Below are 115,343 nucleotides of genomic sequence, written 5' to 3' on the forward strand. Positions count from 1 at the left end.
TTTATTTCATATCAGTGATAAAACTTAGTAAAAATCCACACAAGTTGTTCTTCAATTCTATTAATGATCGTCTAACTGATTCGTCATCAGTAAGCTAGGTCGGCCATTCTACTCCGTTTCCAAAGTTTGTCAAATGCTTTTTGAAAGTTTTTTTCACTACCCAACTAAACCCCCTTAACCAATCAATTCAAGACCTAAACCCCAAACCAATCAACTAAGCCATTGTTTATCAAGAAGTTTCTCTCAACAGCACCGCCGATGGATACGCATTATAGATCAATAATCTCCTAACGCAATACCTTTCTTTAATTATCTCATTCAGATGATCGGTTTTTGTACTTAATCAATATAAATGTCTAATTAATCGCCTATCTAATCCCTTTTATTGCTATATATTTACTGATTAGATAAATTTTTTTTAGTATAGTGAAAATTAGGGCTCACTATATTTGTATACTATGTATGTTTTTTCTCACTTAAAACAACTTATCGTTTGTATATGCTTAATAATGCTATCCCAGCTTGCTACAGCAGGGTACACACATAATCCCTACTCATTAACACTTGCTATTTTAAGTTATACAAAATGGAATTCTCAAAAACCACTGTTTTGTGTATTAGAGGATCGTGATGTTGCTTTAGTTTTTCAACAAGAGATCCAACATAAAAAATACTCTTTTAATGTAAAGTCCATTTCGGAACGAGACTTAAATAACAATTCATGCGACATCATTTTTTTTAGTCAAAATATATCTTTTGCCCAACAAAATAATATTATTAAAAATAGTTTTCGGCCTTTTATGCTCTCCTTTACAATGAATAGTACCGAATGTGAAGGGCTTATCATCTTCTGCTTATATAAAAGAAAAGATCAATATACATTTAATTTAAACTTAGACTCTTTGAGTCGATCTAAGCTCCATATTGACCCACGTGTATTGTTGCTTGCAAAAAATATGGAGGGCATTTAATGAATACTTCTCCAAAAACATCACTACGTAGTATTTTTAGAAAATCTCAATTTATTGCTTTTTTAATTATGCTTTCAATCTGTCTATTGATGTTTATTTCAATTTCGACATTTATTATGAAAAGCTATGTTCAACAAAATATCAATCTACTGGGTAATACACTAAGTGAACACATTCAACCTGCACTTGTTTTTAGAGATGAGGCAACATTAAAACAGGTATTAAATGAATATACCCAAACCCACTCCATTAAAACTATTTATGTTTTCGATAACAAAAATAATTTAATTGAAAGCAGTACAAAGTCTAAAGTTGATTTTTCTTTTTTTGAGAATCTATTAAATGAATGGTTTTTAAAACAACCTTCTAATTTCATCATTTATCATCAAGAAAAAATTGGAGTTATACAAATTTATGGTAGCTCGGAATCAACTTTACATTTTTTATTTACAATATTCTTTGCAATATTCACTTGCATGACGGCAATGCTAATAACTCTTTGGCTTTCAACAAGAATTACATATCGATTTATTATGCAATCTATCTACCCTCTTACACATATCGCCCAACTTGTTAGCAAGCAAAAAGCATATAACTTAAGATTTCCAGATAACAAGATCCATGAGTTTAACAATTTAAATCATGTATTTAATGAGCTACTCTCTGAAATACAATCTTGGCACAATCAACTACAAAATGAGAATTATCTCTTATCCTACCAAACCAAACATGACCCTTTGACATCTTTAGCAAATAAAAGTTATTTTTATCAGTTCCTAATAAATATATTCAATCAACCTAGTGAAAAAACATCTACTGTTTTGCTATTTATTGACAACAATGACTTTAAGTCGATTAATGACAAATATGGTCACTTAGCTGGAGATAATATACTCATTGAGATGGGAATTCGATTTGAACTGGCACTAACAAATGATTGCTTTATTGCACGATTAAGTGGGGATGAATTTGCTATTATTCTACCTAACATTACTAGTCAGCAATCACTGCATGAATACATTAAAATATTAATGGCAACACAAAATATGCCTTTAATATTCAAAGAACAAGAGATTTTTTTCAGTTTTAGCATAGGAGCCGCCTACTTCAGACATGCCTCATCTCCCGATGATTTAATTACTCAAGCAGATCAAGCAATGTATAAAGCAAAAAACTCTCCCGAACATTGGTTTATACACCATTCACCTTACAGGCCAAATGATCATGAATAAAATAGTGTGTGTTGCTCTTCTAATACTTATGACACACTTACTCACTGCATGTCAGCTTGGCGGTCTTAATTACAAACAATCAATTATGCTAGAACGCAAAGGTTTTCACTTAACAGATGAAGGCTGGGCCCTAGGTTTACCAGAGCGTATTTTATTCGGTTTTGACCAGTCAAAAATCACACCTCAACAGCAGTCAAATTTAATAAAACTTGCAGAAGAGTTAAAAAAATATCAATTATATAAAGTTAAAGTGATTGGACATACAGATAATATTGGAAACAATGAATACAATATCAAACTTTCAGAAGTTAGAGCAAAGAGCGTTGCAAAAATTTTTTACCTACATGGGTTTAATATTCAAGATATAACAATCATTGGCCGTGGTGCTTCAGAACCAATGAACAGTAATGATAATGAAGAGCATAAAGCAAATAATCGTAGAGTAACTATTATTGTAATTCCATAGATACTTAAAATTTAGACAAAAAAAATCCGCTTTTGAAAGCGGTATTTTTTTGGTCGGAGCAGTAGGATTCGAACCTACGACCCCCTGGTCCCAAACCAGGTGCACTACCAGGCTGTGCTATGCTCCGTAAATTGGGGTGAATGATGGGGCTCGAACCCACGACAACCGGAATCACAATCCGGGGCTCTACCAACTGAGCTACATCCACCATAACGGTTGTTCTTTACCTACCAGACAACTATGGTGCGCCTGACAGGATTCGAACCTGTGACCATCCGCTTAGAAGGCGGATGCTCTATCCAACTGAGCTACAGGCGCATAACCGATACTATTTAACTAGTATCTATATCTGCCGATTTTTGGTCGGAGCAGTAGGATTCGAACCTACGACCCCCTGGTCCCAAACCAGGTGCACTACCAGGCTGTGCTATGCTCCGATTATTCTCAGCTTTTTCATACTACACATCGTGTGGTACGGTGTGCATTCTATGCTTGGAGTGAGATTAGGTCAAGTGCTATATTTAAAAAAAAGCATTTTATTTATTTGATAGAACATTTATTCACCACAACCCCCACATATTGTTCTATTTTTATTCATTTCAATAACTTAAAAGGCATCACTCCTAAAAAATCCTATATCAAAATATAAGATTTCTTAGCTATTTTATTTTTTAAGATCTATAATCTGCATTAATTTTAACATAGTCATATGATAAGTCGCAGGTATAGACTATGTCTTGTGCATTTCCTCGACCCAAGTCAACATGAATGGTCAATTCAGGTTTTGACATCACACGAATGCCTTCCTCTTCGGTATATATTTCTGCCCGCCCGCCATTTTTACAAATTTGAACTTCATCTAGCCAAACTTGTACTTTTTCTACATCCAGGTCAGAAATATTGGCATAACCTATTGCGCATAATATACGTCCCCAGTTAGGGTCCGATGCAAAAATAGCGGTCTTAACTAATGGTGAGTGTGCAATGCTGTATGCTACATCACAACATTCTTGTGTATTTTGACCACCCTTTACATCTACAGTAATAAATTTAGTTGCACCTTCACCATCTCGAACAATCAGCTGAGCAAGACGTTTCATCACTTCAAAGAGTTTATCTTTTACTATTTTGTATCTTGGGTCATTTTCTGTTTGAATTTCCTGACCGCCAGCTTGACCTGTTGCGGCAAAGATACATGAGTCATTGGTTGATGTATCACCATCTACAGTAATGCGGTTAAAAGATTGGTCTGCGGCTTGTTTTAAGAGCTGTTGTACAAGTGGTTTACTGATTGGAATATCTGTGACAATAAAACTCAGCATCGTTGCCATGTTAGGGCGAATCATACCTGCGCCTTTACTAATGCCAGTCATATTGTAAACAATACCATCAAGCTCAAGCTGTATAGATGCGCCTTTGGGTACGGTATCTGTGGTCATAATGCCATGAGCTGCATCTAACCACGCATTATCATTTAAAGTTTTGAGGGCAGATGGGGTTGCATTAGTAATCCGCTCAATAGGTAATTGTTCACCAATGACACCTGTTGAAAATGGTAAAACTTGTTCGGCTTTAATACCTGCTTCGTGTGCAACTGCTTCACACATCGCATATGCATTTTTCATACCCTCTTCGCCTGTCCCTGCATTTGCATTACCCGTGTTAATAATCAAATAACGGGTATCTTCAGTACTTAGGTGTTTTTTACAGATACGAACAGGTGCTGCACAAAATGCATTTTGCGTAAAAACACCAGCAACATGTGTACCTTCTGAAAACTCGAATATAACTAGGTCTCGCCGATTAGGATATCGCACATATGCTTGTGTGGTTCCAATTTTTAAGCCTTTGACTGACTGCATGTGTGGTATATGTATATCGCCAACCGCCATGATTTTTCCTAATAGATGACAAGTAAAGAGGGAGATTGAGTGAAAGCTTACCCAATTATTTTATGGGTTCAGCTGCGCAGACAGATCAATGAGTGCTTTTTCTGCATTAAGTTGACTGGTTTCAGATACTGCTGAATTTTGAGCAATAATTTTTTTGGCAGTTACATTATTTGCAGCTGCAATCGCATCTGTTTGTAAAATTACTGTACGTCCTTCAGTGTTATCTAAAGTATAGCTGATGCCTGTACGTGGACTAATAATCGTAAGTGTATTGCCCTTCGAAGTTGCCTCAGCCAATTGGGGTCCCATGGCTGCTTTCACATTACCAACGGTTGTTGTAAATGGTTCTGTAGGTGCAGCAATCGCTACTGTAGAGGCCATGATTAAAGAAGCGACTAAACCGTGTTTTATTTTCATCATCATATTATCTCTGTTGTATTAAGTATTACTATAGCAAAATTTTTGTTAAATTTTAGTATTCATCGTGCTGTGATAAACGTAAAAAAGCAGAACTCTTGTTCTGCTTTTGTAAAGGCTTGTGTTAAATTTTACCGTGACATTGTTTATATTTCAATCCTGAACCACAAGGACATGGCGCATTACGACTTGTTGGTGCAATCGTTTCTTCAGTTAACTCACCTTCTGCTGTTTGTACAGTATCATCTTGCGTCACTACACCTGTTAATCCATCTACACTGTCATGCTCAAAGACCAAATCAGCATTTTGTTGTTGTGCTTCTATTGCAGCCATTTCTTCTGGTGAAGGCACTCTCACTGTAGACAAATCATTAATAATGTCGCTTTTAATCACACCTAGCATATTTACAAATAGGTTAAATGCTTCTTTTTTATACTCTTGTTCTGGATTTTTTTGAGCATAACCTCTCAAATGAATGCCTTGACGTAAGTAATCCATAGCAGCTAGATGTTCTTTCCAATGGCGATCTAGAGCATTAAGCGTATAATTTCGCTCAAGTACTTCAGCCATTTCTAGCCCCATGTTTTGGCGACGATTACGATAACGTGTCAACACTTCATCGGTAATACGTCTTACTAGACCTTCTTCGTCGAGTCTACGATCTTCATCTAACCACTGTTGAACTGGCAAGTCGACATGCAAGTCTGTACGTAATGCAGTTTCTAAACCTTGAATATCCCACTGGTCATGAATCGATTCAGGTGGAATAAATGTAGCAATAAAACCTGTCATAACCTCTTGATGCATTTCCTCAAGGTAATTTTGTAGTGATTCTTCAACTAAAATTTCATCACGTTGAGAGTAAATAATTTTACGTTGTTCATTATTTACGTCGTCATATTTAAGTAAATTTTTACGTATATCAAAGTTACGTGCTTCTACTTTCTGCTGTGCATTTTCAATAGAACGACTCACCATTTTATGTTCAATGGCCTCATCTTCTTTTAAACCCATGGCACGCATCATAGCAATGACTCGGTCACCCGCAAAGATACGCATGAGGTCATCTTCAAGTGATAAGTAAAAGCGTGATAAACCTGGGTCACCTTGACGACCTGCACGACCACGTAATTGGTTGTCGATACGACGAGATTCGTGACGTTCTGAACCAATAATATGCAAACCACCTGCATCTAATACTGCTTCATGGTCAAGTTGCCATTGTTCTTTAAGTCTAGCTTCGTCTTGGGCGGTTGGATTTTCAATTTTAGCGAGTTTTACTTTCCAGTTACCACCCAATAAAATATCTGTACCACGACCTGCCATGTTTGTGGCAATCGTTACTGCACCTAAACTACCTGCTTGGGCAATAATATCGGCTTCTCTTTCATGTTGTTTAGCATTGAGTACTTCGTGTTTAATGCCTGCTTGTGTCATTTTATGCGACAGAATTTCACTTGACTCAATGGTTGCTGTACCCACCAAAATAGGGGCTTTGGTTTCTTGAATACGTTTAATTTCAGCAACGATCGCATCATATTTACCATTGCGATTTAGGTAAATTAAATCGTTTAAGTCTTTACGAACCATTGGTCGATGCGTTGGAATTAAAACAACATCTAGGCCATAAATTTCTTTCATTTCTGATGCTTCGGTATCTGCTGTACCTGTCATACCTGAAAGTTTTTTATAAAGACGGAAATAGTTTTGGAATGTTGTTGTTGCTAAAGTTTGGTTTTCGGGTTGAATTTCTAATTTTTCTTTGGCTTCTACAGCTTGATGTAAGCCTTCTGACCAGCGACGGCCTGGCATAGTTCGGCCAGTATGCTCATCGACAATAACAATCTCACCATCATGAATAATATACTGTACATCTTTTTGGAAAAGGAAGTGGGCACGAATTGCAGCAGATACATGGTGAACAAGGTTTAGGTTAGTTGCTGAGTAAAGTGTGTCTCCTTCATCAAGCAATCCCATTGCAATCAGTTCTTTTTCTACAGTTTCATAGCCCACTTCTGTCATTTCTACTGAGCGTTGCTTTTCATCAATCCAAAAATGACCACCATCTGCCACTTTTTCTTCTTTTTGTGGGTGGAGTTTAGGCGGAATGGCATTAATTGCAGCATATAATTGAGATGAATCTTCACTTTGCCCAGAAATGATAAGTGGTGTACGTGCTTCATCAATTAAGATCGAATCGACTTCATCAATAATGGCATAGCTTAAGCCACGTTGCTTCTTTTCTGCAAATGAGAACACCATATTGTCACGTAGGTAGTCAAAACCAAATTCGTTATTCGTACCGTAAGTGATGTCAGCAGCGTAGGCATGTGCTTTTTCATCTGGGGCTTGCATTGAATAAATCGTGCCAACAGTTAGGCCGAGAAACTCAAACAATGGACGGTTTAACTCTGCATCACGCTGTGCAAGGTAGTCATTGACCGTAATAACATGCACGCCTTCGCCACTTAACGCATTTAAGTAGCACGCCAAAGTACCCATAAGCGTTTTACCTTCACCCGTACGCATTTCAGCAATTTTGCCTTCGTGCAGGGTGATACCACCAATGAGTTGTACGTCGTAGTGACGCATACCCATGATACGTTTTGCGGCTTCTCGACAGACAGCAAAAGCTTCTGGTAAAAAACTATCTAAGCTTTTACCATCTTGGTAACGCTGTTTAAACTCTTGTGTTTTTGCCGATAGTTCTGCATCGCTGAGCGCAGAGATCGTCGGTTCGAGCGCGTTAATTTTATCTACAATTTTACGCATACGTTTGAGCTCTCGCTCATTTTTAGTACCGAAGATACCTCCGATCAGACTTCCCAACATGAATCACTCTCTAATTTTGGCCAGTTCAAAATAAATGTTTGTCATTAGTGTTTATTATGGTGCTAGTTTTTGGAAGTACAAGTTTTTTGAACAAAAACTATGACTTTAATTGTCAAAACCAAGTTATTTTGGGCTTGTTTTGAAAAATTACCTAGCATTAGCAAACAAGTGTAATCAATTTTCTTAATTACACTGCTTACATATTTGCGCTTAACGTTCTTCTAAAGGTACCCAGTCAATCACCCATGCAGATGGCATATTTAAACTTGTATCTGTTTGGATTTTTTTGCGTAATATATCTGCATGATCTTTACTTTTGCTTGGTCCAACCATAATGCGTATACCTTTCGATGTTGGACTAGTCGTAATTTTGTACCCTTTCGCTTTGAGTTTTGCGATCGTTGTATCTGCATTGGCTTGATTAGCAGCCAAAGCAACTTGTACCATCCATTTTTTATGATCACTTTCATCTTTCATGATTTCACGTGCTTTTTCAGCATCTGATTTCTTCTTGTGATCTAATTCATTTTGAGTTTGAGCATGGCTTTGTTCAACTTTATGTTGAACATCGGAGTCAGTTTGTAGTTTTTCTTTTTGTTTTGCCTCTTGTGCCTGCTGTAATTTAACTTTTTCTTCATGCACCTTTTTTGCTTGCTCTCGTTCAGTTTTTTTCTTTAGCTCTTGCTCAGCTTTTTTAGCATCTTCAAGTGCTCGCTGCTTTCTTTCTTTTTCTGCAGCATCAGATTGCTTCTTTAACTCCGCTTTTTTCTCTAATTCAGCTTGTTTCTTTGCTTCCAATTTTTTCTCTAAATCTGCTTTTTGTTTTGCCTCAAGTGCTAATTTTTTTTCATCTACACTTTGTTGCTTAGGCTTATCTGTGACTTCTGGTGGTACATCTACAGCTGTTTGTTCTTTTACACGGCGTGCATTAATTTGTGCATACTCTTGAGCTGCTTTTTTTGCAGCTGCTGCCTCTGCTTGCTGTTGTTGTGCAAGATACTGCTGTGTTTTTGCCTCTTGATCTGCAATCACTTTTTCTCTTGTGCGTTTTTGTTCTTCAAGTAGCCGTTTTTCAGTTTCAATATCTACTGTCACAGGTTGTAGGGACTGCATTTCTTCAACTTTAGCAGGCACAGGTGGTTTTGAAGCACTCGACTGTTGAGTTGGCTTTACTTCTTGCGTGTGATTTCCTTGTATTTCATGCGCCCCTTTAAATAGTAAAGCAGCAAGCAATGTACCGCCACCGAGCAGTACAATACCGCCCATCCAACGTTGCTTATTATTCATGGACATGTGTTATAGACTCCCAAACCGCTTCTAAAGTGTGAAACGAACCGCATACAAGTATAATCTGATGTGCTGGCAAAGTCTTTAATGCTTTTTGAAAGGCCTGTTGAATATTTTCAGAAACATATACAACCTGACCTTCAAGAGTTTCTTGAATTTGCTCAATTGGTGCTGCACGTGGTGCTGTTAATGGCGCAATATGCCACGATGAAATATAAGGTTTAAGCTCTGCTGTCACTGCTTCAATATCTTTATCTGTAAGCATTGAGAATACGCTAACAACTTCAGTATATTGTGGATTATGTTTCAAGAAAGTTTTGAGTTGCTGTAATAAAAAGGCGACACCATGTGGATTGTGCCCTGCATCAAGGATAATTTTTTTACCATCAACCTCTGTAAGTTCAAACCGGCCTGCAATATTTGCTTCTAATACCCCAGCAGCAATCGCTTTATCACTGATATTTAAACCGCTCATCGCAACAGCAGCCACAGCTGTAGCAGCATTGTGTACTGCTAGCTTACCTTTTGGTAACTCTAGCGTGTTGGCTGGGCTTGAAAACATCCATGTCGTGCTATTTTCTTGGTAAAAAAAGTCACGATTGTAACAATATAAAGGGGCTTGGCATTCACTGGCTTTTTCTTGTATTGCTTGTGGCAATGTTTGTTGCCCTGCAAATATCGTTGGAATCTGTGGTCGAATAATACCCGCTTTTTCTTTGGCAATTTTCTCAATTGTGTCACCTAACCAATCTACATGGTCAAGTCCAATATTAGTAATCACTGCAACATCTGGGTCTATGATATTCACCACATCTAAACGACCGCCTAGACCAATCTCTAGGACTAAAACATCGCATTGACGTTGCTTAAATATTAAAAATGCTGCCAGTGTTGTGGCTTCAAAAAATGATAGCGTTAAATCGCAATCTCTACGAGCTTGATCAACCGTAACAAATGCGGCAATCAATTCGGCATCTGTCGCTTCAACACCCGATATCTTCACCCGTTCATTAAAACGATAAATATGTGGTGATTGATACAAACCCACACGGTAGCCTGCATGTTTTAAAATCTGTGAAATAATAGTGGTGGTTGAGCCTTTACCATTGGTTCCTGCAACAGTAATGACTTTGGCTTGAGACTTTATGATTGCAAGTTTTTCTGCTACAGGTATAACCCGCTCTAAACCGAGATCTATACCTGAAACATGAACACGGCCCCAGTAATTGAGCCATGTCATGAGATCGTCTGTACTTAAAGGTGCTGCTATGTTCAATTTACGTTCATCAACTTACCAACAATACGGTATACAGTATCACGTAATGAATGGCGGTGAACAATTTGATCGACTACACCATGATCAAGCAAATACTCTGCACGTTGGAACGGTTCTTCTAGTTTTTCACGTACAGTTTGCTCAATCACTCGCTTACCTGCAAAACCAATCATGGCTTTGGGTTCAGCAATATGAATATCGCCCAGCATCGCAAGTGATGCAGTCACACCACCATATACAGGATGAGTTAGTACTACAATGTAAGGTAAGCCGGCTTCTTTCAGTTTTTCAATCGCTGCAGATGTTCTTGCCATTTGCATCAGCGACAACATGCCCTCTTGCATACGTGCACCACCTGATGCCGCAAAACAGATCAGAGGTTGCTTCTTTTGAATCGCACTTTCAGCAGCTTGCACAAAACGGTCACCAACCACTGTACCCATTGAGCCGCCCATAAAGTCAAACTCAAAAGCACATGCAGTCATGGCAATATTTTTAATATGGCCTTGTAACACCACTAAAGCCTCAGACTCGCCTGTTTTCTTTTGTGCATCTAGCATACGCTCTACATACGGCTTGCTGTCTACAAATTTAAGTGGGTCTTTTGCAACGTAGTTTTGACCAAGTTCTGCATCAACTTGGTCAAAAAACCAATTTAAACGCTCGCGTGCTTTCATACGTAAATGTTCGTCACATTGCGGACAAACATAAGCATTAAAAGACATAGCTGTACGTGTAGTTAATGCATGGCACTCAGGACATTCAACCGTAGGTTCTGTAAACGACGACTTAAAGGTTTCTTGCTCAGTCAGTACATAAACCCCTGGTACAGATCTTTCTGTCCACGGCGTATTTGGGCTTAGTACCTTTGCAGGTTTTACTTCTTGACTCATACTTACTGTTCATCGAGCGCTGCTCGAAGCTCCTTAACTTTATTAATCGTTTGCAAAGTGGCTTGTTCAATAGATAGTGTTGCAAAAGGCTTTACCAATACACTACCCACAATCACGGCATCTGCCACGGCACCCATGGCTTTTGCAGATGCTGCATCATGAATACCAAAACCTACACCTACCGGAATATCTGTTTGCTGTTGTATATAAGCAATACGTTTCGCTGCTGCTTCTACATCTAGCGTTGCCGCACCTGTTACCCCTTTGAGTGATACATAGTAAATAAAGCCACTGGCTTGCTTAACGACATGGGCAACACGTTCATTTTTTGACGTAGGTGCAAGTAAAAAGATTTGATCTAGACCGTGTTGTTTTAAAATTTGATTAAATTCGTATGCTTCTTCAGGCGGTAAATCTACCAATAAAATACCGTCTACACCACTTTGCTGTGCTTGGGTCACAAACTTTTCGTAGCCAATCACTTCAATCGGGTTTAAATAACCCATCAATACCACAGGGGTATCTGAATCAGTTTCACGAAATTGTTTTACCATATCTAAGACATTGAGTGTGCTCGTCCCCCCAGCAAGTGCTCGCTCTGCAGCCAAAGCAATGACTGGACCATCTGCCATAGGATCTGAAAATGGGAGACCTAACTCAAGTACATCTACACCGGCATCAACCATTTGGTGTAACAAGCCAACAGTCACTTCAGGTTGTGGGTCACCAGCCATGACATAAGAGACTAGTGCTTTGCGTTGCTGAGATTTAAGCTGGTCAAAACGTTGAGCGAGACGACTCATAATGGTGATTTCCCTTGCATAGTTTTCAATAGAATAATGACTTTATGTTGTTTGAAGCATAACGCATTGTAACGCTATTTTTTATGCCTTGCACAGTCAGCCAAATCACTTCATTGAATGAAGCAAAAACCTGTAAAAACTCAAGCGTACATTAATCAATATTTCATTTTTTTTCTCAATGATCAAAGATATCTTTTTTTATATTTTTGTTTTTTATCATTCATCTAATTCTGTATAAAAACACTCTAAAAATAAAATAAATAACAATATGTTAGCGAATTAAAGTACATATTACTTGTCTTTGCATAATCCACCCAAAATAAAAAAGGCACTCGCAAGTACCTTTTTTATTTTCAACATGCTTTACATGTCAACCATTTCAATACCATCTATATTGGCCATGGTGAGTAAGTCTTTATCACCTCGACCAGATACCGTTGCAATAATGATTTGGTCTTTACGCATGGTTGGTGCAAGCTTGGTCACATACGCCATCGCATGCGCACTCTCTAAAGCAGGAATAATGCCTTCGATACGGGTTAAATCTCTGAAGCCTTGTAATGCTTCATCGTCAATAATCGGTACATAGTCTACACGGTGCATGTCTTTTAAAAAGCTGTGCTCTGGTCCTACACCTGGGTAGTCTAGACCTGCAGAAATACTATGTGTTTCAATAATTTGACCTTGAGCATCACTCATTAAATAAGTACGGTTGCCATGTAATACACCCACATGCCCCGCACTCAATGGCGCTGAATGCTTCCCTGTTTCTATGCCTAAACCCGCAGCTTCTACACCATACATTTTCACAGATTCATCATTTAAGAATGGATAGAACAAACCAATCGCATTTGAACCACCGCCCACGCAAGCCACCAAAGCATCTGGTAAACGTCCTGCCTGTTCTTGAATTTGACTGCGTGCTTCACGACCAATAATGGATTGAAAGTCACGAACCAACTGTGGATATGGGTGTGGACCTGCCACAGTACCAATAATGTAGTACGTATCGTCTACATTACTCACCCAATCTCGCATCGCTTCATTTAAAGCATCTTTTAGAGTACGTGAACCACTGGTCACAGGCACAACTTTTGCGCCAAGCAGTCGCATACGGTACACGTTCATGGCTTGACGTTTTACGTCATCTGACCCCATGTATACAACACACTCTAAGCCTAAACGTGCTGCTATTGTTGCAGTTGCAACGCCGTGTTGCCCTGCGCCTGTTTCAGCAATAATACGTTTCTTACCCGACAGTTTTGCCAACAAGGCTTGTCCAATGGTGTTATTGACCTTGTGTGAACCGGTATGGTTTAAATCTTCACGTTTTAAATAAATTTGCGCACCGCCAAGCTCTTTTGACCATCGTTCAGCATAATAAAGAGGACTTGGGCGACCCACATAGTACGCCATATCACGGTCAAATTCGGCTAGAAACTGGGCATCATTTTTCATACGCTCGTATAGATTTTCTAAATCTTCAAGCGCTGCCATTAAAGTTTCTGAGACAAATCGTCCGCCATGAATACCAAAATGCCCACGAGCATCTGGATATTGTGTATAGTCAATCTTCGTTTGCTGATCCACAATGGACTCCTTGCATAAACGCTTTAATCAGTTGATGATCTTTTATTCCTTTTGCCGATTCTACGCCACCACTTACATCTACGGCAAAAGGTGTTGTTGTTATGATGGCTTGTTTTACATTATCTGGAGTCAGTCCACCTGCTAAAATGAGTGGAGTATTTGACTTTGGAAACACAGACCAATCAAATGTATGACCTGTACCGCCTTTAATATTTGGATGCCATGCATCGAGCAATACCGCACTTGCACCCGCCTGAGCGTAACGCTGTATTTCAGTATGAACATCTAACTCAGGGCGAACCTGTATAGCTTTATACCAACGGCGGCCTAGCTGCTGCGCCATTGTTGCACATTGACTTGGTGATTCATCACCATGAAATTGTAACACGTCTATTGCAACATACTGTAGTGTCACTTTAATCTCTGCCAAACTGGCATTCACAAATAAACCAACAATTTGCACATAAGGTGGAATCACTTGTGCAATCTTCTGCGCCTGAATAGGCGTTACCGCTCTTGGGCTTGGCGGATAAAATACAAGCCCAATTGCATCTACACCACTGTTTACAGCAACACGTGCGTCTTCTAAACGAGTAATGCCACAAATTTTGCTACGTGTTCGCATGCGTTACTCTTTTTTCATTGATTTGATGTCATGCTATGACACAATTAAGGCAGGGGTTGCCACAATTCTCTTTGTTTTTATTGTTAACAAACTCAAATCGAATTGCAAACTTTTTGACAGATTTTATTTTTAATACCCATTTCGACACTGAGGTGTATTTATGCAAATTATTGGTCATCGTGGTGCACGCAATGAAGCCCCTGAAAATACGCTCGGTGGTTTCCAGCACTTAAAAGATTTAGGTATTACCGCTGTTGAGTTTGACCTCAGACAATTACAAGACCAAACCTTAGTCGTGATTCATGATGATGATTTAGAGCGTACCACAGGAATACAATATCCAATTATAAAATGCGATGTAACGCAACTGGCACAACATAACCATTGTAAGTTATGGCCACATTGGTATCAATACGAACCTACCCCTGTGCTTGAACAAGTATTGAATATTATTAAAGATTTTTCACACATAGAATTAGAAATTAAAGCAGTTGCATCTATGATTGATGCTCAAAATTTGGTTCAAACACTGCACCAAAAACTTTCAAAAGATTGGCAAGATGTACTAGTTATTACGAGCTTTGATGAGAAAGTCTTACAGGCGTTACAACATGAAAACTCACCTTTCAAACGAGGCTTATTGGTTGAAGACCAACCCGAAAGTGCGATACATACCGCATTAAAACTTGGCTGTTGCCAAATTGGATGGCTCAACACTCTCACCACACGTCAGCGTGTTCAAGACACACACCAAGCGGGGTTAAAGGTGAGTGTTTGGACAGTCAATGAGCCAGAGCGAGCACTTGAATTACAACATTGGGGCGTTGATGGACTCATTACCGATGTACCAAGCCTCATGCAAAAATACCTTTAATACCTAAATACTATCTCTGAGAGCCACTGTATGTTTTTTCAAAGTCGCTATAATACGCTGAACTCAAAACTCTATACACATCAAGCGCCGAAACCATTACATGGCGCAAAACCCGGTCACTTCAACCTTGCACTGGCGAATGATTTACAATGGAGTGATGCTGAAAAATCTGCTTGGATCGACATTTGTAGTGGCAAGCAAACTTTCGATGCATTCCCTCCGCTTGCAATGGTCTATGCAGGGCATCAATTTGGGCACTGGGCAGGTCAATTGGGTGATGGGCGTGGTTTACTTATTGCACAAATTTTAGATAAAAATAATCAGGTGATTGACTTACACCTTAAAGGAGCTGGCTTAACGCCTTATTCAAGATCTGGTGATGGTCGTGCTGTGCTACGCTCAGTCATACGAGAATATCTTGCAGGTCATGCACTTAATTCACTCGGTATTGCTTCAAGTAATGCCGTCGGATTCACCAGCTCTCAACAAGGCGTACAACGTGAAACTTTAGAGCCCGGTGCAATGCTATTACGCACCTCAGACTGCCATATACGTTTTGGACATTTTGAATGGATTAATCAATATGCGCCTGAGCTACTCAATGACTTTGTGATGCAATGTATTACATGGCATTACCCTGAATGCTTGGCACAAGAACAACCTGTGGTTGCATTTGCACACGCCATAGTCAAGCGTACCGCACAAATGATTGCTGACTGGCAAGCGGTTGGCTTTGCTCACGGCGTCATGAATACAGACAACCTTAACATTACTGGTTCAACACTCGACTTTGGCCCTTTTGGATTTTTAGAGCGTTTTAAACCCGACTGGATAAACAACCATTCAGACCATCAGGGCCGATACTGCTACCAAAACCAACCTCGCATAGCACATTGGAATTTATCTATTTTACTCAATAATTTTATGCCACTAGCACCAGAGACAGAAAAAGAAACCTTTAAGCAACAACTCATTACCTGCTTGGGTGATTTTGAAGTGACGTTTTTAAAACATTACCAAGAAAAAATGTGCTTAAAAATGGGATTGCCAACATTTCATAAAGACAGTTTTGACTGTGCTTTACATTTTTTACAAATACTACAGCGTGAACAATTCGACTACACACAAAGCTTTATTCGCTTACAAGAACAAGAGTTTACTGCGTTGAAAGATGACTGTGTTGATCGTGATGGTTTTGATGCTTTTGTTACACGTTATCAAAACATACGCATGCATCAAGACCAAGCACAGTTAAACGAAAGCATGCAACAGCATAACCCGCACTATATTCTAAGAAATCAAATGGCTCAACACGCCATTGAACGTGCTGAATGTGATGACTTTTCCGAGGTTAAACGTCTATTTGATTTGCTCGCTACACCATTTAGCAAACAACCCTCGCTAGAGCAAGCATCTGATATACAACCACCACACACAGATGCAAGCGAAATTGCGATTAGTTGTTCATCTTAAAAATGGTCTGGGTATTCAAAACGATACCCAACACCATATACGGCTTGGATCCAGTCCGATTGTACGTCTTGTACTGTGGCATCTATAATTTTTCGTCTTAGATTTTTGATGTGGCTGTCAATCACACGGTCTGCCACATCGAAGCTTTCTGGGTTTAAATAATCTAAAAGTTGTGCTCTAGAATATACTTGCCCAACATGTTCTAAAAACAACTCAAATAAACGAAATTCTGTAGGAGTCAAATTCAACGCTTTTTGCTTATACCAAATACGTTGCTGAGACTTTTCTATTACAAATAAATCATCTTGTTCAGGTTCTTCTTTTCGCTCTAAACGTCTAAGTACTGCTTGTACACGTGCGACTAATTCTTTTGGACTAAATGGTTTACATACATAATCATCCGCCCCCATATTTAATCCCAAGACACGGTCAATCTCTTCGGTGCGAGCAGTCACCATAATAATTGGCAAATCAGATTGTTGGCGTACTTTACGACAGATGGTCAAACCATCCATACGCGGTACCATCAAATCTAAAATCATTAAGTGAGGTTTGCGTTGTAAAAATTGTTGGTACGCATCTTGACCATCATGAAATACAGATACTTCAAACCCTGCAGCCTCTAAATAGTCTTTCACTAAACTGGCTAACTCAACTTCATCTTCAACTAAAAAAATATGTTTCACAGATTATTCCTCATTTATTTCTTCAAAAAACAAATCACACAACGCAAACCACCAAGAGGAGAATGGTGAAAAGTTAACTCCCCACCCAACATTGCAATAATTTTATAAGACAGTGCTAGGCCTAAACCTGTACCACCTGTTGTACGGGCACGTGAATCGTCTGCACGATAAAAACGCTCACCCAAATGTTTTAATTGCGTATCCGTTAAGCCTAATGGACTGTCATCAACAATTAACTGCCAGTCGTCATCACTTTGCATACTATGAATATGTATTTGACCGCCTTTTTCGGTATATCGAATGCTGTTACTTAAAATGTTAACCACTACTTGACGAAAACGGTCTTGGTCAAGCAGTAAATATGTTCCTTCACCAGCACTGGTCACTTGAAAATTAGACTGCTCAAACTGCGTTCTAAAGTTTTCAATCTCATCACAAACGACTTTCCATGGATCAACTTCCGTTAAATAACATTTGAGTTGTTGCGACTCGGCTTGTGCAAGATCTGCTAAATCTTGGGTCAACTTTTTCAGACTAGTCACCTGCTTCATCATCGCTGCAAAGTGCTCTGGATTCGGCTTACGAATTCCATCTTGCATGGCTTCAATTTGAGCCTGCAGCACTGCCAGTGGCGTTTTTAACTCATGTGAAGTATCGGCAACCCATTGTCGTCTAGACTGTTCATGCTGATTCAATATATTGGCAAGACCATTAATTTGCGTAGATAAGTCACCCAACTCATCATTACGGCGTATTTGCACCTGATGCTTAAAATGCCCTTTCGTCAATTCTTGCGCTGCATTCAACAACCGTTGAATTGGTTGTTTGAAATAATTCGCCAACCACAATGCAATGAGCAAACTGGTCAAAAATGTCACAATATAGATTAAGAATAATACTTTTTTCTGTGAGCTAAAGAAGTTTACACTCAGTACATCATCTTGGGCCAATGATGGCTGCAAACCCAAATAGCCCACTATTTTGTTTTCAAGTAAAATTGGACGATAGGTTGGGTTCACCTGTTGAAGCTCACCAACAACAAAGTGCTTATTAACATCATATAATGCAAGCCGATTAATTAAGCCTAAATGATCTGGCATTGGAAAAAAATTCTTAGAGATTTCAAGGATTTTTTCTTTATTTAGAGACATCCCTCCATCAAATATAGGATTATCCTCCACCATCGGTTTATCTGCCCCAAATGTGGGTGATTCAGGATGCTCTCGTTTTGAAAATATTTTTAAACTTTCAGAGAGTGGAAACTTTATTCCTTCAAATGGCTGATACTCTGAAGGTAAATTTTCTTCCATCTGTTGAATTTGTTGTTCTGTAAAATGTCTTTTTTGTGTTGGGCGATCTTTACTATCTAAGCCATTCGGCACATTTAATATGGCATTATCTTTAAAATAACGTTGCTGATAGGCAATGTCATATTGACGGCGTAACCACATGCGAGACAGCTGATCAAAGTCTTGAACTTGTGGTTTACCTTCGACTTGTAAAATTTGTGCCTGTATTGCATCGCCCCAATCACTATAAATACTATAAATACCCGCAAGATTTTCAACCAAATGATCGATCTTCTGTATTTCAACATCTGCAACATATTTAGTAAAGTTTTGCTTCATTGTCCATTGAAAGACACCTAAGCTCACCGTTGTTATTACCAGTGTCGTCATAAGTACAGTTAAAAATAACCGCAAGGCGATTGGGAAACGGCGAACTTTCAAATGAAAAATCTCAATAGTATTTTTAGATCTGTATTTTACCCAACCTCGCCATAAAAAACTCTACATTCTTTCTCCATCTTGGTTGTTTAAATTTATATCAAACCATTTTAAACCCATTGATAAAATACAAATCTCAGCATAGTTTAGGCTTCTATCGACGATTAAAATTTAAATCCAATACTTTCATGCAATGGTGTGCTTTACTTTTTATATTTTAGAGATAACAAAACGTACACTTTGACTTTATACTGACTACAACGTCAGTAAGTAGGTTTTGTGCCATGAGTTCAAAAAAAACAGGTCAAAGTTTTGAAGCAACGTTTGACCGTATTGGTAATTACGCTGTTGAAGCATTTCACTATTTAGCACTATTTATTATTGGCTGTATGATTGCATGGTCAGCAGTCAATACAACGATTGATATTTTTACGCAAAAACCATACGCAACCATTGATGATATTCTACTCCTCTTTATCTACCTAGAACTTGGCGCAATGGTTGGAATTTACTTTAAAACCAACCATATGCCTGTACGTTTTCTAATTTACATTGCAATTACTGCACTAACTCGATTACTCATTTCGGTCATTCAGCACGACCATAAAGCAGATGTTGGACTATTAGTTATTTCAGGCGCAATTTTAATTTTAGCTGTTGCCATTTTTATTGTACGTTACGCGTCTTGGCACTACCCATCAATGATTAAAGAAAAACATGCACTGAAATCGCAACGAAGACTTAATCCTGAAGATGATGAGTTGGCTTAAAATGAAATACACTCAACTAAAAAGCTGAGTGTATTTATTAAAAACTAGAAAAACCTGTCCACTCCATCAAACGGTACAGCCAATACTTGAAGTAGGAATGGCTTGCATAAGTTTCATAATCTAAACTCTTTTGAGCATGCTCACGACCAAACCAAGTTTGGTCAAATGATTCTTGTGCCGTCTTAAATACCAACTCATTGGCTAAACCCACCACACGTATATCTGTTTCTAAATTATAGTTCTGTAAATTACGTGCAGTTAAATTCGCCGAGCCAAGAATGAGCTCCGAGGTTTTTCCGTCGCTTGAACGTTTTTGTATCACTTTACTATGACAATGCTCACACCAACGTACATCCAAACCTGCATCATGTAACTCCTGTGCCACAGGTTGATTTGGAATACCGTTTTTATATCTGGCAACTGTTTCTTGATTTGGATTAAGTAAAGCCCGAATCTTAACGCCCCTGCTGTGAGCCTCTTTTAATGCATGAACCACCTGACGATCTGCAATATAAAAAGCTGTTAAATCGATCTGATCATTTTTATTAGCCGTATCGAGTAGCTTCAATACTGCGCGTTCAATTGACTTTTCTGTGAGTACTTGGGCTTGTAGTGTGCTTGCAGTAATGGGTTCATTTTTAACCAACACATAAGGCAAGTCTGCACCTGACATTCTTGCCACAGGCTGTTCACTATTAAGTATATCTACAGCAGCAGATCCATGTACTATGACTGCAACATTACTTTGCAAAGCACCACCAGAATTAATATTTTTAGAACCAATTAAAGCCTGCCAACCCATGTCTGTATCAGCAACAATCACTTTTCTATGATTGGTTTTAAAATTAAAAAAGTTCAAGTAGCTTCTTAATGTGAGCTTGTCTGAAGACAATGGGTTAGGTAACCACCCACCGCCCACTTGATTACCTAAGCCTTGACAACATAAATACCAAAAACCCGACCAAACGGGGTTAGATGCCCGTAATGGGGTCAAATTTGTTTCAATAACATCGATGCCAACACGGCGTAATTGTATGTATTCTTCAGGTTGAATTGCCCCATACAATGAGTTGATTTGATCTGTGATCACACTCATACTGATTTGCGGGTTTGAACGTTTTTTCTCTACCAGTGCACCAACCAACTCTTGTGCAAATAGGCGTTGCTTTTGGCTATTGGACTGCCCAAAACGATCATTTAGTAAAAAAGTATCGAGAACGAGTGTCGTTTTTGCTCGATGTATCAGATCTAACATCGATGTAAAAATTTTTTGCTCGGTATACGGTTTTCCTTGTGCATCTATGAAAGTTTGATCAACAATCATTTCAACTTGAGACGCTCGCATCGGCCCCGTATAGTCTAACCCCTCTGGTAAAGGCTTTACTGTGTGATAAATTGCTGATGCGATATATACAAACAACAAAATGGTGAAGATTACCGCCAAATAACGCAACTTAGACCACTGGAGTTTATTCTGAAGTTTTTGGAAAATACGCATACAAAAAAGCCTGACCGATTGTGGTCAGGCTAAGTTTAATTACACAAACTTTCAAGTAAATTCTACAGCTTTTTTTAAAACTTAAAGTCTACACCCACAGTAAAGTTGCGCCCCACTTGTGGTACTTGAGACAAAAACGACTCATGCTGATAAATTTTGCTGTCTAATAGATTATTTACTTTGGTATATACACGGTAGTCTAGCTTACTCGTCAAACTATGATTATAAGCAAAGCCTAAATTTAACATATTGTAGCTTTGACCATTGGTTTCGTAGCTTGCAATATCATCTTGCGTAAATACATGGTAATACTCTGCATTGGCACTGTAATGATCATCAAAGTTAGCTGATATTTTTGCACCTAAACGACCACCTGGCACACGTGGTGCATTTCCTTCATCGACCAATTTACCACGGACATAATCACCAAATAACCCCACAGTATACACTGGCGATAATTGATAGCTGATATCACCATCTACCCCGTAAAAACGAGCTTTAGATTGACGGTACTGAACTAAACGAAAATCTTGGAACTGATCAAGCGTATCTGCATAAATAAAGTTATTAAACCAGTTATGGAATGCACTGATATTATATTTCAAACGGTCGTTATCGAAATGAAAGCCAAGCTCTACATTGTTTGATTTTTCAGTACCTAAGTCATCACTACCTAGCTCATACGTATTGGTCGCCATGTGCTTGCCATTTGAGTAAAGCTCTTGCGCCATCGGTAAACGCTCTTGGTGTGAAGCAGTCAGCGATAATTTATAATTGGGTACAAACTCCCAATCTGCTGAACCTGCTACAGAGTATGCTGTGCCAGAAAAGTTTTTCGCATCTGGATTCGTTTCACCTTGTTGAATATCAATTTTTTGATGATCTATACGTGAAGAGACCTGCACATGCACCTGACCCATTTGTTTTTCTTGCAAGCCAAATACACTATAACGCTGGGTGTTGGTTGGATCCATCAGTGATTCATCACCACCAATGCTGAGTTTTTGTTGTGTATATTGTGCACCAAACTGACCTGTCCAACCTGCCCACGGCGTATTGGTCAAAACCAAACGAGTATCTGTGCCATGACTATTAAAAGTCGTGTCAGGTACATCCCCATCCAGCTCTTGATGTTGATATTTAGTATAATTGGCCTGTAATGCGACTTTAGAAAAGCCCGCAAACGGATCATTTAACTCTGATTTTAAGTCATAACGTTTTTGTTTTAAGTTAATCGATGAAATCGCACCATCATCATCTGCCGCATGACCACAACTGTCGGCAGTAAAGCCTGTAGAAGTGTTATTTAGCTCACATGCACCGTATGCTGCGTTGTCGCCCGGAATACCATAACGGTCATGGCGTTCACTGTATGCAACACCGACAAAACCTTTGTCGCCAATCCAAGACAAGCCCACATTGGCATCGTGTGAACGAGCAAAAGTTTCTGATTGTCTACGACCATCTGCTTGTAAGTCTTTAGGTAAAATATAGTTATTGGCATCACGGTGCATACCACCAGCACTTAAGGCAATATGATCACCTAAACCAATCACTGTTTGACCTGAATACAGCATGTCATCACTGCCCGTATTATAACGTGCTCCCACACGGCCACTATAACCATTATCTGGCATACGTGTAGGTACTTTATTGTCAACCACATTCACCAAACCACCCACAGAGCCTGCACCATATAACAAACTTTCAGGGCCTTTTAAGACTTGAATTTCTTCGGCAGAATTTGGATCAACCGTCACAGCATGGTCAGGCGATACCGATGACACATCTAAAGCATCACCACCATTTTGGGTGATTTTAACGCGCGCACCATCTAAACCACGAATCACAGGTCGACTTACTCCACCTGTATATTGAGCAGAATAAATACCAGCTTTACCTTCTAAAGCATTACCAATGGTTGTTGCACCCTCAATTAAATCTTTTTGTTTTACCGTAAAGTCGCCAGCGGCATGATCTGGCTGTACTGCTAGATCTTTTTGCCCTTTCAATTCAATTGCAGGTAAGTTATCTACAGCTGGCGTTTGAGCCAGTACACTTTGCACCGCACATGCCAGTAAAGACAACGCAAACCACTTTTTTTGAAACTGCATTTTGATTATCTCATTTTATTTGTAGTTATGTTATAACATTTAATATTTTTTACAAGTTCTATCCACAATCTAGATGAAAGTTTTACCCTATTGTCGTTTATCAGGCTGTTTACCATGTTTTTTGAACAAATCCTTGAGGCAGTACCATGAAACATGCATAATTGAATGTCTTAAAAAAAGTATAGCATAGCGTACTTTTTAAACGATTTTTCAAATAATAGACGTTGGACATAACACGCCATGATGCGAACACATTACTGTGGCTTATTAACAGAAGCCCAAATTGATCAAACAGTTACACTTTGCGGTTGGGTACACCGTCGCCGTGATCATGGCGGTGTCATTTTTCTTGATATGCGTGACCGTGATGGCCTCGTACAAGTGGTTATTGACCCAGATACTCCCGAAGCATTTGCAACGGCAGACAAAGTCCGTTCAGAATTTGTATTAAAAATTACTGGCCGTGTACGAAAACGCTATGAAGGCACGGAAAATGCCAATATGGTGAGTGGGCAAATCGAAGTCTTAGGTAAAGAGATTGAAGTTCTTGCAAGCTCTGAAACACCACCATTTCCACTCAATGATGAAAATACAACAATTTCAGAAGACATTCGCTTAAAGTATCGTTTCTTAGATATTCGTCGCCCTGAAATGTTAGATCGTTTACGTTTCCGTTCAAAAGTAACTAACCTGATTCGTAACTATTTAGACGACCATGGGTTCTTAGATGTAGAAACACCTATTTTAACGCGTGCAACACCTGAAGGTGCACGTGACTATTTAGTACCAAGTCGTGTCTCTAACGGCAGTTTCTATGCTCTACCACAGTCACCACAGTTATTTAAACAATTGCTGATGGTTGGTGGTATCGATCGTTACTACCAAATCGCAAAATGTTTCCGTGATGAAGACTTACGTGCTGACCGTCAGCCTGAATTCACGCAAATCGATGTTGAAACATCATTCTTAAATGATGATGAGATCATGGATTTGATGGAAGGCATGACCACAAAAATGTTTAAAGACTTATTAAATATTGAGTTCGGTGGAAAATTCCAAAAAATGCCGTACAGTGAAGCGATGCGTGACTATGCATCAGACAAGCCTGACTTACGTATTCCCTTAAAGTTAGTTGATGTTGCTGACCTCATGCAATCGGTAGAGTTTAAAGTCTTTGCAGGCCCTGCAAAAGACCCTAAAGGCCGTGTTGCCGCGCTTCGCGTACCGAATGCAAATACCCTGTCTCGTAGCCAAATTGATGACTACACCAAATTTGTTGGCATTTACGGTGCAAAAGGATTGGCGTACATTAAAGTCAATGAACTTGAAAAAGGCATTGAAGGTTTACAATCACCAATCGTTAAATTTATCGAACCGATTGTATTACAACTGCTTGAGCGTGTAGGCGCACAAAACGGTGATATCGTATTCTTTGGTGCAGACAAAGCCAAAATCGTTAACGATGCCCTAGGTGCTTTACGTGTAAAAATCGGTCACGATCTAAAACTTTCAACATGTGAATGGGCACCTTTATGGGTGGTTGACTTCCCAATGTTTGAAGAAACAGATGATGGTAGATGGACGTCTGTACATCACCCGTTCACACTGCCAAAAAGCAGCGTAGAAGATGTAAAAAACAACCCTGGTGATGCACTCTCTGTTGCATACGACATGGTGTTAAACGGCACAGAAATTGGCGGCGGTTCACTGCGTATTCACACATTAGAAATGCAAAAAGCGATTTTTGAAGCATTGGGTATTTCTGATGAAGAAGCTGAAGATAAATTCAGCTTCTTACTTGATGCATTAAAATATGGTGCACCTCCACATGGTGGTCTTGCATTTGGTTTAGACCGTCTTGTCATGCTAATGACAGGTGCACAGTCTATTCGTGATGTCATTGCGTTCCCTAAAACTAAAACAGCTGAATGCCCACTTACAGAAGCACCTGCACCTGTTGAAGCAAATCAGCTTAGAGATTTAGGAATTCGCTTGCGCGAGCAGAAAAAACAAGAAGCTTAATGTAATACTCAAAAATGCTAAACCCTTCAATGACCAGTGCATTGAAGGGTTTTTTCATAACAAGTGATCGCTTATTTAGATGGATCATTCAATGTTTGTACTTCTCCAAATGTAATGGCATAATATTTTTCAAATTTCCAACAGGGTTACATTATGGCTATGCGTCCTGAAGTACGTCGCCGTGCGTTGGTCATTATTGTCTTCTCTCTTGTGCAGTGGTTTATTATGAACTACATTTTGCATAATGGGCTATTCAATATCACGACATATCAACGTATCTTATATTTCTGTGTCAGCAGTTTATCTGCAGCGTTGCTCATCTTTTTGTCTTTAATTTACATGGTACTTAAAGGCAATTCAGACATCCATCGCTAGATTTGTATTGTCGTTTATTACATCAATAGCTCATATGATATGAGCTATTTTTACATCACAGCAAATACATTTTTCATTTATAATCCCTTTAAATAAAATACCCCAACCAGTTATTAAAACTTATGCAGCCACTTCATCTTTTTCGTTATATTCCACTGTCTACCATACGGTATATGGCAAAAACATGTGCATGGTTCATCAACCGTCAGCCCAACAAAGGCATGTTACGAAAAGTGCTGATCAATTTAAAGCTTGCCTATCCTGAACTCAGCGATACTGAACGCTTTACTTTGGCGCAAAAAAGTGTCGTTAAACAATGTTTGTCTTACGGAGAATTCATGAAATGCTGGGCAATGCCTCCGCAGTGGAGTCTTGACCAAATTCATACCGTTCACAATGGTGACATGCTGAAAAGAGCCTTTGCAGACTTACGCGGCACTCTTCTTGTTGTGCCACATTTAGGCACATGGGAAGTGATGAATGCTTGGCTTTGTCAGCATACTGAACTCACTATTATGTACAAACCAATTAAAGAAAAAGCCCTAGATCAATTTGTTTTACAAGCACGAGAAGTTTTAAAGTCAAAACTTGTACCTACAGATATGAGTGGGGTAAAATTATTGTTCAAAAACCTCAAATCAGGTGGCTCAAGTGTCATTTTACCCGACCATGTACCTCACCCGTCTGGTGGTGTCATTGTGCCTTTTTTTGGTATAAAAACGCTCACAAGTACACTTGCCAGTAAAATGGCACAAAAAACACAATGCAGATTGATTGGACTCAGCTGTGTTCGCCGTGACGATGGCAAAGGCTTTGACATCTACTGTGACTCGCTAGATCATGAAACCTTATATGACCGAAACACTGAAACAGCAACTGCCGCACTTAATATGGAAATTGAAAAAATGATCAATCGCTTACCGAGCGATTATATGTGGGGCTATAAACGTTTTAGACATATTCCTGACCAAAAAGACCCATATTCTTAATATAAAATTAATTAATTGTGTAGTTATGATAATAATAATGTAATTATATGTAGGTACTATATTATTTACTTATGTTATGTCAGCTATATAGGGTCTCTATTTTGGACACATCAAATATTACTTTATGCCTAACTATTGGGCAACGTCCACAACTCCTACGTCAAACTCTAGAAAGTCTGTTTAAGCAGGCTCAATTTGAACATATTATTGCCATTAATGACTTTGGTGATGAAGAAACCAATGCTGTTTTTAAAGCACTCTGTCCCCATGGTCAGCTGATTTGTTTAGAACAACGATTAGGGCATCATGCTGCTGTAGACTACATGTATAGCCATGTTAAAACAGAATATATCTTTCATTGTGAAGATGATTGGCACTTCAATAGTTTACCCAATTTCGAAAATACATTTGAGCTTCTCTCAAAACAACCCCAAGCGAGCTGTGTATCACTTAGACACTGTAATGATTTTTACTTTAAAGAAGAAGAAAAGCAGTATATACAGTATGAGACAATATTAGGCACACATGTTGTTCGATTAGATGTATTGCATAAACAGTGGCATGGATACACATTTAACCCGCACATTGCAAACATTCAGCTATGGCAAAGCTTTAATAAAAACTTTGCACAATTTAAAAAAGAGCGCCATATTTCAAGAAAACTTAGAGCAAAAAATAAATATATGCTTTACCTTGCAGATGGTAACTGCCATCACATTGGTGCAACACAAAGTGTATCAAACCCGCCCAAAGAGCGCTTTTTTAGTAAAGAAAACTTAAATACAATGCTTCGTCAGGTCTTTAAGTATTCATAGTAACTTGGCGCACAACTTTCTTTAAAGTATGTCATTTTATGCATATGACTTTGACTCAAGACATCTGCTAACTTAGACTGATTAAAATATCCTGTTTTAATCAGTCTAAGTAGTAAATGAGGTAATGTATCATCTAAATCGAGCATATTGACCTCTCCCCTTTGTTTCAACACATCAAATAAAATCTGAAAGAAGAAATAGTGAGGAATACTTTCTTGAGTTTCCCAGAACTTTAACAGCAAAACCAAACATTTACGAATAAGCGGATTATCTCTTTTAGCCACAATAATACTATTAAGTACATTTACATGGTGACTGTCACTCCAACCAAAATAGGCATCATTCATTTTTTGCCACTGCTTTTTATCTAAAGCATGTTCTGATCTTTGATAGAAGAAGATTTCTTGCTGTAAAATAGATGGAGGAATCTTTTGAGTCAATAGAATTGTGGCATCTAGCCAAACACCACCATAAGCATTCAGCAAAGCTAAACGCAATAAATCTGCAAAAAATGCATACTTATATACGCCATTCTGACGCTTTTCTAATACAAAACTAGGGAAATCCAAATAATCATGAATCGTTTCATCATCTAAGCGAATGATGGTATAATCCTGCTTATATTTATCAACACTATCAATACATAATTGCACAACTTCAGGCAATGCTTGACCTGAAAAACCCTGCCCCCAATATTGCCAAATAATTTTTTGGGTCGGTAAAACTTTTTTAGCAGTTATATCACAGTGATTAAATAGACCTTCATCATCATAATCAATGAAATGCCCCCATGCCTGTGCAACATGTTTTTTGACATAAATATCATTTTTTCGCTCTAAACTTTTTCTCAAGGGCTTCGGTACAAAACCACAATAAACGGCTTTCCAAGGTTTGCGCTTGACATAACTTAAAAAGTTATTTAAGGGATCGTTGAATGAAAAATGCGTGGATAGCTTGTCGTAATCGAAATTTATAACGTTTTTTATTTCTTTTTTTGCCATTTTCCCACTCATCTTGAGTAATCTTATGATCACTCTCTCCTCTTAAATAGTCATGCCCACCAAAACGATAATGTGTTTTATCACTGAACATAACTTTAGATGCATGCTTCCAATACTCTGTTTCACCTTTAGCAAAGTAAGGATCTAAAATTTTTACATCATCACGCCCAAGGACATAACGATTTAAATGACTCTCGTCATGAAATAAAGCAATAACATTATTTTTCAAATCAATATTCGTATTTTTATTTAATTGCTCGCACATTTCTAAATAAGCAGATGCCTTTCCACCATTCAGCGCACCAGTAAAATAGTACATACCTTCATTATAAGGAATACATGCAAGACTTTCTTTATTACGATCATATGGGAAATGCCGTGGACGTCTATGAAATAAATGTGGCTGATGCAATAAAGTTAAATTTTGCTGCTTATCAAGTGGTAAAAATTCTTGCTCTGTAATTTCAGTAACAAATTCTGTATTACCATTGAAAAAATAAATAAAATCAAAGCCTTTTAGTTGATCTTTAATAGATAGAAAAATTTCAAAGCGCTTTAGCGTATCAAAAGGCCAGCCTAATTTACTCTGAAAATGCTGATGTACACGCTCATTTTCTTGTAAAACATGGGGCGTATCTGTAAATATAAAATATTCTTTTTGACTTTCTAAGAGTAAATACTTCTCCGCAGATTTAAAAAAACCATCCCAAAAAACAGTATAACGCCCTGTTGCGATATATAAAATTGCAACACGATATTTAGGTTTATTCGTACACATGTCTTATAATCGCACCTTATTTAAACACGACTGGTTTAGCAAATATAAAATTCTTCAATTGATAATACAGCCTCAAACTCTCTCTTTTTAACTTACTGAGATTGTGAGGTTTGTACTTTTTCATTCTTTGGTTTCTTTCAATAATTAATTTACTGGTTAAAACCGATACTTGCTTGGTTTGCTTATTTAACTCAAGCTCTTGAATACATAAAGCAGGAACCATTTGAAAGACATTACCATTTTGTTTTAAAAAACAATCAAACATCATGTGATCAAGCGCAATTAAATGTGATGCTTCCGTAATGAATTTGAGTAAAGCCTTTGCCCCTAAATAAGATACTACATAGCCTGCTCTACCCAAGTTTAGGCCTTTTAATTCAAAGAAACTCCGCTCTCCAATCAATGTAGATACAGATTTTCCAAGCATCACACGCGGACAAAAGGCCTCCATTTTCAATAAAAACCAGTCATCAGGCATCCAACTCAAATCAGTTAAATATACTTGTGCATTATTGCCTAAAAAAATATCGTCCTCAAACACAGCAATATACGGCAAATTTTCTTCCACGACCTTTTGCCATAAACTAACATGACTCATAAAGCAAGCCAATTCGCCTAATGTTAAAAACTGCTGATTTACAACCAACTTTAAGGCTTCAGCTTTTACTTTCGCTTCATTTGGTGTAATTGCATCAAAAAACTCAAAAGGAATATTTTGCTTTGAAAATTCATTTTCAATATGACCACGGCGGGAATTTTCTGCCTTTAAGCTAATCACATAATTTTGCATGAACTTATACCCCGCGATGATTAATCTAATTTAAATCGCTGTTTATCAACCTGAATTTCACGGCGATTATATCGAAACATGCCTTTCAAATAATGAATCCCGAGTAAAATTTGCTGTTCAATTCTATTCTTTTTATATTTAAATTTAGACATTAATGAGTTTTGTGGCGCATGACTGTGATTATTTTTAATTAAGCCAATAACGGACTCATGCATCACACTGACATCTACCCCATACATGTCTGCTTTATCACTTTGTAATAACGCTGCTGGCTCTATTTGGTAAGCATTTAATGTATAACAGCCATAAATAAACTCATCTGCAAGCTTAGGATGTGTTTGCTCAGCGCAATCTAAGAGTTTTTTTGCACCTGTGGGAAATAATACATACCCCCCCGTACCACTACGATCTTGATAGAGGTTAAATAAATTATAATCTGTCGCTACAGTATAACGTGGTTCTTTTGCGACGCTTTTTTTACGACCATGCACTTCTAAGTTTACAAAGTCTGTATTTTCTAAACGTTTAATATCATTAAGTATTTCTTTTAAATCTTTAACTAAAACAGCATCATCTTCTAAAATCAGACATGGTTCTTTCAAATCTAAAACAGTCTGCCACGCTTTCTTATGACTTAAAAAACATGCCAATTCAGACTGCTTCATCGGACGCTGTCCTTGAAATGCTAAACGCTCATAAGTCTCTTTAGAAAACTCATTCACAGTTACGGCAGCCAACCGATTAAATGTTAAATCTAACTTTTGAAATTGCAATGTTTGCTGCTCTAAGCGATCAGTACACTGCTCTAAATTAATAATAAAAACCTTCAATTTATGATCTCACTGAATTTTTTCATGCTTTAAATACCATAAAATAAGATATTTATTTAACGTATAACCCATTGTTGCCATGGCAAAAATTAAACCATAACCTCGCCCTAAACATGCTGAACGAAAAATGTATTCACGACAAAATGAAACAAATGCTCTTAAAAATGCGCTGCCAAGCCATATTGATTTTTTTCGAACAACATTTTGTTGTGCCCACTGATGGCTATAGTGAATATTCTTAAATAAAAAGTGATAAAGACTGTCATTGGTATGATGATACAAAACACCCCTTAATACTTCTCTTTTCGCAGAATTTCGGTCTAATGACTCATGTACTTCTGCATCACTAAATTGAAAAACATGATTTGCATATAAACGGTCATAAGCGTCAAAATAACCTTGACGAACAACTCGACCACAAAAGTAATCTCGTCTATTGAGTGCATATACAACATCCGTTTTGATTGGCTGTTGCAGTACAGTTAAAATAGAGTGTCTTAAGTCAGAATCTAAGCGTTCATCTGCATCTAATACAAGAATATAGTCAGAGGTCGCGTACGATTGTGCAATTTGGCGCTGCTTACCAAAACCTTGCCAATCTTGATTTTCATACCACTTTGCACCATAGCTTTTTGCAATATCTTGCGTATGATCTGTACTACCTGAATCTAGTAAAATAATTTCATCGACCAAATCTTTAACTGTATCTAAACATGCAGCTAAATGCCTTGCTTCATTTTTTACAATCATGACTAAAGACACTGTCGACTGCTTCATTTGAGCATCTAAAGTTGTTTGTTGTTCAGTATCAATTAATGATTGTTTAAATGCTTGCTCTGCTTTATTTTCAATAAGATCATACAAAATAGCATATTTATTAAATGTATATTGAGCAAACATGGCTGAGTAAACCAACCCATATCTGCCCATTAAAAAACGCCCATCAATAATGTACTGTTTAAAAAACGCCCAAAAAGAACGAACAAAAATAGATAATATTGAAACCTTCTTTCCTTTTGGATAACGATCTTCTGCCCATGCTTTAGCATAAGAGAGACGTTTATCTAACCAGAAAAATGGTGTATCGGCAGTATGGTGTAATAAGAAACCCTGTAATTTTTTAGTTTCTGCTTCTGCCAAAACAACAGACTCATGTACTAAATTATCATTATAATTAAACTGTTTCGGATACAAACGCCAATGGGCTTTTACAGGCCAATACGGGTTGTCAATTTTATGACCAAAAATACAATCAATGCGTTTAATACCATAAACAACATTTTGAGATGGTTCTGCAATTACTTTTAAAATGTTGTCTCGTAACTCAATAGTAATTTCTTCATCTGCATCTAACGCAAGAATCCAATCCCCTGTAGCATATTGCTGTGCAATTTGACGTTGCTTACCAAAACCCGGCCACGTGGTATGGCTATACCATTGTCCACCCGCTTGCTTGACTAACACTTCACTATGATCTGTGCTGCCTGAGTCAAGTACAATCAACTCATCAATCCAGCCATGCAGTGCAGGCAAACTTTTTTCTAAATTCTTTGCCTCATTTTTTACAATCATGACCACGCTTAAACGGTACGGCCTGGTCTGTTGATTAAGTGCAGTTATTGACTTCATTGTTACCGCCACGCCTGTTTAATCCAATCTGATGGCAATACGTAGCGATACCATTTACCGCCACCACCATTAATGGCTTCTGGTGGATTAATTTCACCATGAAAAACAATAATTTTGACATCTTTAGGCTTTACAGGTGGTTTGAAGTAAGCCAATGGTATTTTTTGCAAGCAATGGTATTTATAGCTTTTACACCAATCTTCAGGCCAGTAGGTAAGCGTACTGTGTTTATCTATAAACCATGATAAATATGATTGTTCGTGACGAAAGTTTTTACGAATCTCGTTAAAATTCTCTCTAAAGTATGGCAATACATCTGGGAAAGCACCGATCTTAAAACGATATACCGAACTATTGCCCGTAATACGCCACGGTCGCTTCCAATCGTGAATAATTAAAAACTCACCTTTTTGCTGAAAAAAACAGTCTATATTATCTACAATCACTACATCTAAATCTAAAAATAAAGCGTTTCCTTGTAGACCATACAAATTAGGCTCAAATGTAGATAGTTTATTCCAGCCACGTTCAGGGCTACCTTTAGGCAAATCGAGCGGTGGAATTGGATAGCACTCTACTTCAGACACAATGCCTTCTGTCACATCTGTCAAACACACCATTTTAAAAGGTAATGTTAAGTGTCGGCTCACCATGTTATATAAGCGGTTTACATATTCTGCACCATATTTTGTGCCCCATTTCATACACAAAATAATGTTGTCTTGTGTATCTGGTCCATTGATTGGTTGCGAATCTGTCATGCTACTTTCACCCGCCACATTTGGCTTACACTGTATGGTCTAAAATAGTTTAGCATAAAGCCTATCTGACAGACATAAAAAAGCGAAACCGAAGTTTCGCCTTTTTTGCTTAGTTGATATACGTCAACCAATGCTCATACTTTGGATTTTTGCCTTGTATGGCATCAAAGAAGGTTTTTTGAATTTCAGTGGTAATTGGCCCACGAGAACCCTCACCAATTTGACGGTCATCATATTCGCGAATTGGCGTAACTTCCGCAGCAGTACCTGTAAAGAATGCTTCATCTGCAATGTAGAATTCATCACGAGTAATACGGCGTTCAACCACTTCATAGCCCAAGTCTTTGGCAATGGTAATGACTGTTTGACGAGTAATACCGTCAAGTGCACCACCTGACAAATCAGGTGTATGTAACACACCATCTTGAATTAAGAAGACGTTTTCACCTGCACCCTGACAAACAAACCCTTGTGGGTCCATCATCATGGCTTCATCGTAACCAGCCTGTGCAACTTCTTGGTGTGCCAAAATAGACACCGTATAGTTACCACATGCTTTTGCTTTGCACATGGTTACATTTGGATGATGATGAGTAAACGATGAGGTTTTTACACGAATACCTTTTGCCATCGCTTCTTCACCCAAGTAAGCACCCCAACTCCATGCAGCAACAGCCGCATGAATTGAGTTACTTGTTGAAGCAATACCTAGTCTTTCTGAACCAATCCAAATAAATGGGCGTAAGTAACATGAATTGAGCTTATTTTCACGCACAACATCTATTTGTGCTTGCTCAAGCGTTGCTTGATCAAACGGGACTTTCATTTGATAAATCTTTGCAGAATTCAACAAACGCTTAGTATGTTCTTTTAAACGAAAAATTGCAGGGCCTTTTGGAGTTTCATAGGCACGAACACCTTCAAAGACACCCATACTGTAGTGTAATGTATGTGTAAGGACGTGTACTTTTGCATCACGCCAATCTATTAATTTTCCATCTTGCCAAATAAAACCATCACGATCAGCCAAGTTCATGGCACATACTCCAAATTTTTACATTATTATTTACTACTCAGTCGCATTACTTTGTGCAACTGAGTCAATCAATTTATGCCATAGCTTGCAAACGATCTCACGGGTAATTTGCCAATCGGTAGCACGAACTTGCATATTATGGTTTGCAAGGGCTCGTCGGTGGCTTGTCGCTCGTTCGCTGAGATAAGCGTGAATCAAATGTTGCGCTTCAGTTGAGGATAGATAACCAAATCGTGCAGCATCTTCTAAGATTCGAACATTGTCAGGATAACGGGCGAGATCTGGGTTCGCATGGCTTCCTAACAACACGATATACTGTGCCATAAATTCAATGTCAACGATACCACCTGAGTCCTGTTTTAAATGAAAAACTCCTGATTTTTGTGCAGTCTCGCTTGAACCTAGATGATCTTTCATTTTTTGACGCATATTTTTCACTTCTTGCGCCAAGGGTTGAGCCTCTCGTGCTTGAGTTAATATTTCAGCCCGAATCTGTTCAAACAAATCACACAATACGGTATCACCTGCGATCGATCTGGCTCGAACTAAGGCTTGATGCTCCCAAAGCCATGCACTTTGTCGTTGATAGCGAGCATAGGCATGTATACTGGTGACCAATACCCCTGCTTCACCCGATGGACGTAAGCGCGTATCAATTTCATAAGCACGACCATCTAAAGTTTGTGTGGTCATGAGTGACATAAACTTTTGTGCAACTTTAAATGCAAACTCAAAGCCACTAATGGCTTTAGCCCCATCGGTATCTGCTTGTTCATCTAAATCATGAATAAATACTAAATCCAAATCTGAGCCATAGCCCAATTCAATACCACCGAGTTTGCCATACCCAATCACAGCAAATCTATGCTGTGCCAAATGACAACGCTGAGCTTGCATATCTAAAGGAAAACCAAAACGCTGTGCGACAGCTTGATAGGCCAAGTGTAATGTGGCTTGAATACACGTTTCTGCAATATCGGTGAGCGCATCAGACACTTTCATGAGTGGACTTTCTGCCAGTACATCACTTGCTGCCACACCAAGCACATAACTTTTTTTAAATAAACGTAACACCCGCATTTGGTCTTCAACTTGATCAATCTCCACACGGAGTAATTGATGGCGTAGTGCATCAACCAAATCATGTTTTTTGGGTAACTCAAAGTCCATAGACAAAAAGTCGTCTAACAACACAGGGTATTGTGTCAACTCTTCACAAATCCAAGGACTCGCTTCTGCCATTTTTACCAGTCGTTGCAAGGCACCTTTGCTTTCAATCAGCATGACAAAGTAGACACTGCGGCGCATGATCGATTCAATTAAAGGAATCAAACGCTGTATTGCCAACCTCGGCTCAGATAAAGTTAAAACCTGTGTAATACACAAAGGCCAAAAGGTTTTTAAGCGCTCTAATGCTTTGGCAGGCATTTTTTGCAAGCTATGACTGGCCCAAAATTGTGTCACCAGTGCATAACTGTCTACATCTAACGCTATTTTTAATTGTTCATCTAACGCTTCTACAGAGATAATCTCTTTTTTAGGCACATGGTTTTGAATCAGCTTTTTAAATTGCTCACTCACGACTTCACGTTTTTGATTTAAATGCTGTAAAAAAATTTCCCAAGAAGCAAACCCAAGCGTGATCAATACACATTGCTGTAATTCAGGTGTCGTGGGTAGTAATTGCGTTTGTTGGTCATCAATCGCCTGTATAGCATGTTCTACACGGCGTAAAAATATATATGCATCTGTGAGTGTATCTACTTCTGCTTGCGACAATAACTCTGCATTCGCCAAATGGTTTAAATTAGTTAAACAGGAGCGATCTTGCAGTTCTAACTTTGAACCCCCATAAATAAGTTGAAAAACTTGCACAATAAACTCAATTTCACGAATACCACCTGCACCGAGTTTAATGTCATCTTGGCATTGACGACGCTGTACTTCTTTTTCAATCAGTACTTTCATTTCTCGCATGGCTTCAAAAGCCGAATAATCGACATAACGTCTAAATACAAATGGGCGTGTCATATCTAGTAAAGCTTGCCCTGATACCCCACCACTCACAATTCTAGCTTTAATCCATGCATAACGTTCCCATTCACGGCCATGTTGCACTAAATATTTTTCTAAAGCAGCATGACTGGTTGCCAATGCAGAACCATCACCCCATGGGCGTAAGCGCATATCTACCCTAAAAACAAAGCCTTCAGAACTCACATGGTCGAGTAAGTAAATCAGTTTTTGCCCCCACAGCATACAAAACTGTTGTACATCAATCGATTTTTTTCCGTTTGTTTCACCTTGCTCATCAAATGCAAAAATAAGGTCAATATCACTCGATAGATTAAGCTCTTGTGCACCAAGTTTCCCCATTGCAATTACAATTAAATCTTGCACAATGCCATCATAGCCCATTGGCTCACCGTATTTTTCAACCAATGCAATACGGGCAAATTGTTTGGCGGCAATAATGCTTGCATCAGCAAAATCTGATAACTCTTGGGTGAGTGCAACAACATTGGTCAACTGGTTAACATCTTGATAAATCCAACGAAACATTAGACGTGCGCGCAACTCACGTAATGCCTGCATAAAATCTGCTTCATGGACGACATGACTTACCGCATGGGTAACCAAATGCTGTATCTGTTGCTGATTTAATAATTCATGAAAAGGATATTGCTCTTGATCTTGTTTTATTTGATTTGAATACACTTGCCAAAGATGTTGAGCATAATGACTGGCTCGTTGAGTTAATTCAAACATGGTTATGCTCATCAATACATGCCTATTTTTTAATTATCTATTAGCACCACTCGAGTTTTTGGCAATCTAGGTTATTACACATTGTTTTACACATGTACCAATGTATCCGCAACAACTTGAGCATTTACAGGTCGTTCACTTGGTAGCCGTACTGTAAATGTTGTGCCTATGCCTTCTTTAGATTGTACTGTAATTTCGCCTTGATTCAAATCGGCAAATCGCTTACACAACACAAGCCCTAGGCCCGTGCCTTTTTCGCCATTAGTGCCTTTAAGCGTGGTTTTGATATTTTTTCCAAAGATATTGGTTTTCTGTAATTCATTCATACCCAGTCCTGTATCGGAAATGGATAACGCCATAAAACGCTCTATTTTTTTGACTGAAATCACAACCTTACCCGAACCATCTTGAGGTGTAAATTTAAGTGCATTAGATACTAAATTTTGTAAGATAGAAGTGACCATATTGAGGTCTGCATACACATAGCTTCCTTCAGGAATACGATCAATTAATTCAATTTTTTTGCTATACGCTAAACTACTTAATACATTGCTCACAATTTGGCTAATCTGTTTCAAATCAAATCGAACAGGATGGTAGACAAAACGCCCTCCTTCTGCCATGGCCCAATTCAATAGGTTTTCTAATAAATGATAGGTTGCTTTTGCGGTATCATTCAAATAACTTGAAATATTTTGTACGCTTGATTCGTCTAAGCTGTCTAGTTCTTCCGCTAACACTTCTGAGAACCCTAAAATACCGTGAAATGGGGCTCTTAAATCATGTGCAATAATTTGTAAAAACTTAGTCTGGCTAAAGTTGAGTGTAACAACTTGCTCATGGGTGTGTAGAAGTGCTGTATGTTTTTGTTCAAGCAAAATTTTCTCTGCATAATCTACACAAAACTCTAAAGCCAGTTCGGTAAAACCTGCATCGAATGGGTAATGATTTTGATCAAATACACAAATATGTGCAATACAATTTGACTGATCATCACACACTGCAAAGGCAACTAATCTATTGACTGCACCAAGGTACTGTTCAATATACACACGGTATTGAAGATATTGCGGATGTGTTTGATCAAATACACTGTCAGAATGATGATGTACAGCTGTTAGATGTTGAAATAATAGCGGATCACATGCAGTATGTTGTACAGTAGTTTGATCGTTGGTTAATACTCTTGCTTCTGAACAGTCAGGTAGAATTGCCACAACATGATGTGATTGAAGTATTTTTTTAATTTTTACAAGCAGTTTTTTTAATTGAATGTCTTGTTTAAGAGGTATTGGTAATACAGGTATACCTACCGAAATATCGTCAGTATCTTTCACGCGGAGCGACTGTGTTGCCATAATTTTATTTCTCTTAATGAGTTCTTATTTGAATTTAGAGAACGTGTTTATATAGTGTTAACAATTTTTACAAAAAAATCAAATAATGAATCATTTTTTTACACTTTATGGCAAGAAATTTGCCGACCTAATTTTGATCATTTAAAATTTTCTGATAAAAAGCAAGGTCTAACCAACGGCCAAACTTAAAACCTACTTCCGACAATGTACCTGCATGGGTAAAGCCAAGTTTTTTGTGTAAAGCAATACTCGCCACATTACTTGCATCTATACCACCAATCATGGTGTGCATACCTTGCTGTTTGGCTTTTTGCATAAGTGCTTGAATTAACTGTATTGCAAGACCTTTACCTCTATATGATTGATCTACATATACAGAGTGCTCAACCGTATATAAATTGGCGGGGAAATTACGAAATGTACCATAACTTGCAAACCCCATTAATATGCCGTGTTCATTTTCTATGCCAATCACTGGGAAATGATGCAAAGCTTTATTTTCAAACCAATGCTTTACATCATTTAAACTACGCTCTTCATACTCATATAACGCTGTAGAGTGTAAAATTGCATGATTAAAGATATTTAATATCTGTGAAGCATGTTTTTCAAAACTACACTCAATCATGTTTACTGTATTCATCTGCGATCACTGATTAAAAATTCGTTTGCATCATATAGGTTTTAAATAATTTTACAGCTTATTTTCGTAGCATTTGCTGAATACGTTTTTGCTTCCAGCGTGTAATCGCATCTTTTAAAATAAAAATACGCAACCCAACAAATAACATGACAGCACCCCAAGAAATGATTGGAAAGATGGCCCAAACCACTTTAGGAGTAAAAGCATAGTTAATGAATGCCAAAATACTACACACCACAACATAACTCATCAGTGATGTATAAAAACGGCTCTCTTGCTCGACTCGTTGTTCAGCTTCACGTACTTTATGAGTCACTGTTTCATCTACGTTGTCACTAACCGATGCTATAGATAGATCATATACACTGACTTTAAATACTGCAGCCAAGGCACTTAACGTTTCTAGGCTAGGTTTTTCTCCATTTTCTACACGTTGAATGGTACGGACACTTAATGCTGTCATCTCTGCTAATTGTTCTTGTGACCATGCATGCTTTAAACGGTAGTGCTTAATTTTATTGACTGTATTCATGGTAAATCCTTGATTGGAATGTTTAAACCACAGTAGCTTTATGCATAGCAATACAACACGACAATAAGCTGACAGTAACATGACAAAGATCTGACATCTAAATAACAGTACACCTTTGTTTAAATTTTAGACTTTTGTATTTTAAAGGATGATACCTTAAATCTTTTAAACACTTATACAATTGATGCCTGAATAATTTGCATTTCCTTGCTTAAATTAATATCCAAACAATAAAAAACCCCGAAGCTTTACAAGGCTTCGGGGTTTTTCGTAAAATTTGTTAACCAGCTTATGGTCCCGAGGGTCGGACTCGAACCGACACGTCATCTCTGACAGTGGATTTTGAGTCCACCGCGTCTACCAATTTCACCACCTCGGGGCAGTATGGTTTGTTCGATGTATACTACTCGTTTTTTGCCTCATGTCAATGACATGTACTTTCTTTTGATTACTTTTAATACACTCAATATAAGTCGCACATTTCGCATGCAGTAAAAAAAGCGTTTATAATACTTAAAACTCTATCTACGTTATTTTTATGCAACTATCTGACTTTAATTTTGACCTCCCAGATGAACTCATCGCTCGCTATCCACTTCCTGAACGTAGTGCATCACGACTTTTGCACATTGACGCCACAGGGCAACATCACGATCATCAGTTTACGGACATTATAGATCTGCTTAACGAAGGTGATCTTTTGGTACTCAATGACACTAAAGTGATGAAAGCGCGCTTAAAAGGCAAACGTGCTACAGGTGGTGCGATTGAAATTTTAGTAGAACGCATGCAAGACCGTCACATTGCACATTGCCATATCAAATCGAGCAACTCACCTAAAGCAGGTGCCAGCTTATTTGTTGGAGAAGATAACGTAGAAGTAACCGTTCAAGGTCGCCATGAAAATCTATATATTGTTGAATTCTCTCAACCTATTTTAGATGTGCTGGATCGTTACGGTAAACTTCCTATTCCGCCTTACTTTAACCGTGAAGCAGAAGACATAGACACCGAACGTTATCAAACCGTATTTAATGACCCAACTAAACTGGCCAGCGTGGCAGCTCCTACTGCCAGTCTACATTTTGACGAGCAATTGTTAGAAAATCTTAAACAAAAAGGGATTACAACAGCTTTCGTCACCCTACACGTGGGTGCAGGGACATTTTTACCTGTACGTACCGACCATATTGAAAACCATATCATGCACAGCGAATGGTGTGATGTTCCTCAAAGTACAGTCGAGCAAATTCGAACAGTCAAAGCCCGAGGTAATCAAGTTATTTCAGTCGGTACAACAGCCACACGTGCCATTGAAAGTGCAGCTCAAGCACATCAAGGGCAGTTAGCTGCTTGGACTGGCGACACACAAATTTTTATTTATCCAGGGTATCAATTTTGTGTAATAGACCGCCTAATTACCAATTTCCACTTGCCTGAATCGACATTACTTATGCTTGTTTCGGCACTATCTAGCAAAGACCATATTTTAAATGCCTATCAACATGCAGTTGCAGAAAAATACCGATTTTTTAGTTATGGCGATGCCATGCTCATTGATCAGTACCAAGCAGTGTAAATTGGCAATAGGTTCATACAAAAAGCTGTAATAAAAGGTAGCATCGTTGTCTAGAATCTAGGAAAATAAACCCTTACCCAAAATGGCAAATGCCTTATATCAGCGAACTGTTTTTTCGCATTGATTCGGACGAAATATGAAATTTGAAAAACTAGGTCAGTCAGGTCGTGCCCGCCGTGGCCGCTTAACCCTAGAACACGGCGTAGTTGAAACCCCTATTTTTAGTAAATTGGCAATAGGTTCATACAAAAAGCTGTAATAAAAGGTAGCATCGTTGTCTAGAATCTAGGAAAATAAACCCTTACCCAAAATGGCAAATGCCTTATATCAGCGAACTGTTTTTTCGCATTGATTCGGACGAAATATGAAATTTGAAAAACTAGGTCAGTCAGGTCGTGCCCGCCGTGGCCGCTTAACCCTAGAACACGGCGTAGTTGAAACCCCTATTTTTATGCCTGTCGGTACTTACGGCACAGTAAAGGGCATGTTACCGCGTGACATTGAAGACATTGAAGCGCAAATTATTTTAGGTAATACCTTCCATTTATACTTACGCCCAGGCCTAGAAGTGATTAAAGAACACGGTGGCTTGCATGAGTTTATGAAGTGGAATAAACCAATCCTAACAGATTCAGGTGGTTTTCAGGTCTTTAGTTTAGGTGCAATGCGTAAAATTAAAGAAGAAGGTGTTACCTTCCGTTCACCGATTGACGGTTCAAAAGTGTTTCTTTCACCTGAAATTTCAATGGAAATTCAGCAAACACTGAACTCAGATATTGTGATGATTTTTGACGAATGTACGCCCTACCCCGCAACACACGAGCAAGCACAAACATCACTACAACTCAGCTTACGTTGGGCAAAGCGTTGTAAAACCGCACATACTGAGAATAAAAACCCAAATGCTTTATTCGGTATTATTCAAGGCGGCATGTATGAAGACTTACGTGATGAATCACTCAAAGGCTTACTCGATATCGACTTTGATGGCTACGCAATTGGTGGGCTGTCGGTTGGTGAACCCAAAGAAGAAATGATCAAAGTACTTGATTATTTACCCCACAAAATGCCTGAAGATAAACCACGCTACTTAATGGGCGTGGGTAAACCTGAAGATATTGTAGAAGCTGTACGCCGTGGTGTAGACATGTTTGACTGCGTCATGCCTACACGTAATGCACGAAATGGACACTACTTTGTCACCGATGGCCTAGTTCGTATCCGAAACAGTCAATACCGTCATGACCAAAAACCACTCGATCCACACTGTGACTGCTATACCTGTAAAAACTTTACTCGTGCCTATCTATATCATTTAGAAAAATGTGGTGAAATGCTCGCTTCAATGTTAGGTACGATACACAATTTACGTTATTACTTGCGTCTTACCGAGGCAATACGCAATGCTCTTGATGACGATACTTTTGATGCGTTCGTGACAGATTTCTATACTCGTCGTGGTTTAGAAGTCCCACCTTGCCCAATCGATTAATCTTTGTGTAGATTTGCGCTTAGCGGCAAGACAAGGTACATTGCATATTGAAAAAGTTTTTTGTTTTTAGTTCGATTATTTAGGAAACTCAAATGAGTCTGTTTATTTCTACAGCCTATGCTGCTGAGGGCGCCGCCCAACAACCAAGTATGATTGCCAATGTTGGTATGATCGTTGTTTTTGTTGCTATTTTTTACTTCCTTATTTGGCGCCCTCAATCTAAACGTGCTAAAGAGCATCGCTCACTGATTGAAAGTTTGGGTGTAGATAGCGAAGTAGTGTTTGCAGGTGGCTTAATGGGCCGTATTAAAAAAATTGAAGGCGACTACGCTGTTGTGGAAATGAGCCGTGGTGTAGAAGTAAAAGTTCAACGTTCTAGCGTTGTTTCTGTATTACCTGAAGGTACTCTAGAGAGCCTTTAATTGTTTCTATCTAAGTCGTGCAACTGCACGACTTTCTCATATTAAGAAGATAAGAAATGCGTTACCCAGCATGGAAATATTTACTCATCATTGTTGTTTTAGTGATTAGTACCTTGTATGCACTGCCAAGTTTGTACCCAGATGAACCTGCCGTGCAGATCTCGGGGGCTAAAGCTGGCACGAGCATCGACCAATCTGTTTTACAAAAAGCAGAACAAATTCTCAAAAGCCAAAATATTCAAAGTCACGATAACAGCTTTACCAACAATGCAGCTTTGCTTCGTGTAACGAATACGAGTATACAACTACAAGCACAAGAGGCATTACGCCGCGGTTTAGGCGACAACTACGTTGTAGCATTAAACCTTGCACCAACCACACCTACATGGCTACAAAAAATTGGTGCAAAACCAATGAAGCTTGGTCTAGATTTACGTGGTGGCGTACACTTCTTACTTGAAGTAGATATGGATAAAGCCATTGCACAGCGTATGGATACCTCAACAACAGATATCCGCCGTCAATTTCGTGATAATAATATTAAGTTCAATAGTTTAACACTTAATAACAATGCGATTACGATTGCTTTTGCTGACAATGCTGAACGTGAAAATGCAATGAGCTTCCTGCGCCGTAATGGTAATGAATACTCTCAGCAAGCACTTGCAACAGATACAGGCCCAATACTCCGTTTAGCCTATACAGATGCACGTCGACAAGAAATCCAGTCGTATGCGGTGAATCAAAACTTAACTACGCTACGTAATCGTATTAATGAGTTAGGTGTAGCTGAAGCTGTTGTACAAACTGAAGGCAGTAACCGTATTGTCGTGGAACTTCCGGGTGTACAAGATACAGCCGAAGCAAAGCGTGTTTTAGGACGTACAGCAAACTTAGAATTTAGACTTGTTGCCAATCAAAATGATCAGTTTATTAGCCCATATACAGGGAAATATAATGATCAACCTTTACCTGCTGGCACAGAAGTTTTTGCTTACCAGTCGCTAGATAGTGGTCGCCAACTCTTACTACAACGTAACCGTATTTTAACAGGTGAGCGTGTACAAAATGCATCATCTGGCTTAAGTCAAGACTCAGGCGGTGCAGAGGTCAACATCACGCTAGACAGCGCTGGTGGTAAACTTATGTCTGATGCAACACGTAGTGCTGTTGGTAAACGTATGGCCGTATTGTTTATTGAAAATAAACAAAAAATTAGCTATGTCACTGACCCTGCAACAGGTGCTCAAATAGAAACACGCACTCCATATACCGAATCTGTGGTGATTAATGCCGCAACGATTCAACAAACGCTTGGTTCACAGTTCAGAATTACAGGCTTAAGCTCTCCACAAGAAGCAGCCGAGCTTTCGCTTATGTTACGTTCTGGTGCTTTAGCAGCTCCAATGTACTTTGTAGAAGAACGTGTTGTTGGTCCAAGTTTAGGACAGGAAAATATTGATAAAGGTATTTTATCTACCCAAGTTGGCTTTATTTTAGTTGCTATTTGGATGGTTGTATTTTTCCGTATATTTGGTTTAATTGCGAATTTCGCATTGGTATTTAACCTTGCAATGATTTTAACCGTGATGTCATGGTTAGGTGCTTCACTTACGCTACCCGGTATCGCTGGTATTGTCATTACCATTGGTATGGCAGTCGATGCAAACGTACTAATTTGTGAGCGTATACGAGAAGAAATGCAATGGGGAGCATCGCCGAAACAAGCGATTGTTGCCGGATATGATCGTGCCTATAACACCATTTTCGATTCTAACCTCACCACTTTTATTGTCGCATTTATCTTGTTCGCTATCGGATCAGGGCCAATTAAAGGTTTTGCTGTGACTTTAATGATTGGTATTATTTGTTCAATGTTTACTGCTATTACTGTAACTCGTGCAATTGTACAGCTGATTTATGGTAAACGCCGTAACTTACAAAAGTTGAGTATCTAAGGAGATTATGATGACCAAAGCGACTCAACCTGAAACACAATACAGTAGATCAGAAAACGAACGCATTATTCCTTTTATGAAAATTGCGAAGCCAGCGGCGATTATTTCAGTATTAATCACGCTCGCAAGCTTATTTTTCATTGGTTATAAAGGTCTGAACCTTGGTTTAGACTTTACTGGTGGTATTGCGGCTGAGGTAACTTACACAAAAGCAGTCGAACCTGAGCAACTGACACAGGCATTAGAAAATGCAGGCTTCAAGCACACGGTTGTACAAACATTAGGTAGTAATACAGATCTTCTCGTCCGTATGCCTGTACAAAATGACCTTAAAGTTGAAGATTTAAACAACACAATTTCTAAAGCAGTACAGCTACCAAATAATACAGCGACTTTGCATAAAGTTGACTCTGTTGGTGGCCAAGTCGGAAATGAGCTTTACCTTCGTTCAGCAGGTGCTGTTGCTCTAGCACTACTACTTATGCTGATTTATGTCACTATTCGCTTTGAGTTTAAAATTGCGATGGGTGCAATCTTATCGTTATTTCACGATATTATTGCTATTTTAGGCATATTTGCTCTTATGCAATGGCCTTTTGACTTAACAGTATTAGCAGCAGTATTGGCCGTAATTGGTTTCTCTTTGAATGATAACATTGTAGTTTCTGACCGTATTCGCGAGAATTTTCGAAAGATCCGTGATGTTACACCTACCGAAGTGATTGATATTGCGCTTACAGAAACCCTAAGACGTACAATCCATACTTCGATGACATTAACCTTAGTTGTTGTTGCCATGATGGTCCTAGGTGGTGATGGCTTACATTGGTTCTCTGTGGCAATGTTTGCTGGTATTTTTGTAGGTACATATTCTTCAATTTATATTGGAACAGCATTTGCACTATGGCGTGGTATTAATCGCCAAGACTTTCTTGTTCAAGTTAAACCAGAGTTTGAAGAAGAACACCACAATATTCCTTAATATTTATTTCAATAAAAACAGCACCTCATCGGTGCTGTTTTTATTGAAGCTTTAAATTAGCTGTATTACCTATATCTTCGTAAGCAATGCAAAGCATTGAACTTTCCATATCTATATGTTCATAACGAAATTGGCCAAGTTGCTTGTGCCATAACACCCCAACACGCTTCTCAGGGCAAACTGCTGTATCTAAATCACTGAGCCGTAAACGTATACCTAGACCATGTGCTTTCAATACAGCTTCTTTTGCAGTCCAGACTTTGAACCAAAATTTTTTATCTTGACCAAGCGCTAACCATTGATTTAACTCATTGATATGAAAAAAACGTTTTGCTAAAGCTTCCATCCGTACAGTTCTAGAAAAATCCTCAATATCAATACCTATGTGCTTATAATCCTTGCTATACGCTAAAGCATAATAATTTTGACTATGTGATTGATTAAAACATAGATGTGGAAAGTCTTTTAAATATGGCTTACCGAAGATATCTTCATGCACTACAATTTCATGTCTTAGATCTGTCAATAAAAACTGTGAAAAGAGTTGCTGACGATACTGCTGTATTTTTTGTTGTTGAGTACTTGGTGAATATATGACTTTACCGTCGTCTTGATGAAACAACTCAGATAGAGCACGATAATATATAAAGATTGTCATTATTAACCACTTAAAAATCAATAAAAAACCAAGCGTTAACGCTTGGTTTTTTGAAATGCAAAGAATTAACGCTTAGATTTTTTTTCAGCTTTTTTAAAGTTCTGTACATAGCGACGGCGACGTGCAGCCACACGTTCGTCAAGCTGTGATGTACGACCTTCAAATGGGTTATGAGAGACTTTAAATTCAATTCTTACAGGCGTACCCTCAAGTTTATATACCTTACGGAATACATTCTCTAAATAACGTCTATAGTCAGCTGAAACCTTATCTACTTTATTACCATGAATAACAATCGTTGGTGGATTTTGTCCACCCATATGCGCATAACGCATTTTAATACGCCGACCGTTAACCATAGGTGGCTGATGCTGCTCTGTTGCATCGTTTAAAATTTGGGTTAACTTAGATGGAGATACTTTTAAATTTGCAGACTCATACGCACGATGAATCGATGGATATAAATCACCCACACCCGTGCCATGTAATGCAGAAATTAAATGTACACGTGCCCAAGGAATAAAGCCAAAGCGACGTTCAACGTCAAGTTTAACCTGTTTACGGTCATACTCAGACATGTTGTCCCATTTATTAATGGCGATGACCATGGCACGGCCTGCTTCTAAGGCATAACCAATCAGGTGAAGATCCTGCTCAACAATCCCCTCACGAGCATCAATGACCGTGACAATCACATGTGCGTCTTTAATGGCTTGTAAGGTTTTTACAATAGAAAACTTTTCAATTGTTTCGTCAACTTTACCTTTACGACGTACACCTGCGGTATCAATCAACGTATATTTACGCTCATTACGCTCATAAGGAATATATATCGAATCGCGTGTTGTACCTGGCATATCAAATACAACCACTCGCTCTTCTCCAAGCAAACGGTTAACAAGTGTTGACTTACCCACATTTGGACGACCAATTACAGCCAAACGTAATCCAGTTTGCTTATCTAGCTCTTCTGGATTTTCGTCTTCTGGAACATCTTGAAGAATATCTTCAATCATCTGTGCAATGCCACGCCCATGACTTGCAGCAACGTGTATTGGCTCACCGAATCCTAGTTGATAGAATTCGACCACAGCTGCTTCAGCGTGTACACCATCGACCTTATTCGCAACTAAGTAAACTTTTTTACCTAGTGTTCTTAGTTCACGTGCAATTTGTTCATCTGATGCCAACAATCCTGCACGTGCATCAACAACAAATACAATGATGTCAGCTTCATTAATCGCAGTATGAGATTGTTCAGCCATATAGGCATCAATACCAAGCTCACTTTCACCAATACCGCCCGTATCTACAACAATAAATGATTTATTATCATAGGTTGCATCACCGTATTTACGGTCACGTGTAAGACCAGCAAAGTCTGCAACAAGTGCATCTCGACTTTTGGTAATCTGATTAAATAATGTTGACTTGCCAACATTAGGACGCCCAATCAGCGCAATTACGGGTTTCATAAATTAACGGTTCTGCCAAACGCTTAAAGCGCCTTTTTGTGTTGAAACATAAAGTTGGTTGTCTACAACACGCAGTGAAGTGACTTCACCTTTTGTTGTTGAACGACCTGTGATTTTTCCTGTAACGGGATCTATAAGGCTAAGTGCGCCATCAAAATCACCCACAACTAGGTCTGTACCCAATAATACAGGATTACTCAAATTACGATGTAATAGTTGGTCATTTTCCCACAGTTTTTGCCCTGTAAGCAATCCATAAGCAACAACTTTACCATCTGTTGTCGTGATATATATTGCATCACGTGTCACTTCTGGGCGTTTATTGCTACTTGCATTGTCTGTCCAAACCACTTGTTGTTGCTGTAAATCTGTAACGGTGACTTGCCCTTGATAACTTGTCGTTACCATGAATTGACCCATCATTACAGGGTCACCATCAATATCATTAACACGCTGTATGTCTGTACGACCTTCGGCAACTGACACTCGGCGTTGTAATCTTGGTACACCACTCACGACATCTATACCGTACACGTACGAATTCGCTGTCGCAATTAAAACATTATTTGGATCAAGCTGAACAGGCGTCGCTTGACCGCGTAAACTAAGCGCAACATTTGGTAACTTGTATGTCCATAACTGCTGGCCTGTTGCCGCATCATGCGCATATACGTTACCGTCATTTGTGACTGTAATCACTCGGCCAAGTTGAATATGAGATGGTGTAATGATTGGCCCTGAAAGCTGTGCCTGCCATAAAACTTTACCTGTGCTTTGCTCTAAAGCAAACAACTCGCCTTTTTGGTTTCCAGCAACAACGACACCTTGACCAACTTCAAGTCCTGCACTTAACGTACCTTTTTTATAAATTTGGCTTGACCAAACTTGCTTGTTGCCTTGAAAGGCATCTACTGTACCTTTTTTCGGATCAATAAAATAAATCACACCTTGGTCTACAGCCATTTGCAAACGTAAAGGATCTTTTTTATTGGTTGCAGAAATATGTTGAGAAAAAACTTGTTGTAAGTTTTTTGCTTGAACTAGTTTTGGCAACGGGCTTGGTTTTATTTTTTCAACCTTAGGTTTATTACTTGAACAGCCAACGAGTGCAACTGCTAAAATAGTTAAGGCAAACGGTATTTTAAATTTTTTATGCATTTAAGATTCGTCCACTTGAGTTTTCAAAATTGGGGTTTCAATATGAGGATCATCTACTAAAACGCCAACACTTTCGAGTTTAATTTGTAAAATTTGTGGTTGCAGCTTACGTGCCACAGCTGCTTTCCAAGCACTTTCATATGCAGTTTTTGCATTTGGCGTATCATTCTTATATACATAAATATCGCCACGTGCTTCATCTGCAGTGCCTTTAAACGATTCAAGTTTGATTAAATCTAGTGTTTTCAATGCATCGTCATATTTTTTGTTAGCAATTTGGGCATATGCTAAATGCAAGTTGACCAAGGCAACTAAGCCTTCATCTTTTACTTTTATCGCTTGTGCTTTTTGTAACTCTTTTTCTGCCGCAGCGTAATCATTACGATCAGCAAAGATTTTTGCCAAAATAAGTTGCGCTTGAATCGCTTGAACTGAATCAGGATCTTTTTTTACGATTTCATCTGACAAACGCATTAAGTTGGTTAATGCAGTTTTATCACTCAAAGGGGCTGCTTGTGCCTGATCCATCAATTGCTGTACACGAGCTGTTTCATTTTCTGAATCAACTCGCTTATTTTTTTGCCAATAATTCCATGCAAAAAAAGCAATAAGCACAACTAAAATCGCAGTAATAACAGAAGAACCATACTTCTTGCCTAGCGATTTAAACTTATCTAACTGTTCTTCTTCTGTGAGTGCGCTCATGTCATAATCCTTACTACTAAACGCGAGATGATGGAAATTGCTGAAGCAAAAATGAAACCACATCAGCAAGCATAACATCTGTTTGTTCTGCTGTTGCTAAGTGCTTAAAAGCAACATGTTGAGCTGTTTGCTCTCGCTCACCAAAAATCATGGCATACACTGCCCCTGACTGGTCTGCTTTTTTCATTTGGCTTTTCATACTGCCCTGCGAGCCTACTTTAACACGAATTGTTGCATTGGCTTGCTCTAATTCATCTCGAAGTTGCTCTGAAAATAACAAAGCTTGTCCTTGACACTGTGGGTCAGTCACTAAAAAGACTTCACAATCTCGTATCGGCTCTTGCGTTGCGAACTGCTCTAATAATAGTAATAGACGCTCTACCCCCATACCAAAACCAGCAGCAGGTACAGACTGGCTTGCTTTGCCTTTAAGCTGTCCAACTAAACCGTCATAGCGTCCACCGCCACATACTGTTGCTTGTGAGCCTAAGTGGGTCGTCGTCCACTCAAATACAGTTTTATTGTAGTAATCTATACCACGCACTAGCTTTTGATTGACAATATATGCAATACCCGCTTGATCTAAATAGCTTTTTAACATATTAAAATGTGTTAGCGTTTCTTCTTGCATAAAGTCATGCAATTGCGGGGCAGTCGCTAAAATACGCTGTGTTTGCTCATTTTTCGAGTCTAAAATACGCAGTGGGTTCGTCGTTAAACGGCGCTGTGAATCTTCATCTAAATCTGTTTTATATGCCGTTAAATAATCAACTAAAGCATTTTTATAGGCTGTTCGCTCGTCTAGTTCACCGAGTGTATTGAGCTCAAGTTGTACTTTGTCTGCAATACCTAAATGCTTCCACAAACGTGCAGTCAGTAAAATCAGCTCTGCTTCAATATCTGGTGTTGCAACACCAAATGTTTCTACGCCAAACTGGTGAAACTGGCGATAACGCCCTTTTTGTGGTTTTTCATAACGGAACATTGGCCCCATATACCATACGCGTGGTGTTGCACCACGGAGTAAGTTATGCTCAAGCAAAGCACGTACACACCCTGCGGTTCCTTCAGGTCTTAATGTTAAAGACTCTGGCGGATTGCCTTTATCAAAAAAGGTATACATCTCTTTTTCAACAATATCAGTAGCATCACCAATTGCACGCTTAAATAAACCTGTATTTTCAACAAGGGGCAAGCGAATTTGCTGATAACCATAAGCATCCATTAATGATGCCAAATACATTTCCAACTTTCTCCAAGCCACTGTTTGTGTTGGAAGGATGTCGTTAAAACCTTTTACTGCAACGATTGAACTCATGATGATGAACTACGAATAATTTCTTTTGATTTTGCTTTTTCAAGCTCGATAACACGTTGACGAACCATTGACTCAATTTCATCAACCAACTGATGTGTGTCTATAAGATGGCTTTTATCGCCATTTCGGTACACAAGTGATCTTGGACTTGCACCAACTATACCAATATCTGCTTCTTTGGCTTCACCGGGACCATTTACTTTACAGCCAATTACAGAGACATCCATTGGTGTTCGGATATCTTCCAAACGCTCTTCAAGGGCTTGCATGACTTTAATCACATCAAACTCTTGTCTTGAACAGCTCGGGCAAGCAATAAAGTTAATTCCATTTGAGCGTAAGCTCAAAGATTTTAAAATATCAAAGCCAATTTTAATTTCTTCTTCGGGTTGCGCGGCCAGTGAAATACGCATCGTGTCGCCAATACCATCAAGCAATAATCCGCCCAATGCAATCGCAGACTTCACTGTGCCTGTACGATAAATACCTGCTTCTGTAACACCTAAATGTAACGGGTTATCAATTTGCTTTGACAATAAGCGATATGCATCTAAAGTTAAAAAGACATTTGAAGCTTTTACACTCACTTTAAACTCATGAAAGTTTAAACGATCTAATATGTCTATATGACGTAGTGCAGACTCAAGGAGTGCCTCACCTGTGGGTTCACCATATTTTTTTTGTAAATCTTTTTCTAGTGATCCAGCATTTACCCCAATACGCATTGAAATGTCATGATGTCTTGCAGCAGCAACGACTTCTCGAATCTTTTTCTCTGAACCAATATTACCAGGGTTAATTCGCAAACAATCTGCACCATAATCTGCAACAGCGAGTGCAATTTTATAGTCGAAATGAATATCTGCGACCAATGGAACACTAACACGTTTTCTAATTTCACCAAAAGCTACTGCTGCTTCCATAGAAGGAACAGACACACGCATAATATCTGCGCCAGCATCAGCACAACGCTGAATTTGTGCCACAGTTGCATCCACATCACAGGTTTCTGTATTGGTCATACTTTGCACACTAATCGGTGCATCACCACCAACATAAACCGAACCAACACGAATTTTACGGGTTTCTCGGCGTTTAATCGGGTTTACTATCATGATTACGTTGCTCGACTATGTCTTTTAACGAGATAAACGGAAATCTGCTTTGCCGTTTACGGTATAAGGAGACAATGAAATCGCTTCACCGTTTAAGTTTAATGACACGGCTTTAGCATCACTGAGCTGAATCTGAAAAGGTGACTGCCCATTTAGCATAAGGTCTTGTGTTTGACGACCTTTCGCAAGAACTTTACCTGTAGAGTCAATAATATTAAGTGAGGTAGGCTCAGAAATTTTAATTTCTAGTTTGTCACCAGAAACTGCCTCATCTTGATTCAGTGATAACACTTGCACATTTGATGAATTGGCAGCAACACCTTGCTCTTGTTTCTTTTTGTTAGACCAATTTTGTGCAGCAACAATTGCCACCCAAATGAGTACAACAACAATTGCTAAAATGGTAATACGTTTAAGCCACTTGCGGTTACGACTACTATTTGACCCAGGTAATTTACCCATAATTTTAATGGGTGAATCATTTAACGCATGCTCAGCATTAAACCCGGTATCCTTTTGATAGATTTCATCAAAACGCTGAATAATCATTGAAGCATCAACATTTAGATACCGTGCATAAGTACGGTAATATCCTTTAATAAACGTTGGTTCTGGTAACGCAGTATATTCATCTTTCTCTAAAGCTTCTAATGTACGCACTGGCATGTTTAGTGCCTGAGAGACATCAGCCAACTCATATTTTTTTTGAAGACGGACATGGCGTAAGTATTCACCAGGACGTTGAATATTATCTAAATTGTTTGAGCTTGATTGTGTACCCGCCGATTGCTGTGAATTTGGATTTACTTCCATACCGCCTCAGTATTGTACTGTTGTTGCAAATAATTTTGATACTCTTGGCTATCTGGATATTTCGCTCGCAATTGATTGGCCAAGACCTGCTGGGTAATGTTATCACCATTTGCATGCGCAATGCGAATTCCTAACCAAAGTGCCACATTCGTTTGATTATTCATGCCCACAGCACGCACAGAGTTTTGATATTGTACTAATGCATTTTGATAGTCTGCTTTTTGATAGGCGATATCTGCCAAGCCCTGATATGCAAAAGTTGCATTTGAATTTACTTTCACTGCACTTTGGTAACTCTGCTCAGCATTGGCAACATCACCCAACTTTTGATAGGTTCTACCAAGCGTTTCAAAGGCCAAAGCACGTTGAGTATACCCTAAAGTGGAGGCCGCAATTTGTAACTCTTTGGTTGCATCTTCAAACCGACCGATTTGATAAAGATAAAAGCCGTAGTTATTTCTAATTTGTGCATCTGTTCGGTCTAAAGCGATGGCTCTTTTGAAATAACCATCTGCTTTAGCAACATTTACAGGGCTACCTTCTTGTTGTAATAATACTGCCATCATCATGTAAGTCGTTGGATCACTACTGTCTTTCTTAAGTGCTTCATCTAATTCACGTTTTGCTGCATCTATATCTCCTGTACGAAGATATTCGGCAGCCATTTGCGTGCGTACTTGTGCAGATTTTTTCGGATCTACTTTCAGTTGATTACTTGTCGATTGACATGCTGTAAGTAAAATTAAACTCACAGCCATACTGCCTTGTATTAAAAATTTGATTGCACTCATGTTTTTCACCATGACTTTGGATAATCGCTCAACCTTGGGACCGTACAATCTCATGTTGTTGTGCAACTTTCTTTTTCCACTGTTCAGCACGGCGTGTTCGGTCTGCAACTTGACCAACCAACTGACCACATGCAGCATCAATATCATCACCACGTGTTTGACGAATCGTACATACAAAACCGGCATCTGACAGCACTTTTTGAAATGCCATAATACGATTACGACTCGAACGACCATACGGTGCGTGTGGAAACGGGTTAAAAGGAATAAGATTAATCTTACTTGGTAAATCTTTTAATAACTTGACCATCTGGTGTGCATGCTCAAGCTTATCATTTACACCATCAAGCATAACATACTCAATTGTGACATGTTTACGTGCACTTTCATTACCGTCTTTTTTAATATAACGCTGTGCAGAAGCAATCAATTGTTCAAGTGGATATTTTTTATTAATTGGTACAAGTTCATTACGTAATTCATCATTTGGCGCATGTAAAGAAATCGCTAAAGCGACATCAAGTTGCTCTCCAAGCTTATCAATCATTGGTACAATACCTGACGTAGATAAGGTCACACGGCGTTTAGACATGCCATAAGCAAAATCGTCCAACATGAGTGACATCGCTTGAACAACTGGCTTAAAGTTAAGTAACGGCTCACCCATTCCCATCATCACGACATTGGTCACTGAGCGCGTACGCTCTGCAACTTCAACATCTTCCATATAAGATTCGTTTGCCACCCATAACTGACCAATAATTTCGTCTGGGGTCAAATCACGCTGGAATCCTTGCTTACCTGTAGAGCAAAATGAACAATCTAATGCGCAACCCACTTGTGAAGAGATACATAACGTTTTGCGTGCGCCTGTTTTGTCATCTGCAGGAATAAGTACAGTTTCAACCAAAGAACCCGAACCTTCACCGACACGAAAAACCCACTTACGTGTACCATCTTTAGAATAATGACGATGTACTACTTCTGGTGCTTTAACTTCGCACACTTTTTCTAATTTTTCTCGCAACTTACCTGAAATATTACTCATTTGTGCAAAATCTGTAATAAAGTACTGGTGTACCCATTTCATGACTTGCCCTGCTCTAAACTTTTTTTCACCTAAACTTTCAAAAAATTGTTCGAGCGCTGCACGTGACATACCCAGTAGGTTGATTTTTGGCGTTGCATCCTTGGTAGGCTGATGCAATGTGGCGCTATCTTGTTCATCGACTGCTAAAGATGAACTAACTGCTTCATGAGCCATGTGTATTACCTAAACAATATTAATGATAAGAGAGATGTGTTGCTACAAAAAGGAAAGCATTAAAAACAAAAAACCAGATAAGTAGTGTACCACTTATCTGGTCACGTTGTCTCAAATTAACGAGTACGTGGACACACTTCAGTTTGTGCAAAGAAGTAAGATACTTCACGCGTAGCAGATGCTACAGAGTCTGAACCGTGTGCAGCATTTTCATCGATGCTTACAGCAAAGTCTGCACGGATTGTACCAGGTGCTGCTTCTTTAGGGTTTGTCGCGCCTAAGATTTCACGGTGAGCAAGTACTGCATTTTCACCTTCAAGTACAGACACAACAACAGGACCAGAAGTCATGAATGCAACTAGGTCAGCAAAGAAACCACGTTCTTTGTGCTCTGCATAGAAGCCTTCAGCTTCAGCTTGAGACAAATGCTTCATTTTTGTTGCAATGATTTTTAGACCTGCTTTTTCAAAGCGAGCAAAGATATCGCCCACGTGGTTTTTAGAAACAGCATCTGGTTTAACAATAGATAACGTACGTTCAACTGCCATGATAGGCTCCTTAAACAAAATAAACAGCGAAAATTTTGCGCATTATAACGAGGTCAGCCAAAATAATCAGCTTACAAAGTGTAAAAGTTCAATTTTTTAATCTATTTTTTAGTCTGCTTCATCAATCCAAGCCATTTGTATGGCTTCAAGCAGGCCTTCCGTTGACTTATTAGGGTCATCTGAAAAATTTGGCAAAGCACAGACCCATGCATGTAAATCTGTAAACCTAACCCACTGTGGATCAACTTCTGTGTGTACTTCAGACAACTCTATTGCAATATCTAGCGTATCTGTCCAACGTAATCCCATGTTCTACTCACCGTGTATAAGCTATTTCTAGTATAATATATTCAAAGGATAATATGAAAATAATACCCACACATAATAACGACTGTAGCAAATGCTATACCAAGCAATGCGCCAACCAATACATCTGTCGGATAATGTAAGCCTAAAATGATCCGAGATAAGGCCACTAATACAGTAAACGGCAACATTAAATACAGCAAGATTGGCGAAATACAACCAAGGACTATCGTGGCTAATACAGCATGTAAAGTATGTCCCGATGGAAAACTATAGTGGTCGAGTGGCCTATCACCAGCGACAATCACTTGATGGACTTGATAAGGTCTTGGACGTAAAGTTTTTGTTTTTAGTATTTTATATATTGCTGTTACACAAAAACTTGCACAGGCCAAATAAATAATTTGTTTATAACCATACTGTTTTTGTAACATCCATACCATCACCAACATAACAAACCAAAACGTACCATCACCTAAACGGCTAATCAGTTTAAAGAAATAGGCAACCGATGGACGTTTGGACCACTGATTCAAACAAATACAACATTGCAAATCAAATGATAGAATTTTCACTTTAAGTGTATTCAACATAGATCACCTCTATTTATTTTTTTAGTTACCTATTTATTTTCAATGACTTATTTATTGTGCTGTATATAACAATTCTTTTCAATACACCCACATCATAAACTAAAATATATGATACAAACATGACAAACTAATTTGACATAAAAAAACCTGCAAAAATGCAGGTTTTTCTTTTAAAAACAAAATTAGTTTTTGTCTTTATCAATAATTTTGTTGGCTTTAATCCACGGCATCATTGCGCGCAATTTATTACCTGTCACTTCAATGCCATGCTCTGCATTTTGACGACGACGTGCAGTCATTGATGGGTAGTTTAAAGCACCTTCTTGAATAAACATTTTTGCATATTCACCAGATTGAATACGTTTAAGTGCATTACGCATTGCTTCACGAGACTGCTCGTTAATAACTTCAGCACCTGTAACATATTCACCATATTCAGCATTGTTTGATACTGAATAGTTCATATCAGCAATACCGCCTTCGAACATTAAGTCAACAATCAATTTTAGCTCATGTAAACATTCGAAGTAGGCCATTTCTGGTGCATAACCCGCTTCAACCAAAGTCTCGAAGCCCATTTTAACCAGTTCAACCGCACCACCACACAGTACTGCTTGCTCACCAAATAGGTCAGTTTCAGTTTCTTCACGGAATGAAGTTTCAATAATACCAGTACGACCACCACCTACGCCAGACGCATAAGACAATGCAACATTACGTGCATTACCAGAAGCATCTTGATGAATTGCAATTAAGTCAGGTACACCTGAACCACGTTGGAATTCTGAACGAACTGTATGACCTGGTGCCTTTGGTGCAACCATAATTACATCTAGGTCTTTACGTGGTACAACTTGGTTGTACAAAATTGCAAAGCCGTGTGCAAATGCAAGTGTTGCACCTTCTTTAATATTTGGCTCAATCACATCGCGGTAAAGCTGTGATTGGAATTCATCAGGAGTTAAGATCATTACAAGATCTGCACCTTTAACCGCATCAGGAACTTCAGCGACTTTTAAGCCAGAAGTTTCTGCTTTTTTCCATGATGCTGATCCTGCACGTAGGCCAACTGTCACATCTACACCTGACTCTTTTAAGTTAAGTGCGTGTGCATGGCCTTGTGAACCATATCCAATGATCGCAACTTTCTTGCTTTGGATAATTGATAGATCACAGTCTTTATCATAGAAAATTTGCATGTGTTATTTATCTCCAGTAAAAATTTTTTTAAATTAAATGCTTAAAACTTTTTCGCCACGTGCAATACCAGACACGCCAGAACGAACAACTTCTAAAATGGTATTTTCTGCCAGCGCATCAATAAAACCATCTAATTTTTCAGTTGTACCCACAATTTGTACGGTATACGTGGTTGGTGTTACATCTACAATCGTGGCACGAAAAATATCTGCTGTACGCTTAATTTCATCACGTGCCGTGCCAAGTGCTTTGACTTTAATCAATAACAGTTCACGTTCAATATGGGCACCATCACTCAGTGCAATCACTTTCACGACTTCAATGAGTTTATTGAGCTGCTTCGTGATTTGCTCAATCTTATGGTCATCGCCATACGTTGTTAATGTTAAACGTGACAGTGTTTCATCTTCTGTTGGTGCAACATTTAAGGTTTCAATATTATAACCACGTTGGCTAAATAAACCGACTAAACGTGACAATGCACCAGATTCATTTTCAATCAATACTGAAATAATATGTCTCATGCTCGTACTCATGCTGTGCGCTCCCCTTTGGATAGCCACATATCTTTCATTGATTGTGCTGGCACTAGCATTGGATAAACATGCTCATCGTCTTCAACCAATACATTAATAAACACACATTTATCATTAATGGCCATTGCTTCTTGTAGCTTTTCTTCTAATTCATCGGCATGTTTAATGGTAATTGCCACATGCCCATAGGCTTCCATTAACTTAGCAAAATCTGGCAAAGATTTTACATACGATTGCGAATGTCTGCCTTCGTAGTTCATGTCTTGCCATTGGCGGACCATACCCAACGAACCATTATTTAAACACAAAATTTTGACATTAATGTCGTATTGTTTACACGTTGAAAGCTCTTGAATACACATTTGAATCGAGCCATCACCTGTCATACATACCACTTGTTGCTCAGGGAATGCTAATTTTGCACCCATAGCATACGGTAAGCCTACGCCCATTGTGCCTAAACCACCTGAGTTAATCCACTGACGTGGTCGGTCGTATTTATAATATAATGCACTAAACATTTGGTGCTGACCCACGTCAGAGGTAATAATCGCTTCACCATTGGTAACTTTATATAATGCTTCAACCACTTGTTGTGGCTTCATATTGCCATTTTGCGCAGGTGCATAACGCAAACCATGATAACCACGCCAAACATTAATTTGATCCCACCAATCGCTTAATGCTTCAGGATTTGGTTTAGATACGTTTAATTGCTTTAACTGCGCTAACATTTCCTGTAGTACAGGCTGTACAGCACCCACAATTGGAATATGTGCAGAAATCGTTTTAGAAATGGCAGCAGGGTCAATATCTATATGAATGACTTTCGCATTTGGACAGAACTTGCTTGGGTTATTGGTCACACGGTCATCAAAACGTGCACCGACAGCAAAAATAACATCGGCATTATGCATAGCCATATTGGCCTCATAATAACCATGCATACCCAACATGCCTAAAAACTGCGGATCTGTACCAGCGAAACCACCTAACCCCATGAGCGTACTGGTTACAGGGTAATTCAAAAGATGAGCAATTTCAGTCAAAATATCAGAGGCATTGCCTTGAACCAACCCACCACCTGTATAAATCACAGGACGTTTTGCAGTCAGCAACTCATCAACCGCTTTACGAATTTGACCCGCATGACCACGATATGGTGGCTGGTAAGAGCGCATTTTCACTTTTTCTGGATAAGCGTATGCAAATTTATCGACTGGATTAGTGACATCTTTTGGAATGTCAATGACTACAGGTCCAGGTCGTCCAGTAGATGCAATATAAAATGCTTTTTTTATAATTTCAGGAATTTCACTGGCATGACGAACTTGAAAACTGTGTTTTACAATTGGTCTAGACACACCAATCATGTCTGTTTCTTGGAAGGCATCTTCGCCAATCAGGTGTGATGCCACTTGACCAGACAATACAACCATTGGAATAGAATCCATATATGCGGTTGCAATTGGTGTAACTGTATTTGTTGCACCAGGACCAGAGGTCACAAGAACGACACCTGTTTTACCTGTCACACGTGAGTAGGCATCTGCCATATGACCTGCAGCTTGCTCATGGCGCACAAGGTAGTGATTGACTTTGTCTTGTTGATACAATGCATCATAAATATGTAGAACAGCACCGCCCGGATAACCGAAAACGTGCTCAACTCCCTCGTCCGCAAGTGCACGAACAAGCATTTCACCACCAGAAAGAAGTTCCAACGTGATTCACCCTTTTTTTGTCGTACTGTAATTACAATACAATACGATTAATTCTAAACACCCACTGTGCTTTTTGTGTCAACACAGCTAAACGACTTATCTTGCAACAGGAATAACCTTGACGCAACAGCAGATTGCGCTGAAATCACACGTCAGTTTATATAAAATATGCTGGGATAAACACACTTTAAAACATAACAACTCGGCTAGAGTGCATGCCTATTGCAACTACATTTCATTGAAGGGTGATCAATTGATGTAAGATAGGACAATATTTTTGTTGTTTCACTATACAATGTCAAGGTTTAAGCCTATTTTTCGTAATTATTATGCCATAAAAGTGCATAGAAGAAAATTTTCATGCCTTTTATAGTTTTTTTAATGCCAATTTGGTAATTTTTACCTCAGGTTGTAGTTTATTTATATCATCATGTACGATCTGCCATTTCATACTCGCATGGACAATCTTATGACATACCCAAAAAAAATTTACAGTGCTTTATTTTTACTGCTATTAACTACTGCCGTAAATGCTCAGGACATTTATAAATGGGTAGATGCTCAAGGGGTCACTCATTATGGCCAAACACCACCACAAAACACCAAAAAAATTACTGTCTTTAAAACATATGGTCAAACTACTTCTTCTGCATCTTCGACACTACCACCAGATCAAAGCTCTCAAAAACCTGTTGTAGGAATACTGACCAACTCAGGGACAATACAAAATTCTACAACTGAAGGGAATTCTTCCGCCAAACTACCGCAATAATAAAAGACATGAAAAGATAGACTTTAATCACAAACAAGATTCACTTTTTATGGCATTTTGCGCTATGCTGTACGGTAATTTTATAACTTCATATTGTCGCGTCGATTAAATTTTTATGACTACATCACACATTGATTCAGAATATCAAGCAGGTGCGATTGAACCCCAAGTACAACAAGACTGGGCAAACCGCAAATCTTTCAAAGTTGCAGACACTGTAGAGGGCAAACGTCGCTACATTCTGTCTATGTTCCCATACCCAAGTGGTAAACTGCACATGGGACATATACGCAACTACACCATTGGTGATGTGATGAGTCGTTATTATCAACTCAAGGGGGAAACTGTACTACAGCCCATGGGTTGGGATGCTTTTGGTTTACCTGCAGAAAATGCAGCAATTGATCACAAAGTTGCACCGGCAAAGTGGACATTTGACAATATCGCCTACATGCGTAATGGACTTAAGAGCTTAGGCTTAGCCGTTGACTGGGACCGTGAAATTGCAACATGTACACCTGAATATTACCGTTGGGAACAATGGCTTTTTGTTCAGTTATACAAAAAAGGATTAATTTATCGAAAATTATCGACAGTCAATTGGGATCCTGTAGACCAAACTGTTTTAGCCAACGAACAAGTGATTGATGGTCGAGGTTGGCGTTCGGATGCATTGGTTGAAAAGCGTGATATTCCAATGTATTACTTCCGTATTACAGACTACGCCCAAGAATTACTCGATGATTTAGAACAACTAAAAGATGGCTGGCCACAACGCGTTTTGACCATGCAACGTAACTGGATCGGTCGCTCTGAAGGCATGGATATTACCTTTCCATCAGCAGACAGTAGTATTTATGCAGATGGTTTAACGGTGTACACCACTCGCCCAGACACCCTCATGGGTGTGACGTATGTCGCAATTGCGGCTGAACACCCTATGGCGAAAAAAGCTGCTGAACTACGCCCTGAATTAAATACATTTATTGAAGAATGTCGTCATGGCTCTGTGTCTGAAGCAGATATGGCAACTGCTGAGAAAAAAGGAGTTGCAACAGGTTTATATGTAAAACACCCGATCACAGGTGAAGATGTTCCTGTATGGATTGCCAACTATGTGCTGATGTCGTATGGCTCTGGTGCGGTCATGGCAGTGCCTGCACATGATGAACGTGATTTTGAATTTGCCAATAATTTTGGTTTAAACATTAAACAAGTGATTCGTGTTGCAGCAGATGAGACCTATAACACAACTCAATGGCAGGAATGGTATGGCAGTAAAGAAGGTACGCTTATTCACTCAGGTGAATTTGATGGCCTAAACTTCCAACAAGCCTTCGATGCATTTATAACTAAGCTACAACCACAAGGTTTAGCCGATAAAAAAGTACAGTTCCGTTTACGTGACTGGGGTGTTTCACGCCAGCGTTATTGGGGCTGTCCAATCCCAATGATTAACTGTGAGTCTTGCGGTCAAGTGCCTGTACCTGAAGACCAGTTGCCTGTTGTTTTACCTACAGATGTCATTCCAGATGGTTCAGGCAATCCTTTGGCAAAAATGCCTGAGTTTTATGAAACTACTTGCCCAAATTGTGGTGGTGCTGCTAAACGTGAAACAGATACTTTAGATACCTTTGTTGAATCATCTTGGTATTATGCACGCTTTGCATCTCCAGATTTTGCTGAAGGTATGATTAAACCAGAAGCGGTACAAACATGGTTACCTGTCACCCAATATATTGGTGGTGTTGAACACGCTATTTTACATTTATTGTATGCGCGTTTTTTCCATAAACTTATGCGTGATGAAGGCGTTGTCCACGGTAACGAACCTTTTACGAATTTACTTACACAAGGCATGGTGTTGGCAGATACGTTCTATCGTGAAGCATCTGATGGCAAAAGAACATGGTTTAACCCTGCGGATGTCGTCTTAGAACGTGATGATAAAGGCCGTGTGCTCGCTGCGATTCATAAAGAAGATGGTCAACCTGTTGTGATCGGTGGCCAAGAGAAAATGTCGAAGTCAAAAAATAATGGCGTAGACCCACAACTCATTATTGATCAATACGGCGCAGATACTGCACGCGTATTTACCATGTTTGCAGCATCACCTGAGCAATCGCTTGAGTGGTCAGATGCAGGTGTTGAGGGCTCAAACCGTTTCTTAAAGCGTGTATGGCGCTTAACAGCAAACTTTTTAGAAAAAAATGCTGAATATGTCAAACTTGATATTGCAAATCTTTCTGACAATGCACAAGACTTGCGTAGAAAAACCCATGAAACCATTGCAAAAGTTGCAGATGACATTGAGCGTCGCCATGCGTTTAATACAGCAATTGCTGCACAAATGGAGTTTTTGAATACGCTTGCTAAGTTTAATGCAACATCACCACAAGATGTTGCGGTAGAACGTGAAGCGATTTTAAGCTTACTGACATTACTTGCACCATTTGCACCGCATTTAAGTCAAACGTTATTGGCTCAATTTGGCATTGATTTAACACAACATCAATTCCCAGAAGTTGATCAAAAAGCATTGACCCGTAACGTACAAACGATTGTAGTACAGGTCAATGGTAAACTCCGCGGTAAATTAGAGGTTGCAGTCGGTCTATCTAAAGAAGATTTACTTACACAAGCCAAAGCATTGCCAGAAGTTCAACAGTTTTTAACAGGACCAACAAAAAAAGAAATTGTTGTACCTAATAAACTGGTTAACCTAGTCGTATAACAAGGAAAAAGCATGCACTTAACTCATCGTTTAGCAGCTGTCGTTTTAACTTTAGGCTTAAGTGCAAGCTTGGTCGGTTGTGGTTTTCACCTTGTTGGAAAAGGCCCGTATGCAACGCCTGTTGCATACAACAACATGGCACTGAGTTTACCAAACAAAGCCAATGCCCTTGAAGAAAAACTGGTGGTTTATCTGACGGGTAATGGTATTCACATTACCACTAATGCAAATCAGTACACGTTGCGTGTTTTAGACTATAACTATCGCCGCCAGAAACTCAGTGGTCGTGTTGCTGAAGTAATTTTACAATTGAACGCAACATTCCAAATTGAAGATAAAAACGGCAAAGTGGTTACACAGCCTAGAACCATTAGTAGTGTAAAAAGCTATCAATACAACGTGGCAACAGTGAATGTTGATGACAATGAGGAAAGTTATTTAAATAACATTTTAGTCGATGATGTGGCACAGCAAATGGCCCGCCAAATTGCAACAAATCGTTTACCGACGACTACTTCTCCGTAAATGACTTTACTCTAATTTATGAAAATTGATTACTTCCAAGCACTCAAACACAGCCAAAATGCCATGGGTGCTTGGATTTTACATGGTCAAGAACCTCTTCTAGAACAAAACTTGCTCGACCAGTTTCGTAAATACTGGCAAAATCAAGAGATTGAAAGACAACGTTATGACATACACAACGTCAATGATTGGAAACAAGTCTTTCAAGCCCTCAACAGCTTATCTTTGTTTTCTCAAGCACTGGGTATAGAAGTACATAGCCACATTAAACCCGACGCTCAAGCACTCAAGCAACTCAAATTATTTATTCAAGACCCGCAACAAAATACACTTGTTATTGTGATGCCCAAACAAGACAGTGCAGGCTTAAAAAGTAGTTTATTTAAAACAGTCGAAGCGAATGGCGTCGTTGTTTCACTCAATCTCCCTTATGAAAAAGACCAACAAAAAATACTTGAGCTTGAAGCGAAAAAAGTAGACATTCAACTAGATCAAACTGCTTGGCAGTGGTTACTTGAACACCACGAACACAATTTATTGGCTGCCAAAAATAGTCTGATTCGTGTCAGTGACACATTTCCAGAACACAAAAATATTTCTATTGCGGAACTACTCAACTGCCTACAAGATCAATCTCGCTACTCGATTTATGATTTAAGCGATGCATTACTCAAAGCTGACTTTCATCAGTCTATTAAAATTTATCAGTACTTAGTGGCAGCAGATGAACCCATGAGTTTAATTTTATGGCTACTTAACAAAGAAATGCGACTTTTAATGCAAATTTTTGAAGACCCTCAATCTGTAACTCAATTGGGTATTTGGCAAAATAAAGTTAGACTATACCAACAAGCCGTGCAAAGGTTTTCACCGCAAACTTTCTTACGCTGGCCTACGCTACTACTTCAAGTAGATCTTGCAATTAAAGGCTACAGCAAACACCCGGCACATCTCACGGTACTACAAATTATTGCAATTTTATGTGGTAAACCATTATTTAATTAAATTATTATGATTATCAATTAGATTTAAATCACTTTATAATTTTTCAACACGTTCACAGTAGATTCACTTTTTTCACTTAATCTACCTTTCTATATTTCATTTTTTACTGACGTTGTTTCACGCTATGTTAAAAAAAATCAAACCGATACGACTTGTTATTGTTCTTGCAATCATTGCTGCCCTTTGTTTTTTTATTTGGCAATCGTTCAAACCTAAAACAGAACAGCCACAGTATATTACCGAAGAAGTTGTTCGGGGAAATCTTGAAAATACTGTACTTGCTACAGGTACACTTGGTGCAAGTAAAAGCTTAAGCGTAGGTGCTCAGGTTTCCGGTCAGGTCAAACATATGTACGTTCAACTGGGTGACCAAGTCAAAAGAGGACAAATTATTGCTAAAATTGACTCTGTCACACAAGCCAATGCACTAGACAATAGTGCAGCAAGTATTAAAAGCCTATTAGCACAACGTGTACAACAAGAAGCTCAACTCAACGAAGCCAATTCTGAATATAAACGCCAAAAATCGATGTTTGCTCAAGATGCCACTTCTCGCTCAAATTATGAAGCGGCTGATGCAAAATATAAAACAGCTGTAGCTCAACTTAAAGTGATTGATGCACAAATTGAACAAGCACATTTATCTGAATCTACTGCACGTATTAATTTGAATTACACCAAAATCATTGCACCTATGGACGGGACAATTGTCGCGATTGTGACCAATGAAGGGCAAACCGTTAACTCAAATCAAACCACACCAACGATTGTAAAATTGGCACAGCTTGATCAAATGACTATCAAAGCTCAGGTCAGCGAAGCTGATATTATGAAAATTGAAAAAGGCCAACAAGTTTACTTTACAACACTTGGTGATGACAAAAAACGTTATGCAACACTGCGTCAAGTTGAACCTGCACCAGACTCAATTAGCAGTGATTCGAGCACCAGCAGTAATTCAGCCGTTTACTATAATGCTTTATTTGATGTACCCAATTCCGATCAAAAACTTCGTATTAATATGACAGCACAGGTCTATATTGTTCTTAGCGCTGTTAAAGATGCCCTATTAATTCCATCCACTGCGCTTAGTAACCGTGGTCCAAAACATTCAGACAATACAACAACATCTAAAAACACAAAAGAGACTTTGCCAAACAAAGCTACAAAACTTGAACTAACACCTGCACAAAAAGAGTTACTTCAATCAGGTCAAGCCAGTTTGAGTATGGTACGTGTACTGGTAGATAACACCCCTCAAATACAGCAAGTACTCATTGGCATGAATAACCGTATTAGTGCGCAAGTACTTGCAGGCCTTAACGAGGGCGACCAAGTCATTATTGCAGATAGCAATGACTCTTCGGCAGCCAATGCCAAAGCCAGTAATAACCGTAAACGCAATACACCACCACCTATGGGAATGTAAACATGACACAACAAGCATTGCTTGAAGTTCGTGACCTTATTCGAGAATTCCCCGCAGGTGAAGGTACGATTCAAGTTTTAAAAAACATCAACTTAAGCATTTATTCTGGTGAGTTGGTTGCAATTGTTGGGCAATCTGGCTCTGGTAAATCTACCCTCATGAACATTTTGGGTTGCCTCGATCGCCCAACGCAAGGATATTATCAGGTCAATGGTCATGAAACAGGTCAACTTGAACCTGATGAACTTGCGAAATTACGTAGAGAGTATTTTGGCTTTATTTTTCAGCGTTACCATTTACTCAATGACCTTTCAGCGGAAGGCAATGTAGAAGTGCCTTCAGTATATGCAAGTGCTGCACCATCTGAGCGAAAAAACAGAGCAAAAACACTACTGACTGCTCTTGGGCTTGAAAGTAAAACCCAAAACCGACCGAACCAACTCTCTGGTGGGCAACAGCAGCGTGTATCTATTGCACGTGCACTCATGAATGGTGGCGATGTTATTTTGGCTGATGAGCCTACTGGCGCACTTGACTCTAACAGTGGTATAGAAGTCATGCGTATTTTACGTGCCTTAAATGCAGCAGGTCATACCATTATTTTAGTCACACACGATATGGATGTGGCAAAGAATGCAACTCGTATTATTGAACTTAAAGATGGTGAAGTCATTGCAGACCGCTCCAATTCACAAAAAGTACTAGAAAATAGCAATGACGCGTCTTCACATCATGCAGTATTAGACTCCAATACACAAAAAGGAAAAAAAGTCTCTGCAGTTCGCTCTTCTCTAGATCGTCTGTCTGAAGCCTTTCGTATGGCACTTCTTGCCATGAATGCACATCGCATGCGTACCTTTTTAACTATGCTAGGTATTATTATTGGCATTGCATCAGTCGTTACAGTTGTGGCTCTAGGGCGAGGTACGCAAGAGGAAATCTTAAAAGAGATTAGTAGCTTAGGTACAAATACAATTACAGTCATGCAAGGTAAAGGCTTTGGTGATAACTCCAAAACAGCAAACTTTAAAACATTAATTCCCAGTGATGCCGATGCTTTAGCAACTCAACCGTATGTAAGCGCAGTCAGTCCGTTAGTTAACACGTCTAAAGTCATTCGCTTTCAAGAAAATGAAGCCACTGCTAGTATTAATGGCGTTGGCCGTGACTTCTTTATGGTCAAAGGACTCAGCTTTCAAGAAGGACAAGGGTTTGATGAAAATAGTGTACGTATTCGTGCGCAAGATGTCGTCATTGACACCAACACTCAAAAGCAGTTTTTCTCTCATTTACGTAGTCCAGTTGGACAAGTAATTTTACTTGGTAGCGTACCTGCTCGTATTATTGGTGTGATTGCACCACCAACGAACACAGCAGGGCTTAGTGATTCACTAAACGTTTATATGCCATATACCACTGTTATGAGCCGTATGTTAGGACAATCAAACTTACGTAATATTTTGGTACTAGTGAATGATAAATACTCCACAGATGCAGCTGACAATGCCATTGTCAATCTGCTTACACAACGTCATGGTGCACAAGATATTTACACCATGAACAGCGACAGTATTCGACAAACCATTGAAAAAACCACAAATACTATGACTTTACTGGTTTCAGCAATCGCTGTAATTTCACTAATTGTTGGTGGTATTGGTGTAATGAATATTATGTTGGTTTCAGTCACTGAACGTACACAAGAAATTGGGGTTCGTATGGCTGTAGGTGCACGGCAGAGCGATATTTTGCAACAATTTTTAATTGAAGCAATTTTAGTCTGCTTATTAGGTGGCGTTTTAGGCGTGCTTTTATCTCTAGGGCTAGGTCAGCTTCTGACCCAGCTGAGTGGCGGAAGCTTCACGCTATCTTACTCTACCCTATCTATTGTGGCAGCATTTGTGTGCTCTACCCTCATCGGTGTTGTGTTCGGCTTTTTACCTGCAAAAAATGCAGCAAAACTCGATCCTGTTGCAGCTTTAGCGAGAGAATAATGAACTTTATGAAACACCAATTTTCAGCACTCACCTCTACACTCTTATTGTCAAGCATGCTGTTAGGCTGTAGTGCATTGGTTAAAACACCGTACCAAATGCCTGAAGTGATTACATCAAAACACTTTGCTTATGCTCAAAGTACACAAGCGGATGCGTATCCAGACCAATGGTGGACACTTTTTGGTGATACACATCTTAATCACTTAATCGAGCAAGTCATTCAAGAAAATAACAACCTTGCAATTGCTGGTCTTACACTGCAGCAAGCGAGACTCAAAGCAGGTTTAGCCGAAAGCCAACAAGGGCTCAGAGTCAATGCGTCTTCCTCTACCGGGCATCGTTTTATGTTCGAAGATGGATCTAACCAATCGCAAGGGGTTTCTACGAATGTTGGTGTGAGCTATGAGTTAGATTTGTTTGGTAAACTCTCTCATCAAACACAAAGTGCACAATGGGAAGCTCAAGCCAGTGCAGAAGATCTACAAGCAACAGCGCAAGCACTTATTGCAACCACTGCTAAACTGTACTGGCAACTGGCCTACTTAAATGACAGTAAAACCAATGCAGAGCAAAGTTTGGCACATTCACAACAGTTAAATACATTGGTAAATACGCAATACAAATTTGGTGCGGTATCTGGCTTAGAAACGAGTCAAGCTGCACAAGCAGTACAAAGCCAAATGTCTAACTTAAACCGAATTGAGCAAAACTTAGTAGAAACACGAACAGCTCTTGCTGTACTTTTACATATTCCTGTACAACAATTAAAGATTGCCGAACCTAAAAAACTTCCGCAAACGACACTACCAACCATTGCAGCGGGCTTACCTGCAACGCTTTTAGCACGTAGACCAGATTTACAAGCTGCTGAGTTTCGTTTGCGTAAAGCATTGGAAAGTACCAATGCGACTCGTGCCAGTTACTACCCATCTATTAGTCTAACCAGCAATTTAGGCAGTAGTAGTACATCATTAACAGAACTGATTAAAAACCCAATCTTGACACTAGGTGCGAATCTAAGTTTGCCATTTTTGCAATATAACGACATGAAACGTAATATTTCAGTAAGCCAATTAGAGTACGACAAAGCCATTTTGCAATATAAACAAACGCTATACCAAGCATTTGCAGATGTTGAAAATGCATTATCTAACCAAACTCAACTGGCAAATCAAGTACAGGCTCAAACCGATACACTGACATTGGCTGAACGCTCAGAAAAATTAGTTTTAGTTCAATACAAGTATGGTTCAGTCCCACTAAAAACGGTATTAGACCAACAAGAAAGCACCCGAAATACCCGTTTAAATTTAGTGAACTTAAAACAAAGCCAATACAATGCCTATGTTACGCTCATACAGGCTCTCGGTGGCCGCCCAATTCCACCCCATTAAACACAAAAAAGCGACCATAAAATGGTCGCTTTTTTGTGTTTAAGACGATTATTCATCATCCATCATTGCAGGGCTCATACCTACTGTGTTGAAACCTGCATCTACATACATAATTTCACCCGTAATACCAGAAGCCCACGGCGAGCATAAAAATAATGCTGCATTACCAACTTCTTCAATGGTTACATTGCGTTTGAGTGGTGAGATTTTCTCATTGGCATCTAACATTTTACGGAAAGATTTAATACCAGACGCAGCCAATGTGCGAATTGGACCTGCTGAAATTGCATTCACACGAATACCATCTGCACCCAAGCTTGAAGCAAGGTAACGTACGCCCGCTTCAAGTGATGCTTTAGCCATACCCATCACGTTGTAGTTTGGCATCACACGCTCTGAACCTTGATAAGTCAATGTTAACAAACAACCTTGACGTGCTTGTAACAAAGGCTTTGCAGCACATGCCATTTCAATAAAGCTATACGCACTAATATCATGCGCAACTTTAAAGCCATCACGGTCTGTCACATCAGTAAAGTCACCATCTAATGTATGTGCTGGCGCAAAACCAATCGAATGGATTACACCATCTAAACCATCCCAATGCGTTGCAATTGATGCAAATGCAGCATCAACTTCACCATCTACAGATACATCACATGGAAATACCAATGTTGAACCAAAGCTTGCTGCAAAATCATCAACACGTTTTTTCAGCTTTTCATTTGGGTAAGTAAAAGCAAGCTCTGCACCTTCACGATGAAGTGCTTGTGCAATACCGTAAGCAATAGATAATTTGCTTGCAACGCCTGCAACTAAAAAGCGTTTACCTGTGAGTAATCCTTGTGCCATGTGCTGGTCTCTCATTAAAGTTATTTAATAGATGTGCTATATTTTGTCGAGTTTGAGGCAATTTATAAATTGCATAAAGCATCTTTTTTTATTTATTTAGTTATTCGTTATAAAAAAGCCACCTTTATTCGAATAAAGGTGGCTTTTGTTGAAGATAGAATCAATTTAATCGTTTGACGTTAAGCCAATCAAACGTAAAAATGACACATACATCCAAACTAGGGTTGCCAACAAGGCAACAGCACATGTCCATTCAAATGCTTTTGGTGCACGTTGTGCAGCTGCACTTTCAATCAAGTCAAAATCTAAAATAAGGTTCAATGATGCAATCACAGCAACAAAAGCGGCAAAACCAATACCTAACCAATTACTTTCAAAAACATATGGAATAGATGAGCTAAATAATAAACTCATAACCATTTGCACAACAAACACTAAAGCTATTGCAATGGTTGCAGATAAAACCACTGCTTTAAACTTTTCAGTGGCACGAATGATTTTTGCTCGATACAAACCAAACATCACTAGAGTTGTTACAAAAGTTGCTAAAAGTGCCTGTAATGGTGCACCTGGGTATTTGGCTTGAAATACAAAAGAAATACCACCTAAAAATGCACCTTCAAATAAGGCATATGGAATCGCTAAAGTCGGGGCAGTATTTGGCTTAAAGGTAAGAATCAAAGCCAAAATAAAACCACCAATACCACCAACCATCGTCGCAGCATAAGCGATGCCGACATTTAAAGTCATGGCACAATAAAAAAACAGTGCAATACCTGCAATTGCAGATATTGCAGTTAACAACACTGACTTACCAACAGCCCCTTGTACACTCATGGGCTGCGTATAATCTGCGTGTGTTTCTACACGCGTTAAAATAGGATTATTACTTTGCATTACTCAACTCTTCTTAAGTGGTAGTTGATACTGAACCAGTTTAAGTACAAAACGGTCTGCGAACAAAACGTTTTTGTAACAGTACTTTTATCTATATGCCCTCAAGTTTATAAGCTTCAAGAGACAAATAATAAATCTTTATATTACTTATTAGTGATAAAAAAATACTCTCGATAATATTTTAACTCACGAATAGAATCTCGAATATCATCTAATGCTAAATGAGAAGCTTCTTTTCTTAGGCCCTCCATAATTTCAGGACGCCAGCGTTTTGCGAGCTCTTTCACTGATGATACATCTAAATGACGATAATGGAAAAATTGTTCTAATTCTGGCATTAAGCGATGCATAAAACGGCGGTCTTGGCAGATTGAATTACCACACATCGGCGATGATTTGGGTGCAACCCATTTTTTTAAGAACTCTAAAGTTTGTATTTCTGCATCACGTATTGTGAGCGTACTACGGCGCACACGCTGAATTAATCCCGATTGACCATGTTGGCGTGTATTCCACTCGTCCATTGCATTTAAAATAGTATCTGGTTGATGCACAGCCAATACAGGGCCTTCTGCCAAAATATTTAAATGATCATCGGTAATGATCGTAGCAATTTCGATAATTTTATCGTTGTCTGTATCTAGCCCTGTCATTTCAAGGTCAATCCAGATTAGCCGTGTTTGTAATGTGCTGCTCATGAAATCAATGCTTATTCACCCAGTAAACATCAATATTAGCAAATTTATGCTGTCTTGGCTGTAATTGTCATAGCCTTCATGCTATTTTTGCATTTTATCTATTTTGTTTTTAGGGATTGAATGGCTCTCATTCGTAAACGACGTTTAACTGACCAGCAAAAGCGACGCATTCATAAACAACACCAATCTCGACAAGATGACATAGACACATCAAATGATCTCGAAGGTCTTGTGGTTCAGCACTATGGGCGTCAACTTGAAGTCAAGGCATTGTCTGTTCCTGAAATACATCCTGAAAAACCTGTGCTCGGGCCAAATGACCCTGAACCCTTTTGGAAACCCATTACACTCGGCAGTGTTTGGCGTTGTCACACCCGCACCAACCTTGAGCTATTAGTCACAGGTGACCGTGTGACTTGGCAAGCCGACCCCAATACAGGCTTAGGCATTATTACTGCCATTCATCCAAGACAATCGCTACTTACTCGACCAGATCGCTACCATAAAGTAAAGCCTGTCGCAGCCAACATTAGTTTAATTGTGATTGTTTTTGCGCCGCTACCAGAACCTGCACCCACATTGATTGACCGCTATTTAGTGGCTTGCCAGCATGCCAATATTCCAACACTATTGGTTCTAAACAAAGAAGACTTAATGGTCTCTAGCCCTCATATTAAAACCCTTTTACAAGAGTACCAACAGTTAGGCTATGAAGTCATGACAACGCATGCACATGGCAATGTCGATGCTTTAGCACAAAGAATTGATGGAGAAACTGTTGCTTTCGTAGGCCAATCTGGTGTTGGGAAAAGCTCATTGATCAATACTATTTTGCCCGATGCAGCTCAAAAAATTAATATCATTTCAGAAAATTCTGCACTTGGACAACATACAACGACATCGACCAGACTGATTGGCTTTGGTCAAAGTGGTGCACTCATTGACTCGCCAGGTATTCGTGAATTCGGTTTGTGGCATTTAACTGAAGATGCCATTTATTCAGGATTTCCTGAAATATCAGCACTCATTGGTCAGTGCCAATTTAGAAACTGTACACATAAGCAAGCCAAAAACTGCGCACTAGAAAAAGCAGCTGTAGACGGTGAGATTTTACCAAGACGCTTAGAGAGTTTTTTACGTCTATGTGATGAAATTCAAGAGGCACAGCAAAAAAGCTAAATTTCTTTTGTATTACCCTTGAAGCAAGGTTTTTGATCACCATTAATATAAGCTATACTCAAGCTCATTTTTAATGGTTATAAGGTGAATTGTGGAACGTTGGTTCGAATTTATGGGGAATCACCCCTTTTTGTTTGCTCTGCTTGCGGTTCTCATCGTATCGTTTTTCGTGATTGAAAGTAAACGTAACGGGCGCAAAATCTCAGCACAATCCCTTGGAGTTTTGGTTAAAGCCAAAAACGCCATGCTTATTGATTTAAGAGACGCAAAGGACTACCGCGAAGGACATGTAAGTGGTAGTCGTAATATTCCATACAGTAAGCTTGAAAGCCATATTGAAGAATTAAAAACAGCAGAAAGACCACTAGTATTCATTTGTAACTTAGGTCAGGTTGCCGGTTCAGCACTATCACAAGTCGGTCATAGCGATAGCTACCGTTTAGATGGCGGTGTGGCCAATTGGAAAGCTCAAGGCTTACCACTCGTTAAACCGAAATAGTATTTTGGAGAAAGTTATGTCAAAAGTTATTGTCTATTCAACAACTGTCTGCCCATATTGCGTTCGTGCTAAACAGCTTTTACAACGCAAAGGTATTGAATATAAAGAAATAAACTTATCCAATGAAGCACCAGAAGTTCGTACTGAACTAATACAACGGACAAATCACCGTACCGTGCCTCAAATCTTTATCAATGACCAATTTATTGGTGGTTTTGATCAACTTTATGCACTAGATCGTGAAGGTAAACTTGACGAATTGGTTGCTTAACTTTTTAACACAAAGGATCTTATAATGAGCGAAGAACAACAACCGCAATTAGCACTTGAACGTCTATATACTAAAGATGTTTCTTTCGAAGTTCCTGGGGCACACGTTTTTACTAAAGAATGGCAGCCTGAGCTGAACATCAACTTATCATCTACTGCCGACAAAGTGGACGACACACACTTTGAAGTTGCTCTTAAAGTAGTTGTAGAAGCAAAAAATGCAGGTGAAACAGCATTTATTGTAGACGTTACACAAGCAGGTATTTTCTTAGTTGATGGTATTGAAGAAGAGCGTCTACCTTACATTTTGGGTGCGTACTCACCAAATATTTTATTCCCATTTTTACGTGAAGCTGTGAATGATTTAGTGACTAAAGGTAGCTTCCCACAATTACTGCTTACACCAATTAATTTTGATGCAGAGTTCGAAGCAAACTTACAACGTGCTCAAATGGCTGCTGCTGAAGCAGAAGGCAAAGCATAAAAATGAGCCTGTGTGGGAAATCATATGTTTCCCACACAACGTTCCTAAACAACAAAAATTGAACAATAATAGATACTCTGTAAACACTAACCCCGTTATTATTTTGAATAAATCGTAGTTAAAAACAAGGCAATTGGCTATGGCATCATCAAGCAAACGCTTTTTAAAACTCGCCACAATGACAGCAAGTATTGCAAGTAAGACTGTATCTAACACTATTCGTAACATCACGTCTAACGATGCTGAAAAAACATCTGCGAAGCAACAATTGTTTCATGATATTGGCGTACAAATTGCCAATACACTCGGTGAAATGAAAGGTGCTGTCATGAAAGTAGGACAAATTGCCTCGCAGTATAAAGATATTTTTCCGCCTGAAGTCAGTAAAGCCATTGAAAAATTACAACGTCAAGCTCCACCAATGCCTTTTGAGCAAATTAAACCTTACATAGAAAAAGAGCTTGCACAGCCATTAAATGCCATTTTTTCAGATTTCGAGCCAGTACCTTTTGCGGCTGCATCGATTGGCCAAGTCCATAAAGCTAAACTACACAGTGGTGAAGATGTCGTCGTAAAAGTCCAATACCCAGGTGTAGATGAAGCCTGTGAAAGTGACCTCAAACAGGTCCGACTTGCTTTACGCCTTATGGGTGTTTTAAAAATAGACAAAAAACTCCAAGACCAACTGTTTGATGAAATACAAGAGAGTCTAAGTAACGAATTAAATTATGAAATAGAAGCACAAAATCTAGAAGTTGCTCGATCTTTTCATGCCAACATAGACTCAAAGATTATTATTCCATCTGTATATAAAGCGTTTTCCACACGACATATTCTAACCTTAAGCTTCGAATCTGGGGAAAGTATACAAACAGCCAGCACATGGTCTCAGCCACTGAGAAATGAGCTTGGTAAACGTTTATTTCGCGCGATGGGACAAGAAATTTTCTATTTACGTCGCTTTCACTGTGACCCTCACCCTGGTAATTTTTCATTTCGAGAAAATGGTCAGGTGGTTGTCTATGATTATGGTGGTGTGAAAATTATTTCTCCACAAATTATTGAACATTTTAAACAACTCATTTGTGCAGCAAGAAATAATGATCTGACAGTGCTCGAAAATCAACTGGTTTCATTACGCGCACTCACTGAAAAAAATATGTTTCCTCACCCCCTATACCAACAATGGTTAGAGGTTTTATTACGCCCACTGGTTACAGACTATGACTTTGCTGAAAATAGCGCTCACCACGATGGCGTAAAACTGGTTAAACAGTCCCTTAAATATTGGGATTTATTTAGACCTTCTCCCGATACACTCATGATTAACCGAACAATTTCAGGGCATTATTGGAATTTAATTCATTTAAAAGTACATGACAATTTAAGTGATATTTTTGAAGAGCTCGTACCATCAACATCCCATTAAAAAGAATACCACTGTAATCTACTCATTTTAAAAATGGGTCTTAATTACGTGTAATCAATTTTCAAGCATATATGAGTCGACACATGGCAGAACTTATTTTACAACAACTTCAACAACATACGCAGTTTAAAGATGTGATTGCATATATTGAGGAACTATATACACACACACCCACTGCTTTTAAAAATGGATTGCAAAACAATACAGCCCATGAAAATCAAGGCAGCGCTAAAGTGTTATATTTTGCACAACTACAACAACTAGACCAGACTCAGACCTTAAATTTATTTGCAGAACACTACCAAAGTGTACTCAATACGCCAGATGACCAAGACCATCAAAATATTCGCCAATTTATGCAACATGGCTGGAGCGGTGTTGTCTTTTCAGGTGCTGTACTGGCGCCAAAAGTGTAACTCTTTTACTGTATGTCACTGTACTAAGACGCAGTGACATACTGGTATGTTGCCATACCTGCAAAAGTACACAATAATGCACCAATCACATGTATAGAAATCGCAAGGCATGCTGTACTAAAACGCCCTTGTTGCAGTAATGCCACTACCTCAGCCGAAAAAGTAGAAAATGTCGTCAAGCCACCGCAAAAACCTGTAATTAAAAATAATTTATACTGACCACTAAGTTGGCTTTGTGCAAAAAAGGCAATTAAAAATCCAATAATAAAACCACCCACTAAATTAACACACACTGTACCCAAAGGAATGGCAGGGTATATTTGATTGAGTTTAAGTCCAATCAGCCAGCGTAACCACCCACCTAATACCGAACCACATGCAATTGCAAATAGTGAATAGCCCACAAAGAACTCCTTTTTTAATTTTTTAAAATTGGTACTAGCCTAACAGCATGAGCTTAAATTTAATTATCAATACATTTTCATGACTTGAAATTGTTTAAGTATTCTCTGTCTTAATTTCACAATTTGACTATTTTTAAACTGTGGTAACTTTAAAAAAGCAAAGATATTATTTTGATTTTGTATATTTTTTTCAGCCATACACTCTTGTTTAAGCGCTGAAATCACTGTAAGTAACATGCCATAAAACTGATTAGATAACGGTTTTTTTTCAATTAAAGGCAATAAATGCCGATACGCTAACTCTGATTGACCTAGACTTAACGATGAATGAACTAGCTGTAGATCAATACCGTAGACTAGGGCAAAATCTTGATATAATACGTCATATGCTCAAAGTGCTGCTGCACAACAGACTGTGCTTGTTGTGCGTACTCATATGCCAATGCGTATAAACCTTGTTTTAAATACAACTTACTTAGCTCATAATATGCTTCAAATCGCTCTGGAAAAAGTTTAATGGCCTCTTTCCAATAGCTTTCTGCATTTAAAAATTTCTGAAATTGCAGCGCAATATATCCTAGTCTTAAATAACTTTCATACGTTTCATCAGTATTAAATACAATATGAGGATAATCTTGACTATAACTTAAACGTCGCTCAAGCCATTGTTTTGCCAAGTGATACTGACTAATACTCAGGTAAGATAAAGCACAGTAATACGCATAACGTGCTTTTAAAAACACATCTTGCTCTTGTGCATAAAATAAACTGAGATTTTTCACATCGTCGTGGTATTTATTTTTATTTTGACTTCGAGCCCCAAAATGACCAACTTTGACATAATAATCACTCATGATTATTGCAGTTTTAGTATCTAGTGAAAATGCAATAAACTCATGTAACTTACTACGCCATATACATGCTAAGTCATTTCTTACTAATAAATAACGATAATGAATTACACCATTTTCTTCTTTTAGTTTCAGTGCGTATGCATCTAAATCTAAATGTGGTAAATGCAACTGCCCTTCTATACGGTCGTCAGCGTCCCAAAATAAAATGTAATCTGCTGTACCACGACAAGCATCTAAGGCTAAATTTCGGTTATGCGCAAAGTCCTGCCATACATGTTCAAGTACTTGTCCATTGAGTTGATTTTTAATCAAATAGTTTTGTACTAAAACGACAGTATGATCTGTACTTCCAGTGTCACAAATCACCCAAAAATCAATATCAAAATGGTGCTGAAGATGATCAAGTGTACTTATAATAATAGGTGATTCATTTTTAACAATCATGCTTAACGCAATTTTTATTTTATCTGTCACAGCATACAGCTCGTACGAAAGACAAGCTTTAACATGCCACAGTTATTACAATTTCGCTAGTGTATTCATCGCAAAAAGTTATGCACACCATGACCTGCTATACGACCACTGGCCAAACATGCTGTTAATAAATAACCGCCTGTAGGCGCATCCCAGTCAAGCATTTCACCACAACAAAATACTGTTGGTTGGCTTTTAAGTTGCAAATCTGCAGTTAAAGCCGTTTGCATAACACCACCTGCACAGCTAATGGCTTCGTCTATGGGTCTAAAACCAAGCAGGTCTATACTTAAATGCTTAATATGAATCGCCATTTTTTCTGCATCGTGCCAATGCTCCCGATCAACCACTTCACGTAACAATGTTGACTTGGTGGCATCTACACCAATTTTGCGTAAGCGGTTACTTAAAGACTGTTTTTTATGCTGTTTTAAGCCACGTAACAGCTGTTCATAAGATACGTTGGGTAGTAAATCTAAACTTAAAGTATAGGTATTAGACCATAGCGCTTGTGCACGTAACTCACGATTTAAACGATAAACCACACCACTTTCTAGGCCATATTGCGTAATGACAATATCGCCTGTGACTGCATGTTCTTCAGTATCCACCCATGCTCGAATCCCTTTTAATGGCTGGCCAAATATAGGGTGCATATAGTCAGACCATGTACGTACAACACCTGCATTGCTGGCTTGAAATGCTGTGACTTGCTTTGCATCAAGCCAATGTAACCAACGCCCATCACTGCCGAGCTTTTGCCAAGAAATTGCACCACACGCCAAAACAATGGCATCAAAAGATAAGTCTTTGATATGTTCATCACGTGTAGTTTGTAGCGTTAACGTATTTCCTGAAAGGTCAATACAACGGTGTCTATAATAGAACTGTACGCCATGTTGTTGTAAACGCTGCAACCACGCACGTAATAACGGTGCAGCTTTCATTTCAACAGGAAAGATTCGCCCAGATGATCCCACATAAGATGAAATACCTAAATCTAGCATCCATGTTTGAATCCAAGTAGCATCATACTTTTTTACCCACGGCGCTAACCAATCAGATGCATCATAACGCCCAATAAAGTCGTTAATCGGCTCAGCATGTGAAATGTTTAGTCCTGTTTTGCCTGCCATGAGGAATTTTCGGGCAGCAGATGGCATTTGCTCAAACACATGTACAGCGTAACCGTGCTGGCTCAGTACTTCTGCTGCCATCAGCCCAGCCGGCCCAGCCCCAACAATTGCTACCGACTGCCGGCTCATGGATTAACACCATTTAAAGGCATAAAATCATCAAAACGAGTTGTATAATGCTGAGGCTTAGTCATCACTAACTGCTGGCACAGCTCGCCACGTGCTAAATACTTCACTTCAAAATGTGTTCTAGAGGAATCGCTAGCAATCGTTTGTTTCTCGTATGGCAATTTCCATACCTGTAATAATTGCTGTTCGGCTTCTGCAATATAGTCCACAATATTACTGGCTAAAATAATTTGCCCACCCTCAACCAAACGAGAAAGTAAAAACTCAAAAAATGGCATATTTAACCAACGCTGTGCTGAATTATGTGGCTCAGGGTTTGGATACAAAATATAAAATGTACTGACTTGCTTAGGATACAAAGCATGGGTAATCCACGGCAATGCATCGGCATGAATAGGGTGAAAATGTGAATTTGGGGTCAATGTCGCCTGCTTTTGCATTGCATCAAACTTCTCGCGTGTTCGCTCAATGGCATACAATGTCGTATCTGGATACTGCTGAGCAAAAAGCAACGCATGCTTGCCTTTACCCGCACCAATTTCAATCACAACAGGCTTATTTTCAATGGGTTTAAATTGGCGTGGCGCAACCATGCGCTGTGCTTGAAATTGACGAATCGGCATAATCAGATAAACTTATAAATATTGGAGTCAGTCTAACAAGCCGAACTGCTCTTGCCTACATTTAACCCCACAGTTTAGGAGCATTTTTATGCAGACTACGTTCCCATGCCCACGTTGTGGTGAGGCCTCTACATGGCAAGACAATGCCTTCCGTCCATTTTGCTCAGAACGCTGTAAACTCATAGACCTTGGTGCATGGGCAAGCGATGCCTACCGCTTACCAACTGAAGACTCACCAACAGCACATCATGGTTCAGATGATGATTAATTATTGGGTTGAATAAATGGGTTATGCGCTCGCTCATGCCCAATATGACTGATCGGGCCGTGACCGGGAATAAACTGAGTATGGTCGGGCAAGCTTAAACACTCTCGATGAATCGATGCAATTAAATCTGTATGGCTACTTTGTGGAAAGTCTGTGCGCCCTACAGATTCTTTAAATAAAACATCTCCGGCCCAAAGCAAGTTGTGCGATGCCTGATAAAACATAATATGGCCTGGTGTATGCCCTGGTGCAAAGCGGACTTCAAATACATGTTCACCCAACTGCAACAGATCACCACCCTCTAACCATTGGTTAATGGTAACGGGTTCTGGCGTAGGAAAACCATATTTTGCAGACACATCTTGGAGTGAATCAACCCAAAATGCATCTGCCTTATGTGGGCCAATAACGGGAACTTGCCACAGTTTCGCCAACTCACCCACTGCACCAATATGATCTAAGTGCCCATGTGTTACCCACAACGCTTTTACATTTAAGCCTTGCTCATTGATAAAGTGACAAATTTTTTCAGCGTCACCCCCTGCATCAATCACAACAGCTTCTTTACTTTCCGACTCCCAAACCACAGAGCAGTTTTGAGCAAATGGAGTCACTGGAATAATCTGAACCTGTAGCATATGCAGTATCTCAACGTGTGTATTGAGCCAATGTTACATCTAAAGCACTCAAGTGTGCATCTAGTAAAGTTTCGAATAATTGTAAATGCATAGCATCTGTATTTAACGCAGGAATATATGCATATGACTCACCGCCCGCATGCTTAAAGTTTTCTGCATTTTCTAAAGCCAATTCTTCAAGCGTTTCCAAACAATCTGCAGAAAATGCAGGGCTCATGATTTGAACAGACTTAACCCCTGTTTTGCCCCACTCTGCTAAAATTTCATCCGTATAGGGTCTAACCCACTCTTGCAAACCAAAACGTGACTGAAAACTGATCGCCCATTGGTCATCATTCAAATCCAATTCCTGTGCAACCAATTTCGCTGTTTTACGGCAACGTTCAGGGTATGGATCGCCTTTGTCTGCAAAGGGTTGTGGAATCCCATGAAAAGACATGAGTAATTTATCTGAACTACCATGCTCAGCACGATAACGGCGTACACTTTCAGCCAGTGCTTTAATATATAAAGGATGCTGATAGTAGTCACGAATCATACTAATACCCGGAATATTCCGCTGCTTGAGTGACCATTTTGATAACATATCAAATTGTGGCGCAGTAGATGTTGCTGAATACTGCGGATATAAAGGGAAAAGTAAAATATGGTCGGTATCTGAGCCATCTAAATCATTCAGCAAATGCTTCATACCTGGGTTGCCGTAGGTCATGGCAGGTACAATGTTTAACGCTAAGTTTGGATACTTCTGTGGCAAGACCTTTTGAATATGCTTTACCTGATCCATCATAATTTCACGCATAGGCGAATCTTTGCGCCATACAGAAGCATAGGCCTCAGCCACACGCTTTGGTCTAGACGGTAAAATAAACAGACGTAAAATAATTTGCCAAAGTACTTTGGGAATTTCAATTACACGCGTATCTGACAAAAACTCTTTTAGAAATTGACGCACAGCAGGCGCAGTTGCCGCATCGGGCGTGCCTAGGTTGGCAAGAATCACAGTGACCTTTGGTTTATTTTCTATCATCATGACAGTAGTCGCTCTTTGTATTTAAGTATAATTTAAAGCTTTTTAGTTTTAATTAAAACAAAACCATGACTTGTATTTTTATTTAAACTCATCGATATTCACAATGAATAAAATAAGCACTTCATTTAAAACATATTTTAAAGCATTTCCAAAGCCTTAGGTGTCATTTTCCATAACACATAACGATGATGGTCTCGACCAACAGGTACAATCCATGCATTTTTTTGCAGTTGCACTTTTATACTATGCAATGACTGCGTAGTTATATTGACTTCAGATACTTCTATTAAATTGGGGTGTGAAATCATCACATCAGACAATGCCACTTTTTCTAAATAACGATTTAAACAATACACAAAATACGTTTCTGGCTTTGGTGTAGAAAAAAACTGCGCTAAAATATGTAAAATACTCAACCATGTTAGTTTTTTAACTTGCTTTAAACGATGTTCATCTGTTTGATCGTATGCTCGCATGTGATATTTCAAGTCAAATACATCAGTACACTGTACCGTGACCAAATTGAGCATCGCTGCAGGAAGGTGGTTTTTAGGTTTGACCTCCAATTGTTCAACTCGCTGTCTGAGTCTTTTAATCTCATCTTGTAATAAACGTGTGCCATATGAACGAATCCAGCCTTGGGCCGGATAGCGTAAAAGCACTTCAGGCATATGTATGCGTGCTTTAAATTCTAAGTCTGTAATATCATCAAATGTATATACACAGTGCACATCATGTAAAATTTGTTGCCTAAACAATTCAAACTTTTGCTGTATGGCTGGCGGCATTTGCTGATAGCTTGCCATTGCTCTTGGTTCAGCCAAAACAAAAGCGATTACAGGCCTTTGTCTTGCTAAAGCATAAATGTATTCAAGTTGCATATAACTCATGTCCGATGAGGACAAAATGCCGTAATCTGCACCCAGCAATAGAATTAAATAGTCACTTTCATCAATTTGCCGACGTGCAAGCGTAGCTGTTTTAGAGGAACGTTTCTCTACCCCCCATGGAAAATAACCCATTATTACCAAAGTTTGGCATAGTGTTCTGTAAGCATCAGACACGTCTAGGCCCGATGTAGAAATAAAAACTTGATACCGTTTATCGACCATAAAATAGACTCATTGATACCATTTATAATCATTAAATCTATTGATTAAAAATAAATAAGCAGATGTACTCAATATGCAGTAAATTGTGCAATTTTCCAAGTCACTTGTGGAGATAATAATTGTTTTAATAAAGTATCTGTTTGTATTGTATATCCACCTGTAAAATAGCAACTTACAGTAGGTTGACTACCCATTTTTGGCAAAGCATTCAATTGCTGATGTGCCAAAACACGACCCACTTGCCGTGCTACGGCTTGACCAGAATCTACAATGGTCATTTGATCAGCAAAAACATAACCAATACTTTGCTTTAAAAAAGGATAATGCGTACAGCCGAGTACCAAATAATCAGCACCACTAGACACAATAGGACTTAGTATCTGCTGAAGCAATTGCTGTGTTTCAACAGTATGTTGCTTACCCTCCTCTACAATAGGCACAAGCGCTAAAGATGTTACAGCAATCACCTCTACGCCTTGAGGTTTTGCAAAATACTCAATTACATCTTTAATCAATTGCCCACGAAAAGTTGCAGGCGTAGCAAGCACAGCTACTTTTTTTGTTTGCGTATTTAAAACTGCAGGTTTAAGCGCAGGTACCAGCCCAATAATTGGGAAATACTCACCATATTTTTGTCGTAAGAAATCTAAACTAAATGCAGAAGCTGTATTACATGCCACCACTACAATCTTACAGCCTTTTCGGTATAACCATTCCACAGCTATAGCAGTTAACGCGCGAATTTCTTCATCTGTTTTTGCACCATACGGTACATTTGCGGTATCTGCCAAATAAATAATTTGCTCATCAGGTAAATGTTGGCAAATTTCGTGCACCACAGATAACCCACCGACTCCTGAGTCAAACACCCCAATGGGTGCTTGCAGTGAGGTAGATGCGAAAACAGGAAGAACACTGTTCATAGTTAGTCAATAAAATAGCTGAAGCAAGATATGCTAAATATTAAACCTCACGCCGTTAAATGCAAACAAAAATCACCACTTTGTAATGCCAATATAGTTTCACCTGCTTGATTTTGATCTAGCTCACCGTAATCAATCAAATGTAGAAAAATAGGCCGTGGAATTAATGCATGCAACCCATAACGCACCCAAATATAAGGGCGGTCTTCCCCTTCATAAGCTCGCATAAAGACAAAATGATTGGCATCTAATAATACGCAGTCGCCATCAGTAGTATAAAAATACAAAAAGGACTGATGGTTTCGCTCAATTTTCTCTACCCTCTCAATCTGTAATGGCGCATCTTGTACGTGTATCGCAATCTTTTCGGTGGGTGTTTTTAAAAAATACTGTGCGCCTTCTTTGCATAAAATGCGTGAGAACTGGCGTACCAAAGCATCACGATGAATCTGCTGACCTTCATGCCACCATGTCCCATTGGCGTGAATACATAAATCCATTTCACCACAAAACTTGGGTTGCCATGTATCTAGTGGTGGAATATCTGTATGTGCTAAAATTAAGCCCAAATTTGGGTCACGCGTTGCTATTTGCACCAATTTATTTGCTGTATGTGCATTTTTTTTACACAAATCAGGGCAAAAATCGTCATTTACCATCGCTTTTATGCCTCATTTGACAGAAAATATAGAGCTATGTTTTACCGCCATAGTAACCCAAAATGACCCTAAGCATATACAGTGGTCAAGGCGCTATGCAAAACACTCATGGCAGCGCCATAATTGAATAATTTGGTGGCCACCCTTAAACATATGAGGAGTCCTACATGGAACACATCGAACGTGAATCGATGGAGTTTGACGTTGTTATTGTTGGTGCAGGTCCTGCGGGGCTATCTGCAGCCATTAAAATTCGTCAGCTAGCAATTGAAAACGATTTGTCTGATTTAAGCGTATGTGTCGTAGAAAAAGGCTCTGAAGTGGGGGCACACATTTTATCTGGTGCAGTACTTGAACCTCGTGCATTAGACGAACTTTTCCCAAACTGGAAAGAAGAAGGCGCTCCACTTCACGTTCCTGTGAAAGAAGACAAAACCTATTTCTTAATGTCTGAAACAAAACATCAAGAAGCACCACACTGGATGGTTCCTAAAACCATGCACAATAATGGGAACTATGTCGTTTCACTCGGTAATGTTGTTCGCTGGTTAGGTGAACAGGCCGAAGCCTTAGAGGTTGCTGTTTTTCCAGGGTTTGCTGCTTCTGATATTTTATATCATACAGATGGTACAGTAAAAGGGATTCAAACCGGCGACATGGGCGTGGGTAAAGATGGTGAACCCACAACAAACTTTACCCCTGGCTATGAACTCCATGCCAAATACACATTATTTGCAGAAGGATGCCGTGGTAGCTTAGGCAAACAAGTCATTGAAAAATTTAAATTAGATAAAAATGCCGACCCACAGCATTACGGCATTGGTATTAAAGAACTCTGGGATATCGACCCTGCAAAACATCAAGAAGGGTTAGTCATGCACGGTGCGGGTTGGCCGTTGGCTGAAACTGCGTCGTCTGGCGGTTGGTGGTTATATCACGCAGAAAATAACCAAGTGACTTTAGGTATGATCATTGATTTATCCTACCAAAACCCACACATGTATCCATTTATGGAAATGCAACGCTGGAAAACGCACCCACTCATTAAACAATTTTTAGAGGGCGGAAAGCGCGTGTCTTATGGAGCGCGTGCTGTCGTCAAAGGTGGATTCAATGCCCTACCAAAACTCACATTTGCAGGCGGTTGCCTGATTGGTGATGATGCAGGTTTTCTTAACTTTGCAAAAATAAAAGGCTCACATACTGCCATGAAATCAGGCATGCTGTGTGCTGAAGCTGTGTTTGAAGCAATTGCTCAAGGTGTGGCTAAAGGCGGTGAACTTGCCATTGCACGGGTCACCGAAGGTGAAGATCACTTCATTAAAGAAACTGTTACCTATACAGAAAAGTTCGATCAAAGTTGGCTGAAAGAAGAGCTGTATAATAGCCGTAACTTTGGTCCTGCCATGCATAAATTTGGTACATTTTTGGGTGGTGCATTTAACTTTATCGACCAAAATGTCTTTAAAGTGCCATTTACTTTACACGACCGTATCGAAGACTTTTCTGCACTTAAAACCACAGATGCTGTCAACTTTAAACCCAACTATCCAAAAGCAGATGGTGTATTCACATTTGATCGCTTGTCATCAGTATTTATTTCAAACACGGTGCACGAAGAAAATCAACCCTCACATTTAAAATTGACAGATGCAAATATTCCTGTAGCCGTGAATTTACCAAAGTGGGACGAACCTGCACAGCGTTACTGCCCTGCGGGGGTATATGAAATTGTGGAAGAAGCCAATCAAGCACCACGTTTTCAAATTAATGCAGCCAACTGTGTCCACTGTAAAACCTGTGACATTAAAGACCCATCACAAAACATTACTTGGGTTACCCCTGAGGGTGGCGGTGGGCCAAACTATCCAAATATGTAATTCAATATATCGGCCATAATCATTTTATGGCCGATTTTTTATCTACCCTTTTTAACCAAATAGCGGTAGAGCTTTTTTTGTTGCTCTGACTCTGTTTGCTCTTGCAACAAGAGTTCATGACTCATGTGTACACAAAAACGTGGAATATCCCAAGACGTTGAGGGATCTGTAGCAATCACTTCTACCACGTCTCCAACGTTTAGCTTTCGAATGGCTTGTCTGAGCATCATAATAGGATCAGGGCAATATAACCCTTTGGTATCTAATTGAACATGCACTGTTATTGCCGAATCAGACATCGCTTTCTCTTGACCACGTAAATAAAATATTTTATCACAAAGCTCAAAGCATCATTATGTCAACAAAAATAACTTAATATCACCAAATTTAAATAAAAATAAACACAGTTCACATTTTTTAAACATAACTAGATTATAATAACATTTTAAATAATAAAATTAAGCCAAATTATGAACAATACGGTAAAGAACGATCAAAATTTTACAACCCCACAACCCATAGGTAAATATGACAATGATATTGATGCATTAAAATATATCGTACAATATGGAGTAGGCATTGAACGTACCGATGCTGCACTTGATATTATGCTAGATAAAGTTTCAGGAAAACTTCCATATGGTGCAGACTCAAGCGAGTTTTCAACACGTAAACGATTGGTTTTATTGCAATTACGTGGTGACTTCGTATATGCAGCACTTATAGTTTTTATTTGTAGCATATTAACTCTATTTAGCATTGGATTCGTTGTATATAGTGAATGGTATTTTGGAATTGCTACAGTCTTCTTTTCATCTCTGATTTATTTTAATTTTAAAAGATTTTCACGATCAAAAGCCCTTTATAGCGCAATTAAACCCTTACAACAAACTGTACCAGATATTGAAAAAACACATATAATCGTGAATGAAGCTGAAATGGCTCAAATGTTTGCTAAGGATCGTTTAAAAACCAGACTCATCAGTATTGTCATGATGATCCTATGCGGTGGCCTATGTTACTCAATTTACTATGGAACTAGCGATAGAATACCTAGAATTTCACTCCTACTTCCATGTGGATTTATGATGTTTTTAGGTACCTTTATTACAGGCATAAATAAGCCAGAGTTATTTCACCGCCGTGGCTATGCTCAAGCACGTTGGAAAGATCTCCCAATCATCTTAAAAATCTGTACTGTTTTAGGTGTAATTGCATCTATAGCTAGCTTAGCATGGGTCAAAGGATTGTTGGTCTTTTAAACAGATGACTCAACTACCCTACAACGACATTAAAGCTAAGATTATTTAGGCATGTGACCATTTGTTATTTTTACAGATTTAACATGGTTTTGTTAATGCATCTGCCATTTTTCTTCGGTATGATGACGACTCTACAGATAAAAAAATACACCTCTTATTAGGAAGGATCATGCACGAGGAATCAGGCCCATCGTGGGGCATGCGTGGCTTAAGAAAATGGTTAGGTACTGCACCAGAAACCAGAGATGAATTACTCAAATTAGTCCAAGACTCTAAACGTTTTTTAGAACCAGATACCGTAGCAATGCTTGAAGGCGTACTTGACCTTCCTGCTACCAAAATTCGTGAGGTCATGACCCCACGTACAGCAATGGTTAGCTTACAAGAAAATGACCAATTGCTTGATATTTTGCCGATTCTTACAGAATCTGCACATTCTCGCTTTCCTGTATTTTGTGAAAATCACCCAGACACGGTGGTTGGTGTGTTACTAGCAAAAGACCTTTTACCATTTTTGTCCGAACCTACTGCAAAAGTCGATATTTCTGCACTCATTCGTCAGCCACTATTTATTCCGGAAAGTGCTCGCTCTGACCAAGTTTTGCGTATGCTTAAAAATACACAAACCCACATAGCTATTGTCATCGATGAGCACGGGGCAACCTCAGGTTTAGTGACACTCGAAGATATTTTGGAAGAAATTGTGGGTGAAATTGAAGATGAGCATGACGATGCAAATGAAGAAAGTCAGCTCATTTTACCCGATCCAAAACATAATGATAAACCTGCATGGATTGTACAAGCACTCACTCCTATTGAATATTTCAACACCACATTAGATGCAAAATTTTCAGATGATGAAGTTGAAACAGTCGCAGGATTATTACTCCAAGAAATTGGCCTCGTAAATGACTTACAAGGCCAAGTCATTGAGCTTGAAGACTGGACATTCACAATTGTCACAGCAGATGCACGTACCATTCAACTCATTCGAGCCGTGCGCCAATGAGCCTGAAGGACATCAATTTACAAAAAATGCCACTTGCTTTGCTCTGTTTCATTACACTGATAGCAGGTGCGGCATTTAGCTTTTCGCTTGCACCATATGGTTATTGGTGGTTAGCACTTCTTTCACCAGCACTACTGTATGCTTGCTTGCATGAGCGCAGTGCACCACAAGCCTTTATTTTAGGTTGGTGTTACGGCATTGGTTTATGGTTTGTTGGTGCATTTTGGTTATATACCTCTATACATGAATATGGTGACACCAATTCAGCTGTTTCTGTATTGTTGATTGGCCTACTCGCCATCATCATGGGCTTATTTAGCGCAATCTCTACTTGGATTTATAGACGTTTTTTCCCTGAAACACCACTTACATTTACGCCTATTTGGATTTTATTTGAATGGCTAAAAACATGGCTATTTACAGGGTTTCCATGGCTATTTGTCGGCTATGCATTTACTCAAGCTTATCTTGATGCATATGCACCACTTTTTGGTATCTTTGGCGTATCATTTGTTGCCGTGCTCATTGCTACTGCTTGCGTAGAAATGATCAAAAAACGCTTCTTTTGGGTCATTCCCATCGTACTCATACTCGTTGGAGCATGGGGAGCTAACCTACTCAACTTTGTGACGCCTAAAAATGAAAAGCCACTGTCAGTGTCTTTAATACAGGGCAATATTCCACAAGACTTAAAATGGCAAGAAGCCTACCAGTACAAAACTTTAGATATTTACAGTGCCTTAAGTGCATCTGAATGGGGTCGTGATTTAGTCCTTTGGCCTGAATCATCTATTCCTATGTTACAAACATCGGTACAACCTTTCATAGATGAAGTCAGTGAACATGCCAAGCTGACTGGCTCTGCATGGGGTGTTGGTATGCTATATTACGATGTAAGCGCATCCGAACATGCTAACAAATGGTTGCTTTACAATGCGCTTATGCTCTCCGGCAAAGATGCTTCTGGCTTGTATAAAAAGCAACGACTTGTACCTTTTGGTGAATACGTACCCTTTGCAGGGCTACTGAAATGGGTATTGCCAGCTTTACAAAATGATCCAAGCGGTGGTGGTCTTTCAGCAGGTCAAGCACCTCAACCACATTTGAGTATTAAACAACATGCTCTCGGCGTTGCAATTTGCTATGAAGTTGCTTACCCCAACTTAACCCGATTAAATGCGATTGGTAGCGACTATATGACTACCATTTCTAACGATGCGTGGTTTACAGGCACAGCAGGACCTTGGCAACACCTACAAATGGTACAAATGCGTGCCAAAGAAAATGGCCGTTGGTTCATGCGAGCAACAAATACAGGTGTCACAGCATTTATCAATGAGCATGGTCAAATTGTCGCTCAAGCTCCACAAGATCAAGCTTTAGTCTTACGCCACGATGTCCCCGCATTTACAGGACAAACGTTGTATAGTCGTTTAGGTGACTATCCTGTCTTAGTATTTTCAGCCATTTTATTATTATTGGGATGGCGTTATCGCCCACGTACGATCGATGTGTCTTTTAAATCAAGACGTTAATCTATGGCTGAATGGCTTGAGCTCCACACTCAGCCATTTCAGTTAAAATATAAAATAAAACACGCTTTTGGTTGACCCAAACATGAATAACCCACTGCCTTTTCGTATTCGTGTTGCTGTACCTGTACCCATTCACGAATGTTTTGATTACGAAGTGTCTGCACAGCAATATTCAGATATTCAGGCAGGCATACGGGTGACTGTGCCTTTTGGTCGCCAAACTTGTGTAGCGATTGTGGTTGAAAAAATTGCACCAGATACCCCTCAGTCTACACAGTTTAAACTCAAGAAAATTATACAAGTACTCGATGAACAACCTTTAATTGACCAGCATATTTTAAAATTACTCACTTGGTCAGCACAGTATTATATATATCCGCTTGGTGAAGTCATACAAAGTGCCCTACCCACACGCCTCAGACAAGGCCACAGCTACGACTGCATTACAACCCAATGGCAATTGACCACATCCCCCCTTGAAGATACGCTCAAACAACTCAAACGATCAGAGAAACAACGCCTCGCCTTTGAATACTTACAAGCACACCCACACGGCGTACTCGAAAGTGAACTAAACTTACAAGGAATTAGCACTACAACGCTTAAAGCATTAGAAAAAAAACAACTCTTAGAGCAACATGAAGTACCCATTGATTTTAGTCCTAAAAAAACCGCTTTAGCAGAAAATGAACTCAATGCGAATATTGAACAACAACAAGCACTTGATCAGATTTTACCTTTACTACACAATTATGCAGGTTATTTGCTTGATGGAATTACAGGCAGTGGAAAAACAGAAGTCTACCTTCAAGTCATGTGGCAAGTATTAAAACAAAATAAACAAGTCTTGGTTTTAGTGCCTGAAATTGGTCTTACCCCGCAAACGATTGCCAGATTTAGAGCACGATTTGACTGCCATATCGCGCTATTACACTCCGGAATGAATGACAGCAAGCGACTACACGCATGGCAACAGGCTCAAACAGGGCAAGCAAGTATTATTTTAGGTACACGCTCAGCGTTATATACCCCCATCCCAAACTTAGGGCTGATTATTTTAGACGAAGAACATGATCTATCTTTTAAACAACAAGAGGGCTTTCGCTACCATGCAAGAGATGTCGCACTATATAGAGGCTATTTAGCAAAATGCCCCGTCATTTTAGGCTCTGCTACCCCAAGCATAGATAGCTTTGCTTTAGTCAAACAAGGCAAGCTCAAACACCTGATGCTCAACCAAAGAGCAGGGCACGCTCGTATGCCCCAAATGCATATTTTGGACTTAAAAATAGCACCCAAACAGCATGGTTTGAGTCTAATACTCATTGAAAAAATTAAAGCCACCTTACAACAAGGTCAGCAAGTTTTGGTTTTTCTAAATCGGCGTGGTTATGCACCAGTTCTGATGTGTGAGTCATGTGCATGGCAAGCCAACTGCCCACGCTGTGATGCACATTTTACCCTGCATACCCAGCCTTATCAGCATTTGCATTGCCACCACTGTGGGTTAATACAAACACTACCAAAACAATGCCCCGCATGCCAGCACCCCACATTAAAACCCATTGGGTTAGGTACGGTTAAAGTAGAGGAAGGCTTAAAAGCACTTTTTCCTGACCATGATGTGTTACGTGTAGATAAAGACAGTACACGACATGTAGGTAGTTTAGAAAAAATATATGCACAGATTCATGCAGAAAAACCTCTTATTTTACTCGGCACGCAAATGCTTGCCAAAGGCCACCATTTTCCACATGTCAGTTTAGTCGCAATTTTAGACATAGATGCAGGACTACTCAGTGTTGACTTTCGTGCCCCTGAGCGCACTGCACAGCTCATTACTCAAGTGGCAGGACGTGCAGGACGTGGTGACTATCGCGGCGAAGTGATCTTACAAACGCTTAGACCAGAACACCCCATACTACACACGCTACTTGAACACGGTTATCGTACTTTTGCCGAGCAGACTTTAAAAGAACGAGAAACAGCCTGTTTACCACCCTATCGCTACAGCATTTTAATCCGCAGTGATGCCAAAAATGAACAACACAACCTAGATTTTCTTACACAATCTGCAAAACAATTAATAGAAGATGCTCAACAAAGTATAGATGTGTGGGGGCCAATCCCAGCGCCCATGCAACGTAAAGCAGGAAAATATCATGCGCATATGCTGTTGCTTGCCAATAATAGAGTACTGTTACACCACTATGTACAACATTGGTGGAAACAGGTACGTTCCTTTGCACCTTCAGACATTCGGCTATCTATAGATATAGATCCACAAGAATTCGGTTGATCCTATTTACTCAATTTTAACAGACGTCTTGCTTACCAACTGGAATCAGTACCATTAAAGCACTCAAGAGCGTAAATACTGTCATCACCACAACCATCACATGAGGTGTACCGTCAGAGAACCATGCCAAAAGTAATGAAGAAATAATACCGCTACCATACTGTAATGCACCAATTAATGCCGAAGCAGAACCGGCAACCTCAGGAACACCATCTAATGCAGACGCTGTTGAATTTGCAGCAATAATGCCATTCATCGAAAAAAATATAAAAATCATCGCAATAACACTATAAATACCACCTATATTTAAATACAGCAAACCGCATAAAAGCAGTAATGAAACGGTGGCAATCATCGTAGTTACTTTTAGTAAACTCTCAAGTGAAAAGGTATTGACGAGCTTACGGTTAATAAAACTTATCCCCATAATCCCCACAATATTTAAAGCAAATAACCAACCATAGTGCTGAGCATCTATACCGTAATATGAAATATAAACAAAAGGAGAACCCACAATAAAAGTGTATGCAGCAACATAAAAAAATGCCACACACAAGCTATAGCGCATAAATTGCCAAGTGCCTAACAACCTACCGTAATTTTTAAAGATATGAATTAAAGATCTTTTTGCTCTTTTTTCTACTTGATGTGTTTCTGGTATAAAAAAAATACATATAAACATCAAAGCACCGATTAAGCTGAGCAGCCAAAAAATACTGTGCCAAGAACTAAACTGTATAATTTGCCCACCTAATAGCGGGCCAATAATTGGAGCAATTGCCATAATAATGGTGAGTAATGACAACTTTTGAGCGGCTTGTTTTTGGCTATATAAATCACGAATCATTGCTCGTGCCAACATCGGGCCAGTGCACGCACCAAAAGCTTGAAAAACACGCCAAAAGACAATTTGTTCAATCGTTTGTGACAATGCACATCCCACTGAACCGACTAAAAATAAAATCATACCAATAAATAACGGCGTTTTTCTACCGACCCGATCACTAATCGGCCCCCAAACCAATTGAGCAACAGCGAAGCCAATCAAAAACCCAGTAACTGTAAGTTCAATATTACCCTGTAGCTGATGAGCCATTTGAGGCATGGCAGGTAAATAAATATCTGTTGAAAGCGATGTAAAAGCCATCAACGCACCAAGTATTGCCATAAAAACCCAACTGGTTGTTTTTATGGTGGCAGGTGCTTTGTTTTGTAACTTTAAAATAGACATTTAAGCACTCAATTAAAATTTAATAGGTCATAGGTATACTCATATACTTAATTAGATTTTTACTTATACACAAGAAAATTGACCTACTTATCCAAACTATTACATTGATATATAACAACTAAAAAGCCAATTGTTTCAGCACATAATCTGCATTCTCTATTTGCTCTTTTTCTAATACCTGTTGCAAATTCACCATGACCTTATGCATTTGTGTAGCATCAACACCAAGGTTTCTAATAATTCGAAGATGTGAACGTAATTGAGGATTTACATCCCCCAATGCAACAAGCGTTGTGACTACAATTAACTCTCGGTCTAGCGAAGATAAATTATCTCGACTAAATAAGTAACCAAATAAATATGATTTTAAAGCATAATCCATCGTAGGTGAAAAGTTATCAAATAGTGGAGCTACGCTATTGGCCCGATCTGTATTATTTAAATCAGCCAAAGTCTCTGTGCCTAATTGATAATAATTGGTACTACTCGGTAAACTTTTGGGTTGTACACCTTGTTCGTCTAAAATACCTTGTTGACGGCGCATTTCAATCAGTGCTTTAAAAACTAACATTCCTTTCAAAGCTCGGGGGAAACCAATATAAGCAGCTTGATGTGCAAAAAACTCGTTAATTTGATTAATAGTTAACCCGCTTTCTAACCCTTGAATAAGTAATTTTTTTAAATTTTCTGGCTCGCCTTTAACATTGGAAGCCGCTATTAAGATTAACCTAAATTGCTGATCTGTTAACTGCACAGACGAACTTTTATTCAATTTCACATCTGTTCTGTGCGTATCTTCTAGACTTACTTTTTCGAGCCAAATTACACTTTTACCTTGAGTGACAGGTGTGATTGCAATATGAGACATAGGACTATACTGGCTTGCACCATGCCAATGTTTTACATTAGGTGGGCACCAAACAATATCTCCTGCTTTGATCGTCTGTATTGGTTTACCCCACTCTTGAGTTCGTCCCTCACCTTCAGTCACAATAAGATATTGACCCTGTGGATGAATATGCCAGTTTGTTATGCTATTGGCATTAAAATTTACAATGGCAGGGGCAACATCGCCACCAGATGGCATCATCGGAAAGCGAGAAAAGTGAGCGGGATTAGAAAAGTTGACGACTGATGTTTCAGTCACTAACTCCTCTGAACGTGTGATTTTTTGTTCCTCTATTTTATCAGACGACCAAGCCATCATAGATAGAGAACTCATAAATACAAATGTACCCAATTGATTTTTTTTCATTGTCTCATTCCTATCCCCAAACTAAGGACATTGAGATATTTTAAAATGCTTTATCAATGTCCTCACATCCGCTTATTTCAACTTACTTCCGTAAAAACTAGTCAGCTGATCGATTGCCTGTTTGACATATTCAGGCTTCCAATACGTTTCTATATGCGTTGCATTAGGAATTAAAAATAATTTTTTATCTTGTGTACCTGTTGCTTTCTTAAATGCATCTTCTGTCATATACAAAGTATCTGCTTTATCTCCCGCCATCATCAACAAAGGCTGATTAATTAAATCAATATGATCTGTGGCATCCCATCGCATTAAATCAAGCAAACTGCTCATCGTATATTTTGCAGTAGAATTAGGGTGAGCATGTGATTTGGTATAGTACTCGTACCCTTGGCGATATAAATCAAAAGGAAGTTTCGCCACTTGTTCATCAGTCAGCTGAGTATCACCAATATAGGTGATTTTGCCTGTGCTCACTTGCTCTTCTCTAGCATCAGAAGCCTGTTTTAAACGTTGCTGTACTGTACTTAACTGAGAGTCCATGAACCCATTACGGCGTACGCGTCCAGAATTAAACATACTCAGTGTTGCAATCACTTTAAAACGCTTATCTGTTTCTGCAGCCGCCAAAGAGTATCCACCACCGCCACAAATACCAAGTAACCCAATTCGATGAGCATCTACACCTTGATACTGACTAATAAAATCTGCCATACCATGAATATCTTCAATCCGATGAGATGGTTGATCTGTATTTCTTGGCTCTCCACCACTCGCACCTTGATATGCAGCATCTGCAGTGATTGTAATGTAGCCTTTTTCAGCCAATTTTTGCGCGTACAGACCAGAAACTTGCTCTTTCACTCCACCATTTGGATGTGCAATAACAATGGCTGGATATTTTTGTGATGGATTATAGTTTGCAGGAGTGTATACATTGGCCGCAATTTTCAAACCATTCAGTGAGTATGTCACAGGATGAATATTAACCTGACCACTTATATTTTGAGTCAATGCATCGCCATACACTAAACCAAAAGGATTATTTTTTGGGTTATCTGCAAAACTTGCACTCGAAGCAGTTAATACAGCAGACATTAAAATCGTATTTAATCGTTTCATTCATATTCCCCTTATTAAAAGTATTTACACATCAATTTTACGGTTGGCTAACCACTCAATCATTGCGGGATCTCTATGAGAAAAGAACATACTTGTAGCGGTATCCATCGCTGAAATCAAAGTCATTTCTTTTTCTGACAATTCAAAATCAAAGATATGAATATTTTCTTCTAAACGTGCTTTACGTACAGATTTTGCTAAGGAAATAATATTGCGCTGGAAAATCCAACGTAAGACAACCTGACCAACTGATTTACCATGTTGCTTAGCAATTTCTAATAAGATGGGCTGATGAAATAAATTGTTTTTTCCTTCAGCAAAAGGGGCCCATGCTTCAGGTTGAATATCATGAGACTGCATCCAAGGTACAGCTTGCAATTGTTGATTAAATGGGTTCACTTCAACTTGATTAACAGCGGGTTTAACTTGATTAAATGCCATTAAATCTGCCAATCGATCAGGATGAAAATTACTCACACCAATTGCACGTATCTTACCATCGGCATATAATTCTTCCATTGCACGCCATGCACCATGTACATCACCAATTGGTTGATGTATAAGATATAAGTCAACATAGTCAAGTTGTAAACGATTCAAAGAACGCTCAAATTGTGCTTTTGTGCCTTCGTAATTGGCATCTTGCAACCACAGTTTTGTGGTGACAAAAAGTTCATTTCGGTCAATTGTGCTTTCACGTATTGCCTGACCTACTTGTGTTTCATTTTGATAAGATGCCGCAGTATCAATCAGTCGATATCCTGCATCAATGGCATGTAATACGGCTTGCTCACACTCTACAGGATCATTCATTTGAAATACCCCAAATCCAACCAGTGGCATTTCAACATCGTTATTTAACTTAACGGTTTTCATGGTTACTCCCATAATATCGGTATAAAACATTTGCTAAAATGAAATATACTCCGATGGGACCATAGTGATTAACCCCTAAATTTCGATTACATTTATACGTTTTTTTAATAAATAAGAAAAATACCCTGAGGCAAAATGTATGTCTGAAAATTTAAATGATCTCAAAGCCTTTATTGTTGTTGCACAGACCAAAAGCTTCACAAAAGCATCGGGGCAATTAGGCGTTTCTCAGTCTGCACTCAGCTATACCTTAAAAATGTTAGAACAGCGTCTAGGTACAAAGTTACTTAATAGAACAACTCGTAGTGTTTCACCCACTCAAGAAGGTGAACAACTTCTTAAAGATATTGAACCCCTAATTTCAGGAATAGAGCAAAAATTATCTAATTTAAATCAGTTTAGAGATTCACCTCGTGGGCGACTTAGAATTAATGGTACAGAAATTAGTTTGAATGTTTTGTTGTGGGAAAAACTATCTAAATTTGCAACAGATCACCCAAATATACAATTAGAATTTACCATGGACTATGGCTTTGTAGATATTGTGAAAGATCGCTTTGATATTGGTATACGTTTAGGTGATTTTGTCCATAAAGATATGATTTCTGTTCGAGTAAGTGATGCGTTAGACATGGTGACACTCGCTTCACCCCAATATTTAAAAAAATACGGCACACCAAACACACCACATGAGTTACACCAACATAAGTGTATTGGTTTACGCTTACCAAGCCATGAGCGAGTACAATCATGGGAATTTCAAAATAAATTACAACAAGATGAACTACAAACGATTCTTCCTGAATTTTCTATGATTGTAAGCCATGCTCGATTACAACTCAAAGCGGGGTTAGATGGTCTGGGTATTGTTTGGTTACCCAAAGTCATGGTAAAAAATGAACTCAGCCGTGGAGAATTTCTTGCCATATTAGAACCATGGGATATGCAATACTCAGGTTATTATATGTACTACCCCAATCGCCGAGACTCATCTCCACTGTTTCGCTTACTTGTCAATGCTTTAAAAATAGATGAGTGATTACTTTAAACTTGATTTTAAGTTTCTTATCAAAATGAAAATATACAATAAATACGCACATCATTGAATTAAATAAATTCAATAATATAGTGAACATATATACCTCTAAAACATTTCAAAGTAATGTTAAAATTGGCACGATAATGATCTATCAAATACTCTTTATTGCCATTTTTTATTATCTTTTATGCTCATTTCTGCCTATCTTTTTCAAAACAAAGTCATTAATTCAGGCATTTTTTGTTTTAGTCAGTACGTATATTATTCAACTAACAACCCCATTTATTATTATCTCTCAAACAATTATGCGGTTAAACTTTAATTGCACTTGATGACAACATCGACTTAATTGCCAACAACTTCTCAGGAGGTGAGTTACAAAGAATAAATATTATTCGTGCACTACTCAAAAAACCTCAAACACTTATTCTAAATGAACCCACATCTGCTTTAGATCAGGCTATGGCGATAAAAACCATCGAGATATTAAAACAAAAAGTGAGTACCATCATCGTTATTACACATTCCGTAGAATTCATTGCACTATGTGATGACGTGATTAACATTGAAGATATAAAAAATATCAATTTATCGACCTAAAGATACCTATAACTATCCTATCTGCGCATTTTCATTCTAAACTATTCAAGACCCACTTTGTACCAAGCCAAGGCGACAATATGTCTTTACTTCTCCAAATCACTCTGTTCCTTGCAGCCAGCTTACTCATCGTGCCCTGTGCAAAACACTTTGGTATTTCCACCGTATTAGGCTACCTCATTACAGGAATTTTATTGGGGCCAAGTGTACTAAACATCGCACATGATGCATCTGCTGTTATGCAATTGGGTGACTTTGGTGTCATTTTTTTAATGTTTCTAATAGGTCTCGAACTCAGACCACAACGACTATGGAAGCTCAGACAAGCCATTTTCATCATGGGAGGTCTACAAGTAACACTCACAGGTACTATTTTAATGTTAGGTACTTGGCTTATTTTTAAGCAAAGTCTCGCTGCCAGTTTTTGTATTGGTTTTGCTTTAGCACTGTCATCAACCGCCTTTGTATTACAATTACTGAATGAAAAACAACAGCTCAACACCAGTTATGGGCAAAATGCTTTTTCAGTTTTACTGTTTCAAGACATTGCAGCCATTCCATTATTAGCCATGATTCCATTATTAGCAGGTACATCTAGCACACATCATGGTATTGCTTATTTTGCAGCGATTATTGCGGTATTTAGTGGATTATTTTTATTTAGTCGTTTTGTTATGCGCCCATTTTTTCGCTTTGTTGCGCGTAGTGGTGCAAGCGAATTACTGACAGCTGTTGCGCTTTTTATTGTCTTATCTACTGTATTACTTATGGATATTTTAGGCATTAGCACCACTTTAGGGGCTTTTCTCACAGGAGTTTTATTGGCAGATTCAGAATTTCGGCATGAGTTAGAATCCAATATTGCTCCCTTTAAAGGACTATTATTAGGACTCTTTTTTATGACGGTCGGTATGACCACTGAGCTATCTGTACTTTTTAGTCAGCCATTAATTATTATCGGTGGGGCAATTGCTCTTCTCATCATCAAAGCAAGCGTCATGTTGCTGATTGCACGGCGTTATAAAAACAGTTGGAAAAATAGTATTTTATTGGGTACTTGCCTTGCACAAGGCGGAGAGTTTGCATTCGTGGTGTTTAGCGTTGCTCATAGCCAAAACATTATTTCAAATGCAATTACACAACCGGTCACACTTATTGTGACTTTATCTATGGTACTCACACCTATTTTATTTTGGCTGGTTTCACGCTATGTTATTCCTCGTTTCGAGGTGCATAACTCAACAGCTTTTGATGACATTCCAGCGCACAATGCACCTATGATTATTGCAGGATTTGGCCGTGTTGGACAAATTGTGGCACGGATTGCCCGCTTACAACACATTCCATTTACAGCAATCGACTCAAGCCTACAACAAATTCATTTTGTTCGCCAATACGGAGGTACATTGTATTATGGCGATGTGACTCAGCCACAATTGTTACGTGCCGCAGGGATTGAACATGTCAAAATTTTTGTACTGGCTATCGACAACGTTGAAGATTCAATTCGAACAGCACGGCACATTTGCCTACACTACCCTCAGATCAAACTCTTGGTTCGTGCAAGAAATCGCCATCATGTTCATTTACTCAAAGACATTGGAGTTGTTCACATTTGGCGTGAAACCTATTTATCTGCACTAGGTATGGCCTATCAAACACTACGAGAGCTTGGTATTGATGAAACTGAAGCTTACCAACATATTGAGTTATTTCGAGGTTATGACGAAAAGCTACTTGCTGAGCAGCAAAGCATTTATCAAGATGAACAAAAAGTTTTCGAAACTCATAAAAATGCACTTGCAGAACTAGAGCACTTGTTTGAACGTGATACTGCGGTAGAAAGTGATGCGCCAACTGTAAACTTAAAACGTCACCCTCACACATCACGGGTAGATGTTTCAAGAAAGGATTCTTAATCACTTGTCTTTTTATACAATGCCACCATTTACCGCTTAAATTGGAGAAAAATATGTCAAACTTACGTCAACGATTCTATATTGAAAATTGTCCTGTTCGTGGTGAAGTCGTTCAACTCACCGACACGTTACACACCATTTTAAAGCAACGTGACTACCCTCAAGCCGTTGAAGTATTATTAGGTGAAATGCTCAGTGCCACAGCACTCTTAGCCAGTACACTAAAAATAAAAGGCAATATTAGTCTACAAATACAAGCGCAAGGGTCTTTTAAATGGGCCATGGCCGAATGTAATCATTTGGGGCAACTACGAGCACTTGCTGACTTTGAAGAAGATGCACGTTTTGGACAAGCCTCTGACAGCAGTACGCTATTTTCAACGTTACAGCAGCCAATTTTATTTATTAATATTGACCCAGAGTTTGGTGAACGCTATCAAGGTATTATTGCACTTGACCAACCGACTTTGGCAGGTTGCCTCATGCAGTATTATGCATTGTCTGCACAAATTCCAACCCATATTGCACTTGCAAGCGATGCTCAAGCAGCGGGTGGTTTACTCATCCAACTTCTACCACGTACAGAGGAAGAAAAAGAACATATAGATGAAGACTTATGGCCACGCCTAATCATGCTCACAAACACGCTCAAAGCAGATGAGCTTAAACAGCTCGATGCGCAAGAGATTCTATACCGTTTGTATAATGAAGAAGATGTACGTTTGCCAGAGGTTGAACAACTTGAATTTTCATGTACTTGCTCACAACAAAAGTGTGAAAATGCATTAATTCATATTGGTGAAGATGCGGTCAAAGACACTTTAAGTGCACAAAATCCAATTGAGATGGACTGCCAATTTTGTAACGCAAAATATACCTTTAATGCAGAAGAAGCACTGGCATTGTTTGGACGGCATTTAAGCTAAAAGGACAACAGAACTCATCATGATCGACCTATTAAGGCTTGATCATGATGTGAAATAACGGCTAAAGTATGAAAATAACAATAAAATATTTACTTTTTTTTAATATTGACCTAATAATGACATATTAAATTTATATATAACTAGAAGTACGTGCTAAAAATATGGTCAATACATCTATATGCTAGATTATGTAAAACGCTTTAAAGATACTATTGGCGCCACTGCAGTCATGTTTTTAAGCACGACGCTCTATGCCCATGCAGATACATCAACTGCTTTACAAGTCGGTGTAGCGGGCACTATTGACATTCAAGCCTATAAAAACAATAACTTTCCAGTCACCACATTTCCAAGCATTTTTTTTGATTCAAAATATGCCTATATTGATGGCGATGAAATTGGGCTATACGCACTACATACAGAAAAACATCAACTTAAACTCAACCTGTATTATGACAGCACAGAATTCAAACCCTCAGATGAACTCAGCCAGCTGAATAAAAGACGTCCTTCTCTCATGGCAGGGGGCAGCTATACCTACATTACCCCTTATGGCGGATTTCAAGTTTTAGCTGAGCAAGATATACAGTCTCATAGCCACGGTTATTTTGCGACCTTTGCCTATCTCGCTGAAGCACACTACAAGAAATGGACATTTTCTCCAGAGCTTGGCGTGCAATGGAACAACAAACAATACAACAACTATTACTATGGTGTTAGCACAGCAGAAGCCGAACGTAGTCAAATCACTGCTTATACACCAAACAGTAGTTTTCAACCTTACTTTAACCTAGACATTGGTTATCAAATTAACTCACATTGGACACTCTACAGTAGCCATCAAGTCACACGCTTATCGAGACAACAGCAGCTGAGCCCCATGGTCGATAAAGTTGCTGACGTGAGTAATACCTTAGGCATTTTGTACCGATTTTAAACACAACTTCTCTTTAAATATTTTATAGCGTTTAATCACAATAAAATATTAAAGACCTTTAAAGCACGATAAGGATTCACTTATGGCGATTAATGAAAAACAGCTCCTTTTGGACGAAGCAAAATACTGTTCACATGGTGATACAGTACACTATGTAGAACCGCCAAAAATCTTTACTAACTGCGAAGGCAGCTATTTATATGATGACCAAAACACGCCGTACCTTGACTTACAAATGTGGTATTCAGCAGTTAACTTTGGTTATAAAAACCCAAGATTAAGCAACCGTTTAATTGAACAAATTAACACTTTGCCACAAGTGGCAAGCCAGTACTTACACCCAACTAAAATTGAACTCAGTAAAGTCATTGCTGAAGATATTTTCAAAAAAACAGGTGAAATTGGTCGTATCCACTATAACGTGGGTGGTTCACAAGCCATTGAAGACTCACTCAAAGTGATCCGTAACTTCTGTAATGGTAAAAGCCGTATGTTTGCGTTTGAGGGCGGTTACCATGGTCGTACTTTAGGTGCATCATCAATTACGTCAAGCTACCGCTACCGTCGTCGCTATGGTCACTTTGGTGAACGTGCACACTTCATTCCGTTCCCGTATCCTTTCCGTCGTCCAAAAGGCATGACTGCTGAAGAATATGGCGACAAATGTGTTGCAGAGTTTGCTCGCCTATTTGAAACTGAATACCACGGTGTATGGGATCCAAAAGTTCGTGAAAGCGAATTTGCTGCATTCTATATGGAAACCATTCAAGGCACGGGCGGTTATGTGATTCCACCACAAAACTTCTTTAAAGGCTTGAAAAAAGTACTCGATGACCATGGTATTTTATTGGTTGTTGATGAAATTCAAATGGGCTTTTACCGTACGGGTAAACTTTGGTCTTGGGAACACTTTGGCATTACGCCAGATGTGACTGTATTTGGTAAAGCACTGACCAATGGTCTAAACCCACTCGCAGGGATTTGGGCAAAAGAAGCACTCATTAACCCAACAACTTTCCCAGTAGGTTCAACACATTCAACATTTGCATCTAACCCACTCGGCACAGCCGTTGGTCTAGAACTTATGACCATGTTGGCTGAAAAAGACTACGAAACACAAATTATGGAAAGTGGTGCATATTTCCTAGATGGCCTCAAAACCCTACAAAAGCAACACGTAGAAATTGGTGATGTAGATGGTTTAGGCTTAGCACTTCGTGCAGAAATTTGTCAAACAGATGGTTTTACGCCAAACAAAGAACTCCTCGACAAAATGGTAGACATTGGCTTGTCTGGTACTTTAGAGTATCAAGGTCAAAAATGTGGTCTAGTGCTAGATGTGGGCGGTTACTACAAAAACGTGATCACATTTGCACCATCACTTGAAATTAGCCGTGCTGAAATTGATCAAGCGTTAGTACTTCTTGATCAACTCTTGGTTCGTGCTAAAAAGGAAATGTAAAACCGACTTATGGACAATGGTTTTAATCATGTAGAGCCCAAATGTCTCGTGGATGCTTTCTTAAAGCATCCACCACATACATTTAAAGCCTGTGCGCTAGATGCATCTTTTTATGCATTTAGCACTCAATTCAATTTACTTACCACACTTGATACCCCACTGCGTAAAAAAATACAGTCTTTACTTGGGTACAAATATTGGCAAAGCCTAGTTGAATTTCCAACACAATTTATTGGTACAACTGTTACCGAATACACCCCTTTGCCTGAGCAACATACCGCCCAGCAACTGCTAGAACGCATACAACCTCACTGTAAACAACACAGCCTAACCATTATTAAAGATTTACCTCTACAGTCCCCCTTACTCCCTGCAAAAGACAATTTATTTAGCCAACAACTTATACAAGAAGCACAAAAACAAGGTTTTTTGGCAGTAGAAGGACAAGCTCTAGCTTATGTCAAAATAGATTTTTTCGACCAAGAGGACTTTTTAAGTCGTTTTTCAAAAAGTAGACGTAAAAATTTTAAAAGAAAACTCAAACATTTAGATGAATTACATATTGATGTAAAACATACAGGTGATGAATATTTCAACAACCCAGACACGCTCAAACAGCTGTATGCTTTATACCTAGAAGTTTACCAACAAAGTGATATTCACTTCGACTTGCTCAGTCTTGAATTTTTCACAACAATTTTACAAGAACACAGCCAAAATGGCCGTGTATTTATGTATTGGAAAGAACAGGTATTGGTAGGTTACAATATTTGTTACATTCATAACAATGCGTTAATTGATAAATATATTGGGCTAAACTATTCCCTTGCGCTCGATTACAACTTATATTTCATCAGTTGGTTTGTAAATTTAGACTATGCCAAATCAAATGCACTCGACTTTTACGTTGCAGGTTGGACAGACCCTGAAGTCAAAGCACAGCTAGGTGCACAATTTACATTTACACAACACCTTGTATGGGTAAAATCACCCATGCTTCGCTTTATACTAAAGAAATTCAGACATTTATTTGAGTCAGATGCCCATTGGCATCAACAGCAATAGACATAGGGCCAATGACCGTGACCAGACCACCTGTTATTTTAAATTTTGATGACTCCTCGGCTCAACCCAACAATACTTGGCAACGTATTGCATTACAATCATGGCAAGAAAAAATTCGCTTTGGTTGTAAATGGCATGACTTTAAACAGTTAGAAGCACATTTAGCAACCCAACTTCCTGCACCTGCTCAGCAAGGATGTGCCTTACTCGGCAGTGGTGATTACCATCATTTAAGTTATTTACTGCTCTCTCGTTTAAAGCAAGACGAACCCATTCACCTTGTAGTCTGTGACAATCACCCAGATAACATGCGCTATCCTTTTGGTATTCATTGTGGCTCATGGGTCTACTGGGCAAGCCAGTTACCACATGTTGCACGCATAGATGTTTTAGGGATTAGTTCAAATGATATTGGCTTGAGCCACGCTTGGGAAAACCATTGGTCACCGCTCAAAAAAGGCAAACTCCACTATTGGAGTGTACAGCAAGATGCCAGTTGGCTTAAACACATTGGTGCCAAGCATGCTGCACGTAATTTTGCTTTCCCAGATGTACTGATGGCTGAGTTTTTAGATACACTACAGACGGTCAATTTACCTGTTTATTTATCCATTGATAAAGATATTTTGTCGAAAGACGTGGTGAAAACCAATTGGGATCAAGGTCAGTTTTTAGAACAGCATTTACATACACTCATTGATGCATGTGCAGGACGTTTAATGGGTGCAGACATTACAGGTGATATTTCTTTATATCAATATAAGCAATGGTTTAAAGCGTTTTTAAGCAAGCTAGATGCACAAGAATACATGCCTGAAGCCCAGCTAGATCTATGGCAAAATCAACAACAATCTCTGAATGACCGACTCATTGAGCGTATGAATACTGCTTGGCGAGAGTAAGTCATTGCTGTTGTTGCTTATAAATTTCAGCCTCACCTTTCGCTAAAAACAGCACACCAATCACAATCAGAGCCATACCACAGACTTTAAATACTGTGAGTGGCTCGTTAAACAACCAAACCGATAACAATGTAACACTAATCAATTCAATATGTGATGCTGCGACTGCTGGCCCTATTGGTGCTTTTTCCAGTAGAGTCATCCATGTAAAAAATGAACCAATGTAGCCAATAAGTGCACCATAGATCCAAACATTACCAAACACTCGTGCCAACCATGGTAAATCAAAAGTGAGTGGTAATGCATGATTTGATGCAAGCTTGAAACTAATCTGAGCCAATGTATCAAATAGCATCAGCACAGAAAAACCGACTAAATAAAACAATCTCATAAGCCTAACCCAATGACGGCAACGCCTGCACTAATAAATAACACACCAATTAAGCGTTCTTTGGTCAGCTGTTCTTTAAAAAATAAGCGTCCTGCAATCATAATTACCACAATATTAATACAGCCAAGCATGACTCCATCAGATAAAGGAACCAGTGATAAAAAAGCAAGCCACACGACAAATTCAATCAAATAACAAGTAACACCAAACCACAGCATTGGCATTTTCGCAAAAGCCAACCAGCGTGCTTTACCTTCATACTCTAAACCTTTGATTGCCAAAGCTTTAAATGCCAACTGCCCGACTGTATCTACTGCAATCGTAAACATCCAAACCATGACCACTAAAGCATTCATATAGGTATCCTATGCTTGCGCATACTGTGCAATAAATGCCAAAGAGTCTGTAATCACTTGTTCACGATCATTATCGATTGTAATCATATGATAACTTTTTTTAAGCCAAACTAATTGTTTCGGCCCTTGAACTTGATCATAAATGAGTTGGCTATTTTTACGGTGTGCAATATCATCATCATACGCATGTATGAGCAAGCATGGCGCAGTAATTGCAGATAGATTTTTTCGAACGACTTTAGAAAGACATTGCAATTGATACAATGAATGCCACGGATTACCAGGTAATCCTGCTTCACTGCTGTCGCCGTGTTGCATTGAATGTACTATGCGCTGTCTGAGTTTTTCATTATAAATTCCAAACGGTTCAGCTTCATCAAACGTTAGATTTCTAAAGATATTTAACTTATATACAATAGGTAGAAGAATCGGGGCTGCAAATTTTGACCACAGTGGCACACTCCAACCATCATATTTAAATGTAGGGCTGTAGCTCATTACACCACTAACACGATGCTCAGTGGCATAATTCAGTGCCAGTAGTGCCCCCATAGACAAACCTGCCACAAAAACATGGTCAACATGTTGTTTGAGTTGCTCTGCAGCATCACATACACTTTTGTACCAATCTTGCCATGTCGTATTTACGAGGTCTTCAACCGTACCACAATGCCCTGCAAGCTGTAACGCCATTACAGTATAACCTTTTTGATGAAAACGGCGTGCGAGACCACGCATTTCATTCGGCGTACCTGTAAGCCCATGAATCAATAAAATACCTGTGCGGTTTCCTTCAAGTAAGAAAGAATGGTCGGCTATCATAAACGAACCTTCGTGAGGGTTTGTGAATGTACAAACTGACCAAGAGAAGCATTAATTTCATCGAAACGATTAAATTCAACATGGCTAATTTTGTTTTTTTGGCAGTGTTTCAATAACGACGTTTTTGCATACACATAATCTGCACGTTCAGATAAGCAAAAATCTGAGCGACCATCACCAATTAAAATCGTTTTGTATTGTTGGTGTTGTTTCGATACTTTACATTTGCACGTTCCAGACTGTGAGTTACATGCTTTACTGGCATTGGGGAACGCCAATTGCCAACGTGTGTCACTCACTTGCTGTAACTGGTTTGCAATCACAGGGACATGCATTAAATTGTATTTCGCTAAAATATAACGAATCACTTGGTCTAGACCATCACTTACAATCGTTAATGGGATGCCATAGTATTTGGTCAGCTTTACAAACTCTAGAAAACCTTCGTCTATCTTAATATTTTGTACAAAGGCTTCTAAGTCTTTTTTACTTACATTCAGCAATGCAATTTGGCGTTGCATACACTCTTTAGAGCCAATTTTTCCTTGCTCCCACAGTTCTTCTACCTCTTGCCAACCATCATCAGCAAAATGTTCAAGCAATTCATCTGTGGTATCTTGCAAACTAATCGTACCATCGAAATCACACAGGATTTTCCAATTGTTTTTTCGATACTGTTCAACATTCATCAAAAGCATATTATCGGCTCTATAGATTTCTTAGAAGCGACCTAATCATTTCGTAATAGTTTAGGCTTTTATAGTATAGCGATGATTTATTAAGTTACGCTTATATTTTGTTAAATATGTGCGTAAATTAACAAAATAAGTGGCTTTTAGACCCTATCAGGCGAGTACTTGTATTCATAAACGAGATTTACAATCATCTAAATGGTCTAAAAATTGCTTTATTATATATTAAAAATGAGTATGTATAAAAACTCAAATAAAGGATGGGTCGATGAAATTTATTTTTGTACTGGGTATTGTGGCTTTAGCAACTACACAAGTGTACGCAGAATCACGTTTAGAAAGTATTACTCACAAGGGGCAGCTTGATGTATGCACAACAGGGGATTATAAGCCTTATAGTTTTTTAAAAGCAGATGGCCAATACGAAGGCACAGACATTTCTATGGCTGAGTCTTTAGCTCAAAGTTTAGGGGTTAAAACTCACTATATCAAATCGACTTGGAAAACCATAACACCTGATCTAGTGGCAGGAAAGTGTGATATTGCAATGGGAGGCATTTCAGTCACCTTGGCTAGACAGCGGCAAGTCTTTTTTAGTCATCGCATTGATATCGATGGCAAAGTACCATTTGTACGTTGTAATGACAGCCAAAAATATCAGACAGTTGAACAAATCAACACACCTTCTGTACGTGTGATTGAACCTACAGGGGGCACCAACGAAGCCTTTGCTCGAAAATATCTGCCAAATAGCAAGCTAACACTCAGCCAAGATAACTTAGGAATTTTTCAACAATTGGCCGATAACAAAGCCGATGTCATGATTACAGAAGCCTCAGAAGCACTGTATCAGAAAAAACACTATCCGACTTTATGCGCTATAAATACAGATAAACCTTTGCAGTATGGTGAAAAATCATACATGCTTCCCATCAATGATATGGCTTGGAAGCTATATGTAGATCAATGGCTTCATCTTGCTCAAGAAACTGGAGAATATCAAAAAATTCTCAATACTTGGTTTTAAACCACTCTATACCCATGATGAGAAAGATGTTCCCTTCATGGGTATTTAAATTAGCAAAGCCCAGCCAGTTTTGTAGACAGCTGTGCATCGGACTCACTGTTTAAAACAGCATCAAGTACATCAAGTACAGCTTCTTTTTCATTGTGGCCAACTACATAATCTGCCACTTGCTTTAATTCTGGTATGGCGTTGTCCATCGCTATGCCAAATTTTGCCATTTTTACCATTTCAATGTCATTATTGTTATCGCCAATGACTAACGTTTCTTCTGCAGTCACATTCCAACGCTGCTGCAAAAAGCTTAAGCCAAAGGCTTTATGTTGGTTGGGTATAATTAAGTCAATAAAGCCAAAGCCACTCGATACCATTTTAACTTGGTTGTTTTTAATATATGACTTTTGATTCAGTGCATGAGTTAACTCATCAAAGTCATAGTTACTGGTATTAATGGTAATTTTGCAGACCAAATCATCGACTTGCAATAAGTCTTCTACACAAAAGAGTCGTTTAAAGTACTTATTGAGTTTAGGCATATTTTCAGCAGGTGTTTGCTCATCTACATAAGCACCCTCTTTACCACATAAAATAACACCTTCTGCATAATCCACCATCAGATCAGCAAGCATGACTTTCGCCACTTGAGGGTCAAAGTGAGCAAAGTTTATTTCTGTTGTACCATCAACAACAAAAGCACCATTTTCTGATACATAGCCAATTTCATCTTGAATTTCAGAAAAATAGTTTTTTAGGGTATAAAGTTGGTTACCACTTGCAGCAACAAAATGTATACCCTGTTGCTTGAGTTGCGAGAACTGCTTTGAAAAACGCTGCTTGTTGTACTGTTTTTCTCCATTTAAAAATGTACCGTCCATATCTACAGCGATGAGTCTAACTGGCATTTTTTACCTCGCATGGGATCAATATTACATCACCATTATTTATCGTACTTAGTTTATTTCGTTGAAATTATCTTAGCAAAATATGACACCGTGATGAAGAAAAAGCCACGATATATTACAAAAATTTAAGTAAATCTCAATAGTCTATATTTTCCTAATATAAATTTTTATTTTCAATACGAAAGCCTTTTATAACAACCTTTCATTAAATGATTAATTAAAGGCAATTGATAATTACTTTCATTTGTATAAACTACAGTTACATTTATTCACACTCTATTTTAATTATGTCAGATTACCCTCAAAGTTTTTTATTAAAACCTTTATGTGCCAGTTTATTTGCCATCTCTATGCACAGTTTTGCTGCAGAAACACCTGTTAGCGATGCAACGCCGTTAGAAACCATTCGTGCTGAATCAAATAAATCTTCAACCATGAAGACGGCAACTGGGCTTGAATTAACACAAAAAGAAACCCCTCAATCTATTTCCGTAGTTACACAAGAACAAATTAAAGATCAAAGTTTGACTACTGTCACAAGTGCGATGAAACAGGCTACAGGAATTAATGTCATTCGTGATAGCGGACGTTTTCGCTATCAATCACGTGGTTTTTATATCGATCAAATTGAAGAAGATGGTCTAAGCAGTACCATGCCTGGCTCTGGTTCAAATGCTTACAGAACCTCTTCAAGCTTTACTGACTTAGATATTTATGACCATATTGAAGTCGTTCGTGGTGCAACTGGCTTAACCCAAGCCTATAGCGAACCAGGCGGTACTCTCAATGCTGTACGTAAGCATCCAACCAAAGAATTTCAAATGCAAGGTTACTTACAAGCAGGAAGCTGGAATAACTTACGTTCTGTATTTGACGTTTCTGGCTCACTCAACAGTAACGAAAGTGTACGTGGTCGTTTTGTTGCTATTGGTACAGACAGTGACTCATATAAAAATAACGTTTCTAAAGACAATCAAACATTTTATGGTGTTTTAGATTTTGATCTTACCCCTGCAACATTGTTACGTATCGGTGCGATGTACCAAAAATCACATGAAGTCCCAGACTACTTTGGTATTCCAATGGCATTGGGTGGTGTAGATTCAGGGCTACCTGCAAGTATATATTTAGGCTCAAGTTGGTCTAAACTTAATTTTGAAAAATATAATGCATTTGCAGAGCTCGAGCACAAATTCAACGATGATTGGAGCTTGAATGCTCAGGTGAATAGTACTTGGAGTAAATCTCTACAAAATGTAGGTGGTTTAGCTCAATTGGGTACAAGCTATGCAGGATTAACCAGTAGCAACCAAAAATTAGCCATGAATAACTATCAATACTATGACAACAGTAGCGATGAGCTCACCGCTAAAATTTCTTTAAATGGTAAATACAACCTATTTAATGCAACACATGATGTATTTGCGAATTTAAACTATGTCAGCACTTATGAAAAATCTGAATGGCGTCGTATTTTAAACTCAACGGCTTACGATGTAACGACATTTAATCCAGCATCTGTAGCTGTACCGAACTGGAATGGTGCTTTAAATTTAAATTGGTTCTACACCAACTATATTACGCAAACTGCAGCAACTTTAGGTACACGGGTTAATCTACTTCAAGATGTTTACTTAACCCTTGCAGGTCGTTATGCACAGTCTATTACCAATGGTAGCACTTACTATGCCATTACTGGTGGTAAAACAGATGGCGAATATGCCAAAAACCGTGAAGTCAAAAAGAATAAGTTTATCCCATATATTGGCTTAACCTATGACTTAACAGACAACACAAGCCTATACGCAAGCCACACTGAAATTTTTAAACCACAATCTAATCGTGATCTATCAGGGCAAATTTTGGATCCTATAGTTGGTAAAAATGATGAAATTGGCATTAAATCTGAGCTGTTTGGTGGTCTTTTAAATGCCTCTTTAGCCTTGTTTCAAATTGAGCAAGAAAATAGACCGATTGCCGCTACATACAACAATATTAGTTTTTCTGTACCGTCAGGAAAAGTGCGTAGCCGTGGTATAGATATAGAAGTTTCTGGTAAAATCACCAACGACTTGGCAATTTTTGCAGGCTATACTTATAATAAAAGTAAATATTTAAATACCGAAAGTTTAACCTACTTATCTGGTAGCAACTTCAGTAAACACACCCCCGAGCATATGTTTAAACTGTATTCACAGTATCAACTCCCTGGCGCGCTTAAAAAATGGTCAGCAGGTGTAGGTGTGACTGCACAAACAGATACCAATAGCTTGTATAATATTTACCAAGGTGGCTACACCCTTTGGAATGCCAACATTCGTTATAGTTACTCACAAAACCTGTCATTTAACCTCATTGGCGATAACATCACCAACAAACGTTATTATGAAAACAACCGAGTACGTATTAATGGCGGTAATAACTTCTTAGGGAGCCCTGCAAGCGTATTGCTTCGTGTAGATTGGACATACTAATCTCACATTAAACGTAGCGTGCAGGCCACGCTATGTTTTACTTCTCACCTTTGGCCATTTTTTCAACTTCTTTAATGGTCTTTTTGATGGGTTCCACACTCAAAATTGTAAATAAATTAACATTCTTTTGATTCGACTGCGACAGCATATCTACGACACTTTTTTCACCTCGCCCCACCAAATGGCGGCGGTAAAAATAAAATGTAAGTAAGAGCGTTGTTAGTAACATCGCAACTAACATCACCCAAAAACCCTCAGGTGATTTTAAACCCGGAATTGACTCAAAATTCATGCCGTAAATACCCGTCAGCAATGTCAATGGTGCAAATATGGCGGTAATAATTGCTAAAATACGCATATTTTCATTGGTTTGGTTAGAAATTGCAGAAAAGTGCAAATCTATGGCAGACTGAATTGATTGGCGTAACCTTGATGTATGTTTTTGAGTTCGTTCTACATGACTCACCAAATCATTAATTCGAACCAAAATTAAATCTAAACTGTCTACAGATGATGGTGCATCATGCACATGGTGATGATTTTCTACGACTTCATCTCTGAGTTCTTGTAAAGTTTCAATCTGCTCTTCACACAAATTTTCAACCTGCTGAAAAGCCATATTTTCTTGGAGTAATTGTTGCCACTGTTTGAAGTAGTGCTTTCCTTGCAATAATTCTGTTTGCCAAAACTCAACACGACGTGTCAATGGTGTTCGTAATCCCAAATAGTCATCAATCATACTATTGAGTAAACGTAGTGCTAAATTCAATGGATTACTGGGTAAGCGTCTAAGTTTATGTTGTTCAGCAACATTTTTTTCTAATACACCAGCGAGTCTATCTAAATAGTTTAGTATGGATTTATTACCACGCTCTCGTACTGTAATTAAATACTTCTCTGTAATAATAAAATTTACAGGTGTAGTCAATAAACCAAATTCACTTTGATGTTGCTCAGTAGACTGATTGTCAAGAATTTGCTGATCTGCAGGAGTCATGATTTTACGGAATGTTAAAAAATCATACTCTTCCATCGTATCAAAGCCACAAGGGTGCTCTATGTTTAAAATATCTGCAACATGAAACTCATTCACAATAAGGTCGGCATGCATTTTGATTTTTTCTTGCCAAAGATCTGCAGCATGAACAATATCTTCTCGAACACAATCAATCCACACAAAAGCAATCTGTTCTTGACTCACATGTTGCTGAGACACACTTAAAACACCTGTGTCTTTGTGACGGTAAAAATAATAATTTTTCATAAAAAACGTCATACTTATTGTTTAAGTCACTATTGTGGAATGAAAAAAAGCCCGCATCAAGCGGACTTTTTTAAATTAAAACAAGATTTAAGCTTGTTCGATGTCTTTCATAGACAATTTAATACGACCACGATTATCTACATCTTGCACTTGGACTTTAATTTCTTGACCTTCAGTCAATACATCAGTCACGTTTGCAATACGCTCATTTGAAATTTGCGAGATGTGTAACAAACCATCTGTACCCGGCATAATGTTTACAAACGCACCGAATTCTACAATACGAATGACTTTACCTTGGTAGATTGTGCCCGGCTCAATTTCAGCAGTCAGTGCTTGAATTTTTGCAATCGCTGCACGTGCTGCGGCTTTCGTTTCACCAAATACACGTACTGTACCATTGTCTTCAATATCAATCGCTGCTTTCGTTTCTTCAGTAATTTGACGAATCGTTGCACCGCCTTTACCAATCACATCACGAATTTTGTCAGGATTAATACTAATCACTTCAAATGTTGGTGCATGTGCAGAAATTTCAGGACGAGCACGAGAAATGACTTTATTCATTTCATTCAAGATATGCATACGACCTGCATACGCTTGATTTAATGCAACTTCCATAATTTCTTCGGTAATACCTTCGATTTTAATGTCCATTTGCAGTGCAGTAATACCGTTTTCAGAACCTGCTACTTTAAAGTCCATATCACCTAAGTGATCTTCATCGCCTAAGATGTCAGAAAGTACTGTGAAACGCTCACCTTCTTTCACAAGACCCATTGCAATACCTGCAACTGGTGCTTTTAAAGGTACACCTGCATCCATTAATGATAGCGATGCACCACATACAGAAGCCATAGATGATGAACCGTTT

General features: G+C 38.9%; 108 protein-coding genes and 5 tRNA genes (1 of these 113 running past the window's edge). 45 read left to right on the top strand and 68 right to left on the bottom strand.

Going from position 1 to position 115,343, the window contains the following annotated elements:
• Positions 1–509: 509 nt before the first annotated feature.
• Genes yfiR through yfiB form a run of 3 tightly spaced genes read left to right on the top strand, consistent with a single transcriptional unit; the run spans position 510 to position 2,669 of the window.
• The gene (gene yfiR, locus BLS38_RS13315) at positions 510–971 is read left to right on the top strand and encodes a regulatory sequestration protein YfiR (RefSeq protein ID WP_425283440.1); all 462 of its coding nucleotides are present in this window, start codon (positions 510–512) and stop codon (positions 969–971) included.
• Positions 971–2,203: a diguanylate cyclase DgcN/YfiN gene (gene dgcN / locus BLS38_RS00010; RefSeq protein WP_092746287.1), complete on the top strand. Its 1,233-nt coding sequence runs from the start codon at positions 971–973 to the stop codon at positions 2,201–2,203. The genes yfiR and dgcN overlap by 1 nt, the downstream gene beginning before the upstream one ends.
• A complete protein-coding gene (yfiB, locus tag BLS38_RS00015) occupies positions 2,190–2,669 on the top strand; it encodes an outer membrane lipoprotein YfiB (protein WP_425283431.1) in 480 nt (159 codons plus the stop codon). Before dgcN ends, yfiB begins: the two co-directional genes overlap by 14 nt.
• A gap of 50 nt (positions 2,670–2,719) precedes the next feature.
• Here the strand turns inward: yfiB and BLS38_RS00020 are convergent.
• The 13 genes from BLS38_RS00020 to BLS38_RS00080 form a co-directional block, all read right to left on the bottom strand.
• Positions 2,720–2,796 (bottom strand) — tRNA-Pro (locus BLS38_RS00020).
• A gap of 5 nt (positions 2,797–2,801) precedes the next feature.
• A tRNA-His gene (locus BLS38_RS00025) sits at positions 2,802–2,877 on the bottom strand.
• 33 nt (positions 2,878–2,910) lie between these two features.
• Positions 2,911–2,987, bottom strand: a tRNA-Arg gene (locus BLS38_RS00030).
• Between the two features lie 42 nt (positions 2,988–3,029).
• A tRNA-Pro gene (locus tag BLS38_RS00035) sits at positions 3,030–3,106 on the bottom strand.
• A 234-nt stretch (positions 3,107–3,340) separates the two neighbouring features.
• Positions 3,341–4,561, bottom strand: coding sequence for a bifunctional glutamate N-acetyltransferase/amino-acid acetyltransferase ArgJ (gene argJ / locus BLS38_RS00040; protein WP_092746288.1), 1,221 nt, complete (start codon positions 4,559–4,561; stop codon positions 3,341–3,343).
• A gap of 60 nt (positions 4,562–4,621) precedes the next feature.
• Positions 4,622–4,984 (bottom strand): hypothetical protein, encoded by a 363-nt coding sequence (locus BLS38_RS00045; protein ID WP_092746289.1) that lies wholly within the window; start codon positions 4,982–4,984, stop codon positions 4,622–4,624.
• A 118-nt stretch (positions 4,985–5,102) separates the two neighbouring features.
• Entirely contained in the window at positions 5,103–7,811 is a 2,709-nt protein-coding gene (gene secA / locus BLS38_RS00050) for a preprotein translocase subunit SecA (protein WP_092746290.1), read from the bottom strand.
• A 210-nt stretch (positions 7,812–8,021) separates the two neighbouring features.
• Entirely contained in the window at positions 8,022–9,104 is a 1,083-nt protein-coding gene (locus BLS38_RS00055; RefSeq protein ID WP_092746291.1) for an SPOR domain-containing protein, read from the bottom strand.
• Positions 9,091–10,374, bottom strand: coding sequence for a bifunctional tetrahydrofolate synthase/dihydrofolate synthase (gene folC / locus BLS38_RS00060; RefSeq protein ID WP_092746292.1), 1,284 nt, complete (start codon positions 10,372–10,374; stop codon positions 9,091–9,093). Before folC ends, BLS38_RS00055 begins: the two co-directional genes overlap by 14 nt.
• Positions 10,371–11,267 (bottom strand): acetyl-CoA carboxylase, carboxyltransferase subunit beta, encoded by an 897-nt coding sequence (accD, locus tag BLS38_RS00065; protein ID WP_092746293.1) that lies wholly within the window; start codon positions 11,265–11,267, stop codon positions 10,371–10,373. The genes folC and accD overlap by 4 nt, the downstream gene beginning before the upstream one ends.
• Positions 11,268–11,269: 2 nt before the next feature.
• Positions 11,270–12,070 carry a tryptophan synthase subunit alpha gene (gene trpA, locus BLS38_RS00070; protein WP_092746294.1) on the bottom strand — a complete coding sequence of 267 codons (801 nt, stop codon included), beginning with the start codon at positions 12,068–12,070 and terminating at the stop codon, positions 11,270–11,272.
• A gap of 363 nt (positions 12,071–12,433) precedes the next feature.
• Complete coding sequence (gene trpB / locus BLS38_RS00075) at positions 12,434–13,660, bottom strand: tryptophan synthase subunit beta (RefSeq protein WP_092746295.1); 1,227 nt, start codon at positions 13,658–13,660, stop codon at positions 12,434–12,436.
• A complete protein-coding gene (locus tag BLS38_RS00080; RefSeq protein WP_092746296.1) occupies positions 13,638–14,285 on the bottom strand; it encodes a phosphoribosylanthranilate isomerase in 648 nt (215 codons plus the stop codon). The genes trpB and BLS38_RS00080 overlap by 23 nt, the downstream gene beginning before the upstream one ends.
• A gap of 160 nt (positions 14,286–14,445) precedes the next feature.
• Between BLS38_RS00080 and BLS38_RS00085 the strand changes: the two genes are divergently transcribed.
• Together BLS38_RS00085 and BLS38_RS00090 are read left to right on the top strand one after the other, a co-directional pair.
• Positions 14,446–15,159, top strand: coding sequence for a glycerophosphodiester phosphodiesterase (locus tag BLS38_RS00085; protein WP_092746297.1), 714 nt, complete (start codon positions 14,446–14,448; stop codon positions 15,157–15,159).
• 30 nt (positions 15,160–15,189) lie between these two features.
• Complete coding sequence (locus BLS38_RS00090; RefSeq protein WP_092746298.1) at positions 15,190–16,632, top strand: protein adenylyltransferase SelO; 1,443 nt, start codon at positions 15,190–15,192, stop codon at positions 16,630–16,632.
• Here BLS38_RS00090 and BLS38_RS00095 read toward each other — a convergent pair.
• The gene (locus BLS38_RS00095) at positions 16,629–17,318 is read right to left on the bottom strand and encodes a response regulator (RefSeq protein ID WP_092746299.1); all 690 of its coding nucleotides are present in this window, start codon (positions 17,316–17,318) and stop codon (positions 16,629–16,631) included. The two genes, BLS38_RS00090 and BLS38_RS00095, sit on opposite strands and share 4 nt — an antisense overlap.
• 14 nt (positions 17,319–17,332) lie before the next feature.
• Entirely contained in the window at positions 17,333–19,048 is a 1,716-nt protein-coding gene (baeS, locus tag BLS38_RS00100) for a sensor histidine kinase efflux regulator BaeS (RefSeq protein ID WP_092746300.1), read from the bottom strand.
• Positions 19,049–19,329: 281 nt separating this feature from the next.
• Between baeS and BLS38_RS00105 the strand changes: the two genes are divergently transcribed.
• Positions 19,330–19,815, top strand: a complete 486-nt coding sequence (locus tag BLS38_RS00105) for a phosphate-starvation-inducible protein PsiE (RefSeq protein WP_092746301.1) — start codon at positions 19,330–19,332, stop codon at positions 19,813–19,815.
• A gap of 37 nt (positions 19,816–19,852) precedes the next feature.
• Here BLS38_RS00105 and BLS38_RS00110 read toward each other — a convergent pair whose 3' ends face one another.
• Both BLS38_RS00110 and znuD read right to left on the bottom strand, forming a co-directional pair.
• Positions 19,853–21,313: a phospholipase D-like domain-containing protein gene (locus tag BLS38_RS00110; protein ID WP_092746302.1), complete on the bottom strand. Its 1,461-nt coding sequence runs from the start codon at positions 21,311–21,313 to the stop codon at positions 19,853–19,855.
• Between the two features lie 74 nt (positions 21,314–21,387).
• Positions 21,388–23,427 carry a zinc piracy TonB-dependent receptor ZnuD gene (znuD, locus tag BLS38_RS00115; RefSeq protein WP_092746303.1) on the bottom strand — a complete coding sequence of 680 codons (2,040 nt, stop codon included), beginning with the start codon at positions 23,425–23,427 and terminating at the stop codon, positions 21,388–21,390.
• A gap of 240 nt (positions 23,428–23,667) precedes the next feature.
• Between znuD and aspS the strand changes: the two genes are divergently transcribed.
• From aspS to BLS38_RS00135, 4 genes are all read left to right on the top strand, one after another.
• Positions 23,668–25,449 carry an aspartate--tRNA ligase gene (gene aspS / locus BLS38_RS00120; protein ID WP_092746304.1) on the top strand — a complete coding sequence of 594 codons (1,782 nt, stop codon included), beginning with the start codon at positions 23,668–23,670 and terminating at the stop codon, positions 25,447–25,449.
• Between the two features lie 153 nt (positions 25,450–25,602).
• Positions 25,603–25,824 (top strand): hypothetical protein, encoded by a 222-nt coding sequence (locus BLS38_RS00125; protein WP_092746305.1) that lies wholly within the window; start codon positions 25,603–25,605, stop codon positions 25,822–25,824.
• Between the two features lie 122 nt (positions 25,825–25,946).
• On the top strand, positions 25,947–26,813 hold the full coding sequence (locus tag BLS38_RS00130; protein WP_092746306.1) for a lysophospholipid acyltransferase family protein: 867 nt from the start codon (positions 25,947–25,949) through the stop codon (positions 26,811–26,813).
• Positions 26,814–26,914: 101 nt separating this feature from the next.
• Positions 26,915–27,628, top strand: a complete 714-nt coding sequence (locus BLS38_RS00135; protein ID WP_092746307.1) for a glycosyltransferase — start codon at positions 26,915–26,917, stop codon at positions 27,626–27,628.
• Here BLS38_RS00135 and BLS38_RS00140 read toward each other — a convergent pair.
• From BLS38_RS00140 to BLS38_RS00195, 12 genes are all read right to left on the bottom strand, one after another.
• Positions 27,607–28,479: a capsular polysaccharide synthesis protein gene (locus BLS38_RS00140; protein WP_171258502.1), complete on the bottom strand. Its 873-nt coding sequence runs from the start codon at positions 28,477–28,479 to the stop codon at positions 27,607–27,609. The two genes, BLS38_RS00135 and BLS38_RS00140, sit on opposite strands and share 22 nt — an antisense overlap.
• A 64-nt stretch (positions 28,480–28,543) precedes the next feature.
• Positions 28,544–29,407 (bottom strand): family 6 glucosyltransferase, encoded by an 864-nt coding sequence (locus BLS38_RS00145; RefSeq protein WP_092746309.1) that lies wholly within the window; start codon positions 29,405–29,407, stop codon positions 28,544–28,546.
• 16 nt (positions 29,408–29,423) lie between these two features.
• A complete protein-coding gene (locus BLS38_RS00150; protein WP_092746310.1) occupies positions 29,424–30,197 on the bottom strand; it encodes a glycosyltransferase family 25 protein in 774 nt (257 codons plus the stop codon).
• A 20-nt stretch (positions 30,198–30,217) separates the two neighbouring features.
• On the bottom strand, positions 30,218–31,027 hold the full coding sequence (locus BLS38_RS00155) for a glycosyltransferase family 25 protein (protein WP_092746311.1): 810 nt from the start codon (positions 31,025–31,027) through the stop codon (positions 30,218–30,220).
• Positions 31,028–31,036: 9 nt separating this feature from the next.
• Positions 31,037–32,656, bottom strand: a complete 1,620-nt coding sequence (locus BLS38_RS00160) for a glycosyltransferase family 2 protein (protein WP_244518096.1) — start codon at positions 32,654–32,656, stop codon at positions 31,037–31,039.
• Between the two features lie 2 nt (positions 32,657–32,658).
• Positions 32,659–33,417, bottom strand: coding sequence for a glycosyltransferase (locus BLS38_RS00165; protein WP_092746312.1), 759 nt, complete (start codon positions 33,415–33,417; stop codon positions 32,659–32,661).
• Positions 33,418–33,526: 109 nt separating this feature from the next.
• On the bottom strand, positions 33,527–34,453 hold the full coding sequence (locus tag BLS38_RS00170; protein WP_092746313.1) for a branched-chain amino acid transaminase: 927 nt from the start codon (positions 34,451–34,453) through the stop codon (positions 33,527–33,529).
• 33 nt (positions 34,454–34,486) lie between these two features.
• A complete protein-coding gene (gene glnE / locus BLS38_RS00175; protein ID WP_092746314.1) occupies positions 34,487–37,234 on the bottom strand; it encodes a bifunctional [glutamate--ammonia ligase]-adenylyl-L-tyrosine phosphorylase/[glutamate--ammonia-ligase] adenylyltransferase in 2,748 nt (915 codons plus the stop codon).
• Positions 37,235–37,308: 74 nt separating this feature from the next.
• Entirely contained in the window at positions 37,309–38,580 is a 1,272-nt protein-coding gene (locus BLS38_RS00180) for a sensor histidine kinase (RefSeq protein WP_092746315.1), read from the bottom strand.
• Between the two features lie 127 nt (positions 38,581–38,707).
• Positions 38,708–39,223, bottom strand: coding sequence for a GNAT family N-acetyltransferase (locus BLS38_RS00185; protein ID WP_092746316.1), 516 nt, complete (start codon positions 39,221–39,223; stop codon positions 38,708–38,710).
• Between the two features lie 58 nt (positions 39,224–39,281).
• Complete coding sequence (locus BLS38_RS00190; RefSeq protein WP_092746317.1) at positions 39,282–39,755, bottom strand: 2TM domain-containing protein; 474 nt, start codon at positions 39,753–39,755, stop codon at positions 39,282–39,284.
• 292 nt (positions 39,756–40,047) lie between these two features.
• Positions 40,048–40,134 (bottom strand) — tRNA-Leu (locus tag BLS38_RS00195).
• Between the two features lie 159 nt (positions 40,135–40,293).
• On the opposite strand from BLS38_RS00195, the gene queA reads away from it, so the two are divergent.
• The 6 genes from queA to secF all read left to right on the top strand — a co-directional run bounded on the left by queA (position 40,294) and on the right by secF (position 46,188).
• Entirely contained in the window at positions 40,294–41,334 is a 1,041-nt protein-coding gene (gene queA, locus BLS38_RS00200; RefSeq protein WP_092746318.1) for a tRNA preQ1(34) S-adenosylmethionine ribosyltransferase-isomerase QueA, read from the top strand.
• 136 nt (positions 41,335–41,470) lie between these two features.
• On the top strand, positions 41,471–41,593 hold the full coding sequence (locus BLS38_RS13090; protein WP_280137744.1) for a hypothetical protein: 123 nt from the start codon (positions 41,471–41,473) through the stop codon (positions 41,591–41,593).
• 105 nt (positions 41,594–41,698) lie between these two features.
• Positions 41,699–42,826, top strand: coding sequence for a tRNA guanosine(34) transglycosylase Tgt (gene tgt / locus BLS38_RS00205; RefSeq protein ID WP_092746319.1), 1,128 nt, complete (start codon positions 41,699–41,701; stop codon positions 42,824–42,826).
• A gap of 92 nt (positions 42,827–42,918) precedes the next feature.
• Positions 42,919–43,248 (top strand): preprotein translocase subunit YajC, encoded by a 330-nt coding sequence (yajC, locus tag BLS38_RS00210; protein WP_092746320.1) that lies wholly within the window; start codon positions 42,919–42,921, stop codon positions 43,246–43,248.
• Positions 43,249–43,304: 56 nt separating this feature from the next.
• Complete coding sequence (secD, locus tag BLS38_RS00215; RefSeq protein ID WP_092746321.1) at positions 43,305–45,206, top strand: protein translocase subunit SecD; 1,902 nt, start codon at positions 43,305–43,307, stop codon at positions 45,204–45,206.
• Between the two features lie 7 nt (positions 45,207–45,213).
• The gene (secF, locus tag BLS38_RS00220) at positions 45,214–46,188 is read left to right on the top strand and encodes a protein translocase subunit SecF (protein WP_092746322.1); all 975 of its coding nucleotides are present in this window, start codon (positions 45,214–45,216) and stop codon (positions 46,186–46,188) included.
• Positions 46,189–46,228: 40 nt separating this feature from the next.
• Here secF and BLS38_RS00225 read toward each other — a convergent pair whose 3' ends face one another.
• The 15 genes from BLS38_RS00225 to BLS38_RS00295 form a co-directional block, all read right to left on the bottom strand.
• Positions 46,229–46,846 carry a 4'-phosphopantetheinyl transferase family protein gene (locus tag BLS38_RS00225; protein WP_092746323.1) on the bottom strand — a complete coding sequence of 206 codons (618 nt, stop codon included), beginning with the start codon at positions 46,844–46,846 and terminating at the stop codon, positions 46,229–46,231.
• Between the two features lie 65 nt (positions 46,847–46,911).
• The gene (gene der / locus BLS38_RS00230) at positions 46,912–48,321 is read right to left on the bottom strand and encodes a ribosome biogenesis GTPase Der (RefSeq protein WP_092746324.1); all 1,410 of its coding nucleotides are present in this window, start codon (positions 48,319–48,321) and stop codon (positions 46,912–46,914) included.
• 3 nt (positions 48,322–48,324) lie between these two features.
• Positions 48,325–49,479 (bottom strand): outer membrane protein assembly factor BamB, encoded by a 1,155-nt coding sequence (gene bamB / locus BLS38_RS00235; protein ID WP_092746325.1) that lies wholly within the window; start codon positions 49,477–49,479, stop codon positions 48,325–48,327.
• The gene (locus BLS38_RS00240; RefSeq protein ID WP_092746326.1) at positions 49,480–50,184 is read right to left on the bottom strand and encodes a YfgM family protein; all 705 of its coding nucleotides are present in this window, start codon (positions 50,182–50,184) and stop codon (positions 49,480–49,482) included. It abuts the gene before it with no gap.
• A 16-nt stretch (positions 50,185–50,200) separates the two neighbouring features.
• The gene (gene hisS / locus BLS38_RS00245) at positions 50,201–51,502 is read right to left on the bottom strand and encodes a histidine--tRNA ligase (RefSeq protein ID WP_092746327.1); all 1,302 of its coding nucleotides are present in this window, start codon (positions 51,500–51,502) and stop codon (positions 50,201–50,203) included.
• Positions 51,499–52,617, bottom strand: coding sequence for a flavodoxin-dependent (E)-4-hydroxy-3-methylbut-2-enyl-diphosphate synthase (gene ispG, locus BLS38_RS00250; RefSeq protein WP_092746328.1), 1,119 nt, complete (start codon positions 52,615–52,617; stop codon positions 51,499–51,501). The genes hisS and ispG overlap by 4 nt, the downstream gene beginning before the upstream one ends.
• Positions 52,618–52,641: 24 nt before the next feature.
• On the bottom strand, positions 52,642–53,430 hold the full coding sequence (locus BLS38_RS00255) for a helix-turn-helix domain-containing protein (RefSeq protein ID WP_092746329.1): 789 nt from the start codon (positions 53,428–53,430) through the stop codon (positions 52,642–52,644).
• A complete protein-coding gene (pilW, locus tag BLS38_RS00260) occupies positions 53,421–54,221 on the bottom strand; it encodes a type IV pilus biogenesis/stability protein PilW (RefSeq protein WP_092746330.1) in 801 nt (266 codons plus the stop codon). The genes BLS38_RS00255 and pilW overlap by 10 nt, the downstream gene beginning before the upstream one ends.
• A 28-nt stretch (positions 54,222–54,249) precedes the next feature.
• Positions 54,250–55,485 carry a dual-specificity RNA methyltransferase RlmN gene (gene rlmN, locus BLS38_RS00265; protein ID WP_092746331.1) on the bottom strand — a complete coding sequence of 412 codons (1,236 nt, stop codon included), beginning with the start codon at positions 55,483–55,485 and terminating at the stop codon, positions 54,250–54,252.
• 116 nt (positions 55,486–55,601) lie between these two features.
• On the bottom strand, positions 55,602–56,033 hold the full coding sequence (gene ndk, locus BLS38_RS00270) for a nucleoside-diphosphate kinase (RefSeq protein ID WP_092746332.1): 432 nt from the start codon (positions 56,031–56,033) through the stop codon (positions 55,602–55,604).
• A 108-nt stretch (positions 56,034–56,141) separates the two neighbouring features.
• Positions 56,142–56,342: a Fe-S cluster assembly protein IscX gene (gene iscX, locus BLS38_RS00275; protein WP_092746333.1), complete on the bottom strand. Its 201-nt coding sequence runs from the start codon at positions 56,340–56,342 to the stop codon at positions 56,142–56,144.
• A gap of 41 nt (positions 56,343–56,383) precedes the next feature.
• The gene (locus BLS38_RS00280) at positions 56,384–56,932 is read right to left on the bottom strand and encodes a phosphatase PAP2 family protein (RefSeq protein WP_092746334.1); all 549 of its coding nucleotides are present in this window, start codon (positions 56,930–56,932) and stop codon (positions 56,384–56,386) included.
• A 182-nt stretch (positions 56,933–57,114) separates the two neighbouring features.
• Positions 57,115–58,131, bottom strand: coding sequence for a ketol-acid reductoisomerase (ilvC, locus tag BLS38_RS00285; protein WP_092746335.1), 1,017 nt, complete (start codon positions 58,129–58,131; stop codon positions 57,115–57,117).
• 33 nt (positions 58,132–58,164) lie between these two features.
• Complete coding sequence (gene ilvN / locus BLS38_RS00290; protein WP_092746681.1) at positions 58,165–58,656, bottom strand: acetolactate synthase small subunit; 492 nt, start codon at positions 58,654–58,656, stop codon at positions 58,165–58,167.
• Positions 58,657–58,664: 8 nt separating this feature from the next.
• Positions 58,665–60,392 carry an acetolactate synthase 3 large subunit gene (locus BLS38_RS00295; RefSeq protein WP_092746336.1) on the bottom strand — a complete coding sequence of 576 codons (1,728 nt, stop codon included), beginning with the start codon at positions 60,390–60,392 and terminating at the stop codon, positions 58,665–58,667.
• Between the two features lie 469 nt (positions 60,393–60,861).
• Between BLS38_RS00295 and BLS38_RS00300 the strand changes: the two genes are divergently transcribed.
• From BLS38_RS00300 to BLS38_RS00330, 7 genes are all read left to right on the top strand, one after another.
• A complete protein-coding gene (locus BLS38_RS00300) occupies positions 60,862–61,164 on the top strand; it encodes a DUF4124 domain-containing protein (protein WP_092746337.1) in 303 nt (100 codons plus the stop codon).
• 115 nt (positions 61,165–61,279) lie between these two features.
• On the top strand, positions 61,280–63,898 hold the full coding sequence (gene leuS, locus BLS38_RS00305) for a leucine--tRNA ligase (protein ID WP_092746338.1): 2,619 nt from the start codon (positions 61,280–61,282) through the stop codon (positions 63,896–63,898).
• A 12-nt stretch (positions 63,899–63,910) separates the two neighbouring features.
• The gene (locus BLS38_RS00310) at positions 63,911–64,423 is read left to right on the top strand and encodes an LPS-assembly lipoprotein LptE (protein ID WP_092746339.1); all 513 of its coding nucleotides are present in this window, start codon (positions 63,911–63,913) and stop codon (positions 64,421–64,423) included.
• Between the two features lie 18 nt (positions 64,424–64,441).
• Complete coding sequence (gene holA / locus BLS38_RS00315; protein WP_092746340.1) at positions 64,442–65,428, top strand: DNA polymerase III subunit delta; 987 nt, start codon at positions 64,442–64,444, stop codon at positions 65,426–65,428.
• A gap of 124 nt (positions 65,429–65,552) precedes the next feature.
• Complete coding sequence (locus BLS38_RS00320; RefSeq protein ID WP_092746341.1) at positions 65,553–66,857, top strand: efflux RND transporter periplasmic adaptor subunit; 1,305 nt, start codon at positions 65,553–65,555, stop codon at positions 66,855–66,857.
• 2 nt (positions 66,858–66,859) lie between these two features.
• Positions 66,860–68,851 (top strand): MacB family efflux pump subunit, encoded by a 1,992-nt coding sequence (locus tag BLS38_RS00325; RefSeq protein ID WP_092746342.1) that lies wholly within the window; start codon positions 66,860–66,862, stop codon positions 68,849–68,851.
• A gap of 8 nt (positions 68,852–68,859) precedes the next feature.
• Complete coding sequence (locus tag BLS38_RS00330; RefSeq protein ID WP_425283433.1) at positions 68,860–70,248, top strand: efflux transporter outer membrane subunit; 1,389 nt, start codon at positions 68,860–68,862, stop codon at positions 70,246–70,248.
• Positions 70,249–70,296: 48 nt separating this feature from the next.
• Here BLS38_RS00330 and BLS38_RS00335 read toward each other — a convergent pair whose 3' ends face one another.
• The 3 genes from BLS38_RS00335 to orn all read right to left on the bottom strand — a co-directional run bounded on the left by BLS38_RS00335 (position 70,297) and on the right by orn (position 72,695).
• Complete coding sequence (locus BLS38_RS00335; protein WP_092746344.1) at positions 70,297–71,100, bottom strand: enoyl-ACP reductase FabI; 804 nt, start codon at positions 71,098–71,100, stop codon at positions 70,297–70,299.
• A 165-nt stretch (positions 71,101–71,265) separates the two neighbouring features.
• Complete coding sequence (locus BLS38_RS00340; RefSeq protein WP_092746345.1) at positions 71,266–71,997, bottom strand: Bax inhibitor-1/YccA family protein; 732 nt, start codon at positions 71,995–71,997, stop codon at positions 71,266–71,268.
• Positions 71,998–72,140: 143 nt separating this feature from the next.
• Complete coding sequence (gene orn, locus BLS38_RS00345) at positions 72,141–72,695, bottom strand: oligoribonuclease (protein WP_092746346.1); 555 nt, start codon at positions 72,693–72,695, stop codon at positions 72,141–72,143.
• Positions 72,696–72,815: 120 nt separating this feature from the next.
• Between orn and rsgA the strand changes: the two genes are divergently transcribed.
• The 6 genes from rsgA (at position 72,816) to BLS38_RS00375 (ending at position 76,972) form a co-directional block, all read left to right on the top strand.
• Positions 72,816–73,874: a ribosome small subunit-dependent GTPase A gene (rsgA, locus tag BLS38_RS00350; protein WP_092746347.1), complete on the top strand. Its 1,059-nt coding sequence runs from the start codon at positions 72,816–72,818 to the stop codon at positions 73,872–73,874.
• Between the two features lie 91 nt (positions 73,875–73,965).
• Positions 73,966–74,373 carry a rhodanese-like domain-containing protein gene (locus tag BLS38_RS00355; RefSeq protein WP_092746348.1) on the top strand — a complete coding sequence of 136 codons (408 nt, stop codon included), beginning with the start codon at positions 73,966–73,968 and terminating at the stop codon, positions 74,371–74,373.
• Between the two features lie 16 nt (positions 74,374–74,389).
• Positions 74,390–74,644: a glutaredoxin 3 gene (grxC, locus tag BLS38_RS00360; RefSeq protein ID WP_092746349.1), complete on the top strand. Its 255-nt coding sequence runs from the start codon at positions 74,390–74,392 to the stop codon at positions 74,642–74,644.
• Between the two features lie 24 nt (positions 74,645–74,668).
• Positions 74,669–75,127, top strand: a complete 459-nt coding sequence (secB, locus tag BLS38_RS00365) for a protein-export chaperone SecB (RefSeq protein ID WP_092746350.1) — start codon at positions 74,669–74,671, stop codon at positions 75,125–75,127.
• A gap of 139 nt (positions 75,128–75,266) precedes the next feature.
• The gene (locus BLS38_RS00370; RefSeq protein WP_092746351.1) at positions 75,267–76,556 is read left to right on the top strand and encodes an ABC1 kinase family protein; all 1,290 of its coding nucleotides are present in this window, start codon (positions 75,267–75,269) and stop codon (positions 76,554–76,556) included.
• A gap of 83 nt (positions 76,557–76,639) precedes the next feature.
• Positions 76,640–76,972, top strand: coding sequence for a HopJ type III effector protein (locus BLS38_RS00375; RefSeq protein ID WP_092746352.1), 333 nt, complete (start codon positions 76,640–76,642; stop codon positions 76,970–76,972).
• A gap of 23 nt (positions 76,973–76,995) precedes the next feature.
• Here the strand turns inward: BLS38_RS00375 and crcB are convergent, their stop codons facing one another.
• From crcB to BLS38_RS00400, 4 genes are all read right to left on the bottom strand, one after another.
• Complete coding sequence (gene crcB, locus BLS38_RS00380; protein WP_092746353.1) at positions 76,996–77,376, bottom strand: fluoride efflux transporter CrcB; 381 nt, start codon at positions 77,374–77,376, stop codon at positions 76,996–76,998.
• A gap of 356 nt (positions 77,377–77,732) precedes the next feature.
• A complete protein-coding gene (locus tag BLS38_RS00390; protein WP_143230094.1) occupies positions 77,733–78,704 on the bottom strand; it encodes a tetratricopeptide repeat-containing glycosyltransferase in 972 nt (323 codons plus the stop codon).
• A 65-nt stretch (positions 78,705–78,769) separates the two neighbouring features.
• Positions 78,770–79,969, bottom strand: a complete 1,200-nt coding sequence (locus BLS38_RS00395) for a TIGR03862 family flavoprotein (protein ID WP_092746356.1) — start codon at positions 79,967–79,969, stop codon at positions 78,770–78,772.
• Entirely contained in the window at positions 79,966–80,592 is a 627-nt protein-coding gene (locus BLS38_RS00400; RefSeq protein WP_092746357.1) for a class I SAM-dependent methyltransferase, read from the bottom strand. Before BLS38_RS00400 ends, BLS38_RS00395 begins: the two co-directional genes overlap by 4 nt.
• A gap of 88 nt (positions 80,593–80,680) precedes the next feature.
• Between BLS38_RS00400 and BLS38_RS00405 the strand changes: the two genes are divergently transcribed.
• Positions 80,681–80,860, top strand: a complete 180-nt coding sequence (locus tag BLS38_RS00405) for a DNA gyrase inhibitor YacG (protein ID WP_092746358.1) — start codon at positions 80,681–80,683, stop codon at positions 80,858–80,860.
• On the opposite strand, the gene BLS38_RS00410 is transcribed toward BLS38_RS00405, so the two are convergent.
• The 5 genes from BLS38_RS00410 to BLS38_RS00430 form a co-directional block, all read right to left on the bottom strand.
• The gene (locus tag BLS38_RS00410) at positions 80,857–81,498 is read right to left on the bottom strand and encodes an MBL fold metallo-hydrolase (protein WP_092746359.1); all 642 of its coding nucleotides are present in this window, start codon (positions 81,496–81,498) and stop codon (positions 80,857–80,859) included. The genes BLS38_RS00405 and BLS38_RS00410 overlap by 4 nt on opposite strands.
• 10 nt (positions 81,499–81,508) lie before the next feature.
• A complete protein-coding gene (gene hemH / locus BLS38_RS00415; protein ID WP_092746360.1) occupies positions 81,509–82,531 on the bottom strand; it encodes a ferrochelatase in 1,023 nt (340 codons plus the stop codon).
• Between the two features lie 137 nt (positions 82,532–82,668).
• Positions 82,669–83,643 (bottom strand): DUF4062 domain-containing protein, encoded by a 975-nt coding sequence (locus tag BLS38_RS00420; RefSeq protein ID WP_092746361.1) that lies wholly within the window; start codon positions 83,641–83,643, stop codon positions 82,669–82,671.
• Positions 83,644–83,711: 68 nt separating this feature from the next.
• Positions 83,712–84,566 carry a glutamate racemase gene (gene murI, locus BLS38_RS00425; protein WP_092746362.1) on the bottom strand — a complete coding sequence of 285 codons (855 nt, stop codon included), beginning with the start codon at positions 84,564–84,566 and terminating at the stop codon, positions 83,712–83,714.
• 47 nt (positions 84,567–84,613) lie between these two features.
• On the bottom strand, positions 84,614–85,225 hold the full coding sequence (locus BLS38_RS00430; RefSeq protein ID WP_092746363.1) for a DUF1285 domain-containing protein: 612 nt from the start codon (positions 85,223–85,225) through the stop codon (positions 84,614–84,616).
• Between the two features lie 167 nt (positions 85,226–85,392).
• On the opposite strand from BLS38_RS00430, the gene BLS38_RS00435 reads away from it, so the two are divergent.
• The gene (locus tag BLS38_RS00435; protein WP_092746364.1) at positions 85,393–87,105 is read left to right on the top strand and encodes an electron transfer flavoprotein-ubiquinone oxidoreductase; all 1,713 of its coding nucleotides are present in this window, start codon (positions 85,393–85,395) and stop codon (positions 87,103–87,105) included.
• Positions 87,106–87,143: 38 nt separating this feature from the next.
• Here BLS38_RS00435 and tusA read toward each other — a convergent pair whose 3' ends face one another.
• Positions 87,144–87,404: a sulfurtransferase TusA gene (tusA, locus tag BLS38_RS00440; RefSeq protein ID WP_092746365.1), complete on the bottom strand. Its 261-nt coding sequence runs from the start codon at positions 87,402–87,404 to the stop codon at positions 87,144–87,146.
• Positions 87,405–87,575: 171 nt separating this feature from the next.
• Between tusA and BLS38_RS00445 the strand changes: the two genes are divergently transcribed.
• The 4 genes from BLS38_RS00445 to BLS38_RS00460 all read left to right on the top strand — a co-directional run bounded on the left by BLS38_RS00445 (position 87,576) and on the right by BLS38_RS00460 (position 93,210).
• The gene (locus BLS38_RS00445) at positions 87,576–88,367 is read left to right on the top strand and encodes a hypothetical protein (protein ID WP_092746366.1); all 792 of its coding nucleotides are present in this window, start codon (positions 87,576–87,578) and stop codon (positions 88,365–88,367) included.
• A gap of 169 nt (positions 88,368–88,536) precedes the next feature.
• On the top strand, positions 88,537–89,376 hold the full coding sequence (locus BLS38_RS00450; RefSeq protein ID WP_092746367.1) for a CBS domain-containing protein: 840 nt from the start codon (positions 88,537–88,539) through the stop codon (positions 89,374–89,376).
• The gene (gene lnt / locus BLS38_RS00455; protein WP_092746368.1) at positions 89,373–90,911 is read left to right on the top strand and encodes an apolipoprotein N-acyltransferase; all 1,539 of its coding nucleotides are present in this window, start codon (positions 89,373–89,375) and stop codon (positions 90,909–90,911) included. The genes BLS38_RS00450 and lnt overlap by 4 nt, the downstream gene beginning before the upstream one ends.
• An 82-nt stretch (positions 90,912–90,993) precedes the next feature.
• Positions 90,994–93,210, top strand: coding sequence for a primosomal protein N' (locus tag BLS38_RS00460; RefSeq protein ID WP_092746369.1), 2,217 nt, complete (start codon positions 90,994–90,996; stop codon positions 93,208–93,210).
• Positions 93,211–93,226: 16 nt separating this feature from the next.
• On the opposite strand, the gene BLS38_RS00465 is transcribed toward BLS38_RS00460, so the two are convergent.
• The 4 genes from BLS38_RS00465 to BLS38_RS00480 all read right to left on the bottom strand — a co-directional run bounded on the left by BLS38_RS00465 (position 93,227) and on the right by BLS38_RS00480 (position 97,694).
• Positions 93,227–94,441, bottom strand: coding sequence for a multidrug effflux MFS transporter (locus BLS38_RS00465; protein WP_092746370.1), 1,215 nt, complete (start codon positions 94,439–94,441; stop codon positions 93,227–93,229).
• Between the two features lie 118 nt (positions 94,442–94,559).
• Positions 94,560–95,696 (bottom strand): cupin domain-containing carboxymuconolactone decarboxylase family protein, encoded by a 1,137-nt coding sequence (locus BLS38_RS00470; protein WP_092746371.1) that lies wholly within the window; start codon positions 95,694–95,696, stop codon positions 94,560–94,562.
• Between the two features lie 72 nt (positions 95,697–95,768).
• Positions 95,769–96,818, bottom strand: coding sequence for an alpha/beta hydrolase (locus BLS38_RS00475; RefSeq protein WP_092746372.1), 1,050 nt, complete (start codon positions 96,816–96,818; stop codon positions 95,769–95,771).
• 24 nt (positions 96,819–96,842) lie between these two features.
• Complete coding sequence (locus BLS38_RS00480; protein WP_092746373.1) at positions 96,843–97,694, bottom strand: aldo/keto reductase; 852 nt, start codon at positions 97,692–97,694, stop codon at positions 96,843–96,845.
• 139 nt (positions 97,695–97,833) lie between these two features.
• Between BLS38_RS00480 and BLS38_RS00485 the strand changes: the two genes are divergently transcribed.
• The 8 genes from BLS38_RS00485 (at position 97,834) to BLS38_RS00520 (ending at position 106,544) form a co-directional block, all read left to right on the top strand.
• The gene (locus BLS38_RS00485; protein ID WP_092746374.1) at positions 97,834–98,733 is read left to right on the top strand and encodes a LysR family transcriptional regulator; all 900 of its coding nucleotides are present in this window, start codon (positions 97,834–97,836) and stop codon (positions 98,731–98,733) included.
• Between the two features lie 339 nt (positions 98,734–99,072).
• The gene (locus tag BLS38_RS13320) at positions 99,073–99,333 is read left to right on the top strand and encodes an ATP-binding cassette domain-containing protein (RefSeq protein ID WP_425283441.1); all 261 of its coding nucleotides are present in this window, start codon (positions 99,073–99,075) and stop codon (positions 99,331–99,333) included.
• 80 nt (positions 99,334–99,413) lie between these two features.
• Positions 99,414–101,252 (top strand): monovalent cation:proton antiporter-2 (CPA2) family protein, encoded by a 1,839-nt coding sequence (locus BLS38_RS00495; protein ID WP_092746375.1) that lies wholly within the window; start codon positions 99,414–99,416, stop codon positions 101,250–101,252.
• A 53-nt stretch (positions 101,253–101,305) separates the two neighbouring features.
• The gene (gene hslO / locus BLS38_RS00500; protein ID WP_092746376.1) at positions 101,306–102,178 is read left to right on the top strand and encodes an Hsp33 family molecular chaperone HslO; all 873 of its coding nucleotides are present in this window, start codon (positions 101,306–101,308) and stop codon (positions 102,176–102,178) included.
• A 178-nt stretch (positions 102,179–102,356) separates the two neighbouring features.
• The gene (locus tag BLS38_RS00505) at positions 102,357–103,115 is read left to right on the top strand and encodes a MipA/OmpV family protein (protein WP_092746377.1); all 759 of its coding nucleotides are present in this window, start codon (positions 102,357–102,359) and stop codon (positions 103,113–103,115) included.
• Between the two features lie 82 nt (positions 103,116–103,197).
• Positions 103,198–104,577 (top strand): aspartate aminotransferase family protein, encoded by a 1,380-nt coding sequence (locus BLS38_RS00510; RefSeq protein WP_092746378.1) that lies wholly within the window; start codon positions 103,198–103,200, stop codon positions 104,575–104,577.
• A 9-nt stretch (positions 104,578–104,586) separates the two neighbouring features.
• Complete coding sequence (locus BLS38_RS00515) at positions 104,587–105,642, top strand: GNAT family N-acetyltransferase (RefSeq protein ID WP_092746379.1); 1,056 nt, start codon at positions 104,587–104,589, stop codon at positions 105,640–105,642.
• An 11-nt stretch (positions 105,643–105,653) separates the two neighbouring features.
• Entirely contained in the window at positions 105,654–106,544 is an 891-nt protein-coding gene (locus BLS38_RS00520; RefSeq protein ID WP_092746380.1) for a hypothetical protein, read from the top strand.
• A 1-nt stretch (position 106,545) separates the two neighbouring features.
• Here the strand turns inward: BLS38_RS00520 and BLS38_RS00525 are convergent, their stop codons facing one another.
• Genes BLS38_RS00525 through BLS38_RS00540 form a run of 4 tightly spaced genes read right to left on the bottom strand, consistent with a single transcriptional unit; the run spans position 106,546 to position 108,811 of the window.
• Positions 106,546–106,935, bottom strand: a complete 390-nt coding sequence (locus tag BLS38_RS00525; protein ID WP_092746381.1) for a DMT family transporter — start codon at positions 106,933–106,935, stop codon at positions 106,546–106,548.
• Positions 106,932–107,291, bottom strand: a complete 360-nt coding sequence (locus BLS38_RS00530; protein WP_092746382.1) for an EamA family transporter — start codon at positions 107,289–107,291, stop codon at positions 106,932–106,934. Before BLS38_RS00530 ends, BLS38_RS00525 begins: the two co-directional genes overlap by 4 nt.
• Positions 107,292–107,300: 9 nt before the next feature.
• On the bottom strand, positions 107,301–108,113 hold the full coding sequence (locus tag BLS38_RS00535) for an alpha/beta hydrolase (RefSeq protein WP_092746383.1): 813 nt from the start codon (positions 108,111–108,113) through the stop codon (positions 107,301–107,303).
• Positions 108,110–108,811 carry an MtnX-like HAD-IB family phosphatase gene (locus tag BLS38_RS00540; protein ID WP_092746384.1) on the bottom strand — a complete coding sequence of 234 codons (702 nt, stop codon included), beginning with the start codon at positions 108,809–108,811 and terminating at the stop codon, positions 108,110–108,112. Before BLS38_RS00540 ends, BLS38_RS00535 begins: the two co-directional genes overlap by 4 nt.
• 262 nt (positions 108,812–109,073) lie before the next feature.
• Between BLS38_RS00540 and BLS38_RS00545 the strand changes: the two genes are divergently transcribed.
• Positions 109,074–109,832: a transporter substrate-binding domain-containing protein gene (locus BLS38_RS00545; RefSeq protein WP_092746385.1), complete on the top strand. Its 759-nt coding sequence runs from the start codon at positions 109,074–109,076 to the stop codon at positions 109,830–109,832.
• Between the two features lie 50 nt (positions 109,833–109,882).
• Here BLS38_RS00545 and BLS38_RS00550 read toward each other — a convergent pair whose 3' ends face one another.
• A complete protein-coding gene (locus BLS38_RS00550) occupies positions 109,883–110,731 on the bottom strand; it encodes a Cof-type HAD-IIB family hydrolase (protein ID WP_092746386.1) in 849 nt (282 codons plus the stop codon).
• Positions 110,732–111,018: 287 nt separating this feature from the next.
• On the opposite strand from BLS38_RS00550, the gene BLS38_RS00555 reads away from it, so the two are divergent.
• Positions 111,019–113,205 (top strand): TonB-dependent siderophore receptor, encoded by a 2,187-nt coding sequence (locus BLS38_RS00555; protein WP_092746387.1) that lies wholly within the window; start codon positions 111,019–111,021, stop codon positions 113,203–113,205.
• 37 nt (positions 113,206–113,242) lie between these two features.
• Here the strand turns inward: BLS38_RS00555 and BLS38_RS00560 are convergent, their stop codons facing one another.
• Both BLS38_RS00560 and pnp read right to left on the bottom strand, forming a co-directional pair.
• Positions 113,243–114,469, bottom strand: coding sequence for a magnesium transporter CorA family protein (locus BLS38_RS00560; protein WP_092746388.1), 1,227 nt, complete (start codon positions 114,467–114,469; stop codon positions 113,243–113,245).
• Between the two features lie 87 nt (positions 114,470–114,556).
• Positions 114,557–115,343: the 3' portion of a polyribonucleotide nucleotidyltransferase gene (gene pnp, locus BLS38_RS00565; RefSeq protein WP_171258511.1), read on the bottom strand. The gene runs 1,301 nt beyond the window's last position; 787 of the gene's 2,088 nt are visible here — the last part of the coding sequence; its start codon lies beyond the right edge, outside the window; the stop codon is at positions 114,557–114,559.

It is taken from the genome of Acinetobacter boissieri (genome assembly GCF_900096955.1).
GTDB lineage: Bacteria > Pseudomonadota > Gammaproteobacteria > Pseudomonadales > Moraxellaceae > Acinetobacter > Acinetobacter boissieri.

Bases quoted from the DNA above. Each gene is read 5' to 3' on its own strand.
- yfiR (WP_425283440.1), top strand. From the start codon at position 510: ATGCTATCCCAGCTTGCTACAGCAGGGTACACACATAATCCCTACTCA.
- dgcN (WP_092746287.1), top strand. From the start codon at position 971: ATGAATACTTCTCCAAAAACATCACTACGTAGTATTTTTAGAAAATCT.
- yfiB (WP_425283431.1), top strand. From the start codon at position 2,190: ATGATCATGAATAAAATAGTGTGTGTTGCTCTTCTAATACTTATGACA.
- argJ (WP_092746288.1), bottom strand. From the start codon at position 4,561: ATGGCGGTTGGCGATATACATATACCACACATGCAGTCAGTCAAAGGC.
- BLS38_RS00045 (WP_092746289.1), bottom strand. From the start codon at position 4,984: ATGATGATGAAAATAAAACACGGTTTAGTCGCTTCTTTAATCATGGCC.
- secA (WP_092746290.1), bottom strand. From the start codon at position 7,811: ATGTTGGGAAGTCTGATCGGAGGTATCTTCGGTACTAAAAATGAGCGA.
- BLS38_RS00055 (WP_092746291.1), bottom strand. From the start codon at position 9,104: ATGTCCATGAATAATAAGCAACGTTGGATGGGCGGTATTGTACTGCTC.
- accD (WP_092746293.1), bottom strand. From the start codon at position 11,267: ATGAGTCAAGAAGTAAAACCTGCAAAGGTACTAAGCCCAAATACGCCG.
- trpA (WP_092746294.1), bottom strand. From the start codon at position 12,070: ATGAGTCGTCTCGCTCAACGTTTTGACCAGCTTAAATCTCAGCAACGC.
- BLS38_RS00080 (WP_092746296.1), bottom strand. From the start codon at position 14,285: ATGCGAACACGTAGCAAAATTTGTGGCATTACTCGTTTAGAAGACGCA.
- BLS38_RS00085 (WP_092746297.1), top strand. From the start codon at position 14,446: ATGCAAATTATTGGTCATCGTGGTGCACGCAATGAAGCCCCTGAAAAT.
- BLS38_RS00090 (WP_092746298.1), top strand. From the start codon at position 15,190: ATGTTTTTTCAAAGTCGCTATAATACGCTGAACTCAAAACTCTATACA.
- BLS38_RS00105 (WP_092746301.1), top strand. From the start codon at position 19,330: ATGAGTTCAAAAAAAACAGGTCAAAGTTTTGAAGCAACGTTTGACCGT.
- BLS38_RS00110 (WP_092746302.1), bottom strand. From the start codon at position 21,313: ATGCGTATTTTCCAAAAACTTCAGAATAAACTCCAGTGGTCTAAGTTG.
- znuD (WP_092746303.1), bottom strand. From the start codon at position 23,427: ATGCAGTTTCAAAAAAAGTGGTTTGCGTTGTCTTTACTGGCATGTGCG.
- aspS (WP_092746304.1), top strand. From the start codon at position 23,668: ATGATGCGAACACATTACTGTGGCTTATTAACAGAAGCCCAAATTGAT.
- BLS38_RS00125 (WP_092746305.1), top strand. From the start codon at position 25,603: ATGGCTATGCGTCCTGAAGTACGTCGCCGTGCGTTGGTCATTATTGTC.
- BLS38_RS00130 (WP_092746306.1), top strand. From the start codon at position 25,947: ATGCAGCCACTTCATCTTTTTCGTTATATTCCACTGTCTACCATACGG.
- BLS38_RS00145 (WP_092746309.1), bottom strand. From the start codon at position 29,407: ATGTGTACGAATAAACCTAAATATCGTGTTGCAATTTTATATATCGCA.
- BLS38_RS00150 (WP_092746310.1), bottom strand. From the start codon at position 30,197: ATGCAAAATTATGTGATTAGCTTAAAGGCAGAAAATTCCCGCCGTGGT.
- BLS38_RS00160 (WP_244518096.1), bottom strand. From the start codon at position 32,656: ATGAAGTCAATAACTGCACTTAATCAACAGACCAGGCCGTACCGTTTA.
- BLS38_RS00165 (WP_092746312.1), bottom strand. From the start codon at position 33,417: ATGACAGATTCGCAACCAATCAATGGACCAGATACACAAGACAACATT.
- BLS38_RS00170 (WP_092746313.1), bottom strand. From the start codon at position 34,453: ATGAACTTGGCTGATCGTGATGGTTTTATTTGGCAAGATGGAAAATTA.
- glnE (WP_092746314.1), bottom strand. From the start codon at position 37,234: ATGAGCATAACCATGTTTGAATTAACTCAACGAGCCAGTCATTATGCT.
- BLS38_RS00180 (WP_092746315.1), bottom strand. From the start codon at position 38,580: ATGGCAACACAGTCGCTCCGCGTGAAAGATACTGACGATATTTCGGTA.
- BLS38_RS00185 (WP_092746316.1), bottom strand. From the start codon at position 39,223: ATGAATACAGTAAACATGATTGAGTGTAGTTTTGAAAAACATGCTTCA.
- BLS38_RS00190 (WP_092746317.1), bottom strand. From the start codon at position 39,755: ATGAATACAGTCAATAAAATTAAGCACTACCGTTTAAAGCATGCATGG.
- queA (WP_092746318.1), top strand. From the start codon at position 40,294: ATGCAACTATCTGACTTTAATTTTGACCTCCCAGATGAACTCATCGCT.
- BLS38_RS13090 (WP_280137744.1), top strand. From the start codon at position 41,471: ATGAAATTTGAAAAACTAGGTCAGTCAGGTCGTGCCCGCCGTGGCCGC.
- tgt (WP_092746319.1), top strand. From the start codon at position 41,699: ATGAAATTTGAAAAACTAGGTCAGTCAGGTCGTGCCCGCCGTGGCCGC.
- yajC (WP_092746320.1), top strand. From the start codon at position 42,919: ATGAGTCTGTTTATTTCTACAGCCTATGCTGCTGAGGGCGCCGCCCAA.
- secD (WP_092746321.1), top strand. From the start codon at position 43,305: ATGCGTTACCCAGCATGGAAATATTTACTCATCATTGTTGTTTTAGTG.
- secF (WP_092746322.1), top strand. From the start codon at position 45,214: ATGATGACCAAAGCGACTCAACCTGAAACACAATACAGTAGATCAGAA.
- BLS38_RS00225 (WP_092746323.1), bottom strand. From the start codon at position 46,846: ATGACAATCTTTATATATTATCGTGCTCTATCTGAGTTGTTTCATCAA.
- der (WP_092746324.1), bottom strand. From the start codon at position 48,321: ATGAAACCCGTAATTGCGCTGATTGGGCGTCCTAATGTTGGCAAGTCA.
- bamB (WP_092746325.1), bottom strand. From the start codon at position 49,479: ATGCATAAAAAATTTAAAATACCGTTTGCCTTAACTATTTTAGCAGTT.
- BLS38_RS00240 (WP_092746326.1), bottom strand. From the start codon at position 50,184: ATGAGCGCACTCACAGAAGAAGAACAGTTAGATAAGTTTAAATCGCTA.
- hisS (WP_092746327.1), bottom strand. From the start codon at position 51,502: ATGAGTTCAATCGTTGCAGTAAAAGGTTTTAACGACATCCTTCCAACA.
- ispG (WP_092746328.1), bottom strand. From the start codon at position 52,617: ATGATAGTAAACCCGATTAAACGCCGAGAAACCCGTAAAATTCGTGTT.
- BLS38_RS00255 (WP_092746329.1), bottom strand. From the start codon at position 53,430: ATGGAAGTAAATCCAAATTCACAGCAATCGGCGGGTACACAATCAAGC.
- pilW (WP_092746330.1), bottom strand. From the start codon at position 54,221: ATGAGTGCAATCAAATTTTTAATACAAGGCAGTATGGCTGTGAGTTTA.
- rlmN (WP_092746331.1), bottom strand. From the start codon at position 55,485: ATGGCTCATGAAGCAGTTAGTTCATCTTTAGCAGTCGATGAACAAGAT.
- ndk (WP_092746332.1), bottom strand. From the start codon at position 56,033: ATGGCAGTTGAACGTACGTTATCTATTGTTAAACCAGATGCTGTTTCT.
- iscX (WP_092746333.1), bottom strand. From the start codon at position 56,342: ATGGGATTACGTTGGACAGATACGCTAGATATTGCAATAGAGTTGTCT.
- BLS38_RS00280 (WP_092746334.1), bottom strand. From the start codon at position 56,932: ATGTTGAATACACTTAAAGTGAAAATTCTATCATTTGATTTGCAATGT.
- ilvC (WP_092746335.1), bottom strand. From the start codon at position 58,131: ATGCAAATTTTCTATGATAAAGACTGTGATCTATCAATTATCCAAAGC.
- ilvN (WP_092746681.1), bottom strand. From the start codon at position 58,656: ATGAGACATATTATTTCAGTATTGATTGAAAATGAATCTGGTGCATTG.
- BLS38_RS00300 (WP_092746337.1), top strand. From the start codon at position 60,862: ATGACATACCCAAAAAAAATTTACAGTGCTTTATTTTTACTGCTATTA.
- leuS (WP_092746338.1), top strand. From the start codon at position 61,280: ATGACTACATCACACATTGATTCAGAATATCAAGCAGGTGCGATTGAA.
- BLS38_RS00310 (WP_092746339.1), top strand. From the start codon at position 63,911: ATGCACTTAACTCATCGTTTAGCAGCTGTCGTTTTAACTTTAGGCTTA.
- holA (WP_092746340.1), top strand. From the start codon at position 64,442: ATGAAAATTGATTACTTCCAAGCACTCAAACACAGCCAAAATGCCATG.
- BLS38_RS00320 (WP_092746341.1), top strand. From the start codon at position 65,553: ATGTTAAAAAAAATCAAACCGATACGACTTGTTATTGTTCTTGCAATC.
- BLS38_RS00325 (WP_092746342.1), top strand. From the start codon at position 66,860: ATGACACAACAAGCATTGCTTGAAGTTCGTGACCTTATTCGAGAATTC.
- BLS38_RS00330 (WP_425283433.1), top strand. From the start codon at position 68,860: ATGAAACACCAATTTTCAGCACTCACCTCTACACTCTTATTGTCAAGC.
- BLS38_RS00335 (WP_092746344.1), bottom strand. From the start codon at position 71,100: ATGGCACAAGGATTACTCACAGGTAAACGCTTTTTAGTTGCAGGCGTT.
- BLS38_RS00340 (WP_092746345.1), bottom strand. From the start codon at position 71,997: ATGCAAAGTAATAATCCTATTTTAACGCGTGTAGAAACACACGCAGAT.
- orn (WP_092746346.1), bottom strand. From the start codon at position 72,695: ATGAGCAGCACATTACAAACACGGCTAATCTGGATTGACCTTGAAATG.
- rsgA (WP_092746347.1), top strand. From the start codon at position 72,816: ATGGCTCTCATTCGTAAACGACGTTTAACTGACCAGCAAAAGCGACGC.
- grxC (WP_092746349.1), top strand. From the start codon at position 74,390: ATGTCAAAAGTTATTGTCTATTCAACAACTGTCTGCCCATATTGCGTT.
- secB (WP_092746350.1), top strand. From the start codon at position 74,669: ATGAGCGAAGAACAACAACCGCAATTAGCACTTGAACGTCTATATACT.
- BLS38_RS00370 (WP_092746351.1), top strand. From the start codon at position 75,267: ATGGCATCATCAAGCAAACGCTTTTTAAAACTCGCCACAATGACAGCA.
- BLS38_RS00375 (WP_092746352.1), top strand. From the start codon at position 76,640: ATGGCAGAACTTATTTTACAACAACTTCAACAACATACGCAGTTTAAA.
- BLS38_RS00395 (WP_092746356.1), bottom strand. From the start codon at position 79,969: ATGAGCCGGCAGTCGGTAGCAATTGTTGGGGCTGGGCCGGCTGGGCTG.
- BLS38_RS00400 (WP_092746357.1), bottom strand. From the start codon at position 80,592: ATGCCGATTCGTCAATTTCAAGCACAGCGCATGGTTGCGCCACGCCAA.
- BLS38_RS00405 (WP_092746358.1), top strand. From the start codon at position 80,681: ATGCAGACTACGTTCCCATGCCCACGTTGTGGTGAGGCCTCTACATGG.
- BLS38_RS00410 (WP_092746359.1), bottom strand. From the start codon at position 81,498: ATGCTACAGGTTCAGATTATTCCAGTGACTCCATTTGCTCAAAACTGC.
- hemH (WP_092746360.1), bottom strand. From the start codon at position 82,531: ATGATGATAGAAAATAAACCAAAGGTCACTGTGATTCTTGCCAACCTA.
- BLS38_RS00420 (WP_092746361.1), bottom strand. From the start codon at position 83,643: ATGGTCGATAAACGGTATCAAGTTTTTATTTCTACATCGGGCCTAGAC.
- murI (WP_092746362.1), bottom strand. From the start codon at position 84,566: ATGAACAGTGTTCTTCCTGTTTTCGCATCTACCTCACTGCAAGCACCC.
- BLS38_RS00430 (WP_092746363.1), bottom strand. From the start codon at position 85,225: ATGGTAAATGACGATTTTTGCCCTGATTTGTGTAAAAAAAATGCACAT.
- BLS38_RS00435 (WP_092746364.1), top strand. From the start codon at position 85,393: ATGGAACACATCGAACGTGAATCGATGGAGTTTGACGTTGTTATTGTT.
- tusA (WP_092746365.1), bottom strand. From the start codon at position 87,404: ATGTCTGATTCGGCAATAACAGTGCATGTTCAATTAGATACCAAAGGG.
- BLS38_RS00445 (WP_092746366.1), top strand. From the start codon at position 87,576: ATGAACAATACGGTAAAGAACGATCAAAATTTTACAACCCCACAACCC.
- BLS38_RS00450 (WP_092746367.1), top strand. From the start codon at position 88,537: ATGCACGAGGAATCAGGCCCATCGTGGGGCATGCGTGGCTTAAGAAAA.
- lnt (WP_092746368.1), top strand. From the start codon at position 89,373: ATGAGCCTGAAGGACATCAATTTACAAAAAATGCCACTTGCTTTGCTC.
- BLS38_RS00460 (WP_092746369.1), top strand. From the start codon at position 90,994: ATGAATAACCCACTGCCTTTTCGTATTCGTGTTGCTGTACCTGTACCC.
- BLS38_RS00465 (WP_092746370.1), bottom strand. From the start codon at position 94,441: ATGTCTATTTTAAAGTTACAAAACAAAGCACCTGCCACCATAAAAACA.
- BLS38_RS00470 (WP_092746371.1), bottom strand. From the start codon at position 95,696: ATGAAAAAAAATCAATTGGGTACATTTGTATTTATGAGTTCTCTATCT.
- BLS38_RS00475 (WP_092746372.1), bottom strand. From the start codon at position 96,818: ATGAAACGATTAAATACGATTTTAATGTCTGCTGTATTAACTGCTTCG.
- BLS38_RS00480 (WP_092746373.1), bottom strand. From the start codon at position 97,694: ATGAAAACCGTTAAGTTAAATAACGATGTTGAAATGCCACTGGTTGGA.
- BLS38_RS00485 (WP_092746374.1), top strand. From the start codon at position 97,834: ATGTCTGAAAATTTAAATGATCTCAAAGCCTTTATTGTTGTTGCACAG.
- BLS38_RS00495 (WP_092746375.1), top strand. From the start codon at position 99,414: ATGTCTTTACTTCTCCAAATCACTCTGTTCCTTGCAGCCAGCTTACTC.
- hslO (WP_092746376.1), top strand. From the start codon at position 101,306: ATGTCAAACTTACGTCAACGATTCTATATTGAAAATTGTCCTGTTCGT.
- BLS38_RS00505 (WP_092746377.1), top strand. From the start codon at position 102,357: ATGCTAGATTATGTAAAACGCTTTAAAGATACTATTGGCGCCACTGCA.
- BLS38_RS00510 (WP_092746378.1), top strand. From the start codon at position 103,198: ATGGCGATTAATGAAAAACAGCTCCTTTTGGACGAAGCAAAATACTGT.
- BLS38_RS00515 (WP_092746379.1), top strand. From the start codon at position 104,587: ATGGACAATGGTTTTAATCATGTAGAGCCCAAATGTCTCGTGGATGCT.
- BLS38_RS00520 (WP_092746380.1), top strand. From the start codon at position 105,654: ATGACCGTGACCAGACCACCTGTTATTTTAAATTTTGATGACTCCTCG.
- BLS38_RS00525 (WP_092746381.1), bottom strand. From the start codon at position 106,935: ATGAGATTGTTTTATTTAGTCGGTTTTTCTGTGCTGATGCTATTTGAT.
- BLS38_RS00530 (WP_092746382.1), bottom strand. From the start codon at position 107,291: ATGAATGCTTTAGTGGTCATGGTTTGGATGTTTACGATTGCAGTAGAT.
- BLS38_RS00535 (WP_092746383.1), bottom strand. From the start codon at position 108,113: ATGATAGCCGACCATTCTTTCTTACTTGAAGGAAACCGCACAGGTATT.
- BLS38_RS00540 (WP_092746384.1), bottom strand. From the start codon at position 108,811: ATGCTTTTGATGAATGTTGAACAGTATCGAAAAAACAATTGGAAAATC.
- BLS38_RS00545 (WP_092746385.1), top strand. From the start codon at position 109,074: ATGAAATTTATTTTTGTACTGGGTATTGTGGCTTTAGCAACTACACAA.
- BLS38_RS00550 (WP_092746386.1), bottom strand. From the start codon at position 110,731: ATGCCAGTTAGACTCATCGCTGTAGATATGGACGGTACATTTTTAAAT.
- BLS38_RS00555 (WP_092746387.1), top strand. From the start codon at position 111,019: ATGTCAGATTACCCTCAAAGTTTTTTATTAAAACCTTTATGTGCCAGT.
- BLS38_RS00560 (WP_092746388.1), bottom strand. From the start codon at position 114,469: ATGAAAAATTATTATTTTTACCGTCACAAAGACACAGGTGTTTTAAGT.